This window comes from Gardnerella sp. C0684A1, assembly GCF_055326835.1.
The window spans coordinates 115343-230685 of sequence record NZ_JBLTSX010000002.1 but is presented as its reverse complement, the minus strand read 5'-3'; the positions used below and the strand labels follow the sequence as shown (position 1 = coordinate 230685).

General features: G+C 42.2%; 100 protein-coding genes, 4 tRNA genes and 1 riboswitch (2 of these 105 running past the window's edge). Of the genes, 85 read left to right on the top strand and 19 right to left on the bottom strand.

Features of this window, described 5'->3' with window-relative positions:
- From murD to tuf, 9 genes are all read left to right on the top strand, one after another.
- Positions 1-896, top strand: the 3' portion of a protein-coding gene (murD, locus tag ACNEUN_RS02675) for a UDP-N-acetylmuramoyl-L-alanine--D-glutamate ligase (RefSeq protein ID WP_463630645.1). Its footprint begins 667 nt before the window's first position; the window shows 896 of its 1563 coding nt (coding positions 668-1563); its start codon lies off the left edge, out of view; the stop codon is at positions 894-896.
- Positions 880-2145: an FtsW/RodA/SpoVE family cell cycle protein gene (locus ACNEUN_RS02670; protein ID WP_463630643.1), complete on the top strand. Its 1266-nt coding sequence runs from the start codon at positions 880-882 to the stop codon at positions 2143-2145. Before murD ends, ACNEUN_RS02670 begins: the two co-directional genes overlap by 17 nt.
- Before the next feature lie 158 nt (positions 2146-2303).
- Entirely contained in the window at positions 2304-3569 is a 1266-nt protein-coding gene (locus ACNEUN_RS02665; RefSeq protein WP_463630641.1) for a UDP-N-acetylglucosamine--N-acetylmuramyl-(pentapeptide) pyrophosphoryl-undecaprenol N-acetylglucosamine transferase, read from the top strand.
- On the top strand, positions 3569-5116 hold the full coding sequence (gene murC / locus ACNEUN_RS02660) for a UDP-N-acetylmuramate--L-alanine ligase (RefSeq protein ID WP_463630639.1): 1548 nt from the start codon (positions 3569-3571) through the stop codon (positions 5114-5116). Before ACNEUN_RS02665 ends, murC begins: the two co-directional genes overlap by 1 nt.
- 79 nt (positions 5117-5195) lie before the next feature.
- Positions 5196-6476, top strand: coding sequence for a cell division protein FtsQ/DivIB (locus ACNEUN_RS02655; RefSeq protein WP_463630637.1), 1281 nt, complete (start codon positions 5196-5198; stop codon positions 6474-6476).
- A 306-nt stretch (positions 6477-6782) separates the two neighbouring features.
- Complete coding sequence (gene rpsL / locus ACNEUN_RS02650; RefSeq protein WP_003813881.1) at positions 6783-7154, top strand: 30S ribosomal protein S12; 372 nt, start codon at positions 6783-6785, stop codon at positions 7152-7154.
- 3 nt (positions 7155-7157) lie between these two features.
- Complete coding sequence (gene rpsG, locus ACNEUN_RS02645; RefSeq protein WP_075523050.1) at positions 7158-7628, top strand: 30S ribosomal protein S7; 471 nt, start codon at positions 7158-7160, stop codon at positions 7626-7628.
- Between the two features lie 42 nt (positions 7629-7670).
- On the top strand, positions 7671-9800 hold the full coding sequence (fusA, locus tag ACNEUN_RS02640) for an elongation factor G (protein WP_427876421.1): 2130 nt from the start codon (positions 7671-7673) through the stop codon (positions 9798-9800).
- A 166-nt stretch (positions 9801-9966) separates the two neighbouring features.
- The gene (tuf, locus tag ACNEUN_RS02635) at positions 9967-11166 is read left to right on the top strand and encodes an elongation factor Tu (RefSeq protein WP_427876423.1); all 1200 of its coding nucleotides are present in this window, start codon (positions 9967-9969) and stop codon (positions 11164-11166) included.
- Between the two features lie 799 nt (positions 11167-11965).
- On the opposite strand, the gene ACNEUN_RS02630 is transcribed toward tuf, so the two are convergent.
- Both ACNEUN_RS02630 and ACNEUN_RS02625 read right to left on the bottom strand, forming a co-directional pair.
- Positions 11966-12712: a Bax inhibitor-1/YccA family protein gene (locus tag ACNEUN_RS02630; RefSeq protein ID WP_463630631.1), complete on the bottom strand. Its 747-nt coding sequence runs from the start codon at positions 12710-12712 to the stop codon at positions 11966-11968.
- A 334-nt stretch (positions 12713-13046) separates the two neighbouring features.
- Positions 13047-13781, bottom strand: a complete 735-nt coding sequence (locus tag ACNEUN_RS02625) for a GTP pyrophosphokinase (protein ID WP_427876427.1) — start codon at positions 13779-13781, stop codon at positions 13047-13049.
- A 345-nt stretch (positions 13782-14126) separates the two neighbouring features.
- On the opposite strand from ACNEUN_RS02625, the gene miaA reads away from it, so the two are divergent.
- From miaA to ACNEUN_RS02585, 8 genes are all read left to right on the top strand, one after another.
- The gene (gene miaA, locus ACNEUN_RS02620; RefSeq protein ID WP_463630810.1) at positions 14127-15128 is read left to right on the top strand and encodes a tRNA (adenosine(37)-N6)-dimethylallyltransferase MiaA; all 1002 of its coding nucleotides are present in this window, start codon (positions 14127-14129) and stop codon (positions 15126-15128) included.
- Between the two features lie 107 nt (positions 15129-15235).
- Positions 15236-16348, top strand: a complete 1113-nt coding sequence (gene tilS, locus ACNEUN_RS02615; protein WP_463630628.1) for a tRNA lysidine(34) synthetase TilS — start codon at positions 15236-15238, stop codon at positions 16346-16348.
- A 108-nt stretch (positions 16349-16456) separates the two neighbouring features.
- Positions 16457-17011 carry a hypoxanthine phosphoribosyltransferase gene (gene hpt, locus ACNEUN_RS02610; protein WP_427876431.1) on the top strand — a complete coding sequence of 185 codons (555 nt, stop codon included), beginning with the start codon at positions 16457-16459 and terminating at the stop codon, positions 17009-17011.
- Positions 17012-17050: 39 nt separating this feature from the next.
- Positions 17051-19336 (top strand): ATP-dependent zinc metalloprotease FtsH, encoded by a 2286-nt coding sequence (gene ftsH / locus ACNEUN_RS02605; RefSeq protein WP_463630626.1) that lies wholly within the window; start codon positions 17051-17053, stop codon positions 19334-19336.
- A gap of 52 nt (positions 19337-19388) precedes the next feature.
- Positions 19389-20612, top strand: coding sequence for a dihydroneopterin aldolase (locus ACNEUN_RS02600; protein WP_463630624.1), 1224 nt, complete (start codon positions 19389-19391; stop codon positions 20610-20612).
- On the top strand, positions 20609-21112 hold the full coding sequence (locus ACNEUN_RS02595; RefSeq protein WP_463630623.1) for a DUF3180 domain-containing protein: 504 nt from the start codon (positions 20609-20611) through the stop codon (positions 21110-21112). Before ACNEUN_RS02600 ends, ACNEUN_RS02595 begins: the two co-directional genes overlap by 4 nt.
- Positions 21113-21416: 304 nt before the next feature.
- Positions 21417-23093: an energy-dependent translational throttle protein EttA gene (ettA, locus tag ACNEUN_RS02590; RefSeq protein WP_463630621.1), complete on the top strand. Its 1677-nt coding sequence runs from the start codon at positions 21417-21419 to the stop codon at positions 23091-23093.
- 1057 nt (positions 23094-24150) lie between these two features.
- Positions 24151-24993 carry a hypothetical protein gene (locus ACNEUN_RS02585; protein ID WP_463630619.1) on the top strand — a complete coding sequence of 281 codons (843 nt, stop codon included), beginning with the start codon at positions 24151-24153 and terminating at the stop codon, positions 24991-24993.
- Between the two features lie 1075 nt (positions 24994-26068).
- Here ACNEUN_RS02585 and thiM read toward each other — a convergent pair.
- On the bottom strand, positions 26069-27679 hold the full coding sequence (gene thiM / locus ACNEUN_RS02580) for a hydroxyethylthiazole kinase (protein WP_463630617.1): 1611 nt from the start codon (positions 27677-27679) through the stop codon (positions 26069-26071).
- Positions 27667-27759, bottom strand: a riboswitch (TPP riboswitch). Its footprint overlaps the gene before it by 13 nt.
- Before the next feature lie 116 nt (positions 27760-27875).
- Here thiM and ACNEUN_RS02575 point away from each other — a divergent pair.
- Complete coding sequence (locus ACNEUN_RS02575) at positions 27876-29639, top strand: DEAD/DEAH box helicase (protein WP_463630615.1); 1764 nt, start codon at positions 27876-27878, stop codon at positions 29637-29639.
- Positions 29640-29819: 180 nt separating this feature from the next.
- On the opposite strand, the gene ACNEUN_RS02570 is transcribed toward ACNEUN_RS02575, so the two are convergent.
- Positions 29820-30242 (bottom strand): DUF3052 domain-containing protein, encoded by a 423-nt coding sequence (locus tag ACNEUN_RS02570; protein WP_427876445.1) that lies wholly within the window; start codon positions 30240-30242, stop codon positions 29820-29822.
- Positions 30243-30510: 268 nt separating this feature from the next.
- Between ACNEUN_RS02570 and nrdD the strand changes: the two genes are divergently transcribed.
- The 6 genes from nrdD to ACNEUN_RS02540 all read left to right on the top strand — a co-directional run bounded on the left by nrdD (position 30511) and on the right by ACNEUN_RS02540 (position 38246).
- Positions 30511-32931, top strand: coding sequence for an anaerobic ribonucleoside-triphosphate reductase (gene nrdD, locus ACNEUN_RS02565; RefSeq protein ID WP_463630613.1), 2421 nt, complete (start codon positions 30511-30513; stop codon positions 32929-32931).
- A 224-nt stretch (positions 32932-33155) separates the two neighbouring features.
- Positions 33156-33863: an anaerobic ribonucleoside-triphosphate reductase activating protein gene (gene nrdG, locus ACNEUN_RS02560; RefSeq protein WP_463630611.1), complete on the top strand. Its 708-nt coding sequence runs from the start codon at positions 33156-33158 to the stop codon at positions 33861-33863.
- Between the two features lie 115 nt (positions 33864-33978).
- Positions 33979-35883, top strand: a complete 1905-nt coding sequence (locus ACNEUN_RS02555) for an ABC transporter ATP-binding protein (protein WP_463630609.1) — start codon at positions 33979-33981, stop codon at positions 35881-35883.
- Positions 35884-37956, top strand: coding sequence for an ABC transporter ATP-binding protein (locus ACNEUN_RS02550; protein WP_463630607.1), 2073 nt, complete (start codon positions 35884-35886; stop codon positions 37954-37956).
- Between the two features lie 101 nt (positions 37957-38057).
- Positions 38058-38131, top strand: a tRNA-Asp gene (locus ACNEUN_RS02545).
- Positions 38132-38173: 42 nt separating this feature from the next.
- A tRNA-Phe gene (locus ACNEUN_RS02540) sits at positions 38174-38246 on the top strand.
- 72 nt (positions 38247-38318) lie between these two features.
- Here the strand turns inward: ACNEUN_RS02540 and galE are convergent.
- A complete protein-coding gene (gene galE, locus ACNEUN_RS02535; RefSeq protein WP_427876454.1) occupies positions 38319-39329 on the bottom strand; it encodes a UDP-glucose 4-epimerase GalE in 1011 nt (336 codons plus the stop codon).
- A gap of 224 nt (positions 39330-39553) precedes the next feature.
- Between galE and trmB the strand changes: the two genes are divergently transcribed.
- The 5 genes from trmB (at position 39554) to ACNEUN_RS02510 (ending at position 47983) form a co-directional block, all read left to right on the top strand.
- Positions 39554-40375: a tRNA (guanosine(46)-N7)-methyltransferase TrmB gene (trmB, locus tag ACNEUN_RS02530; protein ID WP_463630808.1), complete on the top strand. Its 822-nt coding sequence runs from the start codon at positions 39554-39556 to the stop codon at positions 40373-40375.
- Positions 40376-40479: 104 nt separating this feature from the next.
- Positions 40480-40551 (top strand) — tRNA-Glu (locus ACNEUN_RS02525).
- 313 nt (positions 40552-40864) lie between these two features.
- A complete protein-coding gene (pulA, locus tag ACNEUN_RS02520) occupies positions 40865-46756 on the top strand; it encodes a type I pullulanase (protein ID WP_463630605.1) in 5892 nt (1963 codons plus the stop codon).
- 319 nt (positions 46757-47075) lie between these two features.
- Positions 47076-47792, top strand: coding sequence for an ECF transporter S component (locus ACNEUN_RS02515; protein WP_463630603.1), 717 nt, complete (start codon positions 47076-47078; stop codon positions 47790-47792).
- A gap of 117 nt (positions 47793-47909) precedes the next feature.
- Positions 47910-47983: transfer RNA gene (locus ACNEUN_RS02510), tRNA-Ile, on the top strand.
- Between the two features lie 76 nt (positions 47984-48059).
- Here the strand turns inward: ACNEUN_RS02510 and ACNEUN_RS02505 are convergent.
- Positions 48060-48956: a carbohydrate kinase family protein gene (locus ACNEUN_RS02505; RefSeq protein WP_427876460.1), complete on the bottom strand. Its 897-nt coding sequence runs from the start codon at positions 48954-48956 to the stop codon at positions 48060-48062.
- 410 nt (positions 48957-49366) lie between these two features.
- Positions 49367-50962 carry an aminopeptidase P family protein gene (locus tag ACNEUN_RS02500; RefSeq protein WP_463630601.1) on the bottom strand — a complete coding sequence of 532 codons (1596 nt, stop codon included), beginning with the start codon at positions 50960-50962 and terminating at the stop codon, positions 49367-49369.
- Positions 50963-51222: 260 nt separating this feature from the next.
- Between ACNEUN_RS02500 and ACNEUN_RS02495 the strand changes: the two genes are divergently transcribed.
- A complete protein-coding gene (locus ACNEUN_RS02495; RefSeq protein ID WP_463630599.1) occupies positions 51223-52686 on the top strand; it encodes a bifunctional folylpolyglutamate synthase/dihydrofolate synthase in 1464 nt (487 codons plus the stop codon).
- Positions 52687-52698: 12 nt separating this feature from the next.
- On the opposite strand, the gene ACNEUN_RS02490 is transcribed toward ACNEUN_RS02495, so the two are convergent.
- From ACNEUN_RS02490 to ACNEUN_RS02475, 4 genes are all read right to left on the bottom strand, one after another.
- Entirely contained in the window at positions 52699-53427 is a 729-nt protein-coding gene (locus ACNEUN_RS02490) for an aspartate/glutamate racemase family protein (protein ID WP_427876466.1), read from the bottom strand.
- Positions 53428-53466: 39 nt separating this feature from the next.
- Positions 53467-54708 carry a carboxylate--amine ligase gene (locus tag ACNEUN_RS02485; protein WP_427876468.1) on the bottom strand — a complete coding sequence of 414 codons (1242 nt, stop codon included), beginning with the start codon at positions 54706-54708 and terminating at the stop codon, positions 53467-53469.
- A gap of 126 nt (positions 54709-54834) precedes the next feature.
- The gene (locus ACNEUN_RS02480; RefSeq protein ID WP_463630596.1) at positions 54835-56571 is read right to left on the bottom strand and encodes a UDP-N-acetylmuramoyl-L-alanyl-D-glutamate--2,6-diaminopimelate ligase; all 1737 of its coding nucleotides are present in this window, start codon (positions 56569-56571) and stop codon (positions 54835-54837) included.
- 101 nt (positions 56572-56672) lie between these two features.
- Entirely contained in the window at positions 56673-57452 is a 780-nt protein-coding gene (locus ACNEUN_RS02475) for an exonuclease domain-containing protein (RefSeq protein ID WP_427877672.1), read from the bottom strand.
- A gap of 215 nt (positions 57453-57667) precedes the next feature.
- Here ACNEUN_RS02475 and ACNEUN_RS02470 point away from each other — a divergent pair, with 215 nt between their 5' ends.
- Complete coding sequence (locus tag ACNEUN_RS02470) at positions 57668-58246, top strand: sigma-70 family RNA polymerase sigma factor (RefSeq protein WP_427877673.1); 579 nt, start codon at positions 57668-57670, stop codon at positions 58244-58246.
- A gap of 228 nt (positions 58247-58474) precedes the next feature.
- Here the strand turns inward: ACNEUN_RS02470 and ACNEUN_RS02465 are convergent, their stop codons facing one another.
- From ACNEUN_RS02465 to ACNEUN_RS02435, 7 genes are all read right to left on the bottom strand, one after another.
- Positions 58475-58549 carry a 50S ribosomal protein bL37 gene (locus tag ACNEUN_RS02465; RefSeq protein ID WP_369803150.1) on the bottom strand — a complete coding sequence of 25 codons (75 nt, stop codon included), beginning with the start codon at positions 58547-58549 and terminating at the stop codon, positions 58475-58477.
- Positions 58550-58627: 78 nt separating this feature from the next.
- Positions 58628-59128, bottom strand: a complete 501-nt coding sequence (gene ybaK / locus ACNEUN_RS02460; RefSeq protein ID WP_427876472.1) for a Cys-tRNA(Pro) deacylase — start codon at positions 59126-59128, stop codon at positions 58628-58630.
- Between the two features lie 226 nt (positions 59129-59354).
- On the bottom strand, positions 59355-60410 hold the full coding sequence (gap, locus tag ACNEUN_RS02455) for a type I glyceraldehyde-3-phosphate dehydrogenase (RefSeq protein ID WP_463630594.1): 1056 nt from the start codon (positions 60408-60410) through the stop codon (positions 59355-59357).
- Positions 60411-60759: 349 nt separating this feature from the next.
- Entirely contained in the window at positions 60760-62031 is a 1272-nt protein-coding gene (locus tag ACNEUN_RS02450) for a hydroxymethylglutaryl-CoA synthase (RefSeq protein ID WP_463630592.1), read from the bottom strand.
- A 36-nt stretch (positions 62032-62067) separates the two neighbouring features.
- The gene (locus ACNEUN_RS02445; RefSeq protein WP_463630590.1) at positions 62068-63522 is read right to left on the bottom strand and encodes a hydroxymethylglutaryl-CoA reductase, degradative; all 1455 of its coding nucleotides are present in this window, start codon (positions 63520-63522) and stop codon (positions 62068-62070) included.
- Positions 63523-63550: 28 nt separating this feature from the next.
- A complete protein-coding gene (locus ACNEUN_RS02440; RefSeq protein ID WP_463630588.1) occupies positions 63551-64765 on the bottom strand; it encodes an acetyl-CoA C-acyltransferase in 1215 nt (404 codons plus the stop codon).
- Positions 64766-65048: 283 nt separating this feature from the next.
- Positions 65049-65633 carry a xanthine phosphoribosyltransferase gene (locus ACNEUN_RS02435; protein ID WP_463630586.1) on the bottom strand — a complete coding sequence of 195 codons (585 nt, stop codon included), beginning with the start codon at positions 65631-65633 and terminating at the stop codon, positions 65049-65051.
- 200 nt (positions 65634-65833) lie between these two features.
- Here ACNEUN_RS02435 and ACNEUN_RS02430 point away from each other — a divergent pair, with 200 nt between their 5' ends.
- The 13 genes from ACNEUN_RS02430 to ACNEUN_RS02370 all read left to right on the top strand — a co-directional run bounded on the left by ACNEUN_RS02430 (position 65834) and on the right by ACNEUN_RS02370 (position 82406).
- Positions 65834-68662 carry an ATP-dependent helicase gene (locus ACNEUN_RS02430; RefSeq protein WP_463630584.1) on the top strand — a complete coding sequence of 943 codons (2829 nt, stop codon included), beginning with the start codon at positions 65834-65836 and terminating at the stop codon, positions 68660-68662.
- Positions 68663-69018: 356 nt separating this feature from the next.
- On the top strand, positions 69019-69438 hold the full coding sequence (locus tag ACNEUN_RS02425; protein ID WP_427876482.1) for a DUF4418 family protein: 420 nt from the start codon (positions 69019-69021) through the stop codon (positions 69436-69438).
- 80 nt (positions 69439-69518) lie between these two features.
- Entirely contained in the window at positions 69519-70730 is a 1212-nt protein-coding gene (locus ACNEUN_RS02420; protein WP_427876484.1) for an ABC transporter permease, read from the top strand.
- Between the two features lie 3 nt (positions 70731-70733).
- Positions 70734-71423, top strand: a complete 690-nt coding sequence (locus ACNEUN_RS02415) for an ABC transporter ATP-binding protein (protein ID WP_463630581.1) — start codon at positions 70734-70736, stop codon at positions 71421-71423.
- 307 nt (positions 71424-71730) lie between these two features.
- The gene (rpsD, locus tag ACNEUN_RS02410; protein ID WP_004113375.1) at positions 71731-72357 is read left to right on the top strand and encodes a 30S ribosomal protein S4; all 627 of its coding nucleotides are present in this window, start codon (positions 71731-71733) and stop codon (positions 72355-72357) included.
- A gap of 158 nt (positions 72358-72515) precedes the next feature.
- Complete coding sequence (locus ACNEUN_RS02405) at positions 72516-73382, top strand: exodeoxyribonuclease III (RefSeq protein WP_463630578.1); 867 nt, start codon at positions 72516-72518, stop codon at positions 73380-73382.
- A 283-nt stretch (positions 73383-73665) separates the two neighbouring features.
- On the top strand, positions 73666-74544 hold the full coding sequence (locus ACNEUN_RS02400) for a DUF3710 domain-containing protein (protein ID WP_463630577.1): 879 nt from the start codon (positions 73666-73668) through the stop codon (positions 74542-74544).
- 127 nt (positions 74545-74671) lie between these two features.
- Positions 74672-75484: a DUF3159 domain-containing protein gene (locus tag ACNEUN_RS02395; protein ID WP_463630575.1), complete on the top strand. Its 813-nt coding sequence runs from the start codon at positions 74672-74674 to the stop codon at positions 75482-75484.
- A 10-nt stretch (positions 75485-75494) separates the two neighbouring features.
- Positions 75495-76895 carry a class I SAM-dependent RNA methyltransferase gene (locus ACNEUN_RS02390; protein ID WP_463630573.1) on the top strand — a complete coding sequence of 467 codons (1401 nt, stop codon included), beginning with the start codon at positions 75495-75497 and terminating at the stop codon, positions 76893-76895.
- Positions 76896-77289: 394 nt separating this feature from the next.
- Positions 77290-79776, top strand: coding sequence for an LPXTG cell wall anchor domain-containing protein (locus tag ACNEUN_RS02385; protein ID WP_463630571.1), 2487 nt, complete (start codon positions 77290-77292; stop codon positions 79774-79776).
- Positions 79777-79921: 145 nt separating this feature from the next.
- Complete coding sequence (locus ACNEUN_RS02380; protein ID WP_009993955.1) at positions 79922-80251, top strand: hypothetical protein; 330 nt, start codon at positions 79922-79924, stop codon at positions 80249-80251.
- Between the two features lie 390 nt (positions 80252-80641).
- Positions 80642-81130, top strand: coding sequence for a hypothetical protein (locus ACNEUN_RS02375; protein ID WP_463630569.1), 489 nt, complete (start codon positions 80642-80644; stop codon positions 81128-81130).
- The gene (locus ACNEUN_RS02370; protein WP_463630567.1) at positions 81114-82406 is read left to right on the top strand and encodes an MFS transporter; all 1293 of its coding nucleotides are present in this window, start codon (positions 81114-81116) and stop codon (positions 82404-82406) included. Before ACNEUN_RS02375 ends, ACNEUN_RS02370 begins: the two co-directional genes overlap by 17 nt.
- A 408-nt stretch (positions 82407-82814) precedes the next feature.
- Here the strand turns inward: ACNEUN_RS02370 and ACNEUN_RS02365 are convergent, their stop codons facing one another.
- Complete coding sequence (locus tag ACNEUN_RS02365) at positions 82815-82937, bottom strand: hypothetical protein (RefSeq protein ID WP_255358933.1); 123 nt, start codon at positions 82935-82937, stop codon at positions 82815-82817.
- 78 nt (positions 82938-83015) lie between these two features.
- On the opposite strand from ACNEUN_RS02365, the gene ACNEUN_RS02360 reads away from it, so the two are divergent.
- The 41 genes from ACNEUN_RS02360 to ACNEUN_RS02160 form a co-directional block, all read left to right on the top strand.
- The gene (locus ACNEUN_RS02360; RefSeq protein WP_230454556.1) at positions 83016-83564 is read left to right on the top strand and encodes a hypothetical protein; all 549 of its coding nucleotides are present in this window, start codon (positions 83016-83018) and stop codon (positions 83562-83564) included.
- A 563-nt stretch (positions 83565-84127) separates the two neighbouring features.
- Positions 84128-84367 carry a hypothetical protein gene (locus tag ACNEUN_RS02355; RefSeq protein ID WP_013399326.1) on the top strand — a complete coding sequence of 80 codons (240 nt, stop codon included), beginning with the start codon at positions 84128-84130 and terminating at the stop codon, positions 84365-84367.
- A gap of 960 nt (positions 84368-85327) precedes the next feature.
- Complete coding sequence (locus ACNEUN_RS02350) at positions 85328-85660, top strand: hypothetical protein (protein ID WP_463630564.1); 333 nt, start codon at positions 85328-85330, stop codon at positions 85658-85660.
- Between the two features lie 11 nt (positions 85661-85671).
- The gene (locus ACNEUN_RS02345; RefSeq protein WP_013399328.1) at positions 85672-86139 is read left to right on the top strand and encodes a single-stranded DNA-binding protein; all 468 of its coding nucleotides are present in this window, start codon (positions 85672-85674) and stop codon (positions 86137-86139) included.
- Between the two features lie 115 nt (positions 86140-86254).
- Positions 86255-86566 (top strand): type II toxin-antitoxin system RelE/ParE family toxin, encoded by a 312-nt coding sequence (locus ACNEUN_RS02340; RefSeq protein ID WP_009994575.1) that lies wholly within the window; start codon positions 86255-86257, stop codon positions 86564-86566.
- Complete coding sequence (locus ACNEUN_RS02335; RefSeq protein ID WP_009994576.1) at positions 86560-86916, top strand: addiction module antidote protein; 357 nt, start codon at positions 86560-86562, stop codon at positions 86914-86916. The genes ACNEUN_RS02340 and ACNEUN_RS02335 overlap by 7 nt, the downstream gene beginning before the upstream one ends.
- A 497-nt stretch (positions 86917-87413) precedes the next feature.
- Entirely contained in the window at positions 87414-87599 is a 186-nt protein-coding gene (locus ACNEUN_RS02330; RefSeq protein ID WP_463630561.1) for a hypothetical protein, read from the top strand.
- A 689-nt stretch (positions 87600-88288) separates the two neighbouring features.
- Positions 88289-88933 (top strand): sigma-70 family RNA polymerase sigma factor, encoded by a 645-nt coding sequence (locus tag ACNEUN_RS02325; protein WP_075038923.1) that lies wholly within the window; start codon positions 88289-88291, stop codon positions 88931-88933.
- A gap of 88 nt (positions 88934-89021) precedes the next feature.
- Positions 89022-89201 (top strand): hypothetical protein, encoded by a 180-nt coding sequence (locus tag ACNEUN_RS02320; RefSeq protein WP_004114712.1) that lies wholly within the window; start codon positions 89022-89024, stop codon positions 89199-89201.
- Positions 89202-89212: 11 nt separating this feature from the next.
- The gene (locus ACNEUN_RS02315; RefSeq protein ID WP_004114714.1) at positions 89213-89521 is read left to right on the top strand and encodes a hypothetical protein; all 309 of its coding nucleotides are present in this window, start codon (positions 89213-89215) and stop codon (positions 89519-89521) included.
- Positions 89514-90644 carry a DUF2800 domain-containing protein gene (locus tag ACNEUN_RS02310; RefSeq protein WP_192382104.1) on the top strand — a complete coding sequence of 377 codons (1131 nt, stop codon included), beginning with the start codon at positions 89514-89516 and terminating at the stop codon, positions 90642-90644. The genes ACNEUN_RS02315 and ACNEUN_RS02310 overlap by 8 nt, the downstream gene beginning before the upstream one ends.
- A 4-nt stretch (positions 90645-90648) precedes the next feature.
- The gene (locus ACNEUN_RS02305) at positions 90649-91197 is read left to right on the top strand and encodes a DUF2815 family protein (RefSeq protein ID WP_048730083.1); all 549 of its coding nucleotides are present in this window, start codon (positions 90649-90651) and stop codon (positions 91195-91197) included.
- 225 nt (positions 91198-91422) lie between these two features.
- Positions 91423-94326 carry a DNA polymerase gene (locus tag ACNEUN_RS02300; protein WP_463630558.1) on the top strand — a complete coding sequence of 968 codons (2904 nt, stop codon included), beginning with the start codon at positions 91423-91425 and terminating at the stop codon, positions 94324-94326.
- 98 nt (positions 94327-94424) lie between these two features.
- Positions 94425-95216, top strand: a complete 792-nt coding sequence (locus ACNEUN_RS02295; protein WP_463630556.1) for a phage antirepressor — start codon at positions 94425-94427, stop codon at positions 95214-95216.
- Positions 95209-95577 (top strand): DUF7768 domain-containing protein, encoded by a 369-nt coding sequence (locus tag ACNEUN_RS02290; protein ID WP_463630554.1) that lies wholly within the window; start codon positions 95209-95211, stop codon positions 95575-95577. Before ACNEUN_RS02295 ends, ACNEUN_RS02290 begins: the two co-directional genes overlap by 8 nt.
- A gap of 185 nt (positions 95578-95762) precedes the next feature.
- Positions 95763-97790 carry a phage/plasmid primase, P4 family gene (locus tag ACNEUN_RS02285; RefSeq protein ID WP_463630552.1) on the top strand — a complete coding sequence of 676 codons (2028 nt, stop codon included), beginning with the start codon at positions 95763-95765 and terminating at the stop codon, positions 97788-97790.
- 397 nt (positions 97791-98187) lie between these two features.
- On the top strand, positions 98188-98523 hold the full coding sequence (locus ACNEUN_RS02280) for a hypothetical protein (RefSeq protein ID WP_112928558.1): 336 nt from the start codon (positions 98188-98190) through the stop codon (positions 98521-98523).
- Positions 98495-98785 (top strand): VRR-NUC domain-containing protein, encoded by a 291-nt coding sequence (locus tag ACNEUN_RS02275; protein ID WP_421776706.1) that lies wholly within the window; start codon positions 98495-98497, stop codon positions 98783-98785. Before ACNEUN_RS02280 ends, ACNEUN_RS02275 begins: the two co-directional genes overlap by 29 nt.
- A complete protein-coding gene (locus tag ACNEUN_RS02270) occupies positions 98766-100205 on the top strand; it encodes an SNF2-related protein (protein WP_463630549.1) in 1440 nt (479 codons plus the stop codon). The genes ACNEUN_RS02275 and ACNEUN_RS02270 overlap by 20 nt, the downstream gene beginning before the upstream one ends.
- A complete protein-coding gene (locus tag ACNEUN_RS02265; RefSeq protein WP_018645368.1) occupies positions 100165-100593 on the top strand; it encodes an RNA polymerase sigma factor sigma-70 region 4 domain-containing protein in 429 nt (142 codons plus the stop codon). Before ACNEUN_RS02270 ends, ACNEUN_RS02265 begins: the two co-directional genes overlap by 41 nt.
- A 152-nt stretch (positions 100594-100745) precedes the next feature.
- A complete protein-coding gene (locus ACNEUN_RS02260) occupies positions 100746-101105 on the top strand; it encodes an HNH endonuclease (RefSeq protein ID WP_103084955.1) in 360 nt (119 codons plus the stop codon).
- Positions 101106-101265: 160 nt separating this feature from the next.
- Positions 101266-101817 carry a P27 family phage terminase small subunit gene (locus tag ACNEUN_RS02255; RefSeq protein WP_116712582.1) on the top strand — a complete coding sequence of 184 codons (552 nt, stop codon included), beginning with the start codon at positions 101266-101268 and terminating at the stop codon, positions 101815-101817.
- An 11-nt stretch (positions 101818-101828) separates the two neighbouring features.
- Positions 101829-102614: an S-adenosylmethionine synthetase N-terminal domain-containing protein gene (locus tag ACNEUN_RS02250; protein WP_463630546.1), complete on the top strand. Its 786-nt coding sequence runs from the start codon at positions 101829-101831 to the stop codon at positions 102612-102614.
- Between the two features lie 14 nt (positions 102615-102628).
- The gene (locus tag ACNEUN_RS02245; protein ID WP_463630545.1) at positions 102629-103864 is read left to right on the top strand and encodes a site-specific DNA-methyltransferase; all 1236 of its coding nucleotides are present in this window, start codon (positions 102629-102631) and stop codon (positions 103862-103864) included.
- 98 nt (positions 103865-103962) lie between these two features.
- The gene (locus ACNEUN_RS02240; RefSeq protein WP_463630543.1) at positions 103963-104613 is read left to right on the top strand and encodes a virulence protein; all 651 of its coding nucleotides are present in this window, start codon (positions 103963-103965) and stop codon (positions 104611-104613) included.
- Entirely contained in the window at positions 104597-104761 is a 165-nt protein-coding gene (locus ACNEUN_RS02235) for a hypothetical protein (RefSeq protein ID WP_463630541.1), read from the top strand. Before ACNEUN_RS02240 ends, ACNEUN_RS02235 begins: the two co-directional genes overlap by 17 nt.
- 160 nt (positions 104762-104921) lie before the next feature.
- A complete protein-coding gene (locus ACNEUN_RS02230; RefSeq protein WP_192382078.1) occupies positions 104922-105206 on the top strand; it encodes a transcriptional regulator in 285 nt (94 codons plus the stop codon).
- A gap of 149 nt (positions 105207-105355) precedes the next feature.
- Positions 105356-105580, top strand: a complete 225-nt coding sequence (locus ACNEUN_RS02225) for a DUF7678 domain-containing protein (protein ID WP_075523004.1) — start codon at positions 105356-105358, stop codon at positions 105578-105580.
- 129 nt (positions 105581-105709) lie between these two features.
- The gene (locus tag ACNEUN_RS02220; protein WP_463630539.1) at positions 105710-107302 is read left to right on the top strand and encodes a terminase large subunit; all 1593 of its coding nucleotides are present in this window, start codon (positions 105710-105712) and stop codon (positions 107300-107302) included.
- 11 nt (positions 107303-107313) lie between these two features.
- A complete protein-coding gene (locus ACNEUN_RS02215; RefSeq protein ID WP_463630538.1) occupies positions 107314-108561 on the top strand; it encodes a phage portal protein in 1248 nt (415 codons plus the stop codon).
- Between the two features lie 339 nt (positions 108562-108900).
- Complete coding sequence (locus ACNEUN_RS02210; RefSeq protein ID WP_463630536.1) at positions 108901-109380, top strand: DUF7689 domain-containing protein; 480 nt, start codon at positions 108901-108903, stop codon at positions 109378-109380.
- A gap of 21 nt (positions 109381-109401) precedes the next feature.
- Positions 109402-110169: a hypothetical protein gene (locus ACNEUN_RS02205; RefSeq protein WP_463630534.1), complete on the top strand. Its 768-nt coding sequence runs from the start codon at positions 109402-109404 to the stop codon at positions 110167-110169.
- 116 nt (positions 110170-110285) lie between these two features.
- The gene (locus ACNEUN_RS02200; protein ID WP_016815964.1) at positions 110286-111029 is read left to right on the top strand and encodes a head maturation protease, ClpP-related; all 744 of its coding nucleotides are present in this window, start codon (positions 110286-110288) and stop codon (positions 111027-111029) included.
- Positions 111030-111031: 2 nt separating this feature from the next.
- Complete coding sequence (locus ACNEUN_RS02195; protein WP_463630532.1) at positions 111032-112216, top strand: phage major capsid protein; 1185 nt, start codon at positions 111032-111034, stop codon at positions 112214-112216.
- Positions 112217-112246: 30 nt separating this feature from the next.
- Complete coding sequence (locus ACNEUN_RS02190; protein ID WP_016815967.1) at positions 112247-112525, top strand: head-tail connector protein; 279 nt, start codon at positions 112247-112249, stop codon at positions 112523-112525.
- Positions 112526-112858, top strand: coding sequence for a phage head closure protein (locus ACNEUN_RS02185; protein ID WP_463630530.1), 333 nt, complete (start codon positions 112526-112528; stop codon positions 112856-112858). It begins immediately after the preceding gene.
- Positions 112855-113235, top strand: coding sequence for an HK97 gp10 family phage protein (locus ACNEUN_RS02180; RefSeq protein ID WP_004104983.1), 381 nt, complete (start codon positions 112855-112857; stop codon positions 113233-113235). The genes ACNEUN_RS02185 and ACNEUN_RS02180 overlap by 4 nt, the downstream gene beginning before the upstream one ends.
- Positions 113228-113566 (top strand): hypothetical protein, encoded by a 339-nt coding sequence (locus ACNEUN_RS02175; protein ID WP_421785749.1) that lies wholly within the window; start codon positions 113228-113230, stop codon positions 113564-113566. The genes ACNEUN_RS02180 and ACNEUN_RS02175 overlap by 8 nt, the downstream gene beginning before the upstream one ends.
- Complete coding sequence (locus ACNEUN_RS02170) at positions 113550-114122, top strand: major tail protein (protein ID WP_463630527.1); 573 nt, start codon at positions 113550-113552, stop codon at positions 114120-114122. Before ACNEUN_RS02175 ends, ACNEUN_RS02170 begins: the two co-directional genes overlap by 17 nt.
- A 17-nt stretch (positions 114123-114139) precedes the next feature.
- Positions 114140-114505: a hypothetical protein gene (locus ACNEUN_RS02165; RefSeq protein ID WP_004104969.1), complete on the top strand. Its 366-nt coding sequence runs from the start codon at positions 114140-114142 to the stop codon at positions 114503-114505.
- Between the two features lie 249 nt (positions 114506-114754).
- Positions 114755-115343 carry the beginning of a hypothetical protein gene (locus ACNEUN_RS02160; RefSeq protein WP_463630525.1) on the top strand. Its footprint extends 1979 nt past the window's final position, so 589 of the gene's 2568 nt are visible here — the first part of the coding sequence; it begins with the start codon at positions 114755-114757; its stop codon lies off the right edge, out of view.

Sequence of the window (115343 nt, the reverse complement as noted above, 5' to 3'; positions counted from 1 at the left end):
GTCGCGTTAAGAATCTTGCTATGGCAGCTTCTATTTCTTCTTCTTGCAAAAGAGTTGGTTTTACTCTTGATAATCCTTTGCCAGGAGAAATTGGTGTTAGTGACGGCTGGATTGTAGATAACAGTGGTGTAGCTGGAAACGAGGTTGGAAATCCTACTCGCATTGTTAAGCTCAGTGAATTAAAGCATTTATGCGAGCCAGATGGCACAGTTTATCCTCATCTGCTTGCCGATGCGCTTGCTGCTTTAGCTCTTTCGCTTGGTGTTAGTTGCAATTTAGAAGATTCTGTTAAAGCTTTATGCGAATTTACGCCAGGTGGTCATCGTATTCAAACAGTTGCTACTCTTGAGTCTAAAGATAAAATAGCTGCTCACTCTATACGATTTGTTGACGATTCGAAGGCCACTAATGCGCATGCTGCTAAGGCTTCGCTTTCTAGTTTTGCTGATGGTTCTGTTGTTTGGATAGCAGGAGGACTCGCGAAAGGTGCTCATTTTGAGGATCTTCTTTCGTCGCAGAATAAAGTTATGAAAGCTGTTGTTGTTATTGGTTGCGATCAGAAGCGTATAGTTGAGGCTCTTAAGTCTTGCAAAGTTCGTATTCCAGTAACGCTTATTTCTTACGATGGTTCTAAATCTACTGTTTTGCCGTATGTAACGGATGAAGTGTTAGAACAAGTTGAATCTGAAGAAGCTCATAGTCATAATTCAGCTTATGGTGAGGCTGTTATGCATGCTGCTGTTGAAGCTGCAGCATCGCACGCTGGTGAGGGTGATGTTGTTTTGCTTGCTCCAGCTTGCGCTTCTATGGATCAGTTTATTTCCTACGCAGATCGTGGCATTCGTTTTGCTAAAGAATCTCAACGATGGGTAAAGAATCATGAAGTTCAACAGTAAAAAGTTTTTGCAGAAGATTTCTGACAAGAAAAATTCTGCGAAATGGTTACGCGGTGTTAAAAGTTCACTTGTTTCATCTCATACTAAAAAAGCTTCATCTTTTAGCCAGTATGTTGGAATGAGAAGTCTATTTAATCCACTTTGGTGCTTGTACGGACTGAGAATTTCTGTTGCTATTCTTTCCGTATTTGGATTATTCATGGTTTTTTCTAGCTCTTCAGTAACTATGATTACGTATGGAGTTGCTCCTTGGGGGCAAGGAATCAACCAAACTTTATACTGCATAATTGGATTAATAGGTTATATAGTAGCTTCAAAACTTCCAGTAAGTTTTTATCAAAAACGTGTTGTAATTATTTATGCTGTTGCTACAGTATCGCAGTTCTTAACTTTCGTTCCTGGTTTAAGGCGAGAAGTTAACGGTAACGCCGGTTGGATTGCTATAGGACCTTTAACATTGCAGCCTGCTGAGATTACAAAATTAGCTTTATGCATTTGGCTTCCTGTATCTTTGCTCATTGCCAAACAGGCGTATGATCGTGTGCAAATGAGAGCCTATATTCCTCCAATACTCGGCTTGGGATTATCCTTGCTGCTTGTTATAGCTGGTAAGGATCTTGGTACTGCATTAATTATTATTATTATTGCTTTGGTTGCTTTCTATATTGGCGGATTTCCAACGAAATGGTTGGTTGGAACTGTTTTAGTTGCTGCTGTACTTGTTGCTCTTCTTGTTTTAACAAGTCAGAATCGTATGAGACGTATTTTAGCGACTTTGCACGGTTGTGATGCAAAAGCAGCTAAAGGTGTTTGCTTCCAGTCTATTCACGCGCAATACGCTATGGCTTCTGGTGGATTATTAGGTTTAGGAATTGGTAATTCTCGCGAAAAGTGGAATTACTTGCCTTATGCGCATAATGATTTTATTTTTGCAATTATTGGCGAAGAAATGGGCTTTTTAGTTGCTTCAGCAGTTATATTACTGTACATAATAATCGGATGGTGTTTGCTTTCTTCTGCCATGCAAATTCGCGTTAGACTTGCGTCAATTTCACTTATATGCGTCGCTACTTGGATTGTAGGACAAGGTTTGATTAACATTCTTGTTGTTGTTCAAATACTTCCAGTTATGGGCGTTCCTATGCCGTTCGTCTCAGCTGGAGGCTCCTCTCTGGTTATGTGTCTAGTAGCAATCGGAGTTTCAGACGGTATCATACGAAATAGTCTTAATTTAAAAGCTGGAGCGTAAGATTTAGATAATACTTAGTAATAGTTTATTAAATAAAATTAGACTCGAATATATGAAATTAATAGTCTGATTTAGCGTAACATGTTCTGTAGTATTGCTTTTTTGGATAATAGAAAATGTGACTTTTAGTCATGTGCGATGTGTTAAAAGAGGTAGTGATGTTTGCAGCAAAAGAGCAGAAATCTGAGCACAACGTAAGTGCATGCGAGCAGGAAGATTGTAAATCTGAATCGTCTTTCCATATTGTTCTAGCTGGAGGCGGCACTGCAGGACACGTAAACCCTCTACTTGCAGTAGCTGATGCTATCAAAAAATTCGATTCTAATGCGCAAATAAGTGTTATAGGTACAAAAGTTGGTTTGGAAGTGAGTTTAGTTCCGCAAGCAGGATACGAACTTGACACTATCGAAAAAGTACCTTTTCCTAGAAAACCTAATTTAGCTGCTTTTAAATTCCCAATTAGATGGATTCAAGAAAAACGTAAAGTTAGTAGTATTCTTAAGCAAAGAAAAGCGGATGTTGTAGTAGGATTCGGCGGTTACGCTTCAGCGCCAGTGTATTCTCAAGCGCACGCTCAGCATCTACCAATAGTTGTTCACGAACAGAATGCTAAAGCGGGAATGGCAAATAAGCTTGGTGCTCGTTGGGCTACTATGGTTGGTTCAGTTTATAACAACACTGGTTTGCGAACTAAAGCTGGAGTGAGTGTTGAAAGAATTGGTTTGCCACTTAGACCTGCTATAGCAAGATTATGTAGAAGTTTGTCTGAAGATAGTGACGCAGCAAGAGTGGAAGGTGCAAAACAGTTAGGTTTAGATCCTAGTCGTCCTATTGTGCTTATAACAGGTGGATCTTTAGGTGCTGCAAGTGTAAATCAAGCAGTTGCGTCTGCTGCAAAAGATTTGCTTTCTTGCGCGCAAGTTGTTCATCTTACAGGAAAAGGGAAAGATGAGAAAGTTAGAGAAATAGTTTCACAGAATGTGGGCGTTTCTCAAATTAACGATATTCAAGCTAATCATCTAGGTCTTGGAGATTATCACATAGCGCAATATTTAGAGCGAATCGATTGGGCTTTTGCTTGCGCTGATTTAGTTATTTGTCGTGCCGGGGCGGGTACAGTATCTGAAATTTCAGCTCTCGGATTGCCTGCAGTTTACGTTCCTTTACCGATTGGTAATGGTGAGCAGCGTTTTAACGCAGAGCCAGTAGTATCAGCCGGGGGAGCGCTTATGGTAAATGATTCTGAATTTAACGAAAATTATATACGTGAAACTGTAGTTACTCTGTTAAAAGACAATAAAACGTTGAATGTTATGAAAGAAGCGTCATGGCGTTACGGTATTCGAAATGCTGCAGACGTTATGGCGCAACGAATTCTTAAAATTGCTAAAGAAAGAAAGCCAAGCAAGGAAAGCAGGAAGTAATGACTTGCCCAGATTTAAACCCTATTAAAGCAGCTTTTAACTCTAAAGATACTGTAAAATCTCTCGGGAAAGTTCATTTTATTGGCATAGGTGGAGCCGGTATGAGTGTTCTTGCTGAAATGCTGCATGAAGATGGCGTTTCGGTAAGTGGGTGTGATAGGGAAGCTAATGATCACACTGAAAGATTAACCCAACTAGGTATTGAAGTTAAAATCGGCCAAAACGCTTCTCATGTTGATGGGAAAAATATTCTCGTTTACTCAAGCGCTATAAAAGCTACTAATCCTGAGATTATTGCAGCAGCTGAAAATGGAGTAAAACTTGTTCACAGAAGTGACATACTTGCTCTTTTACTAGCGAGTAAGCGAGGAGTTACAGTTGCTGGCGCGCATGGCAAAACAACTACAAGCTCACTTCTTTCGCATATTCTTACTGTTGCAGGTACTAAAGATTTAGCAGATCCGAGTTACGCAATAGGAGGATCTTTACAAGGAGTTGACGGAAGCGTTATAGATGGCGGTCATGCTGGATCTGGATCTGTAATGGTAGCTGAAGCAGACGAATCTGACGGAAGTTTCGAAAAATATCACCCGAGTATAGCAATAATCACAAACGCTGAAGCTGATCATTTAGATCATTATGGTAACGCTGAAAACTATAGAGCAGCATTCGTAAAACATGCTGGTAATGCAGAAAATGCTGTAATAATATGTGCAGACGATGCTGGAGCAAGGCTTGTATTAGAAGCTCTTTCAGACGAAACTTTAGAAAAAACTATTGCGTACGGAAATTCTCAAACTTGGAACACAGAAGTCAGCGAACGTGTTAAATCTAAAGCAATGTTTGCAAGTATTGAGCACGAAAGTGAGCAAGCTGGAAGCGGTAGGGAAGCGTACAAGCTTGTGCTTCCAGAAAATATGAGCGCATATTATGGCGTTTCAATTGCAAATCGCAGCTTAGATGTGAGTTTGATGATACCTGGTTTGCATAATGCTAGAAACGCGAGTGCAGCAATTTTAGCTGCTATATTACTCGGTATGAAAGCGGAAGATGCTGCTCGTGGAGCAGAAGATTTTCGTGGTGCATCGCGTCGATTTGATATTCGAGGATGTGTAAATGGGGTAACGGTAGTTGATGATTATGCTCATCATCCTACAGAGATTGAAGCGCTTCTTAAGGCTGCTCGTAGACGTTATCCTTCTGCAAAATTGCGAGTTCTTTTCCAACCTCATCTTTTCTCTCGTACTTTATCTTTCAAACAAGAGTTTGCTGAAGCGTTGAGTTTAGCTGACGATGTGATTGTGTCTAGTATTTTTCCTGCTCGTGAAAAGCAGGAAGATTTTCCACAAGTACACGCTTCTACTATTGTTGAGATAGCTGCTGATAGTGGATTTAAAACTCCTATGCAAGCTGTAGAAGATATGCATGAAGCTGCTTTGCTGCTTTGCAAGCGTGCGGAACCTGGCGATGTTCTTATGACTGTTGGCGCTGGAAGTATTACTGCTATGACCTCTGTTATGCTTGAAGCATTGAATTGCGAAAAATGAGAGCAGATAGCAGAAACTAGTTTAGACTTGTATAAGGTTTGACACTTAGATATTTATTGGAAAGGTAGCGTTTGAGCGCATGATTATGAAGAAATCAGATAAGGCTTCTTCTAATAAGCCTATGCGTGTGCGACGTGCCGTTTCTAGCGTAAATATCGTACGCACTCAAGAACAGCGTATTGTGCCGAAACGTATTTCTGAAGTAGAAGATTCCAGTAGTTCCGATAGCAGAGTATCTAAAAATAAAGATACTAATGAAATCAGTAAGTCAGATGTTCGTCGTTTAACAAAATCTTCTCGTTCTGTGAGTTCTCGTTCTGTGAATTCTGGTTTTTCTGCTCGTGCTGCGCGTGTTGCGCGTGTTGCGCGTAATGATAGCTCTCGCAAGAATTTTAAAGAAATCGAGAATAATTCAAAATCTAAACTTAAAAATTCGAGAAGTATAAGTAGTAAAAATTCTGCAAATTCGTCTTCTCTAAGAGTTACAAATTCTTCTAAAGGACACGGTGCTTTTGTTGATGCGCGTCGACTTTTAGGATTTGATTTTATAAAAAAGACTTTAAGCGAAACAGCAGGGCCTTTGGGAATAGTTGAAAGACCGAAAATTATAGATTTTGCTGCTCGTCTTAAAGAAAAAAAGAATGCTTATCTGCGTATTACTATTAAAAAACTTCTGTATGTTTTGATAGCTGTTGTTGCTGTACTTTCTATTATTTGGGTTCTGCTGTTTTCTTCAGTATTTAGATTAAAAGCTGAAAATATAGAGATAAGTGGATCAAATGAATGGGTTAGTAAAAAGAAAATAGCTGATATTGCTTCAAGTCAAGTAGATAAATCGCTTTTTCTTGTTTCTTCGCAAGAGGTTATAAATCAGTTAAATGATATTCCTGGCGTAACTGAAGCGAACGTTACTAAAAATTTCCCTCAAGGCTTACGCATAACTGTTCGTGCGCAAAAACCAGCTGCAATGTTGAAAGCTAATGGAAGTAACAATCTTACTGCAGTAGACTCGCAGGGTAGAGTTTTGAATACTGTTGCTGGAGCTTCTATTCAAGGAATACCTGTTATAGAAGTGCAGGAAGTTGGTAGAAATATTACTAACAAGGCAGTTCTTGAGGCTGTGAAAATAGTGAGTTCGCTTTCTTCGCAGCTGCGTTCGAGAGTAACTAAAGTTACAGCAAAAACGCAGGATTCTATAGAAACTACTTTAGGTGCAGAAAATCACACAATCGTGTGGGGAGATTCTTCAGAGCTTGAATTGAAGAAAGCTATAGTAGATAAGATTATTAATGATCCTACGAAAATAGGAGATAAGCAGCGTCTTGATGTGTCTGCTCCCGCAAGACCTATTTTGAAGTAAAATAATTAGTAATATTTGTGCGGTTTTTAGTGCGGTTTTTAGTGCTGTTTTTGGTATTACAAAATTGTCACGCTTTGATGTATAATAGTAATTCGTGTGTGCCAACGGCGTGCCTTATGTTATAGGTGTGCTTGTTGGGATATCCCAAGCGTTGAAGATAGCGCGCAGTAATGTGTGGCTGGAGACGCAAGGGCCATCGGGCCGGTGGACTGTGGCTTTTACTCTTTAACCGATTCATGCGTTAAGGTGTGCTGCAGTGTGGCGGTTTCACCAAACAGAAGATATCAATGAATCGGAGAACTTAAGTTGCCTACGATTGAACAACTTGTCCGTAAAGGACGTCAGGCCAAGCCGAAGAAGTCAAAGACTTTGGCCTTGAAAGGTAGCCCGCTGCGTCGTGGCGTGTGCACCCGTGTGTACACCACCACTCCTAAGAAGCCAAATTCCGCGCTTCGTAAGGTTGCTCGTGTGCGCCTCAGCTCGGGTATTGAAGTAACCGCCTACATTCCAGGCGAAGGCCATAACCTCCAGGAGCACTCCATTGTGCTCGTGCGTGGCGGCCGTGTGAAGGATCTCCCAGGTGTGCGTTACCACATCGTGCGTGGCGCACTCGATACCCAGGGTGTCAAGGACCGCAAGCAGGGTCGTTCCCTGTATGGAGCAAAGAAGGCGAAGTAAAACATGTCACGTAAAGGACCTGCAAAAAAGCATCAGCTGCTTCCTGATCCAATCTACGGCTCGACCGTCGTGGCTCAGTTGATTAATAAGATTCTTCTCGATGGTAAGAAGTCCATCGCAGAAAACATCGTCTACACCGCTCTCGAGCAGGTGAAGGCAAAAACCGAGCAGGAGCCAGTTTCTGTATTGAAGCGCGCTCTTGACAACATTCGTCCAAGCCTTGAGGTTCGTTCCCGCCGTGTCGGTGGTGCAACCTACCAGGTTCCAGTCGAAGTGAAACCTGCTCGTGCAAACACCTTGTCCCTCCGCTGGCTTACTGACTTCTCCCGCGCACGTCGTGAGAAGACAATGGCTGAGCGTTTGGCGAACGAAATTCTCGATGCCTCCAATGGCTTGGGTGCTTCTGTAAAGCGCCGCGAGGATACCCACAAGATGGCAGAAGCTAACAAGGCTTTCGCTCACTATCGCTGGTAATCCGCAAGATAATCGGTATCTTAAAGAGCTAAGGATAAGAATATGGCACAAGATGTGCTTAACGACCTGAATATGGTTCGTAACATCGGCATTATGGCGCACATTGATGCTGGTAAGACTACTACCACCGAGCGTATTTTGTACTACACCGGTAAGAACTACAAGATCGGTGAAACGCACGATGGTGCTTCTACCATGGACTTCATGGCTCAGGAGCAGGAGCGCGGTATTACTATTCAGTCCGCTGCAACTACCTGCTTCTGGAAGCGTCAGACTCACGACACTGATGATCGTTACCAGATCAACATCATCGATACACCAGGCCACGTGGACTTCACCGCTGAGGTGGAACGTTCCCTTCGCGTGCTTGATGGTGCTGTTGCAGTCTTCGACGGTAAGGAAGGCGTGGAGCCTCAGTCTGAAACCGTTTGGCGTCAGGCAGATAAGTATAGCGTTCCACGTATTTGCTTCATCAACAAGATGGATAAGCTTGGCGCTGATTTCTACTACTCCGTCAAGACTATCAAGGAGAAGCTCGGCGCAACTCCACTCGTTATTCAGCTTCCAATCGGCGCTGAGAACGACTTCATTGGCGTTGTTGACTTGATTCGTATGAAGGCTTACGTCTGGAATGACGTTAAGGACGATATGGGTGCTCACTACGACACCGTTGACATTCCTGCCGATTTGCAGGAACGTGCCGAGCAGTATCGTGCTGAACTCATGGATCAAGTTGCTGAAGCTGACGACGATTTGGTTGAGAAGTATCTCGAAACTGGCGAACTTACTGAAGAAGAAATGCGCGCTGGTATTCGTAAGCTTACAGTCGAGCGCAAGGCATTCCCAGTAACCTGCGGTTCTGCATTCAAGGATAAGGGTGTTCAGCCAATGCTGGATGCTGTTGTTGACTTCCTTCCAAGCCCAGAAGATGTTCCATCTATTAAGGGCTTCAAGCCAGGCGACGAATCCGTTGAAATTGACCGCAAGCCAGTTAATACAGATCCATTCGCAGCTTTGGTCTTCAAGATTTCAACACATCCATTCTATGGCAAGCTTGTGTTCGTGCGCGTTTACTCTGGTGAGATTAAGCCAGGCGATTCTGTGTACGATTCCACTAAGTCTAAGAAGGAACGCGTTGGTAAGATCTTCCAGATGCACGCTGATAAGGAAAATCCTGTAGATTCTGCAGAAGCTGGAAATATTTACACTTTCGTTGGTTTGAAGAACGTCAGCACTGGTGATACCTTGTGCGACGAAAAGAACCCAATTTCTTTGGAATCCATGACCTTCCCAGATCCTGTTATCGAGGTTGCCGTGGAGCCAAAGACGAAGGCAGATCAGGAAAAGATGAGCTTGGCATTAGCTAAGCTTTCTGACGAGGATCCTACCTTCCAGGTAAAGACCGACGAAGAATCTGGTCAGACTTTGATTTCTGGTATGGGCGAGCTTCAGCTCGACATCATTGTGGATCGTATGCGCCGCGAGTTCAAGGTCGAAGCGAATGTTGGTAAGCCACAGGTTGCTTACCGTGAGACTATTCGCAAGGCTGTTATGAACCAGGAATACACCCACAAGAAGCAGACCGGTGGTTCTGGTCAGTTCGCAAAGGTTTTGATGAACTTCGAACCACTCGATCCAGAATCTGGCGAAACCTATCAGTTCGTCAACGAAGTTACTGGTGGCCACATCACCAAGGAATTCATTCCTTCCATCGACGCAGGTGTGCAGGAAGCTATGGAATCTGGCGTGTTGGCTGGCTTCCCAGTGGTCGGCGTCAAGGCTACCGTCACCGACGGTCAGACCCACGATGTTGATTCTTCGGAAATGGCCTTCAAGATTGCAGGTTCCATGTGCTTCAAGGAAGCTGCTCCAAAGGCTAACCCAGTAATTCTTGAGCCAATCATGGCCGTTGAAGTGCGTACCCCAGAAGAGTACATGGGCGACGTTATGGGCGATTTGAACTCTCGTCGTGGCAATATTCAGTCTATGACTGATGCCACCGGCGTGAAGGTCATCGACGCCAAGGTGCCGCTGAGCGAAATGTTCGGCTACATTGGCGATCTTCGTTCCAAGACTCAGGGTCGTGCAATGTTCACGATGCAGATGGACTCTTACGCAGAGGTTCCAAAGGCTGTTTCGGACGAGATTATTAAGGCTCAGCGCGGCGAATAACCGCAAGCTACTTCGGTGTTTTCTGTCCCCGGTCAACGCTAAAATTTCTACGTTGACTGGGTTCTGGCACCGAAGTGGCACCTAACCCAGAAACCCAGTAAATATGTAGCGAGAGGCTTCGTAGAGTTTACGAAGCAAACTACGAGACGTCCAGGAGGACAAACACATGGCAAAGGAAAAGTACGAGCGTACTAAGCCGCATGTTAACATTGGTACCATTGGCCACGTTGATCACGGCAAGACTACCCTGACCGCGGCTATCTCTAAGGTGCTGCACGGCGAATATCCTGATTTGAACCCACAGTATGACTTCGATCAGATTGATGCTGCCCCAGAAGAGAAGGAACGCGGCATTACCATCAACATCGCCCACATCGAGTATCAGACTGCTGCTCGTCACTACGCTCACGTGGACGCTCCAGGCCACGCTGATTACGTGAAGAACATGATCACCGGTGCTGCTCAGATGGATGGCGCAATCCTCGTGGTTGCTGCTACCGATGGTCCAATGGCTCAGACTCGTGAGCACGTTTTGCTTGCAAAGCAGGTCGGTGTCCCGAAGATTCTTGTTGCTTTGAACAAGTGCGATATGGTTGATGACCCAGAGCTTATCGATCTCGTTGAGGAAGAGGTTCGTGACCTCCTCGACGAAAACGGCTTCGATCGCGACTGCCCAGTCATCCGCACTTCCGCTTACGGTGCTTTGCACGATGACGCTCCAGATCACGAGAAGTGGGTTGAGACTGTCAAGGAGCTTATGAAGGCTGTTGACGAGTACGTTCCAACCCCAGTTCACGATCTTGATAAGCCATTCTTGATGCCAATCGAGGATGTGTTCACCATCTCCGGTCGTGGTACCGTTGTTACCGGTCGTGTTGAGCGTGGTAAGCTCCCAATCAACACCCCAGTTGAGATCGTTGGTTTGCGTGACACCCAGACCACCACCGTTACCTCTATCGAGACCTTCCACAAGCAGATGGATGAGGCCGAAGCTGGCGATAACACTGGTCTTCTTCTCCGTGGTATCACCCGTACCGACGTTGAGCGTGGCCAGGTTGTGGCTGCTCCAGGTTCTGTGACCCCACACACCAAGTTCGAAGGCGAAGTTTACGTCTTGACCAAGGACGAAGGTGGCCGTCACTCGCCGTTCTTCTCCAACTACCGTCCACAGTTCTACTTCCGCACCACCGACGTCACCGGCGTTATCACCTTGCCAGATGGCGTTGAAATGGTTCAGCCAGGCGATCACGCAACATTCACTGTTGAGTTGATCCAGGCCATCGCAATGGAAGAGGGCTTGACCTTCGCAGTTCGTGAAGGTGGCCGTACCGTTGGTTCCGGTCGTGTGACCAAGATTCTTGCCTGATTTTAATTCGCTGAATTAGCATTAATCAAGCAAATTTGGTCGCGAAAGCGATAGCTTAATAAAGACCCCACGAGGAAACTCGTGGGGTCTTTTGTATGCGCTCCGACACGCTCCAAATACGAGACAGTGCTCTCGCAAATGGAGCGTTGTGTAACAGAATTAACTCCATTTACGAGAATCATCTCTCGTAATTGGAGCGTTGTGTAACAGAATTAACTCCATTTACGAGAACTATCTCTCGTAAATGGAGCAAATAATCTAATCAATAACTCCAAACGCGAGACAACTCTCTCGCAAATGGAGCAATGAACAACATGCTTGAGTGCGCATTAAATAATTTTGGCAATCAATAGAAAATGTCGATAACATCGGTTGATTTTGTGTTTTCGACAGTTTTGCCTTGCGTTTTGTTTATTTCACCAAAACGATTTGGTGTTTTAGACAAAATCACACTGATTTTTGTTTATTTCACCAAACGATTATGTGTTTTCTACAATTTTAAGTAAGCTGCAAAAAATCGAGATCAGACGCACTCTCTCGTAAATGGAGCAAATAATCTAATCAATAACTCCAAACGCGAGACAACTCTCTCGCAAATGGAGCGTTGTGTAACAGAATCAACTCCATTTACGAGAATCATCTCTCGTAATTGGAGCGCTGCGCAACAATAAACCCTCCAAACGCGAGACAATGCTCTCGCGATTGGAGCGCAGAGCACATAATAAAAACCCTGCCAAATATTAATTCGGCAGGGTTAAATTACTAATCAACTAACGCAAGTATGTTAGTTTTAGCATTGTTAATCTCTATTATCTCCAAGCAACTGTAGCAAGTAGATAAACATATTAATGAAGTCCAAATACAGCTGGAAAGCGCAGAAAATAGACATTTTCTCAACTAACTTTGGCTGATCTGCGTACTTTGTCAATAGTTCACGAGTTACTTGAGCATCGTAGGCTGTTAAACCTGCAAAAATAACAATTCCAATAGTTGCAATAAGTCGCATCATATTATCAGTTGTTCCAACGAAGGAAAGAATAATCTGAGCAACAACAAGTACAACTAGTCCAACCATCAAAATTGGACCTGCTTTAAGCAAATCCTTCTTAGTTGTAAGTGCCAACATAGTTAGGCATAGGAAGAATCCTGCTGTGAGCGCGAAAACAATTGCTATAGAGCCCAACTTAAACATTAGGAATATGGTACTGAATGAGAATCCAGTAAGCGCTGAATACACGTAGAACAAAACTCGAGCTGTTGTAGTGCTCATTTTCATAAGACGTGCGCCCATTGCAAAAGCTATAACAACCTGTGCGCCAATCAGAAGAAGCCAACCCCATCCTCTGGTTGCAATCATAAATTTAATAAAGAAATTGCCGGACTGTGTTGCCATAGCTACAAGAGCAGTTACTACAAGTCCTAATGTCATTTCTGCATAAGTTCTACGCACAGAAGTTCTCTGTGCTTCTTCAAACGCGTAAGTCGCTTGAGTATCAACAATTGCGGGATTACCATCGCCGTAATACTTTTGCGTATAATCTGTCATTATTTCTCCTTAACAGCTATGAAATAAAACGCTGTCAAGACAACGTTCTCATAACATTCTATCTAATTCATCTGAGAAATTGCTAAAAATATTTGTGCAATTTAGTACGTTTATACAAAACGTTTATGTTCGTGAGATTTTATGTCGCAACCTGTGCAAACTTTATACAAGAAGCACAGCATAAGTTTCTATTATATCATTAAGTTTCTTAATACAAAACATCACGATAGCAAACTCAGTGTGTGCAAATTTCGTAAGACTATAGCTCTTACTGCTATTTCTGCGTTTATTGCTCTGCTGAGTTTGCTGCTCCTGCTGCTGAGTTTACTTTTTACTAAGATTCAGGTGCTTCTTCGACTCGCGGAGCACCGTTAATATCACGATGAATTCCCTGCATTTGAGCTTCTATATTTTGCAAACTTCGTGCACAATCAAGCAACGTTTGTGAGTGCTCAGCAAGCTTAGCATCAGGCAAATCAGCCTTATATCTAAGAGCATGCTCAAGACTAGCCCAATAATCCATAGCAATTGTTCTAAACTGCACTTCAACAGGAGTGTAATGTGCTCCTGAAGACAGAAAAACAGGAACAGCATAAATTACATGCAAACTACGATACCCATTCTGCTTCGGATTTTTAATATAATCTTTCACCTGCAAAACTTGTATATCGGTTTGTTCAGAAAGATACTGTGCTACCGCGTACACATCATCTCGATAGTTGCATATAACCCTAATTCCAGCAACGTCAAAAAGATTATCTCGTATTGCGCGAGTTGAAATATCAAGTTTTCTACGATTGAGCTTTTCGAAAATCGAATGAACAGACTTCAGTCTGCGCTCCATGTGATGTATAGGATCGTGAGAAAATCGAACCTGAAACTCACTATCTAGAATCTCAAGTTTCGTGCTTATCTCATACATAGCGCCTTCGTAAACTTGCATCATATTGACAAATTCGTCCATCTGATCATCTGGAAGCGAAGGTATGTCGCTATTTTCTTCACTCTCTCCACGAAGGCGAGCGTACAGTTCTGCGGAATTCACACGGTTATGACGATCAAGTATCACGTATAAGAATAATACTCTTAAATCTGCTCATTGCTTTTACTGCGTGGCGATTGCGTTTTGTACGTGAGTGTGTTTTATACGTAAGTACGTTTTGTGACAGTACGTTTTGTGACAGTATAATTTATTAAAGCAAAACTCTCTGATTTTAGCTTGCATGTGCTTTCTTGCATGTGCTTTTACTATAACGTAAGTTTGTAGAGCTAAAATCAAAAATTAGGCATAAGACTACGTGAGTTTTCGTAAAACGCGTCGAAAATATTTTGTTAGGAGCGCATAGTGAGTTGCTTTACTACAGCCGAATCTTCCGAACAGGAAGTTGCTACTCAGCAGGAAACTCTAAAAACTATGCCTAAAGTAATTTCAATCGTTGGCCCAACTGCTTCAGGTAAAACAAGCCTTGGAATTGCGCTTGCTAAGCTTCTTTCTAAACGCGGAGTTCGTGCGGAAATCATAAATGCTGATGCGTATCAAATGTATAGAGGTATGGATATTGGTACAGCAAAAGCTAGTTCTGAGGAACAAGCAGAAGTCCCACATCATCTTATAGATATTATTGATCCTGAAGAAACAATGACTGTTGCGCGCTTCCAAGTACTTGCAAGAAACTGCATTAGTGAACTTCGTTCGCGTGGTGTACGCCCAATTCTTGTAGGTGGTTCAGGATTATATGCGCGTGCTGCGGTTGACGATATTACTTTTCCGGGAACCGATGCGTCCTTGCGTCAAAAATTGGAAGAACGTGAGCGTAAGGAAGGTGCTGAAACATTATTTGCGGAATTGCAAAAGAAAGATCCCGTTGCTGCAGCGAATATGGATCCTAGAAATCCTAGACGCACTATTCGCGCTCTTGAAGTTATTGAACTTACTGGTAAACCATATTCCGCAACTCTTCCTAAATATCGTTACGTTATTGACTGCGTACAAATAGGTTTAGATTTGCATCGTGAAGATTTAGATAAGCGTGTTGATATGCGAACGCAAATTATGCGTGAACAAGGTTTCGTTAATGAGGTTCGTAATATTCGCACGCGTCTAGGAGTAACAGCTTCTCGAGCTCTAGGCTACCAGCAGATTATTGACTATTTAGACGGTATTTTGAGTGAGGATGAAGCTTTTGCGGATATTGCTCAGAAAACTCGCAGGCTAGCTCGTAAGCAGATGGGTTGGTTTGGAAGAGATGCGCGAATTCACTGGCTGGATGCTTTACGTCCTGATCTTGCAGACGCTGCGCTCGCAATAGTTGATGCTGCTGATTCTGGAGAGTTTTCTTCCGATAGTAAATCGGGAGATTTTGTTGCCGACTTGCATATGACTCAGCATCATCTTGGGGATTCTTTTGCCAATTAGCGTGATTTCATATTTTAGTTTACGTTTTTAGTTTACGTTTTTAATTTATATTTCAATTTTTCGTTGATTTTATAAGTTTCGTAGAATTTAGATTTACACTTAAAAGTATGGTGTATTCGTCTCGCTTGCGTTCAGGAATTGGCGCTGTTAGTAGTTGCTTCAATATTTTGGGCTTACGCGTTCAAGATTCGCGTTTTTTGGAGCATGGAAAGCATGAGCCTAGTGAGGATGCGCCATTAGTTTTAGTAGCATGTTCTGGTGGTCGCGATTCTCTTGCGCTTGTTGCTCTTTCGGTTAAGGTTTGTTCTAGCCGCGGCTTGCGTTGTGCAGTTGTTATAGTTGATCATCATTTGCAGGAACACTCTAGTGAGGTTGCTAATCAGGCGGCTTTGCGCTGTGAAAATCTTGGTATTGAGTCCAATCTAATTCATGTTGTATCTATTAGCGTTACTGATTCTGGTACCGGAGTTGAGGCTGCTGCAAGAGATGCTCGGTATTCTGCGATTATTGATGTTGCTAGAAAAATCAATGCTTATGCTGTGCTTCTTGCGCATACTGCTAATGATCAGGCGGAAAGTGTGCTTATTGGTTTAAGGGATTCTGCTGGTTTAGATGCTGTTGCTGGTATGAAGAATATTGTTTTTCGTGATGGCGTGTGTTTTGCAAGGCCGATTATTGAGCTTTCTCGCGAAGATACTACAGGAATTTGCAAAGATTTAGGGATTGATTGGTGGGATGATCCAACTAACGGAGATCTGGTTTCCTCAGATTCTCTTTCTGATGAGTATCCGTTACGTTCTAGAGTTCGTCACAATTTAATGCCTTATATTTCGAAATTTTTTAACGCAAATATGGTACAGGTTCTTGCTAGAGGTGCGCGTCTTGCTCAGGATGATCTTGACTATATTAATATTTGCGTAGATGAAGTAGTTGACAGGGTTGTAACTGTTCGTAATTCTTTTGATATGAAGGAAGCAACCCCCGCAGCTTTAAGCGTTACTATAGATGCAAAAACCCTTGCAAAAAATCACGCTGCTATTCGTCGCAGGGTAGTAGCGCGCGCTTTAGCAGAATTAAACTTGCGTTTTTCTGCAAGGCATGTTGAAGCGATTGATTCTCTCATATCTGATTGGCATGGTCAAAAACCAATCACATTGCCAAATTGTTACTTAGCCGAGCGTAAATCTAATACTGTTACTATCTCAACTGTGTTGCGTTAGTAGAGTGTTGCACTAGTACCGTTATTTAGATTACGATTTTTGTATTAAAAATACTTTTTATAAACTTTCGTAACACTCCCGTCATTCTCTTATGCAAAGATAGTTAGCATGCAGATTGCTGATATACGAGATGACATCGACTATGAATTAATCAGTCACGAAGACCTTATGAAGCGTATTCGCGAAGTGGCTCAAAAAGTAAGTGAAGACTACAAGAATCGTAATATTTTGCTTGTAGCAGTTCTTAAGGGTGCTGTTAACACTCTTGCTGTTTTTTCGCAGGAGTTGAGTATTGATGCGCCTATGGACTTTATGAGTCTTTCTAGCTACGGTAGTGGAACTACTACAACTGGTCAAATAACAGTGCGTGAGGATTTAACTACTGACGTTCGCGGTCGTGACGTTCTTATTGTAGAAGACATTGTTGATTCTGGACGCACTCTTGACTGGCTTGTTCGTGAGCTGAAAGGTCGTGGTGCTGCAAGCGTGAACGTGTTTGCTTTGCTTACAAAGCCGGCTCGACGTGAAGTTGAAGTTGATATTGCGTATACTGGTTTTGAAATTCCAGATGCATTTGTGGTTGGTTTTGGTATGGACTACGACGAGCGCTATCGCAACCTTAATTCTGTTGCGGTTTTGAAGCCGTCTGTATATGAATCCTGATTTATACTGAATCAATACGCTCGAAAGGAGCCTGATTGCATGGGTGCTTCTCCTATGACACCTAATGGACCTATGACAGGCCCAATGGGTAATGGTGGCAATGGCGGTAATAATCCGTTTATTAACCCACTAAATCCGCGTAATGACGGCAAAAACGGTAAGAATAAAAACAATAAAAACAGTAAGAATAATCCTGACAAGAACGATAAAGACGGTAATTCTGGTAATAATCGTCGTTCTTTCTGGCGTTCTCCATGGACTTGGATTATTCTGCTGGTACTACTGTCTGTTGGTGCGTTCCAGATTTTTGCACACAATGGCTCTCAAACTATCGATACTCGTGACGGTATTGCGTTACTTCACACAAATAACGTAAATTATGCGGAAATAATCGATAATAAGCAGCTTGTTAAGTTAAGTCTTAACGATTCGTTTAAGAAGTTTGATAAGCGTGCTAACCAGCAGCGTGATTATGGTAAGGAAGTTCAGTTCTACTACACGATTGCACAAGGTAAGTCTATTGTGCAAACAGTTGAGGAAGCTAAGCCTTCTAACGGCTGGACTGCAAGCTTACAATCTTCTGGTATTTTCTCTTATTTGATTACTTCGCTTGTGCCTATTCTTTTCTTCTTAGGCATGATTTGGTTCATGTTTAGTCGTTTGGGCGGTGCCGGCGGAGGAATGCTCGGAATGGGCGGCGGCCGCGGCCGTGGAAAGCTTCTTGAAGGTCAGACTCCTAAAACTAAGTTTTCTGATGTTGCTGGAGAGCAGTCTGCTGTTGAAGAAGTCGAGGAGATTAAAGACTTTTTGAAGGATCCTTCGCGTTATAAGGCGTTGGGTGCTCGAATTCCTAGAGGTGTGTTGCTTTACGGCCCTCCAGGAACTGGTAAAACTCTTCTTGCGCGCGCAATTGCTGGTGAAGCTGGCGTGCCGTTCTACGCTATGGCTGGCTCTGATTTTGTGGAGATGTTCGTAGGCCTTGGTGCTTCTCGTGTTCGTGAGCTTTTTGATGAGGCTAAGAAGAACGCTCCTGCAATCATCTTTATCGATGAGATTGATGCAGTTGGTCGTCGCCGCGGCAGTGGAATGAATGGTGGCCACGATGAGCGTGAACAGACTCTTAATCAGTTGCTTGTTGAGATGGATGGCTTTGATAACGATACGAATTTGATTATTATCGCTGCAACTAACCGTCCAGATGTGCTTGATTCTGCGCTTTTGCGTCCTGGTCGTTTTGACCGTCAGGTGGCTGTAGAGGCTCCAGATTTGGAAGGACGAGAAGCAATTTTGAAGGTACACGCTAAAGGCAAGCCTTTTGTGCCTGATGTCGATCTTCATATGGTTGCTGTCCGTACTCCTGGTTTTACAGGTGCTGATTTAGCTAACGTGCTTAATGAGGCTGCTCTTCTTTGCGCACGTTCCGGTGCTCAGTACATTGATAATCGTGCTATAGATGAGGCAATTGATCGTGTTCAGGCAGGTCCTCGACGTAAGTCTAAGGGCATGGCTTTAGACGAGTTGCGTAATACTGCCTACCATGAGGGTGGTCATGCGCTTGTTGCTGCTGCTTTGCATAATACGGATCCTGTTACTAAGGTGACGATTTTGCCGCGAGGTCATGCGCTTGGTTACACTGCTGTGATGCCAACTACGGATCGCTATTCGCAGTCTCGTAACGAGTTGCTTGATCAGATGGCTTATGCTATGGGCGGTCGTACTGCTGAAGAAGTTGTGTTCCACGATCCTACAACCGGTGCTTCTAATGATATTGAAAAAGCAACTGCTATTGCTCGCAAGATGGTTTTGGAGTACGGTTTCTCTGCTAAGCTCGGTGCGATTAAGTGGACTAGTGCTGATGAGGATGATGGTTCGCTTGATTCTTTGCAGCCGCGTAAGTTCTCGAATCGTACTGCTGAAGTAATTGACGATGAGATTCATAAGCTTATCGAAACTGCTCACACTGAGGCGTGGGAGATTATTAGAAATAATCGTGATGTTCTCGATGAGCTTGTTCGCCAGTTACTTGCAAAGGAGACTTTGAACGAGAAGGAGCTTAAGGAGATTTTCAGTAAGATTCGTAAGGCTCCTGAACGTACGCTTTGGCTTTCTAACGATCTTCGACCAGATTCTGATATTCCTCCTGTAGAAATTCCTGAAAGTTTGAAACGTAACGTTGCAAACGGTGGTTCTGCTGTGAGTGATACTAAAGTTGGTGTCGTTGATTCGGGTGCAACTGCTGTAGCTGGCACTGCTCCTGCGGTTCCTGCTGTTGGTAGTGAAGCTGCAGCTGGCAGTGAGACTGCCGACGGTAGCAAGAATGCATAATCTAAATAGATTTGCTAAAAGGCTATAATATAAAGTGAATAGGGAAGTGAGTATGGATACCATTAGTTTGAAAGGAATTCGCCCTAATTGTGGCGAGATAACTGTTGGTTTCTATACTCACTTTCGTGTTGATGCCGTATTAAATTTGGATTTGCGAGCGGCTGTATCCGGTGACGATTCGCAGTCTGTTGATATACCGCAAGTTGCTAAACGTTTATCTAAAGTTTTGCAGTCTTGCGAAGGTGATGAGACTTTAGAGTCTAATCCTTCTCTGGTTTTGCAATTAGTTGCTGGACGTTTATTGAATGCCGCTATGCTTTCTTGGCAGATAAATTCAGCAGAGATTACTGTACGATCTAAATTAAATTGCGATGCAGCGTCTACTTTAGATGAAGTTTCAGTGACTTTGCGTCGCGTAGCAGACGAAGTAGGTAGCGCGTTCGAAGATCTTCCGAAGCTGCAATATTCTGAAAATTTGAGTAATTTTTCTGCAGATTTCGATAATGCTTATACTGCCAGTATTGCTGATACTGCTGTGAGTTTATGTTCTGAAGATTCTAAAAATCCTGATTTAAATAATCCAACTAAACTTCGCACTACCGCTGTAATTTCAATGCGAGGAGAAGCCAAAGACGACACTTGCCTCGCAATGCTTTACACTATTATGAATTTTGAGCAAAATCCGTTTTCTGACTCTTCTGTAGTCTCCTCGGAGCTTGTTAATTCAGAATTTGCAGATTTTCAATCAAACTATAAATCATGTTGCAAATCAGACTACAAAACAAACTGTAGCCAAGTTTCTAAACAGGGTTCTGAACAAAACTTAAAACAAAACTTAAAGCAAAACTCTAAATCTTTTATTTCGCAAGTGGAAGGCGTATCTCCTCTTTATTACGTAAGTAATCAAGATGGTGACGAGTATTCGTCAATTGTGATAATTTCTACAAGCAGTGATGAAAATTTGCTGCTTAATAAACTCTACAAAATTGAGTCTGAACCTGATTTTCCTTTGCATTTAAGCGTAGTCGGAACTCGTAACTATGGTGCTTCGTCTGATAGCACGCATACAGTTGATACTGAGAGTCTTACCGTGACATCTCAGGAATCGCGTGTTGCGCTTCTGCATCCTACAGCGGTTGAGCTAGAACCGTGGATGCATATTGAGTCGGATGCTTCCCTAGATGGCAGTCCACTCGCGTATCTATTAGCGTTTACTAAGGATTCGGGTCGTGTAGGCTTGTATTCAGAGCGTTGGATTATGGGGGATTGCAAATGAAAGCTTATCGCACTCCTTGGTGGTATTTTGTACTTGGAATAATGTTTGGCGTGTTGCTTGGTTCTTTCCTCGTATCTGTTACTGAATCAAGCACTGTATCTCTTCTCGGCGCTCCGTGGATTGTGATTATTGTCATGCTGCTTGCAGGTGTTGTGACGTTTGTTATGGCCTGGCAGACACACCAGTACACTACTTCTAAGCCTGAAGACAGAAAGCCTTTTAATCCGCAGCGCGCTGTTGCTGCTTTGATGCTGTCAAAATCGTTGGGAATGGCAGGGGCTATTTTAACTGGATGGTATGGCGGAGAAGTGTTTATGAGTTTGCCTCATAAAGATATTCCTCTTTATGCTGAAGTTATTCTTGAATGTTCTGTTGTAGGTGTTATTTGCCTTATAGATATGATTATCGGCATATTGGGAGAGTGGTTGTGCCAGATTCCTCCTGAAGATGGGGCAGAATCTGCTCGTAAGAAATCTAATCGTACTGCTGTAACCTGCTAGTTACTGAACGTAAGTTTTCGATAATAATTTTTTAATAAGCTGTAGTTTTCTGTAGTTTTCTGTAATAGTTGCGATTTAAAAAGTAATGTATTTGCCGCATGAGATAATATCCCACGGTACTTTTGTTGCTGTTGCTAGCGATTTCCTATTTATACTCTTGGTGCGCGTATAAATTCGTGCATTTTGGGTAAACGCATGAGTTAATGCAAGTTGTGGAGTGAGCTTTCATATAGTTTAGGTGATGCTTTTCGTAGAGCTACAGCAAACGCTGGAATTCCAACGTTTTTAAGGATGGTATGTTACTTTGGCTGAGTTTATATATCAGATGATTAAAGCGCGTAAGTCCTATGGGGATCGCGTAATTCTTGATGATGTTACTTTGAGCTTCCTTCCGGGTGCGAAGATTGGCGTTGTGGGCCCGAATGGTATGGGTAAATCCACACTGCTTAAGATTATGGCCGGTTTGGAAAACGTTACGAATGGTGAAGCTTCTCTTACTCCTGGCTATACGGTAGGTATTTTGCAGCAGGAGCCGCCTCTGGACGAAACTAAAACAGTTGGCGAAAACATCAAAATGGCTTTTGGTGAGATTGCGCAAAAAGTTGAGCGTTTTAACCAAATTGGCGAAGAAATGGCCAATCCGGATGCTGATTTTGATGCTTTGATGGAAGAAATGGGCAAACTGCAGACTGAAATTGATGCAGCAAACGGCTGGGATTTGGACTCTCAGCTTGAGCAGGCGATGGACGCTTTGCAATGCCCAGATCCTGATTCTCCTGTATCTGTGTGCTCGGGTGGTGAAAGGCGCCGAGTGGCATTGTGTAAGCTGCTTCTTGAAGCTCCAGATTTGTTGCTTTTAGATGAGCCTACTAACCATTTGGATGCAGAGTCTATTTTGTGGTTGGAACAGTTCTTGCATAAGTATGAGGGCGCTGTTATTGCCGTTACCCACGACCGTTACTTTATGGATAACGTGGCAGAATGGATTTGCGAAGTTGACCGAGGTCAGCTTTATCCATACAAGGGAAATTATTCTACTTACCTTGAAACCAAGGCAAAACGTATGGAAATCCAGGGCTTAAAGGATGCAAAGCTTGCTAAGCGTTTGAAGAATGAGCTTGATTGGGTTCGTAGCTCGCCTAAGGCACGTCAGGCTAAGAATAAGGCTCGTTTGGAACGTTACGATCAGATGGAGCAGGAAGCACGTAATTCTAAGAAGCTTGATTTCTCTGAAATTCAGATTCCAGCAGGTCCACGCTTGGGTTCGCAAGTTTTGGAAGCAAAGCATATTCACAAGGCTTTTGGCGACCGTGTGCTTATCGACGACTTGTCGTTTACTTTGCCTCGTAACGGTATTGTTGGCGTGATTGGTCCTAACGGCGTTGGTAAATCTACGCTGTTCAAGACGATTGTTGGTTTGGAGCCGCTTTCTGGTGGTGAGCTGATTGTTGGCGATACTGTGAAGATTTCTTACGTGGATCAGAATCGTGCAGGATTGGATCCTAATAAGAACCTGTGGGAAGCTGTTTCTGGTGGACTCGATTATATTGAGGTTGCTGGCGTTGAAATTCCTACGCGCGCGTATGTTGCAAGCTTTGGTTTTAAGGGATCGGATCAGCAGAAGCTTACCGGAGTGCTTTCTGGCGGTGAACGTAACCGTTTGAATTTGGCTTTGACACTTAAGCAGGGCGGAAACTTGCTGCTTCTCGATGAGCCTACTAACGATTTGGACGTTGAGACTTTGGAAAGCTTGGAAAACGCTCTGATTGAGTTCCCAGGCTGCGCAGTTGTGGTTTCGCACGATCGTTGGTTCTTGGATCGCGTTGCAACGCATATTCTTGCGTGGGAAGGCGACGATGAGAATCCTGCAAAATGGTATTGGTTCGAGGGTAACTTCCAAGCTTACGAAGAGAATAAGATCGCTCGCTTGGGTGAGGAAGCTGCTCGTCCGCATCGTTTGCACAGGAAGCTTACGCGCTAATTTTAAAGTTTAGCTTGTTTTGTTTATAGTTTATAAGCGGCAATTTTGTGTGATTATGTTACGCAGATTGCCGCTTTTTTATGTGTGCGTTTTGCTCCAATTGCGAGAGCTTCGTCTCGTATTTGGAGCGTGTCGGTCTGTGTTTTGCTCCATTTGTGAGAGATAGTTCTCGTAATTGGAGCTGTCTACCTTACTTTTCGCTCCAATCGTGAGAGCTTCATCTCGCATTTGGAGGGTTATTGTCTGTGTTTTGCTCCATTTGTGAGAGAGTGTTCTCGTGAATGGAGTTGTTGATTAGATTATTTGCTCCATTTGCGGGCGAGACGACCTGCTTGAGCGCTGCGATTTAGCGCGCGAAAGCAACTCGGAGCGGAAACTCGCTTAGGCTGGAAGTCCAGTGGACTTCCAACGCGAGTTTCGTAGCGAGCGCTTATGGCGCGAGCGTCATCTCGTGTTTGGAGGTTTATCGTCTGTGTTTTGCTCCAAACCCGAGAGCATCGTCTCGCATTTGGAGGGTTTGATTCGACTGAATACTCCAATCGCGAGAGCGCTGTCTCGTGTTTGGAGCATGTCGGTGCGTGTTTTGCTCCAATCGCGAGAGCTTCGTCTCGCTTTTGGAGGGTTTGATTCGACTGAATACTCCAAACGTGAGAGAGTTGTATAGCATTTGGAGGGGGTATCGGTGTGTCGCGCGAAAGTGGCGGTTTTGCAACGTTTTATGGAAGCTCGGGTGGGGTATGCGCGAGTTTTCTGAGAGTTTCCTGGGAAAAATCTTAAAATTTCTTAAAAACGTATTTTTTATAGTAAAAAACTACTTATAACAATACTTTTTACAGTATATAGTTGGATTATCGTATTTTCTTTAGCAGATTTTCGTATATTTTACTGTAGTGATGCTTATGTTGCCTCTTGACTTTTTCAAACGGGGGGGGGGGTATGTTAATTGCAGTTATCAAAAACAGGCAACTGAGTTTGGTGACTGTATAGAACTCAAGTTCTGTGCAAATTTATTCTGTCCGTCTCCTAGCGGACAGGAGAAGAAGAAAAGGATACTATTATGTTGAATAAGAAGGCTATCGCCGCATTCGCTGCTGGCGCCACCCTCCTCTCCGGTATGGCTTTCGCCGCTCCAGCTTTTGCTGATGAGACTCCTAAGTGCACTCCAGTTGCTGCTGACAAGCTTGCTGGGCTTAAGCAGGCTGTTACTGAAGCCAAGCGTAAGGCTGACAAGGCTGAGCGTCACCTCGCTGATGAAAAAGATAAGTACGCTGAAGGCACCGAAGCTTACAACACTGCTAAGGGTCTTGTAGATGCTTTCAAGCAGGCTGTTAAGAACTACAAGGAAGCCAAGAAGGCTGCTGATGAAGCTAAGGCCGATGCTGATAACAAGGGTGCCTTGACTGACGCTGCTAAGAAGGATGCTAAGGCTGTAAACGCTGCTGCTGCTGCTGTTAAGAAGGTTAAGAAGTTCGAGAATGATGCATATACTCCTATTAAGGAAGATGCCACTGCTGATGCTCCTGCTGACACCGCATTTGACGCAACTCTTAAGACCCTTGAAGTCACTAAGCATGATATTAGTGAAGCTAAGGTAGCTTTGGATGAAGCTAATGAAGCTTTGCAGGAGGCTAAGGATGCTCTTGCTAAGGCTCAGTGCACCCCAGCTCCAGCTCCACAGCCTGGTCCAAAGCCAGTTCAGCCAGGTTCTGTGAATGGTGCTGCCGCTGCTGGTGCTGCTGCTGATAAGAAGGCTGATAAGCAGGGTAAGATTACTGTTGAGAAGGGTAAGGGTAAGGCTGGTAAGAACCTTCCTAAGACCGGTGCTGCTATTGCTTTGACTGCTTTGGCTGCTTCTGTTCTTGCTGGTATGGGTGCTGCTGTCCGTAAGGTCCGCCACTAAGCAGATTCTAGCTTCGCGCGTGACTGTGTAACGTTTGAACGTGTGTTCTGGTTGCGCGCGTGGTTAGTGTTCTAATTTTCACTCAATAGTGTGTGGCGTGGTGTGTAGGGCTTCGCGCCATAGCATTCTTTCTTGCTGGTTTTTGTTTACTATTGTTTTGCTAATTTTCTTTCTTCGCAGTAGTAAGTGATGCTAGTTGGTGGGTTTGCTTGTTGAGTGTGTGCTTTCGGCTTGTTTAACTACTAGGGGTTTTACAAGCCGAAAGCTTTTTGTTTTTCTACTATCGTTTAAATGTTTCTCTTATTATGTGGCTGGGTTTTTAGGGAATGCTTGTTTATGGAAAGTATCGTAAGTCAGTATTACAAACGGTATTGTTTCAAATCTAGCTAACATAGTTCAAGAGCAACAGCAATTACTATTACGTCACAAACGTGCTTAATCGCTTAATTACAAATTTGTCTAAAACACATAATCATCCGATATTATCGACAAAACGCAAGCCGAAATTGTCGAAAACATATAATCGTTTGGTGAAATAAACAAAAATCAGTGTGATTTTGTCTAAAACACATAATCATTTGGTGAAATCGACAGAATGCGAGGTAAAACTGTCGAAAACATCAAATCAACCGATGTTATCGACATTTTCTATTAACTGCCAAAATTATTAATGCGCGCTCAAGCATGTCATTCATTGCTCCAATCGTGAGAGCATCATCTCGCTTTTGGAGTTGTTGATCAGATTATTTGCTCCAATTGCGAGAGAGTTGTCTCGCTTTTGGAGGGTTTACCATTGTCTACCGCTCCATTTGCGAGAGCACTGTCTCGTGTTTGGAGCGTGTCGGTGCGTGTTTTGCTCCAATTGCGAGAGAGTTGTCTCGCAATTGGATGGTTTATCTTCGTAATTTGCTCCAAACGTGAGAGCACTGTCTCGTGTTTGGAGGGTTTATAGTCGTTTTCTGCTCCAATTGTGAGAGGACTGTCTCGTGTTTGGAGTTGATTCTGTTGTGCTGCGCTCAAGCATGTCGTCGTGCCCGCATTTGTAGGATGTTGGTTTAATAAATCTGATCCAAAATCACCTTGTGATTACGCTTTTTAATTCCGCCGCGACTTCTCCCGGTTTCTCTGCGCACATAAGCGCTGACACAGTGCACACGCCGTCAAGTTCTAGTCCGCGTATAGGAAACACTGTATTCTCATGAATTCCGCCAATAGCAAGAGTTTTTACTCCAGCAGCGTGCGCAACTTTCGCAACTTCGTTTACGCCATCAACTCCAAGCGGAGGCACGTCGTGAGCCTTAGTGTGAGTAGTGAAAGCAGCGCCAATGCCAATCACATCTGGCAAAGGCATATCGCTTTCTTTGCACTCTCTGTACACTTTTTCCATCAAATCCGGGCGAGCACAAGAAAGCCCCATCATCCATTCTGCTGGAAGTGCTTTTCTTGCTTCAACAAACGGCGTATCTTTTTGACCTACGTGCAGATTGAATCCAAGTTTTGCTGCACACTCAACATGATCATCTATAAAAATTGGTACGTCTCCATGCCCTGCGTTTATTAAAGTTTCGCGCATTTTAAGAGCTTTTTTAGATATGACATCATCGTCAGAATATTTGTCTCTTAATTGAACTACCGTTACGCCGCCTTCGATTGATTCTAACGCAACTTCTTCTTCGGTACGATTGCCCATTCTAGGGTCTGTTACTAAGTAAAGTGTCCAATCTACTGGTTCTACTGTGAAATCTATGCTTGTAAGATTTAATATTTCATCTGCGCTTAGTTTCGAAAGTGCGTCAATCCAAAGTGTGCGGAAAGTTCCAGGATTGATTTCCGCGTTTCCTTTCGCATTGATTCCAGCATTGATTCCAGCATTTTCTGAGCACGCGTAGCTTCCTGCTGCTGCAGCGTGCGCGTGAGCCGCTACTGTAGCAGCAAGTGGACAAGATGGGTTTGTACCAACGTATGCTGCTACAAGAGCCCCTAGAGCGCATCCTGTTCCTACTACTTTTTGCATTATTTCAGAGCCGCCTGAAACGCGCGCAAGGCATCCGTGAGCATATATTGCGTCTTGTTCTCCAGAAATTGCTACTACACTGCCGTGTTGTTTTGCTAATTTCCTGGCTGCTGGTAGTGCAGAATTTACGCTGTCTAGTGAGTCGACTCCGCGCATATCTCCCTTTTCGCCAGCTAAAGCTAAAATTTCCGCAGCGTTTGCGCGAATAACAGTAGGATTTTCTGTAATAATATTTTTTACGAAATTAATTCTTGAAGTAAGCGCTCCTAATCCAACTCCGACAGGATCTAAAACCCACGGCGTACCAGACTTTTTGCAGCCGCGTATTGCAGCGTTAATAGAAGTATCTGTGTAATTTTTTCTAAATGTTCCAACATTAACCAGTACTCCTGAAGCAATTTGCGCAAGTTGCTCTGTTTCTTCAGGATCGCACACCATAATAGGCGTTGCTCCGGCAGCGAGTAGAACATTAGAAGTAAGTTCTTGAACTATGTTATTCGTAACGCAGTGTGTAAGCGGTTTGGCAGAGCGCATGCGTTCTATGCAATTTTTCACGTCTTCTATGAACATGCGCTTGCGTGCTTTTGAAGAAAAATCTCTATCGAAATTTGTTATGGAATTGCCGCTAGATTGCGAATTTTTTGAAGTATTTCCTATGTTCAACGTTTCCATGATTTTCCCTTCGCTAGTACTACCTAGATCAGGTTTAACGGGTATAATCTCAGCGACCTAGCGCACCCCGAACCGCGTTACGACTATACCGTTTGAGCGCGACTGCTTGTGCGGGGCGTGTGTTAGGCTCAGTTAGTTCGTGACTTTGTAGAAATTACGCGTAGTCAAATATAAAAGTAATTTACGAAAGGCTATTGTGCCGCATACTCATAATGCTGCGTCCGCCAAAAAGCGCGGAGCTAAGAATGTTAGGAATGCTAAGAATTCTAAGAATGTTAATAATAGTAAGAATTCTAAGAATATTAAAAATTCTAGGGATTCTAAGAATAACAAGGATTCTAAGAATCTTAAGCACTTCGGTAAGTTTGGGAAGTTTAGTAAGGATTCTAAAGCAAGGAATGTTGAAAAAGCTGGCGAATTCGGGAAGATAAGTAAAACTAAAAAATCCTATAAAAATAAAAATAAAGATAAAGAATCTCATTCTATTCGTGACTCTCGTGAGTTTCGTGAGTTTCGTGACTCTAGAAGCTTTAACGAGTTAGAAAAAAAGCAGATTTCACAAAACGAGATTGTTATACCAGATTCTGCAATAGAATCGCGCGAAAACTACAGTGATGATGTTACGTTTGCGCAACTCGGTGTTCCGGAGCCGTTAGTAGAAGTGTTACGCGCTGACGGTAAAACTACCGCATTCCCAATTCAGCAAGCGACTCTTCCAGACTCTTTGCGTGGAGCAAATATTTTAGGCCGTGGCCGTACAGGAAGTGGTAAAACTCTCGCATTTGCTATTCCTTTAGTAGCTCGTTTAGCAGATAGTTTTGTTGATTTGATTCACTCTGGTAAAAACAGGCGCGATAGGGTAGATGATGCTGTTCCTGCTCCACATGCCATGATTTTGGCTCCAACGCGAGAGCTTGTACATCAGATTGATGATGTTATTGCTCCTCTTGCTGCAGCTTACGGTATGCGCACTGTGACTGTATATGGTGGAGTGAGCTACAGGCGTCAAATTTCTCAGCTTAAGCAGGGTGCGCAAATTGTATTGGCTTGCCCTGGACGTTTGGAGGATTTGTTACGTCAGGGTGCGTTGACTCTTGAAAAAGTTGCAGTTAGTGTGCTTGATGAGGCAGATGAGATGGCTGATATGGGCTTTTTGCCTGCTGTTACGCGTCTTCTTGAGCAAGTTCAGCCTGATGGTCAGCGCATGCTGTTTTCTGCGACACTTGACAAGCAGGTTTCTACGCTTGTAAATCGTTTCCTTCCGAATGCTGTTGTTCATGCTGTTGATGATGCAGATTCGCAAGTTGATACAATGACTCATCATATTTTCGCAGTATCTTCTGGAGATAAGTATGAGGTATTGCGAAAGCTTGCTTCTGGAAAGAAACGCGCAATATTCTTTACTCGCACAAAGTTCCAGGCAAAGAATATGGCTAAGAAATTAATTCAGCAGGGTATTCCTGCGGTTGATTTGCAGGGTAATTTGTCGCAGAATCAGCGCGATCGTCATTTGTCTGTTTTCGCGGAAGGCTTAGTACGAGTGCTTGTTGCTACAGATGTTGCCGCGCGTGGCATTGATATTAGTGATGTTGCGCTTGTAGTGCAGACTGAGCCGCCTGAAGATCCTAAGTCTTTCTTGCATCGTTCTGGGCGTACAGCTCGCGCTGGTGAGGAAGGCGATGTTGTGACTCTTGTGCTTCCGAATCAGAAGCGTGCTGCTCATATGATGCTTCGTCGTGCAGGAATTAATGCTAAAACTGAGGATGTGAATCCAGCTTCACCTGTTTTGGATGAGATTGTTGGGGAAGTAGCTGAATTGCAGGAAAACTGGAGTATGCCAGAGCCAGAGCAGCCAAAGCGCAGAGGTAGAGGAAGAAGCAGAGGACACGGTAGAGGAAGAGGGCACAATGATGGTCGCGGCAGCAGTCGCGGCAATGGTCACAGGCGTGATCGCAGCTAATCTACGTAAACGATGTAACTTGTCTTAGTGGCTTTGTTCTAGATTTGTTAGATTTGTATCATTCGTGATGCAAATCTAACGTTTTTTGCCTGTTTTCGGTTATATTTGCATCATTGATGAGACAAATATAACGCTTTTTGACCCAAATTCGTTATATTTGTCTCAATCGTGTTAAAAACGTTACTTGCCTTGGCCTTTGCCGAAAGCACGTAATTGGACTCCATTCCAATCAGCGCTTACGGTTAATGGGGTAGCGGCGTTCATTCCTGCTGTTTTCGCTGCAGACTGTACTGTGCTAGAACTTGGGGAGCCTTCTCTACCTGGCTTCGGTGTTAGCACCCACATAGGTGCGTCATCATCAAGCATATTCGTGGCATCCATAATGGTATCTGCGAGTTCGTCTTCGTCGTCACCGTCTCGCCACCAAATAATCACGCCATCAACAGCAGCATCGTAGTCTTCGTCCACCAGTTCTTCACCAGTGAGCTTTTCGATGCTTTCGCAAATTGTTTCGTCCACATCGTCGTCCCAGAGCCATTGTTGCACAATGTCTCCTGGTTGGAATCCGAATTCCTGTGCATGCTGAAAAGCTATCTGTTCCACGTGACTCAATATATCAAAGCGTCAAGAAGTGCGCATATATAACGGCGTGTATTGAGTGAATTTATTGTTTAGTAATTACGACACACCAGGACACGCCTCAAAAATCGCGAAAGTGAATTAAATCACTATATGTAGGTTGTTATATTCCTACTTTCCCCTAGATATTGTGCATGACTTGGGCTATAGTAGAGCGAGTCGTTGCAAATTATTCAAATAATTTGCAACGAGAGAACTTTAAGAAAAGGTAAGTATTAGAAAGGTCTGTCCGATGCAGGTTTTGGAAGAAACTGATGTTGATAACGCAGCAATTCGTACGGATGATGGCGTAGAAGAAGCCCCAGTTTCGCGTGTGCTTGTAGAAAAGCGCGATGGCCGCGTCGTTGACTTCGATTCTATGAACATCATCATGGCCATCAAGGCTGCTTTTAAGGACTTGGGCAAGGAAGTTGGTCCGCAAGAAGAGCAGATGATTCGCGATATTTCAGATCATATTGAAGCTGAAATTCAAGATCGCTACAATGGCCCTGCAAAAATCGAAGATATTCAGACTTTGGTTGAGCACAGTCTTATTGAGAACCATCTTTACGAGGTTGCTCGCTGCTACACTAGCTATCGCTTGAACCGCGATATTGACCGCGCTAAGGCTACAGATATTAATGAAGCTGTTAATCGCCTTGTGAACAGAGACGAAACGCTTGTACGCGAGAATGCAAATAAGGATTCCAACGTTTACGCAACTCAGCGCGATCTTCTTGCAGGCGCTGTTTCTAAGGCTTCTGCGTTTTCTATGCTTCCTCACGCAGTTTCTAATGCACATATGAAGGGTGATATTCACTTCCACGATGCTGATTATTCGCCATTTACTTGCATGAGCAATTGCTCACTTCCTGATTTTGGCGATATGCTTGCTAAGGGATTTGCTCTTGGTAACGCAATGATGGACAGCCCAAAGTCTATTGGTACCGCTGCAACTCAGGTTACGCAGATTATTAAAGATATTGCTGGAGCGCAGTACGGCGGTCAAACAGTTAATCGTGCAGACGAAATGCTTGAACGTTACGCTAAGTGCGATTACGACAAGAATCTTGCTATGGCAAAAGCCATGATCCCTGATTCCACTCCAATTCAAGTCGCAAAAGATATGATTGACGGCTTAAAGGCTCAGGAACCTAAGAATCTTCACTGCTTGGATAGAGATCCTCTTCCAGCTGACACTCCTTTTGATGAAAACTTGAGCGAGCTTGATCAGATTCGTGAAATTTACGCAAAAATTATGACGCGTAAGGCTATTTACGATGCTATGCAAACTATGGAATATCAAATTAATTCCAACCGCGTTTCTAACGGTCAGACTCCGTTCGTAACTGTTGGATTTGGCTTGGGTACTTCTTGGTTTGCTCGCGAAATTCAGCGCGCTATTTTACTTAATCGTATTCGCGGTCTTGGTAAAGATCGTCATACTGCAATCTTCCCTAAGCTTGTGTTTACTATTAAGCACGGTGTTAACGCAGATCCAGGAGATCCGAATTACGATTTGAAGCAGCTTGCGCTTGAGTGCTCTACTAAGCGCATGTATCCGGACGTTGTGTTCTACGAGAATATTGTTAAGATTACCGGTTCCTTCAAGGCTCCTATGGGTTGCCGTTCGTTCCTTCAGGGTTGGATTGATCCAAAAACTGGTAAGGACGTTGAAGATGGCCGTATGAATCTTGGCGTTGTAACTGTTAACATGCCACGTATTGCTCTTGAATCTCACGGAGATGTGACTCGCTTCTGGAAGCTTTTCGACGAGCGTATGGAAGTAGCTCACCAGGCTTTGCGATTCCGCATTATGCGTTGCAAGCAGGCAACTCCTGTGAACGCTCCAACACTGTTCCGCTACGGTGCTTTTGGTCGTTTGGAAGCTAACGAGAGCGTTGATCAGTTGTTCCGTAATGAGCGCGCAACTGTTTCTCTTGGCTACATTGGCTTGTATGAGACTACTGCAGTGTTCTTCGGCAAGGATTGGATGCAAGATCACAGCTGGAATGAGGAAGGCAAAGAGTTTGCGCTTTCTTTGGTTCGTCGCATGAATCAGCTTTGCCAGCAGTGGTCGAAGGCTGAAGGCTACCACTATTCCGTTTACTCGACTCCTGCTGAGTCTTTGACTGACCGCTTTAACCGCATGGATCGTCAGAAGTTCGGCCGCATTGAAGGCGTTACCGATCACGACTTCTACACTAATTCCTTCCATTATCCGGTTTGGTTGCAGCCAACTCCTATGGAGAAGCTTCGCTACGAGGTTGACTTCCCATATCTTGCTTCCGGCGGCTTTATTAACTACTGTGAGTTCCCATGCTTGCAGGCAAATCCTAAGGCTTTGGAAGCTGTTTGGGATTACGCTTATAAGATTGGCATTGGCTACTTGGGTACGAATACTCCAATTGATCACTGCTTCGTTTGCGGATTCCAGGGCGATTTTGAGCCAACTAAGGAAGGCTTCCGTTGCCCAGAGTGCGGCAATAGTGATCCGGATAAGTGCAATGTTACTAAGCGTACTTGCGGATACTTGGGTAATCCTGTTCAGCGTCCAATGGTTCACGGACGTCATGAAGAAATCGCTCACCGCGTAAAGCATATGTCTGGCGAAACTGGCCACGTGACTCTTAACAACGGTGAGTCTCGCGAATGGTATGAAGAAACAAAATAATCTGCTAAATACTGAATAATCTGCTAAGTAACCTGCTAAATAAACTTATGTACAGATAGTGTTTATTGCGTTTGTTATTTGGTGATAATCTGGCCGTTAGAAATGTATTACGTTTTTTGATTACTCTTTCTGACGGCTGGATTTCTTTTATTTGCGCAAATTTAGTAGTTTATTTAGTAGTTTATTTAGTTAAGTTGCTTATTTAATTTTGAAGGGGGTGGGATATGGCTCGCATTACTTTACACGATTTTGCGCCTGCAGACGTGAACCGTGGGCCGTGGATTCCTACCTCTCTTTCCAATAATCCTCGCGCAGGCCAGTGGTCTAGTGAGCGCATGAGCCAGGGGATGGTCGCCGATTACAAGCGTTTTTTGATGACAGACGGAGAGGGTATTCGCTGCTCGCTTTACGTTTCCGGCTGTCCGTTCCATTGCGTTGAGTGCTATAACGAGTCGATTTGGGATTTTCGCGCTGGCCACCCTTATACGCAAAAGCTTGAAGATCAAATTATGGAAGATTTGTCACAGCCTTATGTGCAAGGATTAACCTTGCTTGGCGGTGAGCCGCTGCTAAATACTGGCATTTTACTGCCTCTTTGCAAGCGTATTAGAAGCGAATTTGGTCATACTAAAGATATTTGGAGTTGGACTGGATACACTTGGGAAGAGCTTATGCGCAAAGGGGAGACACCCGATAAGCTTGAGCTTCTGCGTTATATTGATATTCTTGTTGATGGCCGTTATATGAAGAATTTGCACGATTCGCTTTTGCAATTCCGCGGCTCTAGTAATCAGCGAATTATTGACGTTCCGAAATCTTTGGAAAATCCGCAAAATCCTCCTGTGATATGGGAAAAGCTTCATGATCAGGAGCGTTTTATTCCGTCTATTTACGGAAAAGACCGTGCACAAGGCGAAGGCGACGCGTCTTAGTAATTTATGAAACGTAGCGTACTTGCGTGCGCGTTATGCGTTATTAATCTTGCGGAACATATATTCGAAAGTGATATTATTGAGCGTAGAAATATCAAATTAGAGTAGGGGAAGCATGGCAAAGAAGTCTACGCAGAAATCGTCGAAGCAATCAAGAAACCGCGCCGATCGTGCTCCTCATGCGATTCGTACACTTTCCGTTTCCCTAAAACGTTACCGTTTGCTTGGCGCAATTACGTCTGCTGCTATTATTTTTGAAGCGGCTATGCAAATTATAATTCCTTCCGTAATGTCAAATCTTATTGATTTTGGAATTATGCGTAAATCGGACAGTGCCGTTTTGTATTACGGTTTGCAGCTTCTTCTTTTTGCAGCATTTTCTATGATTGCTGGCGTTATTTCGGGAATTTGTTGCGCACATTCTAGCGCAGGTTTTGGAAGGAATTTGCGACATAATATTTTTTCGCGTCTGCAAGCTTTAAGTTTTTCTGATTTAGATAAATTTTCTACAGGTACGATTGTGACTCGTATGACGAGTGATGTTTCGAATGTGCAGTTTGCTTACCAACTGATTATTCGTTCTGGCGTTCGTAGCGTTGTGATTATTGCGGCCGCATGGTGGTTTACTTTTTCAATTAGCCCAGCAATTTCTTGGGTATTTCTTGCGTTTGTTCCGACTGTGGCTGTTATTGGTGCTGTCGGAGCCGCTATTGTGGCTCCTGCTTTTATGCGAATTTACCGCATGGTTGATGAAATGAATAACCATGTGGGTGAAAATTTGCATAATATGCGTGTTGTAAAATCTTATGTACGAGAAGATTATGAAAACAGTCGTTTTATGCGTATCTCGCGTAAAATTTATGCGCATTTTCTTAGAGCAGAGTATGTATTAAATTTCAGTATTCCGCTGTTTAACTTGTGTTTTTATACGGGTATGTTGCTTATCGCTTGGATGGCTTCACACGAGATAGTGGCTTCTGGAAATAATCCTGCGTTTGGTTTAACTACTGGAGATCTTGCAGCGCTTGTTGTGTACGCTTTGCAAATTTTATTTGCGCTCGCGAATTTGGTTGCAGTTTTTGTTATGGCAGTAACTGCACGTGCTTCAGTGCATCGTATTGCGAATGTGTTGCAATCTAAAAATACTGAGAAAATTTCAGATAAACCTCTTACTAAGCTTTCTGACTCTTCTGTTCGTTTTGAGCATGTTTCGTTGCGCTATGCGAAAACAGATGATGAGAATAAATCTACTACAACAGATCAGGAAATTTTAAACGATATAAATATATCGATTCCGTCGGGTGCAACTGTTGGAATTGTGGGTGCAACTGGTTCTGGAAAATCAAGTCTTGTGCAGCTTATTGCAAGACTTTACGATGTAACTTCCGGTACGCTTTTTGTAGGTGGTGCGAATATTTGTGATTACGATTCTGCAAAATTGCGCGAAGAAGTAGGAGTTGTTTTACAAAAAAATATTCTGTTTAGTGGCACAATTGCAGAAAATCTTCGCTGGGGTAGTGCAGATGCCAGTGATAATGATTTGCGTGCGGCTTGCAAAATTGCTTGCGCGGACGATTTTATTAATGAGTTTCCAGATGGTTATAATACGCATATTGAGCAGGGTGGTAAGAATGTTTCTGGTGGACAGCGACAACGTTTGTGTATTGCTCGCGCGCTTTTAAGGAAACCGAAAATTTTAATCCTCGACGATTCAATGAGTGCGGTTGATATGAAAACAGATCGTAAGATTCGCGAGGGTTTAAAAAAGTTTATGCCTGATTCTACGCAAATTATTGTGGCTCAGCGTGTCTCTTCAATTGAGCATGCGGATATTATTGTTGTTCTTAAAAATGGCTGCGTTGTTGCAAAAGGCACCCACGATGAGTTAATTAAATCTTGTGAAATTTACAGAAATATGGCTATTTCTCAAGAAAAAAGTAGCGTATCTAAAACAGAAAATAGTACGGAAGTTGCGGAAGTTCCGGAAATATCGGAAGTTGCGGAAGAAGGAGCTGAATAAATGAGTAGCAATAAAATAAATCAGTCTTCTTCTAAATCTTCAGTAGAAGAAACAAAAAAGTACGCAATAAATTGGAAAGTACTTAAGCGTCTATTTTCTTGCGTATTTGTTTATCGTGCAAAAGTTTTTGTGATCGTATCTGCAATTATTGTAAGTTCTGTTGTTCAGGCTGCATGTGCAATGTTCTTGCAATCGTTAGTTGATGCGTATATTCTGCCACTTGTTGGCAAACAAAATCCAGATTGGATGCCGCTTGTGCGCATGATAATTCTTATGGCAAGCGTGTATGTGATTGGAATATTTTGCTGCTGGTTGTGGAGCAGACTTGTAGCAAATATTTCTGAAAGTGTTATGCGCGATTTAAGAGATTCTATGTTTAAGAAGCAGCAAAAACTTTCGCTTAAATACTTAGATACTCAGGGTTACGGCGATATTATGAGTCGCTATACGAACGATACGGAAGTTTTGCGCGAAGCTATTTCGTGGGCGTTTCCTGATTCTTTTGCGTCTCTAATGTCTATTATTGCTGCGTTTGTGTCTATTATGTGGATTTCGCTTCCTGTAGCAGCTTTCGTCGCTGTGTTTACTGCAGTGCTTCTTTATTTAGTAAAATTTATGCTTAAACGTTCAGGATATCTTTTTGAACAATTTCAGAGCGCCTTAGGTGAGTTGAATAAGTTTGTTGAAGAATCTGCAACTGGAAGCAAAGTTATTAAAATTTTTAATCATGAAGCAGCTACGATTGAAAAATTAGATGATTGCGTAGAAAAAGTACAAAAAATTTCAGCAAGCGCAAATTCTTATGCGAATAACGTAATGCCTGTAATAAGCAATGCAAGCTACTTACTTTACGTATTAATTGCGCTACTTGGAGCATGGGCTGCTTCGGCAGGTTTCCCTACCTTAGGACTTGCAGGATCTGGCACTTTAACGCTTGGTATGCTTATATCTTTGCTAACTCTTTCTCGCGCTTTTATAAGCCCTATTGGCGAAATTACGATGCAAATGAATTCGCTTATGATGGCTATTGCTGGAGCGTCTCGAATTTTCTCGCTTCTTGACGAAGAACCTGAAATTGATGCCGGTACTGTACGTTTAGTGAAAGTGCGTGTAAATAAAAATTATATTGAAATTGCTTCTAATTCCAACTTCGAAGTAGTTGAAGAAGTTGATGAAAAAGTTGAAGAAGATAATGTTTATTGGGCGTGGAAGCGTGAGGAAGAAGATAACGGCACTAAGGCAGTTGTGCGCGCGCAAAAATTAAGTGAGATGGCGCAGGAAGTTGTTTGTCACGCTAAAAGGGATGCTCGTACTTCTAAAGACGGACGATATACTCTGCTTCGTGGAGACGTACGTTTTACGGATGTTGTGTTTGGTTACGATGATAAAAAACCTGTTTTGCATGATATTACGTGGTTTGCGAAACCTGGGCAAAAAGTTGCGCTTGTTGGTGCTACGGGAGCTGGCAAAACTACTATTGCAAATCTGCTAACGCGTTTTTACGATATTAACGACGGTCAAATTTTGTATGATGGCATTGATGTGAGAGATATTCAAAAAACTGATTTGCGTCATGCTATAGGAATTGTTTTGCAGGATGTTAATTTATTCACAGGAAGCATTATGGATAATATCCGTTACGGTCGTCTTGATGCTAGCGATGAGGAGTGTATAGAAGCTGCAAAATTGGCTCATGCTCACGCGTTTATTTCTAATCTTCCTGATGCATATCAGACGCAGCTTAATAACGCTGGAGAGGGGCTTTCTCAAGGCCAGAAACAGCTTATTGCAATTGCGCGTGCTGCTGTAGAAAATCCTCCTGTTTTAATTTTGGATGAGGCGACTTCGTCAATTGATACGCACACTGAGGCTTTAGTGCAGCATGGTATGGATTCGTTGATGGAAGGGCGCACGGTGTTTGTAATTGCGCATAGGCTGTCTACTGTTCGTAATGCAGATGTGATTATGGTGCTTGATCATGGCCAGATTATTGAACGTGGATCGCATGAGGAATTATTGGCAAAACGTGGCGAGTATTATCAGCTTTGCACTGGAGCTGCTGAGCTTGAATAATGGCTTGATTTTGTGCGGCAACACGCCGGACACGCCCGGCACTTGCTTTTTGGCGAGGATTCTGTAAGATAGTGACTCGGCCGTTCAAGAGAACGCGCCACGGCCCCGTAGCTCAGTTGGTTAGAGCGCCGCCCTGTCACGGCGGAGGTCACCGGTTCAAGTCCGGCCGGGGTCGCGATTAGTAAAGGCCCGGTTCGCCGGGTTTTTTATTCATCATGGCTCTGTAGCTCAGTTGGTAGAGCGAGCGACTGAAAATCGCTAGGTCAGCGGATCGATCCCGCTCGGAGCCACAAGTAAATAAACAAAAAACGCGCGGCAGTTTTTGTCGCGCGTTTCTTTATTTTATAAGCTAGTCAAGTAAGCTAGTCAAGCTGCTTCCATGAATCAACATCAATATGATGTTCAGGATTTGCCTGCCAAGCAGCCCATGCGGATTTAACAATATCCTTCACATCGTAGCGAGCATGCCAGCCCATTTCCTCATTGATTCGCTTTGTGCTACCAATAAGTTGTGGAGGGTCTCCAGCTCTACGATCTAATACAGTTTCCTTAAACGGCAAGCCAGTAACTTCTCGAACTTCATCGACGATTTCGCGTACTGAAGTGCCTTTGCCAGTTCCAACATTAAAAGCATCGTATTTGCGTTCGTCGCGATCTAAGTACGTAAGAGCTGCTATGTGCGCATCTGCTAAATCAGAAACGTGAATATAATCGCGGATGCATGTGCCGTCAGGTGTAGGGTAGTCGTCACCAAAAATAGCAGGAGCTTTTCCGCGTTGCAAACGCTCAAGAAGCATTGGAATCAAGTTTAAAATAGCAGGATCTTCCAATTCAACCGGTCCGCAACCTGCAACGTTAAAGTAACGTAATGCGCAGAAGCGAATTCCGTAAGTGTGTTCGCATGCTCGCGCCATCCATTCTCCAAAAAGTTTAGTTTGGCCGTAAGGATTGATTGGAAGCATTGGAACTACATCTTCTGGAACTACTTCAACAGGAGGAATTCCGTAAGTTGCAGCGGAAGATGAAAATACGAGCTTTTTAACGTCGCTTTCGCGCATTCCTTCAAGTACATTCAGCATGCCGTTGATATTTTGCTGATAGTACCAAAGTGGCTTTTCTACGGACTCTCCGACTTGTTTTCTAGCAGCAAAGTGTATTACTGAGTCAACATGCTCATCTTTCATTATTTGCGCAAGTCGTTTTCCTGCATCTGGTGAGGAGATATCCATGCCATAAAGTCGAGCATTTTCGATTCTCGTAGGTTTTCCGTAGCTTAAATCGTCTACTACGACGACGTTTTGCTTAGCTTCGTGCAATGCGTGAACTACGTGTGCTCCAATGTAGCCGCATCCGCCAGTGACAAGAACAGTCATTCTTGGCCTTTCTTTTATGGATTTTTATAATTCATGGATTTACGGTAAAAATTATAACTCTACGAACTGAAGTGATAATCTTTCAAATTCGTTTGTGAAGTGTGTATTATTTGACTGCTGCTGTTAAGTTGCGTTCATTTGATAGCATACGATGAGTTGGAGTATTTAATAAAATTAAAATATTTAATAAAAGTGTGTAGCAGGTTAAAGTGAGTGATTCTGAAATGAACGAGTTGGAAGTTAACGAGTCTGAAGTTGGTAATAGCGCAAATAGGGTAATTTTATCTTTTGTTAGAAGGTCTGCTCGTCTTGACGCTCGTTTAGAGCGAGCTAAGGAACGTTATTCTAGTCAATATTTATTAAATATTTCTGATAAAGATGGTTCTTTGCGCTGTATGCCAGGTTTGCGCATTGATTCTGAGTGGATTTTTAAAAATTGGGGCAATAATAATCCTCTTATAGTTGAGATTGGTTCAGGTCAGGGTGAAAATATTGTTGCTGCTGCGGCTGCTAATCCTGATACTAATTTTCTTGCGCTGGAAGTTTATGATCCAGGTGTTGCACACACTATGCTTTTAGCTGGAAAACAGAATTTGCATAATATTCGTATAGCACAGGTTAATGCGCCTGATTTTTTGGCTGCATGTGATTCTAAAGTTGTTTCTGAAGTTTGGACTTTCTTCCCTGATCCTTGGCCTAAAATGCGTCATCATAAGCGCAGAATTGTGCAGAAAGCTCTTGCAGATTCAGTTAATCACGCTCTTGTTGATGGTGGAGCGTGGAGAATCGCAACTGATATTGAAGATTACGCTTTGCATGTTCATGAGATTATGGATTCTAGAAACGATTTTGTTAATGTTGGAGATTTGTGCGTGAGTTTGCCTACTGAGCATGTTGGTAAAGGTAATGCTGAAGATGCTGCTGTTTTGCCGCATGCCGAGTTTTTGGAGTCGCATAGGTTTGATGGTAGGGTTTTAACGAATTTTGAGCGTAAGGGAATTGATGCAGGTAGGTTTATTCACGATTTTACTTATGTTTCTAGGTAACTGACTTTACATTCTTTTATAATCTATTTATCTTTTGAATATTACGACACGCGCAAGTTGTGCTGTAAGTTTAGTAGTGTTAAGATTATATGGTTTGGTTCGAAGCCCCCTTCGTCTAACGGTTAGGACACCAGACTTTCAATCTGACAACAAGAGTTCGACTCTCTTAGGGGGTACAAATTTCGCCGCTTAGTTTTCTATGCGGCGTTTTTTATTTTTTATTTCTTGCGTTATGCGACACGCATTATTTATACCGCTTTGGGGTATACGAAAAAAGTGTTATACTCTCTCTTTGCAGATAATGCATAATTTGTTGATTAAGTCGTATTTGGTGACAATATATTTGATTTAATTACAAGTTTCAGGCTCAATGATGGTCTGATGGATAATGACTGAGAACATTGTAGTAGCAGTCTTATTAACGTGCATACATACTGCCGACATAACCAATGAAGAAGAGTGTTGGTGCCAATGGAGGAAAGGATACTGATGGCTCGTCATAGACATCTTGCATCTAAGATTGTTTCTATTGTTGCGTCTGTTGCAATGCTTGTAACTGGTTTTGCTGTTGCGGGTAGTGCAAACGCCGAAAATACTGCCGGGGGGTCTACCAATAGCAAAGAAACTTCTTCGAATGTAACTCTTAAAAGTAAGGGCGTTATTGTTACTGCATTCCAGCAAAATTGGAAGAGTATTGCTCAAGAGTGCAAAACAACTTATGGCCCTGAGGGTGTGAAGTATGTGCAAATTTCGCCTTCTCAGGATCATATTAAAGGTAAAGCGTGGTGGACTTCTTATCAGCCTGTGAGCTATAAGCTTGATTCTAAGCTTGGCACTGAAGCTGAGTTTAAAGATATGATTGCCACTTGCAAAGTTGCAGGTGTTGGAATTATTGCTGATGCTGTGATTAATCACATGGCTGGCGCTGATAATAAAGATAAAGTCGGTGTTGGTGGAAGTAAGTATGATGTTGCTTCGCAGACTTTTGAAGATGCTGGATACAAAAAGGATGATTTCCATCAGAGTACTGAAAATATTAAAGATTACACGAATGCTGAAGACGTTTGGACTCACAGGCTTGTAGGCTTGCTTGATTTGGATACTTCTAAGCCGCATGTTCAGCAAGTGTTAGGCGGATATTTCGCTAATCTACTGAAGATGGGTGTTGTCGGTTTCCGTGTGGATGCCGTAAAGCATATTTCTCCAAAAGATATGGCTGCTATTAAAGCTGAAGCTGCAAAGCAAGCAAATACTACTCCTGACAAGATTTGGTGGATGCAGGAGACGATTGGTGATCTTTCTGAAGCTCCAGAAATCCAGCCTAAAAAACATTTAGGCGAAGGCGAAGTTAACGAATTCCAATATTCGTACAAATTAAAGAACGATTTTTATGGTTCAATTTCGAATCTAAAGAATATTACTGATGGTCTTGTTCCAAGCGATAAAGCTTCGATTTTTGTTACTAATTGGGATACTCCTCGCGAGAGTTTCGTGCGCACGCTTACTTATAAGGATGGTCCTCGCTACGAGCTTGCAAATGCGTTTATGCTTGGCTATCCGTATGGAAACCCAAACATTTACTCGGGGTACAGGTTTGAGAATGGTCATAAGGATGATGGTGCGCCTAATGCGACCGATACGTCTGTTCCAGATGTAGATTGTTCGCCAAAAACTGGTTGGCAGTGCACTCAGCGTTGGACTTCGATTCGTGGAATGGTTGGATTCTACAATGCTGTACAAGGTGCGAAAGTCACCAATTGGCAGGAGAGTGACAATAATAACATTGCTTTTAGTCGCGAAAAGAAGGGCTTCTTAGCAATAAACAATACGCCAAACGCAAAGAGAGTTTTTTATAAGACTGATTTGCCAAATGGTGAGTACTGCAACGTTTATGCTGTAGGTGACTGCTCTAAGACTGTTAAAGTTACAGATGGCAAGGTTGCTGCAACTGTTGCTCCTTATTCTGCAATTGCTTTGCATATTGCTGCTAAAGAAGATACTGCTAGTAAAACTGGTCCAGCGCGTGATAAATCTGATCCAAAATACAATGTTGACGATGTTCAAGACAAGTCAACAACTGTATATTTCAATGCTAAAGGTAAAGCAGGTAATCCAAGTTCTGTAAATATTCATTATCAAATAAGTGGTGATAATTGGACTGCAGTTCCCGGATTGCCAATGCGCAAAGTTTGTGGCGAGTGGTTTGCAAAGACTATTGTTAATCGTGGTGGATTTAAAGCTGTATTTAATAATGGCATTGCAAAGAGTGATGGTAGCAGAGATTGGTATCACGTAAATGGCCAGAATGATGGCGATTTCACTATTCCTGCTGGCGCAAAGAATTATGTAGTAAACGAAAATCTTGTCGGGAATGCTGATGTTTCTGATGTTCCTTGCAAGGTTGAATCTTCAAAACCTTCTGCATTAAAGACGAAGATTGTTATTCACTATAAGCAACAAGCCAATGACAATCGCAATATGGGCGTCTATATCTGGGGTCTTAAAAATGCTCAAGGTAAGGAAATAGATGGCGCTTGGCATGCGTTCAATGGTAAAGATGCTTTTGGTAAGACTTACACAGTTGAGACTGAAGGCACTTACGAGAGTGGAAAAGTCGGATTTATTATTGTTGAAGACATATCAAATGGTTGGAATGATAATAAGAAGGACGGCGGAAATCGTTATATCTCGCAAATAGAAGGTGGTGTTGGTGAAGCTTGGGTTTACGGAGGAAATTCGAATACTTTTGCTGAACCGCCATCTGAAGTTGCTAACAATCTTAATAACCTCAAAACCTTAAATGTTACTGTTCACTACCGCAGAACAAACAAGGATTACGCTGGTTGGAATCTTTGGACTTGGTATGGTAAGCAAGAAGGCGTAAAGAGAGATTTTACGGCTCATGATGATTTCGGAAAGATTGCAGAATATACGTTTACAGATAATAACGGTGTGAAGGATCCGAAGTTTATTGTGCGCTATTCTATGAAAGGCAACGATTGGGTTGCTAAAGATCCTGGTGAAGGCGATCGTGCGATTCCTGCAAAGGCAATCACTTTAAGCCCAGATGGTAAAACTGGCAACGCTGAAATCTGGCTTATGCAGGGCGATAGTAGAGTTTACTTAAGTCCAAACGTAATCAACACGAAGGCTAATGCTATTAATGCTGATATTACGTCTTTAAAGGAATTTACTGTAAATGTTAGCGGTGACCCTTCAGAAGTGAAGAAGAGTGATGTTACTGTAACTGATGTTACAGATTCAAAGAAAGATCAACATAAGGCAGTAGAAATCTCGCAAGTTGCTGTTGTAGATAATAAGATCGTAATCACTGCAAAAAACGAATTAGATCTTAAGAAAATGTATGAAATCAACATTAATGGTGTTGGTGGAATGCCTAAAACAGTGTCTGTTTCAACGGCTAAAGGATCTAAGATTGTTCGCACTGATGAGTTCGATAAGAAATACGCTTATGCTGGCGACGACTTGGGTGCTGTTGCAAAAGATGGTTCTACAACTTTCAAGCTTTGGGCACCAACTGCTACAAAAGTGGAGTTGGTAACTTATCAGTCTGATGATGAGAATGCTCCAGAAGCTAAAACACAAGATATGAATCTTGAAAGCAATAATAGTGTGTGGACTATTACTACAGGCGATGCAAAAGCTGGTACTGCTTACACGTACAAGGTTCATTTTGCAGATGGTGTTGTTAATAATTCTCCAGACCCTTATGCAAAAGCTGCCGTGAGAAACGGAATGAGATCCGTTGTATTCGGTAAAGATACTGGTAATCCTGTAACTCGCATGGAATCGTTTGGTAAGCGTCCAACTGATGCGACTATTGCAGAAATGAATATTCGCGACTTCTCAATTCATGAAAGTTCTGGCGTAGATGTTGCAAAGCGCGGAAAGTATCTTGGCGTAATACAATCTGACACAACTCATGGCGGCAAGCCAACTGGTTTGGATTATTTGAAGTCTCTCGGCATCACTCACGTGCAAATCATGCCAATGTATGATTTTGGTTCTGTGAACGAAGCAGGAGATTTGAGTTACGGCAAGTCAGGTGCTCAAAACTGGGGCTACGATCCAATCAATTACAACGTTCCAGAAGGCTCGTATGCGTCTGATTCAGCAAATCCTGCTACGCGTATTACGGAACTAAAGCAAATGGTTGACGGTTTGCATAAGGCTGGCTTGCGCGTGATTATGGATGTTGTTTATAACCATGTTTATAACGCGCAAAAGAACGCTTTTGGTCAAACTGTGCCGGGCTACTACTTCCGTTATAACGATGACGGCAGCTTGACTAATGGATCTGGTTGCGGAAACGATACTGCTTCTGAGCGCAAAATGATGCGAAAGTATATTGTTGACTCCGTAAAGTATTGGGCTAATGAGTACGGTATTGACGGCTTCCGATTTGATTTGATGGGATTGATTGACCTTGAAACCATTAAGGAAGTGCGTGAAGCTGTTCATACAATTGACCCGAACTCGATTATTCTTGGCGAAGGCTGGAATATGAGTCAATTGCCTTATGGAAACCGCACTATTCAGCCTAATGCGTATAAGCTTGCAGACAATAATGGCGTTGCGTTCTTTAACGATTCCTTCCGTGATGCTGTAAAAGGCCAGGGAGATGATGGTGTTGCTGGATTCGTGTCTGGAAATAGAGGCAGTGACAATCTGGTAATGCAAAATCTTTACGGTTGCCAGCCTGGAAACTCAAGTTGCACTGATAGACATTATGCGAATGCAGGTCAGACTGTGCAATATGTTGAAGCTCACGACAATCTTAATCTTTACGATAAGTTGAAGAAATCTTTGACTCATGAAACAGATCAGAATATTAAGAAGCGAGTAAAGCTTGCTAATTCGCTTGTAATGTTTGCTCATGGTATGCCATTCTTTGAGCTTGGTCAGGAATTCTTACGAAGCAAGAACGGCAATAAGAATAGCTACAATGCTGGCGATGGTGACAATTCTGTTAAGTGGAATCTAGTTAAAACGAATGAAGATGCTGTTGAGTACTTCAAGGCATTGGTAAAGTTAAGAAACGAGATTCCAGCTTTACGCGATTCCGAATATTCTGATGTTAATAAGAATATGCATTGGATTAAGAGCAGCGATGGCATTAATGCGTTTAGTGTTGATGCCAAAGATAAAACGTATGTGTTTATTTTCAATGCTAATGACAATGCTACTGACGTAAATATTGGCAAAGGAAAGTATCGCGTGCGCATTGCCGATGGAAAGGCTAACGAATCTAATGTTCCTGAAATCACTGTAGATGGTAATGGAAATTATAAGGTTGCTGCTCTTTCGACTGCTGTGCTTGTGAAGGATGCTGAAAAGAAGGATGAGAATTCTATTGATCTTGAAAAAGTCGCTGAATATAAATTGCATCCTGCTGACGTAAGCGAACTAGTTAATGGTTCTGTGTCTCCAGCGCCTGAGCCATCGCCGGCGCCTGGTCCACATCCTGAACCACAACCTGGTCCTGTGAATCCTCAGCCTGGTCCTGTGAATCCTACACCTCAGCCACCTGCTCCTGGTCCGGTAACGCCTGCACCAACACCGTCTCCGGCACCTGCTCCTCAGCCTCAGCCATCTGAGCATGAAACTCCATCTAAGCCAGATCAGTCTAAGCCAGATCAGTCTAAGCCGGATCAGTCTAAGACTGAAACTCAAGCTGAACAGTCTGCACCGGCTAAGTCCGAACAGACTGAGCCGGCTAAGTCCGAACAGTCTGCACCGGCTAAGTCCGAACAGCCTGCGCCAGCCCAGTCTGAGCAGTCTGCGCCGGCTAAGTCCGAACAACCTGCACCGGCTAAGTCCGAGCAGTCTGCGCCAGCAAAGCCAGCAGAATCCACTCCTGTGCCTGCTGCTCCACAAACAGTCCAGCAGCTTAACCCAGAACTAAAGGGAACTCTTAGCATTGGTAACAATAACGTTGCAACTGCAGGTGTTGTTAACAGTGTGAGAATTAATGTTGTAAACAGCGAGTTCACCGAGCGTTTGCAACGTGATGGAGTAGTTTATGCATACGCGTACATTTACTCGTCTCCACGCCTGCTTAAGGGTGCTGATGGTTCAAAGTTTGTGACTGTCCGCATGGTGAATGGCAAGCCTCAATTCGACGCTCAGTTCCCAGCTGGATACTCAGGAAAGCATACGGTTGTTTTGGTTGACGAGAAAGGCAATCAAGTTGCTTGGACCGAAATAACAGTAGTAAATAATGCAGTTGCTAATAAAAAGAAAGTATTAAGTAATACTGGTATTAATATTGCTTTTGCTGCAATTACTTTCTTAATATTGGCTGCTGCTGCAATTGCGTGTTCTGCGTTTGCTAAGTTTGCTGCGTTTACTAAAAAATAATCGACCAAAATATGTGCGTAGATTATTTTTAAGTAATTATCTTTAAGTAATTATGCACAAGAGTTGATTAATTAGTTGCGTAAGTTACGTTAGTAGCGTTTGAGTGAAAGTTATATTCTGTTGTACATACATTTCGAAAGTGTATAACAGGATATAACTTTCCTTAATATCTCCTGCTTTAATAAAAGGCGTGTTTTTGTAAATTAAATGGTAGAGTAGCTCGTTGGTGTTCTCGCCCGGGCTGCGTAGGTCAGGGAATATCGCTGGCTGAAAGCCAATTAGTATACAATGCGCAGCAATGGAGATAAAAGGATCTCAAATGAGCAATATTATTAATTCTGAACGCAATTCATCAGATAATTCAGCGAATAATTTATCGAATAATTTATCGAATAATTCAGATAATGCTATAAGCGTATCTGATTCTAAAGAGTCAGCAACTAACGAACCTACTGTTATAACGAATCTTAAGTGGCGTACGGCAGATATTGCATTGGGATCCGCTCTTGCAGCCGTGTTCGGTGTAATTCTTTTCGGCTATGGAATGGTGTTTATTCCACTAATTCGTACGCTTAATGCAGCTGTTCTTCCTGGCTTTGCAAGTATTACTCACGGTGTGTGGTATTTATCTGGAACTCTTGCAGTACTTCTTATTCGTAAACCTGGTTCTGCAGTGTATGTGAATGTTGTCGGCGCACTTGTACAAGTTTTACTCGGTTCTCCTTTTAGTATTAGGGACACGATTATTTCTGCATTATTGCAAGGCGTATTTGCAGAAATTGCGTTCTTAATTTTTAAATATCGTAAATTTAATTTGACTTTAAGCGTTATTTCCGGATTGCTTGTTGCTTTTGAGTATGGTGTTTTCTTATGCTTCACTAAGTATCAGGCTAAGGCTTCTTCATATATTACGATTCATATGATTACGGAGCTTATAAGCGGCGTACTGCTTTCTGGAGTGCTTGTGTGGTTTATATACTTAGCGTTGAGAGCAACAGGAGCATTAGATAATTTCGCGTCTGCACGTCGTCTGTAATAGTTCTTTTGCTTTCGTATAGACTGTGTGAAAATTGTTTTTCACAAGTTCGACTCACTAGGTTGGCAACTTTTATGTGTATGTGCTAATCTAGTCGTTGCTGAGTTTTCTCAGCGTGGGGCTTTAGCTCAGTCGGTTAGAGCAACGGACTCATAATCCGTCGGTCCAGGGTTCAAGCCCCTGAGGCCCCACGATAAAAATAACGCCACTTCATTAACGAAGTGGCGTTATTTAATTTCAAGCGTTAGTTTCAGAATACTTCCCGCTTTACAGTCCTGCTTGTGCTAAGTAATCAGGAATTTGATCAGGATACTTTGGCCAAGCTCCAGCTTGCGTGCAAACGTAAGCTGCAGTGTTTATTGCGGCACGATGAGCATTCTTTAAAGATTCTCCCGAAAGAATTTGTGCTGCAAACGTTCCAGAGAATGAGTCTCCTGCACCAACAGTATCGTTCACTTCTACATGTGGAGTTGGGAATGTTGAACTATCTTCAGTTTTAGTAATAATAGTGCTGAAAGTAGATCCGCCTGTTAATATCACGTAATCCAAACCATAATGAGTTTGGAACCAGCGGCACGCTTCTTCGTCAGAAGTGTCGCGAATGTTATACATGTCGCGAAGTAATAGAAGCTCGGAGTCATTAAGTTTGAATACGGTTGCTTCTTTAAGCAATGCGTCAATCAAATCTTTAGAGTAGTGGTCGCTTCGAATATTAATGTCGAAGAATTTCATGCAACCTTGTTTTGTATGCTTTAAAAGCTCAAGAATAGTATCGTGAGTTTCTTGAGATCTTAAGCTTAGTGTGCCGAAACATACAGCGTCTGCACGTTCTACTAAGTCAATAAGTTCACGAGTGTAGATTATGTGATCCCATGCTATATTTCTTACGATTGTGTACTCTGGTATACCGTTTCGTAAAGCTACGTCTACTGTACTTGTAGGCCATGCGTTTCTTTGTAAAATAGCGTGAATTCCTGCTTTACTTACCTCTTCTACTAGCTCGTCGCCTAGCTCATCTTGGCCTACTGCGCTTACCACGTAGCTTTCTGCTCCGTTGCATTGTGCATGATACGCGAAGTTTGCCGGTGCTCCACCAACTCTTTTTCCTTGAGGAAGTAAATCCCATAAGAGTTCACCGAGTGATAGAACAATTGGTTTAGTCATGATTTTCCTTTCATTCAAGCACGTCAGTGCATTAAAACTGGATTATCGCGCATTTTAAGTACCCTTTTGTATTTTTTTACGCAACCAGTTTCATAACATAAATTTGTATATGACAAGTATATAACAAGTATTATTGTCACGCGCGTTAAAATGAAGTTTTATGTGCATTATTGAGATTTAAGAACGTTGTAAATACTAAATTTTTGTTGTGCTAACAGCGTTTTAACTTTATTGTGATTTATATCACTTTTTATATTACAACGACTTTGGAGTTATGTTGCTTATTGCAAATTCTCCAAAGTCGTTGCAGTTTGCCGTTACTTAAACGGTTATTTTTATTTATATTTTAATTTTATTTTAATTTTTATTTATATTCTATGATCTAATTTTTGATTTAATAATTTTAATATTTAATTCTCAAAAATATCATCTTTTTTAGCACGTTCGGCCATCCAAGCTTCTACGTCATCAATCTGTTTTGGAATATCGATAGAAAGCCATTCTGGACCGTTTTCTGTCATTAAAACGTCGTCTTCAATACGAATACCGATTCCGCGCATTTCTTCAGGAAGAAGTAAATCGTTAGCTGCAAAGTACAAGCCTGGTTCGATTGTAAAAATCATTCCTGGTGTAATCTTTGCGCCCTGATAAGACTCATAACGTGCCTGTGCACAATCATGCACATCCAAACCAAGATGGTGAGCTACACCACACGCATGCCAGCGACGATGCTGCTGACCTTCCGGAGAAAGGGATTCTTCTACACTTACTTTCAAAATACCCCACTCGTGTAAGTGCTCAGCTAATACGCGCATGCATGCATGGTGAATATCAGAGTAAGTTGCGCCAGGTTTAGCTGCCTCGAAACCGGCTTGCTGAGCGTCAAGAACGCACTGGTAAAGCTTCTTTTGCAAATCAGTAAATTTACCATTTGTTGGGAAGGTTCTCGTAATGTCAGCAGTATAGAGACTGTTTACTTCTACGCCAGCATCAATAAGCAGCAAGTCGCCGTCAGAAACTACGCCAGTGTTTCGCATCCAGTGCAAAATTGGCGCATGTTTTCCGGATGCCACAATCGTATCGTAACCAACTTCGTTGCCTTCCTCACGAGCAACAGAGTTAAATGCGCCTTCAATCATTCTCTCGGAATGTTCCTTGCCAAGAGCATGTGGCAAGCGTGTAAGCATGCGGTCAAAACCTTGTTTTGTTGCAGCAATTGCCTTGCGCATTTCGCGAATTTCGTAATCGTCCTTAAGCATACGTGCTTCTGCAGCAAATTCGTGCAGCTTATCATCGGAACATGTGTTTGCATCTTCATCGGTAAATCCGCTAGCTTCACGCATTGCTTCAACTTTTGCAGTAAGTTCAGGATCTGTTTCTCGAATGATGCGTACGTGTACGCCTTCCTTGTTTGCATCATCGCTTACGTTCTTTGCAAGAGCATCATCAAGTTCTGCAATATCGCGCGTTTCAATGCCAGTCATAGCTTTAAGTTCTTTCAATCCTGCGCGTGGGCCAACCCAATATTCTCCGTAGTGAGGATCTTTGTAGAAACCGTCTGTGCTATTATCAGCTCGTGGCGCTACGAAAAGTTCAGGAACATGCGTTTTACCAGATTTAGCTTCTTCGCTTTCTTCGCTAACAGGTTCCATAACAAGTACGGCACCGGCTTCATAGTCTTGTCCTAATCCAGTGTAGTAAGCAAAGGTAGTGTCTGGTCTAAAAGCGTAATCACAGTCGTTATTACGCACTTTTGGCTGTCCTGCAGGAATTACTAAGCGTTCTCCTGGGAAACGTTTGCCTAATGCCTCTAAACGTGCAGGAATATACTTGCTGGATTCGAGCGGCTTTACTTCTGGCTCCTGATTATCCCAGTTGCTTGTCATAAAATCTTTGAAAGAATCACTGTTTGGTCTAAGAGAGCGATTATTTACTCGATCTTCAACTTTTTGTGTACCGTCAGCTTTCAGCTTTTCGCCATGTTCTGTTGGCGTAGTTTCTGCCATTTTGAGGACTCCTTAACTCTTTTTCGTATTCGGATAGTCAATAACCACTAACATAGTCTGATTTACATACTTATGCGAGTTTTTATTTAGAAAAAACTGAGATTTTATAAGCAATTTACAAATGGCAGCAAATGCGTGTTTATATAGTAAAAAGTCGTATCTTATTGACTTATACGCATTTAGTTGTTGGTATCAACTAATCTAGAGAGTTGGAAAAACGAGTGTACGTGCGTATAAAAACTAAGGGGGAGTGCGGATTTATGTCTATGGAAAATCCAAACATAAACGGCGAAAGAATTATCGATATTGAGCGAAATATTATGAGTCGTGCCCCTGAACATAATAAAACTAATCTCGATTTAGATAGGATGCGCTTAATTCTTGATATTCTCGGCCATCCAGAAAAATCTATGCATGTTATTCACATAACTGGTACGAACGGTAAGGGTTCTACTGCTCGCATGGCTGAGTCGATTTGTCGAGCATACGGTTTGCGTACTGGTCTTTATACTTCTCCGCATTTGGAACGCATAAACGAGCGAATTATGATTGACGGCCAGGAAATCAGTGACGATGATTTTGTGGACGTTTGGGATCAGATGAAAGACATTATTGACATGGTTGATGCTCGTATGGAGGCTGATGGTAAGCCGAAAATGAGCTTCTTTGAAGTGCTTACATCCATGGCAATTTGGGCTTTTGCGGACGCTCCTGTTGACGTTGCTGTTATGGAAGTCGGAATGGGCGGCGAGTGGGATGCAACTAACGTTATGAACGCTGATGCTGCAATTATTGGCCCAGTGGATATGGATCACATGCAGTGGCTTGGAAACACTGTTGAAGAAATTGCGCGCACTAAAGCCGGAATTATTAAGCCAAATTGTACGGTGATTTTAGGTCCTCAGCCTCATGAAGAAAAGGTTTTGCCGATTATTAAGGAAGTTGCAGAGCGCAATCATGCTACATTATTGCGTGATTCTTCTTACGGTGACGGAGAACTTGAAGTAGTTTCTAGAACACCTGCAGTTGGAGGACAAGTTGCTACTTTGCGTACACCGCTGGGTACTTATGAAGATGTGCCGATTGATAAGTTTGGTAAACATCAGGCGCATAATGCTTTGGCTGCTCTAGCTGCTGCGGAAGTTGTTCTTCCTGTAAACGGCGCTTTGGATGGCGATTTGGTTGCTGAGGCTTTAAGTCAAGTTAAGGTTCCAGGCCGTATTGAGCAGGTTCGTACTTCGCCGACTATTATTATTGACGGTGGTCACAACGTTAACGCTGCTGAGTCTCTTCGTGAAACTATTGAAGAAAACTATCATTTTGAGCAGCTTATTGGAGTTGTGTCGATGATGGCAGACAAACAGGTTGAAGAATATTTGGGTGTTCTTGAGCCTGTTTTGACGAAAATTATTGTTACACGCAATTCTTGGCGTGATCGTGTAATGGAACCTGAAGATCTCGAAAAAATTGCTGTAGGCGTATTCGGCAGGGATCGTGTGATTCGTGTTGACGAACTTCCTGATGCTATTCAAACGGCTGTGAATCTGGTTGATGAAGACGATGAGCTTGGTGTGGGCTATGGTCACGGAGTTCTTATTTGCGGTAGTTTTGTAACTGCAGGAGATGCGCGCACAATGCTTGTTGAGCATGTGAATCCGGACTTAAAAAAGCCAAAAGAGCAGCGAGTGCCAATTCACCCAAATATTGACGAGTCTGCGAATTAAGTTATCTGTTTGTTACTTAATTCTAAGAGACTTAGCTTTTTCTACAGTGTTTTTTACTAACACTGCCTGCGCGTCAACTATTGGAATTTGCGGAAGTGGGAAAGCTTCATTGAGAACGCTTAATTCTGTGCATCCTAGAATAAGAGCGTCACAATTGCAGGTTCCTGAAGGGTCAAGCATGTCGCTTAATACTGACTCGTAGCGATGTAAATCAAGTTCGCCTGTACCTTTTACATCATCATAAATAAGCGAAGTAATACGCTGCTGTAATTCGTCATCTGGTGCCACAAACGTGTATCCTGCTTCTTCAATAGCGTGCTGATATACGCCTGCTTTACGAGAGCCAGAAGTGCCCAAAAAGCCGATTCTATTGCATTTAGATTTTGGATAACGCTTAGCAACTTCTGCTACAGCACCGCGTGGCATGTGCATTATTGGTACGTTTGTAAGTTCCTGAAACTTATCGTAAAAATAGTGCGCGGTGTTGCAAGTAAGCACAATAAACGATGCTCCAATTGCCGTTGCTTTAGCAATATCGTCAGCAAGAGCAGGGAAGGGACTTTCAGATGAGTCGCCAACAATGTACGCTGTCCTATCTGGAACAGATGCATCGTTAAACACTACATAATCTAAAAATTCTTGGTCATTATGAGCGTGCGTCTCTTTGTTAAGTAAACGAATATAACTTTCCGTCGCCAATGTACCCATGCCACCAAGTACAGCAAAAAACGGTCGTTTCATTACAACATAATCCCTTCGTAAGCTGCGTATCGCCTATTTTCACGCCTTAGTGCGGAAGTATTCTGCATAACGCTTCTTGTAAATAGAAAACATGTGGCGAAGCATTAACCAACGTAGCAGGTTCAGATCTTTCTTATATTCTAGCGTAGTTCCCCAATTGCCATGGCGAATCATATCAAAGCAACGCTTCTTTTCATCGCTTTCTACCACGTAACGGCGGAAAATTGATAGCGGAATTCCCATCCACAGCTTTTCTCCGCGTCCAAATACAGTATTTCCATCAAAAGGCTTATGCTCGATCAAATCTTCTACGAAATATTTAGCAAGATTAAAGCCATTTAGTGTAACGAAGTAACTAGAACGACCTTGACGCAAGTTGATTTCAAAAAGCTTATACTTTCCGTCGCGCTCATCATATTTCATATCAAAATTAGCTATACCAACATAGTTAATATCTTCCAAAAATGCTTTAATATTGCGGAAAATTTCCTCATTATAATCTGGAAGAATTGCAGCATAATTACCTACTGCTTCTGGCGTTGGGTCTTCCAGCAGAGGATGACCTAAGAACATCATGCGAACATGATGATCGCTGTCAACGTAAGCATTAAGTACACGCATGTGACTGTCGTCACCAGGAATAAAATCTTGCAAAATCATTTCGCCAGTGTAGCCAGCCTTGTACGAGCGTTTAATAAGCGTATCAAGCTCTTCAGGCGTATCTATAATAAACGCTTTCTTACGACCTTCAAAATTAATATCAACCCATTCAGCACTGTCTGCTGGCTTCATTGCAATAGGGAATTTGAAAGGTAGATTTTTGTATGCGCCGGCCGCAACTTCTTCAGCGTTTACTACTAAAGTTTTTGGATGAGGAAGGTTATACTGTTCGCAAGTCTTATAGAAAGAGCTTTTAAGACTTAACTGACGGTTAAGTTCTTTCGATAACGCGTGGAATTCGTAATACTTATGCAACTCATCACTGTACTGGGTTATCATATTCGCATACGCGTCTCCGCAAGGTATTAGCAGAAGTTTGATATCAGGATGTTCCTGCTTCCAATTTTTAGCAAACTCAACCAAAGTATTTAGGAACGTAGGCATTTCGCCAAATCCTGGAACAAGACGCACATCAACAATCTTGCTAAATTTTGTGGCGGAAAGCTGGAAATGCGCAAAGGCAATGGAAGTAATGCCGTATGCTTCATGGAATGCTCGAGCCATACCATAAGTGTTAATCTCACTTCCGAGAAGTACAGATTGGAATTTTTGGTTAGTCATTACTACCTTCTTTATTTGTTGTTCCTAATTTTGCTTTTATTGGTTTGTTTTATCAATTTTGTTGCGTTATTTAAAAATCTGTTTAAGTGCTATTTAATTGCTACTTAAGCATTATTTAGCAGTTTATTACAATCCAAAAAGACGTTTTACTATAAACGAGTCACCTTCGTAAGGTAAATGCTTCCTCTTTGATTTAATCCAACGTTCGTCACCTTTTCCAATAGCGAGAAGAACGTTTAATCTTCCTTCTTCTTGCGTATTTTTAATAGCATCTTTATAAGCGTATTCAATAGCTTCTGCTCTGTCGATGATGATATGAGATTTAACGTTTGGATTAGTAATATAGCCTTGCATGATTTTGCAAATATCTGAAACATCTTCAGTATCTGTATCTTCAGTAGTGAAAATAAACTGAGCTATACGATTCTGTGCTGCGTTAACAATATCTTTACGACGATCTACGGCTTTATCTCCTGTTGAGCCTGTTACAAGCGTTATCCTAGGATTCTCTTTTCCGTAACGTTCTTCTACAAAGTCAATAACAGATTTTGTAGAAATATAATTGTGCGCATAGTCAACAACTGCAATCATATTTGAGTGAGTATCTTCAAAAACTTCCATGCGCCCAGAAATTTTAACTTTTTCAATAGCGTGCAAAGCTTGTAAATCTGTATCCTGATTAACGCCTAATTCGCCTGCAATAGCTATGGCTGCTAAAGCGTTTTCATAATTAAAATCTCCAGCAATTGACAGCGAGAATGTGTCAATCATAGAATAGTGTGCTTCTTTTTCGTATTCTTCGCAGCAATCTTCATCATTGCTATCGATAACAGCTATGCAATGAGCTTCACTATCTTCTGAAGGAACTGCAAGATAATCAGGAGTTAGAAGTTTTGGATAATTTTCGCAAGTGCGTTCAGCTTCTTCGCAAGTTTCGTCTACGTCTTCTACATCTTCTTTCTTTATGCGAGAGATGGTTGTGACGTGAACATTATTACGTTTTGCATCTTGTAATAGAAGATCTACGTGATCCGTATCTGCGTTTAATACTAAACGCTTAGTATTTGCAATAATTTGTCGCTTGCAATACAAGTAGTCTTCAAAAGTTGGGTGTTCTATAGGACTAATGTGATCAGGACTGATGTTCAAAAATGCAGCAACATCAAACTTAAGACCGTATACGCGATTTACTTTGTATGCTTGTGAGGAAACTTCCATAACAAGATACTTCATACCACTATCAACAGCCTCGCGCATCATGCAGAACGCGTCGAAACTTTCCGGAGTTGTCAAATTTGATTCCACATAATGTTTTCCGTCAACGCAATTGTCTACTGAAGAAAACAGTGCTGCTTTTCCGTGAGAATAAGCACTAAGAATAGCGTGAGTAAAGTATGCTGTAGTTGTTTTGCCTTTAGTTCCAGTAATTCCAACAATAGTAAGTTTTTGTTGCGGATTTCCGAAGAATGCTGCAGCAAGAACGCTCATTGCTTTACGAGCGTCTGTAACGATTAGGCCGATTGCGCTAGTGTAATCGGCGTAACTTTGTTCAGCAACGTATGCTGCAAGTCCTTTACTATCTGCATCTAAAAGGTATTCAGATTTAAAATTGCCTTTAATAAAAAGTAAAGTACCAGGTTTAATATCGCGCGTATCGTAAGTCGCATGAGCAAACGGCTTGTGCAGATCTACTTTAGTAAAAGCATTAGCGTCAAGGGACCAAATTTCAGTTTTGCAATGAGTAGTATCTTTTTTTACTTCTTCCTCAGATACGCTCGTTTGGTGCTGAATCATTTCGCGAAGTAAATTATGCTTCTGTAGAATTTCACTTGCTTCAGCTAAAGATAGCGTTGAGTGAATCATATGTTACTATTCCTTACCAAATCCGTAAAATTGTATGTATTTAGTGTAGTTGAAGTGCAGGTCAGATTTTGTTCAAATCTGTCAATTTACTTGTACTATATTCATAACCAACTACCATTAATTGGCTCTTTTCCAATGGATACAAGCCAATCGTTAAAACTATTTTTCCACTGGTTGTACGCGTTTCGTTGCCAGCTCATAATCTCACTAAGTGGCATTCGAGCGAGTTCTTCATGTAGTTTAGTAATAGGCTTTATAAGATCAACTGCTGCAACAGTATCTGCAGTAGCATCGTGGAAGTTACCTATTGGTTCTACGCCGTAGAATTGTGTTGTCATAGTAAGAGTTCTTTTTCCTGAACGGCGAGAAACAGCGCGATCTATTACTAGAGGATCAACTGTAAGAACTTCACCACTTTGTAAAGTACTTACGGAACTTTCTGGACGTTCTTTCAATGATTTAAGATTCCAGTTTTTAAGATCATGCTGCAGCATTTTTACATCAAATGGAGCGTTGTATGCAAGAAGTGGAATGTTTTTAGATTGAGCTTTGCTTATTGCGAAAGCTAGTATTTCTAGTTCTTCTGTTGGTTCTAATCCGTTTTTTTGCAAATAAGAGTCGGTAAAACCGTTTACTTCACTTGCTTTTGGATTCATCGGTTGATGAGGGTTGATTAACCAAGTAGATATAGCATCTTTGCTGTGGCCTGCGTTAGGGTCTCGTAATACTAAGGTTGCGGATACTATGGCATCTTTGCCAATTATTGCGCCTGTCGTCTCGGTATCAAATCCAAGTAGCCACGATTCTGCAAGAGTAGTGTTTTCTGCTTGCGTTGGAGCTTCTTCTAAAGCGTTTAAAAGTTCTTTTATATGTGTCGGCATAGTCACAATATTACCTCAACATCGGTTTATGGCACACTGTGATCTGTAAGAGGATGTAATAGTCTGTTAAATGTATTTGTAAATAGTATTTGTAAATAGTATTTACAAATATCTGCAATAGTGAACTTAATTAAGTATGGTGCTTTTCGAGTATCATAGTTTTTATGAGTGAGCAACATGATTCTGCAAATGTGGGAAACTTACGCGAATTGCGTATGTCTGTAGCAAGTAGAACTGCGTCTCAGCAGAGTCTTTATGAGCAATTTGAGCAGCTTTCTGCAGATCAAGTTGATTCTCTTTATTCTCAAGCAAAAAGATTAACGAATAATACTCAAGATGCGCAAGATTTAGTACAAGATACTTTTGAGCGTGCGTTTAAGTCGTTTTCTACTTTCCAACCTGGCACCAACTTTGGGGCGTGGATTAGTAGGATTGAGCGTAACTTGTATTTTAATCAGTATGCCAAGGCGAAGCGTCGTCCTCAGCGAGCAAATGATGCTACTGGTGAGTATAACGATTGGGATATTTATGAGGCTTCGAATCATGCTCCAAGTGGTTTGCTTTCTGCAGAACAAGAATATTTGGAGAGATTTGCTCCTAAAGAAATTATGGCAGCGCTGAAAACTTTACCAAAGGAGCGTAGAGAAGTTTTTATTGAGGCTGTAATTAATGGCAAATCTTATAAGCAGATCGCTAAAGAGCAGGGAGTGAAGATTGGTACTGTTATGAGCCGTTTAAGTCGCGCTCGTACACAGCTTAAAAATGAGTTAGCTGATTATAATTCCGATAATTAAACTAATTGCTAATTATTGGAATGCGGCTTATGGATTAAAAATAGAACGTGGCTGCAGTTTGCGTTCTGCGTTAGTGTCTTATTCTGCTTGTTTTGGGACACTCGTGCAGATTGCGTTCTGCGTTAATGTCTCAAGCAGCCTACGATTCAGCCTAATATAAAATTGTGTATAAAATAAAAAGCCCGCAGTAAAAGCGGGCTTTACAGTATGTATAGGCAAATCTACAACTCAGGCATTTGGTCTTTTGCCGTGATTTGCTGCCTTTTTGCGACGCGCCTTGCGCTTACGTCCACGCATACCCATAATGGAACTCCTTAACGATGAATTAACAACCTTAGGGATTATCTCACGTTGCCGAGACGTTAGTTTGTATTTTTACGATTACGCTGCAATGTCCGCAACAGTTGCATTTAGCAGCGATACTATATCTTGAGGATTTAATACAACGTCAAGTCCGCGCTTACCTCCAGATACAAGAATCTCACTAAACTGCATAACGCTTGAGTCTAGTACAGTTTCATGCTGAGTTCGCTGCCCAAATGGGGAGATGCCTCCAACTACGTAACCGCTTTCTCGTTGCGCAACTTCTGGGCTTGTCATGCTTGCTTTTTTCGCGTGAACAGCGCCAGCAATTGCTTTCATATTAAGTCTTCCGTTTACAGGTACGATTCCGACTACTCGTTTTTCTCCGGTGTCTACCATAAGTGTTTTGCATACTTGAGCTGCGCTTACACCAAGTTTTTCTGCTGCTTCAATTCCGTAGCCTTCATCCATATGATCGGCATCGTGATCATATTCTGCTATTCGGAATGTGATGCCTGCATTTTCTAGTTGTGCAATAGCTGGAGTTGCTTTACCTGTTGCTGCATGTTTTTTACTCATTTTGATTTCACCTGACTGCTGCTATTTTTATGATGCTTATATTTCATTACATGATATGCTATACCGACTGTTGACTTAAAGTACATAAAATCTGAAAGTCTAAAAATAAACCCCTTGAACGCTTAGCTTATTAGTATCCGTTATTTTAGATGCTAGCTTAAGCGCAACAAGGGGTTTAATTAAATTTTCGCAAAAATCAGATTGATTCTGACTTTCTTCTTAGAAATCACTCAGAGATTTCAGCGAAGTAAAGGAGAGTGCGAATCATGTTAGAAGTGAAACCGTACTCGTTGTCATAGAAGGTGACGGTACGAGCCAAAGTTACACCATCAACAGTGTTCACATCGGTCTGAGTTGGATCAAAAACGCCACCGTGGGTGTCGCCGATGATGTCAGAAGACACGATGCTGTCAGCGTTGTAGCCGAAGTATTCGCAGTTCTCAAATGCCTTCTTGAAAGATTCGTTGATTTCTTCAGCGGTAGCTGGCTTCTCAAGAACGGTTGTCAACTCGGTAACGGAGCCATCTGGAACCTGAATACGCTGTGCGTGACCCTGAAGCTTACCGTTAACTTCTGGAACAACCTTGCCGATTGCCTTAGCAGCACCGGTGGAGTGCTCGATGGTGTTGCAAGCTGCAGAACGGTTGTTGCGTGGCTTGGAGCCGCGTGGGCCGTCAAGAATCATCTGAGTTCCGGTGTAAGCGTGGATGGTAGTCATGAAGCCGGACTTGATGCCCCAGTTATCCTGCAAGAGCTTTACCATGGCGGCCATGGAATTGGTTGTGCAGGAGCCTGCGGACACAATGTTGTCAGAGGCCTTCAAGATTTCGTGATTTACGCCGAACACAACGGTTGGGGTGGTCTCGTCCTTAGCAGGAGCAGAGATAAGAACCTTCTTAGCGCCAGCGTTCAAGTGAGCCTGGGACTTTTCAGCAGAAGTGTAGAAGCCGGTGCATTCGAGCACGAATTCAACACCATCGTTCTTAACCCATGGAATATTGTTTGCGTCTTTTTCTGCGTAAACCTTATAGGTCTTGCCATCTACTACGATGGCATCTTCGGTGGAGGTTACCTCAACTGGAGTGCCGTCATCGTGGCGGAAAGTGCCATGCGTGCTGTCGTACTTAAGCAAGTAAGCAAGCATGGAAGGAGTGGTCAGATCGTTGATGGCTGCGACTTCGATATCACCGGCCTGGCCGCCACGAGCTTGAAGCTCAAAAATACGACGGAATGCGAGACGACCGATACGACCGAAACCGTTAATACCAATCTTGACTGTCATGTGGGTTCTCCCTTGAGTAAAGATCTTCATGCGCAAAATTTGCAAATTGACAAATACGCAATCTTGCGATTTTTATGCAAATTATTACGATAAGACCTTCGTTATTGAATTAACGGTGTTCATTTTAATGTGCGGCATGTACGACTATTTAAATTTTCTGTTATATAAATGTTCTGTTTGAAATCGGCGTAAAACTGGTTGTAATTCTTCGTTTTTGTGAGTGTTTTTGTGCAATTTTTGATTTGTTAATGTTTGATTTTGTTAGATATTTGTAGAGGGTTGATTGTGCTCTTAGCAAAGCTTTATCTGAAAGCAATCAACACATAGAAAATAAATTACTATCTGCAGATTAGCGAGCACAGTAGTGGCGCTCTTGAGATGAGATGCTATCTAAGAAGAAGTGCGCACATTCGCGGTAAGATTTGCTACTTACGAAATCTTCCGGAGCGTAAGGTGCAACGCTAGAAAACATATCTTCATACTCGTCAACACTTAAGCGTTTGCGTGAATCAAGCATATTCGCATGTTCTTTAGCTAAAAGTGAATCCCTAAATCCTGGCACAAGTTTGCCGCTAAAGAACTCACCAACAGCGCCGGAACCGTAAGAAAATAGGCCAATTTTATCGCCTTCTTTAAGCGAGCTAGTTTCATTATTGCAACCGTATTTTCCATTTAACTCAAGCAAAGATAGCAAACCTAAATACAAGGAACCAGTATAAATATTTCCAACACGACGACTGTATTTCGTACTAGTTTCGTAATTTGAAAGCAAGCGCTCGCGTGATGCTTCATAAACGCTACCGGAATTGCAAGAATCCATAGCTGCGTTAAGAGCTTTCAAACCCATTTTTGTATATGGCAAGTGGAAGCACATAGCTGCAAAATCGTTGAAATCGCAATTATTTTGTGCAGAGTACTTTTGCCACACATCGCAGAAGAACTGTATGTACTGTTCGGTTGAGAATTTTCCGCGAGCAAGAGCAGTATCCTGATAAACAGGTCTCCAAAAGTCTTGAATATCAGCAGATTTTACAACGCTATCGTCGTTAATTTCTAGCACATGTGGATTTGCGCTTATAAGCATTGCCACAGCTCCAGCGCCCTGAGTTACTTCGCCAGGAGTAGAAAGTCCGTAGCGTGCAATATCGGATGCTATAACAAGTACTTGCGGTTGCAAATCGGCATGTGCGCGCACGTAGTCACAGGCCATCATAAGAGCTGCAGTACCGCCGTAACATGCTTCTTTTACTTCAATGCAACGAACCCAAGGCGTAAGTTTTAGCAGTTTATGAACGTACAAAGCACTAGATTTGCTTGCATCTATACCGCTTTCTGTGCCGACGATTAGCATTTTTAGGCGATTGCTGTCGATATGAGGCATAAGGGGGAGTGCGGCTTGAGCTGCGAGAGTTACTATGTCTTGATGATTTGGTGGAACTGCCTGCTCGCTTTGACCGATGCCGATTGTGAATTTATTAGGGTCAATTCCTCGGTGTTCTGCTAGTTCTGCAAGATTAAGGTAGTAATGAGGTGTTGCAAAAGAGATGTGATCTATGCCGACTGTAAGTGGTGAATCGACTTCTGTAAGTGGTGATGTTTCAGTATTATTTGTAGTATTCATTTTCCTCAAATTTCCATCAAGTTTTTATCAAGTTTCTTAATTTTGTTTTGATTCTCGTAATTTTTTAAGCAGTTGCACGGCATTTTGTATAGTTCGTTCTGCAGGATCAAGTTGCAGAATATTATGTGAAATTTCAGCTATTTCTGCGTCTTTTGCTCCTGCAGCTATAGCAAGATTTGACGACTGCAGCTTCATGTGACCTGCTTGAATACCGGGGCCTGCTAGTGCTAGAAGAGCCGCGAGATTTTGTACTAAGCCGAGTGCTGCAAGAGTGTTTCTAAAATCGTTTGCGTTCTTATATTTGCCTATTTTGATCGCGAGTTTTGCCATTGGAAGAGAGGAGATTGATCCGCCAACAATGCCTATTTGTAGCGGAATTTCAATACGACCACTGAGTATGGTTTGTTCGTTTAGTGTTTCGATTTTCCAAGTTGATAGTGGTAGGTAGCGACCGGTGCGCGCCGCCCACGCATGCGCTGCGGCTTCTAGCGCTCGCGTATCATTTCCTGACGCGAGCGCGGCTCCTAAAATGCCGTTTAGGATTCCTTTGTTGTGCGTGGCGGCGCGTGCCGGATCGCTGGCGGCTAGCGCGCTTAATGCCGCGATTTGGCGTGCGAGGCGCTTCCCTTCATCCTCGCGTTCAGATTCTTCAAGCCGCCTGGATGCTAGCGCTTCAACAGGTATGCGCACTTGTGCAGTGGTAGCAACGCGGCTTGTGTTGGTAAGAATCGCCGCAAGCGCCTCTACGCCGAGCCAGCTTTCCAGCTGGGCTTTTACGGCTTCGCCCATAGTGTTCACGGTGTTTGCTCCCATTGCATCGCATGTGTCTACGTCAATTTCCAGTTTGGCGAAGCCGTTAAAAGCTGAATCGCGGCATTTTCGCGCGCCGCCACCCCTTTTAACCATTGATGGGTGTGATTCGTTTGCAATGCGTAGCAGATCTTCTACCTTTTCATTATCTTCAACAATTTCATTCAAACGCGTTGCTACGCTTGAATCTGCGTCTTCAAAAATTATTTGTGCAGTTGTTACGTATTGTGGTGAGTGAGCAATAATCCCATATTCTGCTTCGTTAATCCCGTATTCTGCTTCAAAATTTCCGCATTCTGCTTCGTTTGCAATAACGCAGTTTTTAACGCTTGTTGCAGCATTCTGCTTCACAACGTCTGTTGCAGCCTTCTGCTCCACAATGCTTGTTGCAGCAATCCGCGCTCCGTTGCATGCAGCCGCAATTACGGACGGCTCTTCTGTAGCCACAAGAATATCGCGTTTTTCGCCGTTTACAATCAGCCCACGCACAACGCCAACTGGAAGAGTGTACTTTCCAATCTGATTTTCAATCATATGATTCGCAACGTCTGCTGGAATTGTAGCGTCAGAACTTTGCGCAAGCTGTTTAAGCAACAAATCTGCTTCAGTTTCGTTTATTTTGCCTTCATTTTGTAAAGTTTTTATGCGCTGTTCTACGCTTAATTCACGAAAAGCAGTCATTTGAAATCACCCCAATGATTTGTGTTGACTACGCATGTTGCTGAAGGTTGTTCATCCTAATTTGCATTGCGACTCCAATTCCGCCGCCTACGCATAATGCAGCAACGCCATTTTGCTGTTTTCGATCGCGTAAAGCATATATTAGCGTAGTTAAGATTCTTGCTCCGCTAGCTCCAAGTGGATGTCCTAGTGCGATTGCGCCGCCTCTAACGTTTAGCTTTGATTCGTCAATATGAAGTTGTTCAGAAACTGCAATACTTTGTGCGGCGAATGCTTCATTGATCTCAAATAAATCAATGTTTTTAACGTTACTTTCAGTAGAATTCAGCATTCGTTCCATAACGTGTTTCGGAGCATAACCCATTAAATCTGGGTCGATTCCGCCTTCTGCAAATCCCACTATTTCTGCAAGATACTCGATTTTGTGTTCAGTAGCGTAGTCTTTGCTCATTAGCACGAGTGCTGCGGCACCGTCGTTTATTCCGCTTGCGTTTCCAGCTGTTACTGTTGATACGTGAGAATTATCTGATTCGTCTGAAGTTTTAAAAAGTGTACGAAGTTTTGCTAAACGTTCTAAAGACGTGTCAGCTCTTGGATGTTCATCTTTAGATACGATTGTTCCGTCATCCAATTTTACTGGAACGATTTCTGCATTAAATTCGCCTTTTTCCCACGCTGCTACAGCTTTTTGGTGAGATTTTAGTGCGAAAATATCTTGCGCTTTGCGAGTAATACCAAATTTTGCTGCAACGTTTTCTGCAGTAACTCCCATTGCGTCACCTGTAAAAGCGTCGTTTAAGCCGTCGCGTTGTAAGCCGTCAATAAGCGCAAAATTTCCGTATTTGTGTCCATTAAATCGCGCGTTGTTTGCGTAAAATGGAACGTTGCTCATGCTTTCTGTGCCGCCAGCTACTACTACTTGCGCATCGCCCATTACTATTGCAGCTTGTGCTAAGCGTACTGCTTTTAATCCAGATCCACATACTTCGTTAATTGTCATAGCACAGCTGGAAGTGTCTAAACCTGCACGTAATGCGATTTGCCTAGCTACATTTTGCCCACTACCAGCCTGCAATACGTTTCCAAAAATAGCTTGATCTACGTCGCTGCCAGTTAGTCCAGCGCGTTCTATTGCAGCTTTAGCTGCGATAGTTCCTAAATCAACTGAGGAAAGCGAAGATAAGCTGCCGCCGAATTTACCAATAGGTGTACGTGCAGCGCTCGCAATCACCACTTCAGTCATATGTTTAGCCACCTAATCAATTGTTTATTGCAATGTGTATTGCAGTATGCCAACCGAACTACTCTATCGTATTCTTCAGTAAAAACGAGAATCTACAAAAATTCTTCTCGTTTTTTTCACATTTTCAATATTTTTTATAACAAGTTTTTTATATTAAATTTTTATAATAAATTCTCATTTTGCGCTTGTGCACTTGCGAACATAATTTCCCACGCTGTATTTAAAATTGTGCTCCAAGCTTTTACTGTTTTTACTGCTTTTATTGCTTTTGTGTGTACTGATTTCATTGTTCACGGAAGGAAATAGATCCGTCTGCTGGGTTCATTGAATCAACAATAGCAAGAGAATCCAAATCATATCCAGCTTTGCGCAAAACATCACCGCCGCCCTGGAAGCCCTTTTCTATTGCGATTCCAATTCCTGCTACAGTAGCGCCAGCATGTTTACAAATATCTATTAAACCTTGCAAAGCGTTTCCGTTAGCCAAAAAATCATCCAAAATTAGTACACGATCTTCAGAACTCAAATATTTGCGAGACACTATTACAGGAAACTCGCGCTGCTTTGTGAACGAGAAAACAGTAGAAACATATTGGTCGCCGTCAAGATTTATAGACTGAGCTTTTTTAGCAAAAACTACAGGAACATTACCAAAATGCCTTGCTACTACGCATGCAATACCAATTCCAGACGCTTCAATAGTTAGAATTTTTGTAATATTTGCATTTTTAAAATGTTCAGCCCAGGAAGCACCCATGTGATCAAACAAAGTCACGTCGCATTGATGGTTCAAAAAAGCGTCCACTTTTAAGACATTGCCAGGTTTTACGATACCGTCTTTGCGAATGCGTTCTTCTAGTTCTTGCACAATGTGCCCTTTCTTAGCATATACAGTTTCGCTATTTAAACTTTGCTGTAACATGTTTAATTTGCAGTATGCTTAAGCTTACCCAGACTTATGACACAATTTTATAGAAACGACTCAGCCATGTGGTAAACCATATTAAATGCGTGTAAAAGCAGAATGTGGGGGAGAGTTTTGCTTTAAATGGTAATGGAGAGTGCAGTATGAGTAATTATGGCTATGTTAGTGATTTATTGGGTAATCCTGTAGATGATGAATCCAATATTTCTGCTAGTGCTAAGAATAGTGCGGAAAGCTTAGCAAATAATCAAAGCATAGTTTACGAGGAAAGTCCTGCTCAGGCTGCGTCTACTGCTCCTACAGAAACAACTTCGCATTACTATGATCTTCCAAATATTACTGCAGATGAAAGCACTCTACTTAATGGATTAAACCCTCAACAATTACAGGCAGTTAAGTACGATGGTCCAGCTTTACTAATCGGAGCAGGTGCAGGAAGTGGAAAAACACGAGTTCTTACGCGCAGAATCGCCTGGATTCTAAGCAAAGAAGGCGTGTGGCCAAGCCAAATTCTTGCAATTACATTTACAAACAAAGCAGCTTTAGAAATGCGTGAACGATTAGCAAATCTTATCGGAAACTGCGCTAACACAATGTGGGTTTCAACATTTCACTCTGCATGCGTAAAAATATTACGAAAATCAGGCGAAAATATTGGCTTAAAACCAGGCTTTTCTATTTACGATACTGCAGATTGCGAGCGTTTAGTAAAAATTATTGCCACAGAGTTAAACGTTGATATTAAACGTTTTACTCCTCGCAATATTTTAAGCAAAATTTCAGATTGCAAAAATAGTTTAATTAGTTGGCGCGAGCAGCTTGATATGTATGCAAACGATTACAAGCCAGGTGTTGCAGGTCAACAAATTGCGCACGCTGGTAATTCTGATGCTGTTTATGCCACAATTTACGCAGAGTATCAGCATCGCTTAGCTCAAGCAAATGCTGTTGATTTTGATGATTTAATTATGCGAACTGTGCAACTCATGCGCGAAGTGCCAGAAGCTGCTAAATATTATCGTCATAAGTTCCGCTATATTTTAGTAGACGAATATCAGGATACTAATCATGCGCAATATGAGCTTATTCGAGAGCTTGCTGGAGTTGACGTAAAACAGCAAGTGATGTCGCACGATAATATTGATGCACCCGCTTCTATCACAGTCGTAGGAGACTCAGACCAGTCAATTTACGCTTTTCGTGGAGCAGATATCCGCAATATTCAAGATTTTGAGAAAGATTTTCCTAACGCCAAAACTATTATGCTTGAGCAAAATTATCGATCTACTCAAACAATTTTGGATGCTGCAAATGCTGTTATTTCTCACAACAAGTCTCGAAAGCCTAAAAAATTGTGGACAGCGTTAGGCGAGGGGTCTGCAATTACTGGTTACGCAGCTGACAACGCTCAACAAGAAGCAGCTTGGGTTGCTAAGGAAATAGCGCGATTAGCAGGAGAGGAAGGCATTGCGTACTCTGATATGGCAATTATGTATCGTGCTAATGCGCAGTCGCGTTCGTTAGAAGACGCACTTGTTAAGGCAGGATTGCCGTATCAGCTGGTTGGTGGAACTAAGTTTTACGAACGTCGCGAAGTAAAGGATGCGCTCGCATACTTGCAGTCTATGGCAAATCCGGATGATGACGTTAATATGCGCCGAATTTTGAACGTTCCAAAACGCGGACTTGGTCCTCGCGCAGAATCTCTTCTTACTATGTATGCGCAAAGTCATGAAGTGAGCTTCTGGCAGGCTTTAGAACATTTGGAATCAATTGAAGGGATATCAACTAGAACTCTAAGCAAACTCAAAGAGTTTCGTGAGTTAATGCATAATCTGATGTTATGTATGCAAGACAATTATTCTAAGCCTTCTGAAGTAATAGCAAGTATTTTACAAGAAAGTGGTTTATTAGCGGATTTGCAACGTTCTGAAGATCCTCAGGATGCTTCAAGAGTTGATAATTTGTCGCAGTTGCAGTCTGTTGCTGCTGAATATGAACAAAATACTCCGGATGCTAATGTTGCTGGATTCCTTGAAACTACTGCTCTCGTAGCTGATTCTGATCAATTGCCTGGTGAGAATGAGAATACTGGTAAAGTTACTTTGATGACTTTGCATACTGCTAAAGGTTTGGAATATCCGGTTGTGTTTTTAACTGGAATGGAGCAGGGTACTTTTCCGCATTCTCGTGCATTGGATGACGAAGATGAGCTTTGTGAAGAGCGTAGGCTTGCGTACGTTGGTATTACGCGCGCGAAGCAGAAATTATATGTAACTCGCGCTTCTGTAAGATCTCAATGGGGTCAAGCTCAAGATATGTTGCCAAGCCAATTTTTGGATGAAATCCCAGATAATTTGATTGATTGGAAGCGTCGTGAATCGGATGTTGAGCGTCTAGGTGGTCGTTTGCGTAAACATAGCGATTTTGATGACGATTTCAGCGATGATTTTGATAGTGATTTTGATAGCTGGGATGATGATTTTAGTGATGCTTTTGGCAAAAAAACAACTTTCGGCGGAAGTTCGTACAGTTCTAGTAAATCGTACGGTTCTAGTAAATCGTACGGTTACAGAAAGTCTAATAACTACAATAAATCTTACGGTTCTTCTTACGGCTCTTCCTACGGTTCTTCGTATGGTTCTTCTTACGGTTCTAAATCTAAGTGGTCTAAATCTAGTGAAGTAAAAACGCGCAAAATTACCGCAATGTCTGCAGAAAAATCTGGCAAAAAGTCAAGTTCTGCATTTTCTTCTCTATCTTCTTCTAAAGGTACTGGTTCCGTGGATAAAGACAACAATCTCAACATTCAAGATTTTCAAATTGGAGACAAAATCACACATGATACTTACGGATTAGGAACAGTTCTTGCAACTCAAGATAAAGGACGTAACTCTATTATTACTGTTGATTTTGGTTCCGACGGCGTGAAACGCTTAATGCTTCGTATTGCGCCTATAGAGAAATTGTAAAATATTTCATTTTATGCTACTTATACATAAAATAATTTGCAATTATTAAAAATTGCATAAATTATTATTCGTAATATTGTTATAATTATCGCCGCAATTATATACACGAAAACAAAATATTCAAGACTTGTTTTATATCGCACTATAAGAAAAAATGTAAAAGTAAACGAAAACATAACTTCAGAAAGTTTTATGGGGGAAGCTATGACGAGTACTGAATTATTATTGGTTTTCGTATGCGCAAAATAAAGATTTAACGAAGACTTGGCGCTTGCAAAACGAGTGCTGTAAGACGTGTGGCATTAAAGAAAATGTGACACAAAAATTAATAACATACATTTAATGAGGTATTTATTATGAAAAACAAGTTATTTGCATCAGTTCCAGAGATTATTTTGGGAATTCTTATTGCTATATCGCCATTGACATTCGCAAAACCATGCCAATCTGGCGGTATGCACAAAATGTCCATGATGATGCAACCTATGGCATGCCACTACACGGGAAGAGCAGCACTAGGTATTGGAATTGTTATTGCAGTTCTTGGATTGATTTCTCTATTGGTAAAAGAAAGCGTACGTATAGGCTTAAATATTGCCGTTATAATTAACGCATTACTTGTTATGGCAGTTCCTACATGCTTAATTGGTGTATGCAAAAACCCAATGATGCCTTGCAATTCTGTAACCCGACCAACATTAATTCTCTTAGCAGTTCTAGCTGCAGTATTTGCAGCAGTTGCAGTATACCTTGATTTGAAGTCTACTGACCGCTAAAAATTTCATCCTGTAATGGTTGTAATAATTACAACCATTACAGCGATTGCAACATATATCGCTAACTATAAACGAATATTATGCGAACTGTTACATTACGAAAACTGCCGCTTAAAAATCTTGCAAGCAAGCCACTTAAAACTGCTGCTCTAATAATAGTTACAGCATGCCTTGCGGCAATATTTTTTGGCGGCTCATTACTTTCTATGAACCTTTCACAAGGTTTAAATAGCATGAAAGAACGTCTCGGTGCGGATATTATGGTAATTCCGCATGGGACAAATCTGAAAGCAGAAGCGCTACTAACCAATGGCGGATCTAGCACATTTTATTTTACGAACAACATTGAAAACATGGTTCGTAAAGCTGAAGGTGTACAAAAAGCTAGCGGACAAACATATATTTCCTCACTATCTGCAGGATGCTGTGCAGAAAAGTTGCAAATCATAGGATTTGATCCAAATTCTGATTTTGTAATCGGCCCATGGATTTACTCTCAACACAAAAAGACTTTGCAGCAAGGTGAGATGATTGCTGGAGCTAATGTAGTAGTATCATACGATCACAAAATACGCTTATTTGGGCATAGTTGGCCTGTTTCTGCTCAGCTTGCAAAAACTGGAACTAGTTTAGATAACTCAGTGTTTGTAAGTAGACAGAGCATACCGCAAGTAGTTGAGTATTCAGCCAAAGTTGGTCACACTGCTATACCAAAGCAATACGTGCGAAAAGTTATTTCAGCAGTATTAGTCAAAGTGAAAAAAGGTTATACTCCTAAGCAAGTAGCAGAAAATATTAAAAAAGCAACAGGATTGCCAAGTATAGGTACAGTTTTTCCTGGAGGCATAACAGCAACAACTCAAGCAAATATTGGAGTGTTCATACGAACCGTATCAATTTTAGTTATCGTATTTTGGGTTGTTGGAATATTAGTGCTAATAGCAGTATTTTCTTCCGCTGTGAACGAGCGTAAAAAAGAGTTTGCTTCTCTTCGCATACTAGGACTAACTCGTAGAATGTTACTAACTATGGTAATTAGAGAGTCTACAGTAGTAGGATTTGCAGGCGGAATTATAGGAGTATCTTGTGCTTCTTTAATACTTTTCCCATATAGTACTTTGATTTCACAACAGTTGCAGCTTCCATACCTTGAAATAACTGCACTGCCTATTATCACTTTGCTTATTTTAAGTATTGCGTTATCTCTCGTAACTGTTTTTGCGGCTTCTTTGTTCACAACATTGCGAATTGCTATGAACGAAACATATATTACGCTTAGAGAAGGCGAGTGATTTATGTGTGAAGAAGTTTTGAAAGTAAAGAATGTTACTAGAGAGTTTATGCGCAGAAAACGCAAATTTGCTGCAGTAAATGACGTAACTTTTTCACTTAAATCAGGAGATTTTGCGGCTATTGTTGGAAGATCTGGTAATGGAAAATCTACGCTGCTTAATCTTATTGCTGGTTTATTAAAACCTACAAGAGGAAGTATAAATGTTTGCGGATTTGAAATTTCGTCTCCTAATTTAAAAGATGATGAAGTTTCTAAATTGCGTGCTGAAAATATTGGTTTTGTAACACAAAGTGCCACGCTTCTTCCAAGTCTTACAGTCTGCGATAACATACTACTTTCGTTACAGATTGCTAAAAGCGCGGTAAAATCTGAAGAAGAAATAATAGATAAAGTAAGTGCACTACTAAAAAGACTTAATGTAGCAGACTTACTTTGGTGCTATCCTAAAGAGCTTTCCGGAGGAGAAATGCGTCGAGTTATGATTGCTCGCGCAATTATTAATAATCCAAAATTACTCATATTAGATGAGCCTACAGGTGATTTAGATAGTGATAATACAAAAGTTGTTATCAAGATTCTTCAAGAAGCTGCTTTAAAAGGTTCCGCTGTGCTTATGGTTACGCATGATATTGATGCTGCGAATTGTGCTGACTGTGTATACACTATGCGAGAAGGAAGTTTAAGTTTATAGTCTTCTTATTTTCTGATTTTGCTTATTTGCGAAATCAAATAGTTAGAGTATAAATATCTATTTTATTCTGGCCGAAGTGTAGAATCAGAAACGATGCCTACTTTCGTATGCATCATCTGGAGCCTTAGCCCATCAGTGGGCCGGCGCGTAGATTAAGTGTTTTGTAATACTTAGTTTTTCGCGTTCGTGTGTTGGTACACGAGGAAGCACTGGAGAGGCCGGCTCAGCGTGAGGAATCTATAATCTATTACGATTTTGCATTTGCTTGCGTTCCGTTCAGATAACGACAGAATATAAAGGATTAGCAATGACTAATATTCAGCGTTCTCGCCGTCAGGTGCGTCTTTCTCGCGCCCTCGGCATCGCTCTGACCCCAAAGGCTCAGCGCATTTTCGAGAAGCGCCCATATGCTCCAGGTGAGCATGGACGTACTCGTCGTCGCACAGAGTCCGATTATGCAGTACGTCTTCGTGAGAAGCAGCGTCTGCGCGCACAGTACGGCCTTTCTGAGAAGCAGCTTCGTGCAGCTTATGAGAAGGGTACGCACACTGCAGGTCAGACCGGTGATGCAATGCTCACCGATTTGGAAACTCGTCTTGATGCTTTGGTTTTGCGTGCAGGATTTGCTCGCACTACCGCTCAGGCTCGTCAGTTTGTTGTACATCGCCACATTTTGGTTGATGGCAATCTTGTAGATCGTCCATCTTACCGCGTAAAGCCAGGACAGACCATTCAGGTTCGTGCTAAGAGCCAGACCATGGTACCATTCCAGATGGCTGCTGAAGGCGTTCATCGTGACGTTTTGCCAGCAGTTCCTGGTTATCTCGATGTGAATCTTGCCTCCTTGAAGGCTACCTTGACTCGTAAGCCGGAAGTCGATCAGATTCCAGTTGAAGTCAACATCCAGTACGTCGTCGAATACTACGCTCGTTAATTTCGTCGATTTAACATTCTTAAGGACATACCGCTTGACCCCTGCTGTGCATTGCATAGTGGGGGTCAATGCGTTCTAAGAGTTTTATATAACAGTTGATTTATTTACTAAATTGTATTCTTTTATATTTGTGTTGTGCGCATATTAGAGTTGGGTTCATGATTACAATTACGACCTCGAATTTAAACGGTATTCGTGCAGCTGAGCGCAAAGGTATGCTTGACTGGTCTGACGCGCATACTCCAGACGTTTGGTGTATGCAAGAAGTGCGCGCTCCGCAGGATGCAATCGACCCAATTATGACAAAAATAGAAATGGGATATCGCGCGTCTGAAAATATAGAAAATCCTACAGAAAGCGATAATTTTACTTATACAAATGAAGTTTGCCGTGTGAAAGGTCGAGCTGGAGTAGCTCTAGTTACGTCTCTTCCTGTAGTTGAAAAACGCTACGGTTTGCCTGGCTTAAGTGAGGATGTTGATTCTGGGCGATGGGTTGAAACTGACGTGCGTACCCCTGAAGGGTATGAAATTACTATTGCCTCTGTGTATGTTCATGCTGGAAATGTAGACGATCCGCAAAAAATGCAGCAAAAATTCCGCTTTTTAGACACAATGCTTATACGTTTGGGGGAGCTTCGAGACTCTGCGGCAAGTGGCGGAAATCAAGCGATTTTGTGCGGCGACTTTAATATTGCTCACACGCCGTTAGATATTAAAAACGCTAAGGCTAATGAAAAAAGTGCAGGATTCTTGCCAGAAGAGCGTGCGTATATGGACAAATGGATTAACGAGTACGAGTTTGTTGACGTTATGCGCATGCTTGCAGGAGATATTCAAGGGCCGTACACTTGGTGGAGTCAGCGCGGCAAGGCTTTCGATAATAACGTTGGCTGGAGATTAGACTACCAGTTTGCAACTCCTGAAATTGCGGAAAGTGCGTGCGGATTCGTAATTGATCGTGCTGAAAGTTACGATGCACGATGGTCTGATCACGCTCCGTTAAGTATAAAATATTCTGTCTAATACAATGAAGATACTAAAAAATAAATTAAATACAGTTTTATATAAATTATTTCACTATTAGTATCGCAAAGTAAATGTATATATTAAGTATAGAAATTACGTAAGCTAATACGAGTATCAACAGTAATTAATCATCTCGTACATTCGCATATAGTGTGATACGAGTGGTAGTCTTGAAACGTTGAGTATCGTGACAGTATGAGCTATAAGAAAACGAATGTTTCTTATCTATAACGAGATTATAAAAAGATAAGAGCTTATAGTGTAAAAGAAATGAGGAACAATGGGATGGTTCAGCGCAAAGCATGGTTCGCATGCTGCTACAGATAAAGTAGCAAAAGATGAGAATAAAGATGAACTCAAGTCAGTAGAAAAAACTGAATATGGAAAAGGCGTAGACGAAGACGCAACTCTTGCGATTTCTGAAGAAAATAATAAAGCTAATAGTAATGCGAATATTAAAATAGGTCCATGGGATTGCGAAGATGAGAACGCTCCAAAAGATGATGATTATCTTGATTTTGGTTCAATTGAAATCCCGTATTTCAACGGCATTGAGTTGCGTATAAAAAAGAGTAATGAAAACAACCAAGTTTTAGGCGCTACTGTTACTTATGGATCTTCAAGCGTAGAATTTGAAGCTTTTGCTGCTCCAAAATCTTCTGGAATTTGGGATGATGTACGCGCGGATTTGCTTTCTGGAAATGAGCAAGCTAAAGAAAAGCAGGGTGTTTTTGGAACTGAGCTGATTCTACCTATTAAGGTGGGGGATAAAATCGTTAATACTCGTATAGTAGGTGTAGACGGTCCTCGTTGGATGCTTCGTGGCGTTTTCTCTGGTCCTGCAGCAACTGAATCAATGGAAGATAATAAGGAAGTTCTTCAACTTAATTCCTGGTTTGCTTCCATTATTGTGCGTCGAGGTGATGAGCCATTGGCTCCACGCGATTTAATACCTATGCATGATCCTGTTACTAAAGAAGAAAAAGTTGCGCAGCAGAACGCAGAAGAAGCTCAAAAATCAGAAGATGCAGGAGATAATGATGCTGAAGTAAACACTTCCGATGCGTTAAAGAAAGATGATAGACCTTTGGGATATGACCAACAAGTGGATGTAAAAACTACTTTGAGTCGTGGCCCAATGTTCTCTGAAGTGCGATAGCAGTAGATTTAGCAGTATATGGCAGTAAATTTAACATATTTGTGAAGTCGTCAATGCTGGTAGTGCATCAGTAAAGAGCTAGTAAATTTCTAACAAGTAGCAGTAGAAATAGTAGAAAGTTAAGTGCATGGATTCATCAGAGTCTTTACAGAAATCTCAAGAAGAATCTTCGCAAGAGTCGCAGGAATCGCGAGAGTTGCAAGAGTCTCAAAATACAAATTCTGAGCAAACCAAAAAACGCTCAGGATTGGCTTCTCTAGCTTCTATCGGATCAAAAGGTAATGAGTTTTCTGTAATCGAATCCATGGGCGGTGTTCGAGGTGTAATCGAATCAATGCTGCCAGGTTTGCTGTTTGTTGTCTGCTTTGTTGTAACGCACAATGTGCAAACAACAGTTATTGCATCGGCTACTCTTGCTGTTCTACAAGTTGTAGCACGTATGATTCAACGTCAGTCGATTATGGGTGCGTTAAGCGGACTTGTTTCAGTTGGTATTTGTCTTATTTGGGCTTGGACTAGTCATCAAGCACGCGACTACTACATGATGGGCTTTATTACAAACGCTGTTTATGGTGTACTTCTTGCGATTTCGCTGATTGTGCGCGTGCCGGCGTTGGGTCTTGTAATCGAATCGATTCGTAAAATTCCTACGGAAAATTTTGGCAAGTGGCTTCACGAATGGCTTGATTATAAGCCGCTTAAACGAGCGTACATGTATGTTACAGCATTGTGGATTGGTGTTTTTGCGCTGAGACTAGTTTTGCAAGTGCCATTATACTTAACGAATCACGTTGTGTGGCTTGGTACTGTACGTTTGATTATGGGATTGCCGTTCTGGGCGCTCGCGATCTGGGTTTCTTACTTGATTATTGCAACGCCGTTTATGCGACTTCATCATAAAAATCGTGAAGTAGAGCAGCTTAACAAAACGCAAAATTAAGGGGTAGTTTATGCAAGTGACGATGCGAATCGAGAGATATGCGGATCAAGGTAGATGCGTAGGTCATCTTGACGGACGTGTTGTATTCGTGCGATTTGCGTTACCTGGTGAGCTGGTTGTTGTGCGCATGGATGAGCCGATGCGTGCAAAAGCGCACTTTTTCACTGGCGAAGTTGTGGAAGTTTTGGAGCCTAGCGCGGATCGTGTGGAGCCGCAATGGAAGCTTGCTGGCCCTTTGGCTCAGGGCGGCGGAGTTGGTGGCGCAGATTTAATTCACGTTTCTTTGCCTGGGCAGATTCGTTGGAAGGCTTCCGTGATTGCCAATCAATTCCAGCGTTTAGCGCATATGGATCTTGTGGATAGCGATGTTAGCGTTGAGCGCATTCCGGGGGATGAGGAGCTTAACGGATTTAATTGGCGTACGCGCATGGAGTTGGTTGCGGATGATGAAGGGCGATTGTCTATGCGTAAGCGCGAGTCGCATGATCGCATTGCGATTGATACTATGCCACTTGCATCGCGCTCTGTTTTAGCAGTTGCGGATTCTTTGGATTTGTGGAATCGTTCTTTCTCGCCAAATGCGCAAATTCGCCTTGCTGTTCCAGAGCCTCGAGTTGAGGGTTTGGATTTTAATGATAAGTCTGCGCTTCTTAGTGCGATTGGCGAAAATTATGCGCTTATAGTAAATGATGAGCTGATTGCAGGCTCGGCTTTGTTGCGTGAGCGCGTGCGCGTTGCGGTTGATGGTGATTCATCGCGTATGCGTACTTTTGACTACGATGTTGATGCGCGCGGTTTTTGGCAGATTCATCGTGCAGCTCCAGAGCATTTAGTGAACTATGTTTTGGGATTAGTTCGTTCTGCGCTTGGTGGTCGCACTAAGAATACTGTTTTGTGGGATTTGTATTCGGGTTCGGGTTTGTTTACTATTCCGCTTGCGACTTTGGCTAATGTTGGCGGAGATTCTTCTGGCGCTTTTGGTTCTGCAGAGCCAGCTCGAGTTCTTAGCATTGAGGGTGCGCCGATTGCTGTAAAGAATGCAAGGCGAAACATTGGGCGCGCAGGTCTTAACAGGGATGTTGTTGAAGCGCTTGAAGGTGATGTTGCGCAAACGCTTGAATCGCAGATATTTAAGGCGAGTAAGTCGTCTAAAATTGTGCGCCGATTTGCGCATCCAGATGTTGTTGTGTTAGATCCTCCGCGCGCTGGTGCTAAAGCTCAAGTTTGTAAGCAGATTGCGAAGTCTGGAGCAAGAAGCGTTGTGTATGTTGCTTGCGATCCAACCAGTCTCGCTCGCGATGTCGGCACGTTTAAAGAACTTGGCTACAGCGTTCAGTCTTTGCGCGCATTCGACATATATCCCAACACTCATCACGTCGAGAGTGTTGTATTGATGTCAAAGGCTGATTAGGTGGGTGCAAGTTTGCCCTTGTGTAGCAGGGGTTTGCGAGAGTTATCGTTAAAAGGTTTAATGCGAAGCGGCTTTAAGCTGTGTTCTCGTGATTTTTGAGTGTGATTTTTCTGTATGGGGGAAGATGTCTACGCTCTAGGGTTGAGTGCACAGGATGTTAACGTTAAAAAGTGCACCCACTTTGCACCCAGATGTTTGTGTCGTGTTTGCTTGTAGTGTGTTAGCGATTTATTGGTATATGGTTGTTTGAATATTTTTTGAAAAATTGTAGTTTTAAGTGATTTGGGAATATCGATAATATTGTTTTAAGAAAAATTGTTATATGAGTTGCTAGCGTAAAGTTCTTCTTTATAATTAGATTATAATAATCGTTTTTGGGGGTTGGGGGTGTTTTATGTATAGCGTGAATACTAACTATACTAGGCAGATTATTGATGATTATTGCGTGTTAGATACTGAGACGACAGGCTTATCTGCTTATTATGATGAGATTATTGAGATTGGTATCTTAAAAGTTAGAAATAATGAGATAGTAGACCGTTATGATCAGCTGATTAAACCGAGTATAGAAGTAGACGATTTTATTACATCATTAACAGGAATAACTAATGAAATGCTGAAAGGCATGCCATCTATTGCTGATGTGAAAACGTCTGTGCTTTCATTTATTGGTGAGGATATTATTCTTGGGCATAATACTTCTTTTGATATGCGCTTTTTGAATGAAGGCTTTAAGGAACAACTGACTAACCGGTATATGGATACGATGCAATTTGCTCGTAAACTGTATCCTGAGCTGCAACATCACAGACTCTCCGATTTAACTGACTACTTAGGCTTACACAATAATGAACACCGTGCTTTATCAGACTGCACATCAACGAAAGAATTATATGATGCAGTAAAAGCAAGTATGGCTGAGAAGAATCTAGTCATTGAAGACTTATGGCCTGCCAGTGGAAGTCACAGTGGTAAAGGGATAGATATCAAAGCAATTAAGCCTGATGAAGTGGTTGTTGATAAAGATGGGTTTTTCTATAATCGGCATGTTGTTTTCACTGGTAAGCATGAGTTTACTATCGAACTCAACAAGGATTACGTGACAGCGAATATGACCGCGGGATCTAAGCATCGTTTCCAGGTTCGTTTCGAAGGCACGGTATCCAAGAACGCTCCAACAGACCATAGCGTGGATAATCAGTGGGGTTTGAAACTCAACAATAGTTTGACCTCGTCTAACGTGGTATCGAATAAGCCGGTAGAGCCAAAGCCTGAAAAGAAGGATGAAACCAAGACTGGTATCAATATTGATGGCAAGACCGCATACGTAGGAGACGATATTTACTACCGTCTCACTTTAAGCGCAGCCACGTTGAAGGACACTGCGTATAAGGTTCACCGTCTCGGCATGATCGATGACTATGATGATGAGTACTTGCAGCTCAATGACAAGAATATCGAAATCCTAGACGCAGCCGGTAAGGACGTCACCAACAAGTTCAATATCCAGGTTAAGGATGGTGTCGTCTACGTGTTCGCTAAGACCGTAGACACGGAGTATCTCGGAGATATTCTTCCAGGGGATCCACAACCAACAGATTTAAAGGCCTACGCTGGCAAGGTATTGGATGTGACAAAGGATCCTGCAATCGACCAGTCTCTCCTTGGTCAGGATTACACCATCGTGCTTCCTATGACAGTCAAGCAGGTCAAGGACGGGTATGTAGTGAAGAACACTGCCACCCAGATTACAAACGATCGCAAGGATGTAACGAACACGGTAACTAACCCGTTAAAGGTTATTAACCCGAAGAAGGATGTGACTGTTAAGGTTAATGGCGAAAGTGCGAATGGTAAGAGTATTTATAAGGATCATCAGTTCTTGTATCGTCTCGATAGCTCCAAGATCGCTGGTAACCGTGCCTACAAGCAGATCAAGAATTGGCGCATCGTGGATGATTATGATGAAAAGTTTGACAAGCTAACCGGCCAGTGGGCAGTCTATGTCAACAACGACATTAAGCTCGCTGACGGCACTGTGATCTCCAAGGGTAGCCGTATCGACGGTAGCGGTGTTGATGCCGGATATTTCACTTTCACCGAGGCTAATGGTGCGTTTACTGTAGAGGCAACACAACAGTTCCTTGATATTGCATCTGCTATGGATAGTGACTTGTCCTGGACAGCGTACGTGCAAATGACCCGTTTGGGCGTAAGCGATCGCGTAGAAAACACGTTCGTGGAAACCATGAATGATGTTGAACGCGAATCCAATATGGTGTGGACCAAGACCCCAGACCAGACCCCTGCTATTAAACTCATCAAGTACGACGCAGCATCTGGTCTTGAAGCGGGAGACCGTAACACACCAAGCGAAGCCTTGAAGTCTACCAAGAACGGCACCAAGATTGTGTTCCGTATCATCAACACCGGTAAAGTCAACCTGACCAAGATCACGTTAGATGATAAGACTATCGCAGGCTCCGGTACGGTAACTAATCTGGAGTATCCAGCAAACTGGTCTAACCTGGTATTAAAGCCTGGTGAATACGTAGAAGTCAAGGGCACGTTGACTGGTATGAACACGATGAATCATACCGACCGTGGTCACACGACTGGTACACCTATCGTGCCATGCGCATCCCATAACGATCACCCATTCGACCCAAACGGTGGAGATAATGGTAATGGTGGTAATACGGGTGTGTGCTATGACACTCCAGTCGAAGATTCTGATGATTGGAACGGTGTTACTGCTGCACCATTGGCTCAGACTGGTAGCGCGGTCGTGTCTATCGCTATCGCTGCTCTTGCAGCCCTGGGCGCAGGAGCAAGCATCATGATCACTAAGCGTAACAAGGAAAATGCTCGTAAGCATTAACCCGTAAACACGCTTAGTATTAACTGGCGAGGGGTCGCACATGCACACGGGACTATCTCCGTGCAATGGTGTGGCCCCTCACTCTATATTTTCTTCTTCCTCTATTGATTTCTTATTAATCTTTCACACGTAACGGTTCATACTCATGAGTAGAAAAGACACAGCCTTTACCCCTAGTCAACGTGCTTATCTCAACAGTCTTCCAGCTATCAAACACGCGACAGCCACACGAATCTACTACACAAGCCAATTCCACAAAGACGCTGTCCAGCAATACGATAACGGTGTCAGACCGTCTGTTATTTTTGCACAGGCTGGAATGCCGTCCACCCTCATCGGGCGCAAAAGGATTGAACGCTGCATCAACAGGCGGGAAAACACCGACTACACACAGTCCGGCATGCCAGAACAAGTACACAAGCAAGTCAGCATATTCCTCGACCAGATGGCGAGCAGAGTTGAGGGTTTTGATTGAAGCCAAGCGTTACACCTTATCCACCAATTCCACAGAAAGAATCCTGACATACGAATAGCCGGACTCTGCCAAACAGTAGGGATATCAGAAAACACGTACTACGAGCTGAGACTGGTAAATAGTTAAGGTCTAATAATGTACTACTAATTTTTATATAAAATTATTCCACAATAAGAGACACACTTGGAAAGAATGCGAATCCTGTATTAGGATTATTTGTATCTTCATAGATGAAGATGCAAATAAGATACAGCATTGTTCTTATGAAAGGAGGCAAAGATGAACAAGAATAGCAAGCGCGGCGGAATCAACCCACGACCTCGACCATATCCTCATATGATTTAGGCATAATTTATCCGCACATATTCACACCAAAGGTTAATAATGAACATGACTTCGTACGAAGAAATGTTTGATGAGTATGTGAAATCAAGTACAGCATATTGCGCTTCTCTATTTGAAGCAACAGAATATTTTTTCAAAGCAAATGCTGCACTTGAAGCCACTATCGTCAGTACAAACACAGCGAAAACATCCACCATCCATTCAATACAAGAATATTTCGAGACATGTAAAATATCGCTTATTAAAACAATTGATTTGCTACGGACATTCCAAGAAATACATACGACTATCCCTGGAGAGCAAGTAGAAGTCGATTTCGCACAACAATACTTCTATATAAAGAAAACATTATCTTGCGTCGAGCAGATTATTCAACTCTTTAGCACAGTGCGTGATGACAAGAACCTACAGCAACAGATTTGGGATAACGACGACTTTACAACATACTTCACTACTAGTGCCGATAGCATCTCTCAAGCAATAATTTGGCAATGTAATTTCGCGAAACGAGCAAACCTTGACGAATCTATTTAAACCTTACCGCGGATATCTGCGTTTAGCAGCTAGTGATTTTCTTTCTAACTATGCAACTACACTAGCCTCAACTACTATTCAATTATGGCTATTGAACTCACTTTTTATCGGTTTTCAGCAGTCAAGCCATTATTTATCGCTTTACCTCACCCTCACTGCAATAAGTGAATTAGTAGCAGGCCTTTTCTCAGGAGCACTAGCTGAGCATGTAGGAATTTTCAGGACAACAGTTGCTGCATGCTTAGCAAGAATGATTGCGGGATTATGTATTATCGCAATTGTATCGGTATCCTTCTCAACCCCATCTGCTAACAAGTTGCTCCTATTTTGGTGTGTTTGTATACTTGTAATGGTTACGACAGCATGTGATACTTTCTATTTTCCTGCTATTACTTCCTTTGTTAATCGTGTAACAAAAAATGATGATCTTATTAATGTTCTTTCACTTCTTCGCTTTACAAGCCTCATGGGTACATTAGTAGGACCAGCAGTTGCAGGTTTTGCGAGTAGTAAATATTTATACATTCCAATTCTATTTACAGAAACTATCGCATTAGCAGGAATAATAATTTTTATTTATTTTATTTACAAGCATGCAGTTAGAACCGGAATTTATACTTCAGACGTCGCAGATGAAAATCCAGAATATTCTCAAGGCTTTTTGGCAACTTGGGCTAGGGGAATGGCAACATTTGTAAAAAACCAAACGTACAGGACTTTAGCTCCATTTGCAATACTCGAAGCTATCGCATCTACTGTCATAAGCTTTGCTGGAGTCCTCTTATTCTCAATGGTTCTACATAGTGCAGAAGGATATGGCTGGTATTTAAGCGCAATGTCACTTGGGTATGCCCTCAGCTATCTCATCGCGCCAAAAGTGTCCAGCAAAATGTCCTTCTCTATGCTACTCACTCTTTCACATATACTAGTGACTCTTTCTATAATAGGACTGGCATTAGCGCCTAACGCTATAGCAGCAGTCGTGTTTGGTTTCCTTTTTGCTTTCTTCCAAGGAGTAGTAAATCCACCATTCCAAACAGTATTTATTCATGCAGTAGATGATAATCTCGTTGGACAGGTAATGTCTGTATTCATCTCAGTTGTTGCCGCTATAGGAGCAGTAAGCTATCCGCTATGGGATTACGCTTATTCCCACATGACCATTCCATCTCTACATGCAGAGTCAGGAATAATTGTCATAGCTGCTCTTATCCACTTTATACTGGTGCTTATCTGCATATTCGATAAGCGATTGCGTTCAATTAAAGCAGAATAAGATGCAATAAATATTGTAAATACGAGCACAACTACAAGCTGCGCTGTGAAAGTTCACTACAGAAGTTTCACAGCGCAGCTTATTTTTAAATTAGAACGCTTTCAATTCAGACATCTAAGTTAACCGAGTGAACCATACTTTATCTGTCATAGAGTGTTCATTTGTGCCGTGAGCAAATAGCACCAACATCTATATCTAGGATATTTATAACTGATGTCCCGTCTGTAAATTCTTTTGACTAACATCATGAGAATTAAAAGAAATATCAGCACCATACCCGGATCCACTAAAAAGTCTGGGCGGCTATTGTCTCCACGAGTTTCACTCGTGGAGACTGTACTGTTGTGGCGCAGCAAGAATGCTGCCACCGGTCGCCGCCCACACTTTCTCGTGTTGGTAGCCCAGAGGCTAGCACACCCAGTCCAAAGACCACACGCCAGCCTTGTCACGCCACCCAACAAGCTCACCCCTGCCAGCCCATTCCACAACATGTTCCACGGGCTGACCGGAGTCGAGCCTGGAGCGTCGCACAAGGACTGGGAGTGTTCTTGTGGGTTTACGGGTGTGCCTGCCCTGGAACTACCAACACACAAGGAAAGGATAAAAAAAATGGTTACCATCAACAGCGACCACACGGTCACACTCCTAATAGGAGAGGTAGAAGCTCTCGTAGCATTCCACAACTACCTAGCAGGCTTTACCACGAAAGGATTGGACGAGAACACACTACGCTACGGTATCCAAGCATTAAGCAGTCTCCTCATCGTGCGTGACATGTTCCTTATTGATAGTTTCCATGGCTGCACCATGCAAGACTTCCTCGATAACGTTGAGCACCCATTCGCTGAGAAAACTGTCCACTATGTGCGTTCAAGCCTCGACCTGGTTTTTAGAGATGACAATTTCACCCTCGACACACGGCGCATCCATCGTGCAATAGCACTGCTGACCACCATGCTGGAACTTAAAGGATTAAGTCAGAGGGAAACTGTCACAGTCTATGGCACACTGTCATACTTGTATTGGCTGAAAAATGACACGACAAACGCTCGTATCACAGCCCAGAAAGCACTCACGATAGACGAGAAGTACGGGCTTGCACGCATCACTACTACAGCGCTCCTTCACCACATCACACCCCACTGGTGCCAGAAGTAAGCAGAGGGTTTGCTGGCAGAAAAAGAAGCGCAACTTTTTCTGCCAGCCCCTGGTGGCTTATCGCAGCCACCCTCCCGCGCGGGGCGCGTCTTACCCCTAGGGCATGCCCTGAACAAAATTCCATAAATTTTAGGGCATTACCCCCAGGAGCAAGCCGCGCTATTACCACGCGAGAAGGGTGGCTACTATGCTTCCATAAGTTCACACAAAGATGTGTGAACCAGCCGCCACCAGCAGAACAAAGAATCTGCCACCACTATCATGGCGGCAGACCCATTATCATCGCATGGAACACCTGCGGTGTACTCTCATTTTTTGCTTTTTATGACGTGTTCTTGACACTTCCCACTCTAAAAAACGGGTCACTTCCGCCAACTTCCCCGCGTCCTCCACTCGCGTTACGGACACGCGCGAAGCTAGGGCCCGCAAGGGGTTGGCTCCAGCGCATTCCGTTTTTGTCCCTTCCAGTGTTCAACAACACGAACGAAAAATAATCACACCAGGGTTTTTATATAAAACCAAACCATAAGAAAAATCATATACAAGTAGAAAGGAAAACAAGAATGAAAATTAACAGCAAGCCAGTCACCGGCACAAGCTTCGCATACGACGGATGCCACAAAATCTACATCTGCGAAAACACACAAGATGAGCAAGACGCGCAAAAAACCGGATACACCATCCACCCCATAAGCGAGCTTGAAAACACATACGAAAACTCGTGCGACCTACGCTTCATCCACAACTGGACACTCGATAAAGACTATGTCTCCCAACTAGAGCCCGCCTTATTCCAAGAATAACCAAAACTACAACAAAGAAAGGTCTTTTATGCTCATTCGTATACTCGCAGCATTCATCCTAATAAATGCACTTATTGCATACAGCGGTCTTGTAACCTACATGGCACATCTCATGCAAGAGAGCGCGAACAAGACACATACGCCAAAAACACGATGGCAAAAACTCACACTCGCACTAATTTTTACCAGTGTGACCGTCTGCGTACTCGTAGAAACACTATCAGACAACCAGACTATACGAACGATTACTCTCGCAGCCTTTGCATTTCTTATCGGCAACTTTTCAGGTGGCATGTATCAAAAAATCAAAACGAGCAACGAAAAGAAAGAACAAGAATGAGTGAACAAGAACGTAAAGTCCGTCTCGTCATCCGTATCACCCACACCATCGATATGAATGACAGTAACGGGTGGACACCACAATTAAGCTTCATCAAAACAAGAGAATCTTAAAAGGAGAATTATCATGGAGTTTACACTAGACAACGGGCAGCGTGACCTTCTATGGCTCGTCTTAGCACCCGCTGCCCCTGCCTTATGCTCACAAATAGGCCACGGCATGCCACAGTGGGCAATCATACTCGCAAGTATCATCTCATGCTGGATCCTCCTTGCTACAGCATACACAGAAACAAATAGATTATGGAAAGACAGCAGTCGAGTACGCAATTGCCAACACCAGACAATTATTCGCGCATGGACAGTACTCTTAAGCGTTCTCGCAGTAACCATAACCCTCGTACTGGCAGCAGCGCTTTATAACAGTTTTCTCCCTACAAACACGCAAACCTTTATTATCTTTAGCTCAATCAGTGTCATCGGTATGATGGCATTCTTTGCCCACTACTACTTCTACCAAGCCTGGATACCAGAAAAACGGGTATCCCTCAAAGAAATAGCAGCCACACACGGAATAGAACCATACACCAGTAACCACAATAAGACGAAAGAAGACTTGCAATGAGTGAACAAGAACGTAAAGTCCGCCTCGTCATCCGTATCACCCACACCGTAGACATGAATGACAGTAACGGGTGGACACCACAATTAAGCTTCATCAAAACCAGTATCCTCACCCCAGAAAAAGCGAAAAACATCGCGGCAATCCTGAACCGTCTTGAAGCATTCCGCGCATCCAAACTCGGAAACACGCAAGGCGTCCTGTGGATCATCAACGCGACCGACACATACGATCTGGACCGTATCACAAGCCAATTCGGACTCGATGAGCTCAAAAACCTACCCGAAGTCTTAAACTCAGTCACAGAAATAAGCCTCAACAACCTCAACTAAAAAGGAGAACAATGATGAAAACGACCATCGCTCAAACTATCGAAGGAAACCTCACCGACAATCACACCTACTTCCCGCCAGCAGACCGTAAACGCGCTATGCTCCAATTGACCATCGCATCACAAAACAGACGCCAGGAAAATGGGCAGTGGGTCGACGGACCAGCAGACTTCATCCAGGTAAAAATATTCGGTAGGTCTGCGGAAATCCTCGAAACCCTATGGAACAATGGGCAACTGGGTAAAGGCATGCCCGTCATTGCGATAGGCCGGTTCGATCCACGCCCATCCGCATGGATAGGCAAAGACGGCAAAGCCCACGCCCAAGTCAGTTTTAATGCTGAAAACCTTACAACCAATATCGCACTGCTCGCTATGCGGCAAAACCGCGACACCACACCTGTAGCTGCTCCAGAACAACCAGCCTCATCAGAGGACGATTGGATGACTGGTTACGACCCAGGTGATATGCCATTCTAAAGGCTGTAGTTTAAGTTAAAGAGTGCGGGTCTCTCTACCTAGAAGAAAGGTAGAGAGACCCGCACTCTTATTGCTTCAGATTGACAAACTGTAAGAAATATCTTACAATTGATGTGTGAGAATAATAGAAACAGAAGAATTTACAAAATGGCTAGAAAAGCTTAAAAATAGACGAGCTCAACTAGCTATCGGCTCTCGACTCTTCCAGTGGAAAAATGAGAGCATGGTTTTCGGAGACGTTAAAACCATACATGGCGAACTCAAAGAAGCACGATTCCATATCGATGCAGGGTATCGCGTGTATTTCGCCCAAAAACAAGACAAGATAGTTCTCCTTGTCTTTGGTGGAGACAAATCCACACAAGACAAGGATATCAAGAAAGCAGACGCTCTCCTTAAAGACATGAAAGAAGCAGGACAATGGTAAAGACACGAGAATTCGATATTCAAAACTATCTAACCGACCCAGAATCTATCATTTATTTCCTTAATGCGGCATTAGAAGCTAACGATGCGCACTTCTTTACTCAAGCACTAGGCGAAGTAGCAAAATCTGAGGGAATGACAAAGCTTGCGCAGCGTTCCGGAATTCCACGCGAAAGCTTGTATCAAATCCTTTCCGGCAAAGGCAACCCACGTTTAGATACTCTTATGCGTGTTCTTGACAATCTCGGGTTTAGTCTCTCACTACGTCCACTAGAGGAAAACGAAGAGGAAACATCCAAAGATCACAAGAACAAAGAAGGCATAGTATATAAAGAACCTGCATACGCGTAAACACCCTCTAAGGGACCAAAAATCGGGTGGTTGGCTTGTCCTTTGATAGAAAACCAACCACCACCAAAATGGAAATGGTCGACATTACCGCACGTGAGATCGACCATTACTCATATATTCCTGACCTATATATCATGTGGGGCTAATGCCAACCCTTAAAGGGTTGTCTGTATGACACGGGTGCAGCAAAGATGCTGCACCCCGGCCGCCCCACATGAGCTTTGTGCGTGCCAGCGCCAAGACAAGCACACACCCACCACAATCCACACACACCACCCCGATAAGGATTCTTGCAGTTCGCGCCAGACACCATCGTTTTTCAGGCTCCCCATGCCTGCAAAAATTGCAGACAGGGAAGCCTTTCCACGGGTGTGGGCGCGCCCCACAAGAACCCATATCATTTTTAGAGGGGTGGCGGAGTGTCTTATGGCAACGGGTTGTGTGCTGCTTAACGCTTGTCACGCACACAGTGACACACATAAGAAAGGACAATTATTATGGGACACTCCAGCATTCTCTACTCGTTCACCAGTGAAAAAGACGCTATCGAAGCACTCAAAAAATATGCCAGCTACGACAACCTCATCGCCACTTTTCTCCAGTCGGTCGATCCCCTTACCCTCGAAAAAGACATAGCCGATGAAGCTGACTATGTGGATTTGCTTATAAGGCATCGTTTATAGTCGCTGGTGTTTTTCTTAAATGTATCCCCCGTCGGAATAAACGAGTCCCCAATAGTTAAGGTAATCAGTGAAGCCATCAAATTAGTGTCACTGTATAAGTCTTTATAGCCATTATGTTTTGCACGAGCAGTTATTTTTTGTTTTGTTGATTCAGTAAGCAGGTTAAATAAGATTCCACCACTGAGATACGGAACATTAACCGAGATGTTTTTTATTGAAGTCATCTTAAATAACCCCCTTGTTGAAAAATAGTAACTCTCTTCCTCCTTAGTAACTCTAATCAGCCTACACATACAACGCGGTCAACTATAGGTTAGAGGTAGAAAGAAAAACTCATGTCAATGTGTAATTCTTTCGCGCATATCTTATCAAAAAAGCTGTGCTTATAACAAGTTGAATCAGTGTGGTAGGCGTGTGCAGAAAGATTCTTAACGCAAAAACACGTTTTCTCTTTCAAAGTATAGACATATTTCATCTATACGGCGTTTACGAAGTTTGCTAATTGTACAAAAGCTCATTCAGAAACTTCGTAAAAACAACTTAATAATGTCAGCGGTCTTACTGAATGAGGCAGCTGCAAGTAACAAAATGAAGGAATTCTTCATTTTTAGCTTGTAGTGGCTTTACTATGCCTCGTTTTAGCTGAATTCAAAGGATTCCTTCATCGAAATCGATGGAAGGAGTTCTTTATGAAGACTCGCAAAACAAATATTAAGGAAAGAAATATCTACACTTACGAGAGGTTGCTTTCCAACAACAATGGTGGCTATGAAAAAGAAGTCATCGTTATTAAACCTGGCGAAAACGGTGTAACCGTTGCGGATATTAAGATGCTTCACTCAATGGATGACAGCGAGGTTTACTACAACAATAAGAACCTGCGTCCAGGTAGAACTGCTGAAGAAAAAGCTGAAATTAAGGCGTGGAAAGAGAAGTACGTCAAACGTTTCGAAGAAAGACACGGCTACAAACCCAACAAAGACGACGTTGACTACGCTGCTAACAAGCATTTCCTACCCAACTATAATTCCTCGATTGACTTTGATGCAGATGGCGAGCTTGAAGTAGATAAAAGTCATCTTGCTGAAGCTCTCAGTACTACTGATGATTATGGTTTTATTACCAACGATTATGGTTTTGAAATGTCAGAAGAAATGGAGCATGCGTTTTCAACGCTTACTGACAAGCAACGTCAGGTTATTCGTTTGATGTTTATTGAAGGATACACTCAGTCAGAGATTGCGAGCATGCTTGGTATTTCGTCTGCTGGCGTGAAAAAGCATCTCGATAGTGCCATCGTAAATCTTAAAAAAGTTTTACCAGAAAAATTCTAGAAATTTTTTAGGAGGAGGTTAAAAACTCCTCCTTTTTCTTTGCCTGTGATGTGTAAGGAAGAAACCCCTTATAGAAAGGAGGCAAACCATGAAACACAAGATCGTTATTAACGTCACCGGTGAAAACGGTGAGAAGAAACAGGTTCTACGTGGAGCTGTGATGCGATTACCTCAACGGTTTATCCGCTGGCTGTTTGGTGATTACTCGCAAGTCTATCTATTAGATCCTGGAAAGAGTGTTCAGTCAGTTGATGTCAAAGAAGTTTAAGGAGGAAAACCGTGAACAAGGAAATATTGAGAGAAGTCATCAAAGACTTGGAAAACTTAACAGTTCATCTTAAAACGCTGTTTGATGATGCCGGTGCTTCTGGTGTTGGTTGTAAAGAAACAGCTTCTAATAATAAGGAGTCTGTTAAAAAGGTGAGTTTAGAGGATGTGCGAGCGGTTTTAGCAAAGCTTAGCCAGATGGGAAAGACAGCTGATGTGAAGAAACTCATCGTTAAGCACGGTGCGCAAAAGCTATCGGATGTTCCTGAAAGCGAGTATGAGAGCCTATTGCATGAAGCGGAGGGAATTAAAGGTGACTAAGCATGCTTTACTTTCACCGTCTTCTGCTCACAGGTGGATTAAGTGTACTCCTAGTGCTGTTTTAGAAGAAAAGTTTGAAAACACTACTTCTGCTGCAGCAAAGGAAGGAACGGCAGCACACGCGTGGTGTGAGTACAAGCTGAATAAGTTTCTTAACCGTCCGTGTGAAAAACCGTTAACCGAGTATGACTCAAGTGAGATGCAGGAATGCTCGGATGCTTACGTGGATTTCGTGTTGGAAAAATACGAGCAGGCAAAACTTAACTGTCAAGATCCTATTATTCTCATCGAGCAGAAAGTTGATTTTTCAGCTTACGTGCCGGACGGGTTTGGTACAGCGGACTGCATTATTGTAGGCGAAAAAACTCTGCAGGTTATCGACTTTAAGTATGGTCAAGGCGTGCTGGTTGATGCTTACGAGAATCCGCAGATGAAATGCTACGCGCTTGGAGCTTTAACGCTTTTCGACAGCTTGTATGAGATTCAAACTGTTGAGATGAGTATTTTTCAGCCAAGACGTGACAACGTATCAACTTTCACACTACCTGTCGCGGAGCTTATTTCTTGGGCTGAAAGCGTGCTTAAACCTAAAGCCGAGCTTGCAGGCGCAGGCGAAGGCGAATTTGAAGCCGGTGACTGGTGCAGGTTTTGCAGGGCAAAAGCCACGTGCCGTAAACGTGCGGAAGAAAACCTTAAACTTGCAGAATTTGAGTTCAAAGAGCCATCTGTTTTAACAGATAGTGAGATTGAAGAAGTACTCACGCTTATACCTAAGCTCACGAAGTGGGCTGATGATGTTTTAGCGTACGCCACAGATTCCGCTATTAACCATGGTAAAGAGTGGTCTGGTTTCAAGCTCGTAGAAGGCAGATCAGTTCGCAAGTTTAAGGATGAGACAGCTGTTATTGAGAAAGCAAAAGCCGCAGGCTTTACTGACATTTTCAAAACTAGTCTTATTGGTTTAACAGAAATGCAAAAGCTGATGGGCAAGAAAAAATTTGAGGATATTCTGGGCGACCTCATTATCAAACCGTCCGGGAAACTTACGCTCGTACCAGACTCTGATAAGCGAGCAAAAGTTAATGTTTCAAACGCAAATAACGAATTCAAAAAGGAGAATTAGTACTATGTCTAAATTAAATAACACGAAGGTTATCACCGGTAAGAACACGCGTCTTTCCTATTTTAACGGTTGGGAGCCAAAGTCTATTAACGGCGGTCCTGAAAAATATAGTGTTTCACTGCTTATCCCTAAAAGTGATGTTGAAACAGTAAACGCTATTGAGAAAGCTATTGATGCTGCTATTGAGGAAGGTGTCGGTAAGTTTGGTGGTAAAAAACCAAACAAGGCTGCTCTTAAAACACCACTCAGGGACGGGGATATTGAGCGTGATGATGAAGCGTATAAAGGACATTACTTCATTAACGCGAACTCAACCACGGCTCCGCAGATTGTAGACAAACAGGTAAAACCAATCATGGACCGTAGTGAAGTGTATTCAGGCTGCTATGCGAGAGTTTCCATCAACTTTTACGCGTTTAACTCTAACGGTAATAAGGGAGTTGCTTGCGGTCTTTGCAATATTCAAAAGATTCGAGACGGTGAGCCACTCGGCGGACGTAGCCTCGCAACCGATGATTTTACGACTTTAGAAGATGATGACTTTCTAGCATAAGGAGCGTGAGTTAATTATGGAAATTGTTATAGCGGTTTTTATTTCAGTGTTTATAGGAGTATTACTTCTTGATTTTACGGTAAAGAAACTCGTGAGTCTTTACGTTGATATTAAACACATTCTAAATAGGAATTAGAAGATTCCTGAAAACAGGATTTAGAAGATTCTATAAGCGGGGTGGCAGGTTTTCTGTCACCTCTTTTATTAACTTGGAGGTGATGTAATTTGGAAAATTTGAGTGTGGATTTAGAGACGTTTTCGAGTGTAAATCTTGGTAAATGTGGTGTTTACAAGTACGCAGAATCGGATGATTTTGAAATACTGCTTTTTGGTTACAGTGTGGACGGTAGTGAAGTTCAGGTCGTTGATTTAGCACAAGGTGAAACCATACCCGAGGTTGTGCTTTCTGCCTTAACAGATGAAACAGTAACCAAGTGGGCGTTTAACGCTCAGTTTGAAAGAGTCTGCTTATCACGCTACCTGCGAGATAAAGGCATCAATGTTAACCCTGGTCAGACGGGGAAAAGTGAAGGCTTGTTTTTAAACCCCTGCTCGTGGCATTGCACAATGATCTGGTCAGCCACCCTGGGGCTTCCCATGTCTTTGGAAAGCGTGGGAGCAGTATTGGGTCTTGATAAGCAGAAACTCACTGAGGGTAAGAATCTTATTAAATATTTCTGCCTGCCGTGTAATCCTACGAAAGTAAACGGTGGAAGAACAAGAAACAAGTATTTCCACGATAAGGAAAAATGGGAGCTTTTCAAATCGTATAACAAGCGTGATGTGGAAGTTGAAATGAGTATTCAAGAAAAACTCTCACGCTTTCCCGTACCAGACTTTTTATGGCAGGAGTTTTATCTCGACCAACAGATAAACGACCGTGGGATAGGAATAGATCCTCTTTTCGTTGAATCAGCCATAAAACTCGACTTAGAGGTGAAAACGCATCTCATGAGTGAGCTTAAGCATATTACAGGTTTAGAAAACCCGAACTCCGTGCTACAAATGCGCTCTTGGCTTAAAAAGCATGGTCTTGAAATGGAGTCGCTTGGTAAAAAAGAAGTCGCTAAAGAACTTAAAACAGTGAGTAAAGAACTGGCGGAAGTTTTACGGCTTCGCCAGCAGCTTGCTAAATCCTCGGTGAAAAAGTATACGGCGATGAAAAACGCTGCCTGTATGGATTATCGGGAGCGTGGCATGTTTCGCTTCTATGGTGCAAACCGTACCGGAAGGTTTGCGGGAAGGCTTGTGCAATTACAAAACCTGCCACAAAACCATTTGCCTGATTTGGCGGAGGCTAGAAGTCTTGTTAAACAGGGAAATGTTGAAGCGTTGGAAATGCTTTATGAGGATATTCCGGATACCTTATCCCAGCTTATCCGCACTGCTTTTATTCCACGCACGGGATTTAAGTTTATTGTCGCAGACTTTTCAGCAATCGAAGCGAGAGTCTTGGCTTGGCTTGCAGGTGAAAAATGGCGTATGCGAGTATTCGCGGAAGGTAAAGACATTTACTGCTCGTCAGCTTCTCAAATGTTTGGCGTGCCTGTTGAAAAACATGGAGTAAACGGGCATTTACGGCAGAAAGGGAAGATCGCGGAACTCGCTTGTATTGCTGAAGGTGAACTTGTACTCACAGATGAAGGGCTCGTCCCAATTGAAGAAGTCACTACAAAACAAAAAGTGTGGGACGGAGAAAACTGGGTTAACCATAACGGAGTTGTTTTTAAGGGTGTAAAGGAGGTAATCGAGTATGAAGGACTTAGAGCAACACCAGACCATCTCGTCTGGGTTAAAGGGAAACCGAAGCCAATACGGTTTATTGAATCCGCCATCTGCAAAACACATCTCATACAAACCGGAGATGGTCGGAGAACAATACGGCTGGGTGAAAATCATAAGTGCAGAGAAACGCTGGAATCAAAAGCAAAACCACTGTTATGTACTGACACAATGCGTAGGGTGTGGAAGCGTCCAATGGCAGGACTTAAACAGTCTAAAGTCGGGCAAATCAAAAGGATGTCAAGCTTGCTCACAGCCGAAACAAATACCAATATGGTTAGAAAAGCGGCTAAGTGCTGCAAAACAGCGATGTATCAATCCAAGAGATCCGAATTACAAAAACTATGGAGCAAGAGGGATAAAGTGGTGCTTCCATTCTGTTTTAGAAGCAGGCTTGTGGATTTTACAAGAGGTAGACAATGTGCGAAAAGACTGGGAATTAGATCGGATAAATACAAACGGCAACTACGAAAAAGGAAATATCCGCTTTGTTCCAAGAATAGTCAATCAAAACAACAAGCAGAACGCTATCCTAACACGGTGGGAGCAACAATATTGGCCATACGCAAGATCGGTAGTTGCAAGAATGCTATCGAAAGGAATAGGCAGAGAAGAAATCATATCAAGAGCAAATACAGCTGTAGCACAACACAGAAAAAACTGGCGTTTAATCGAAGCAAGGCTCGAGTTTATGACATACGAAATGCCGGACCAAATCATTGTTTTACCGTATCGGGAAAGCTCGTGCATAACTGTGGCTACGGTGGTGCAGTAGGAGCATTAAAGGCAATGGGTGCTCTTGATATGGGTTTACATGAAGATGATTTGCAACAGTTGGTTAATGATTGGAGATCTGCTAATCCACATATTGTTTCATTGTGGTGGGATGTGGACAGAGCGGTAAAACAGTGTGTACACGAACACGTATCTGTTCGAACACACAATATTGTGTTCACTTACAAGAGTGGGTTTCTTATCATCGAACTGCCTTCGAAAAGATGCCTTTACTATGTGAAGCCACGCGTGGAAGAAAACAAGTACGGTGGTGAATCGGTCACCTATGAGGGTGTGGGGTCTACTAAAAAATGGGAGCGGCTGGAAAGTTATGGGCCTAAATTCGTGGAAAACATTACGCAAGCTATAGCTCGTGACATTCTACTTTACGCAATGCAAACGCTGAAAGAATATCGCATCGTCGCTCACGTGCATGATGAAGCCATTATCGAAACTGATAAAAGCGTGAGTGTTCAAAGCGTGTGTGAGCTAATGGGAAGAACACCACCTTGGGCAGAAGGGCTTGTTTTACGCGCTGACGGCTACGAGTGCGAGTTTTACAAAAAAGATTAAAAAAAATTTAGGAGCAGGGTTAAAAACCTGCTCTTTTTCTTTGCCTGTGATTTAGAAGGTAATACCGCCTTCAGAAAAAAATCATAGGAGGTAATTTTATGAATGAATTACAAGTATTTAAGAATGTAGAGCTTGGCTCTGTTCGCACAACAGTAGTAGATGGTATTCCTTATTTTGTGGGCAAGGATGTGGCTGAGATTCTTGGTTATCGTGATACGTCTGATGCTCTGAAAAGGCATGTAGATGAAGATGATAAGCTGACTCGGTGTTTCACCGACTCAGGTCAGAACCGAGAAATGTATGTTATTAATGAGTCTGGTTTATACAGTCTTATTCTTAGAAGTCAGCTTCCTAAAGCGTGTCAGTTTAAACGATGGGTTACATCACAGGTTCTTCCGAGTATCCGTAAGCACGGTATGTATGCGACAGATGAGCTTATCAACAATCCTGATATGGCTATCGCTGTTTTTAACGCATTGAAAGAAGAGCGTGCTAAAAGAGAAGCGTTAGAGCTTACGACTGCTATGCAAAAACAGCAGATAGCTGAGCTTAAACCGAAAGCCAGCTATTACGATGTTGTGCTTAAATGCAAAGACATAATCTCTATGCGTGTGATTGCAAAAGATTATGGCAAGTCAGCACAGTGGATGAATAACTTTTTGCATGAACTCGGTGTCCAATTTAAGCAGTCTGATATCTGGCTTTTATATCAAAAGTATGCCAATCAGGAATATACGAAATCTCGCACAAATACCTACGAGGATTCTAATGGTGTTACACACTCAAAAATGCATACTTATTGGACTCAGAAAGGCAGGCTTTTCATCTATCACCTCATGACACAACACGGGATCTACCCGTTGATTGAACAGGAGGCTAAAAGTGAGTAAGTCTTATAAAAAGCATTTAGAAACAACACCGAACTTTAAGCCTATCGTCTACATTTGTGCTCCCTACCGTGGAGATAAGGAGAAAAACGTGAACCACGCTATTCGGTGTGCGGCTTACGCGTATTCGCGCGGAGCAATCCCAGTAACACCACACCTGCTTTTCCCGTTCATGGATGATGAGAATCAAAAGCATAGAGGGGATGCGATGTTTATGGACATTATTCTCTTAGGAAAGTGCAATGAACTATGGGTGTTCGGAGAGAAAATCACAGGCGGCATGCAAGTAGAAATCAATCTGGCTGAAAAACGAAACCAGCCGATTAAGTATTTTACGGATAAGGATTTAGGGGGTGAATGTTGATGCTTGAGTGCAAAATTTATACAGCTTCCTGTGTGGGAAACAGTAGTAACTGCTTGTATACTAGCGAAATAAAAGTCTGTGATCGAGATAGTTTTAATAAGGCTATCTCTTTTGACCATGTCACAGCACAATTTACTAACAGTTATAGGTCTAAAGATAATTTCATTTCGTCTACCTGTATTCCGATGGACTGTGATAACGATCATTCTGATGTTGGTAAAGACTGGGTGACGCCTTTTGATGTTGCTTTAGCGTTTCCGAACGTGTGCTTTTATGCGTCTTATAGTAGAAACCACATGAAAGACAAGCATGGGAAGTGTGCAAGACCACGTTTTCACGTGTATTTTCCAATTGAAGAAGTAAGCGATGCTAAAGCTTATGTAGAGCTTAAAACAAGGATTCAATCAGTATTCCCGTATTTTGACAGCAACGCTCTTGATGCGGCACGTTTCCTCTACGGTGTTAAAACTCCGCTGGTAGAACTTTACGAGGGTGAAAAAACAGTCGTTGATTTTCTCTCTGAAGAAGCTTTTGGTGAATTTGATGCAGAAACAGAAGAAATACCATCGGGGCAGAGAAACTCTAGGCTTAGTCATATTGCAGGAAAACTCATCAAACGTTATGGGGCGACAGATGAAGCACATGAGAAGTTTTTGAGTGAAGCAGAACGGTGCAATCCTCCTTTACCTGACGCAGAATTATCTAAAATCTGGTATTCGGCTAAAAAGTTCGGGCTTAAAGTAGCAAGTCAAGAAGGTTATATTCCGCCTAGCGAGTATGGCAAAAGCTATGAGGAGTATAAGCCGGATGATTTAACGGATATTGCGATGGCTGAGGTTTTTGCCAAACATAACAAGAATAAGGCTGTTTATACGATGTCTGCAGGCTGGCTTTACTGGACGGGAAAGAAGTGGGAAGCGTCTGAGCTTAAAGTTATGAAACTTTACATGCTTATTGCTAAAAAGGTTTTGAAAAATGCCGGTGTTGAGTTTAAGACAGCTTACGAACAGTTCATTCAAGCCGAATCATCAGGTGATAAAGAGCAGGCGGATAAAGCAAAGAGTGAAGTGAATCAGGCAAAACAGTATCTTTCGTTTGCTAAGAAAATGAATGATCACAGCAAAGTGTCCGGGATATTGAAACTTGCTAAATCCATGCTGGAAGTTGCAAACGAAGAACTGGACCGTGATGCTTTCATTCTAAACACGCCTTGCGGAATCGTGGATTTAAAGACAGGCATGCTAAAAGCACATGATCCGTGTTCGTACTGCACGAAAATGACCGCTGTTTGCCCTTCACAGGAGAACATGGGATTGTGGCAGACAACGCTTGATATGGTTACCGCAGGTGACAAAGAGTTTCAAACATTTCTTCAAAGCCATGCGGGTAGTACGCTTATAGGTCAAGTGTTTGAAGAATCGCTTTTGCTAGTGTACGGGTCAGGCGGTAACGGTAAGTCGACCGTGTTTAACGCGGAAGCACACGTGCTTGGAGATTATGCGGGGAAAATACCTGCAGAGTCTTTAACCACTCGGGCTAAAAACGTGAAAGTGGATTTAGCAGAGCTTTGCGGTAAAAGGTTTATTCTTGCCTCGGAAACCGAGGAAGGACAAAGGCTTTCTATTTCCATGCTAAAACAGATAGCAAGCGTGGATGATATTTCAGCTGAGAGGAAATATTATGCTCCTTTTACGTTTACACCAAGCCACTCAACTATTCTCTACACGAACCATCTTCCGAAGGTCGGTTCAAACGATAAGGGAACGTGGCGGAGAATCTTTGTCGCACCGTTTACGAAAGAAATCAAGAATCCGAAAACAGACTATGTTGATGAACTCTTGCGAAAAGCAGGTGGGGCAATACTTCAATGGATGATTGAAGGAGCCAAGATTTATATCCAAAACAGTTATAAATTCCCTACTTGTAAGGTGGTAGAGCAGGCTAAGGACGCTTATCGTGCTGAAAACGACTGGATAGGCCATTTCATTACTGATTATTGCATTAAGGGTGTGAATGAAACGGAGATGAGTAGGAGTCTTTACTTGTCTTACCGTCAGTGGGCAAACCTTAATGGTGAATATGTTAGAAACGATAGGGATTTTTCTAAGGCTTTACTGTTAGCAGGTTATAGCAAAAAACGGACGGGTAAAGGCTACCAGTGGTGTGGGCTTTCCATCAACCCGAATTTGCAGGCACAGGAGGATTTTCTTTGATGGAAAACACTGTAAAACTGAAAGATACTTCCTGAAAAATGTATAGGCGTGTAGGCAAATGTTTCGTATGGTAAAAACCGGGTTCAAAGAGAAAAGTTCTATAGGATTTTTTCATACACGAAAATAGGCGTTGCCTACACGCTACCATGCACGCTTTCAAGAAAGAAAAGCCTGATAAATAAGGTTTTTGTATTATAGTGTACCCTTTTTCTTTACTTTTTATATAAGAGAAAAAAATAAAAGAAATATAAGTATATATAGAGAAAAGTAAAAGATGGGTCTAAAGCATACATGGCTACACAAAGAACATTCGCCTGATGTAAACGGGCAAAACCAACGAATGAAACAACCCTATCCAATAAATGAAAAATAAGATTTGAGAAAGGTGGAATAAACCATGATTAACAAACAAGAGAGAACAGTAGAAACCTACAAGCAAGCAGGAGCAGCAATGCGACTGACTAAGAGTCTGATTAACCAATTAGTGGTTGATATCAGCCCGGTGCTTTTAGCGAAAGATCAAGACAGACTGTTAAAAGCCATGAACATGATTGATGAAGTATCTTCGCATGCTGAGGACAACATGTTCAAAGATCACCCACAGTTAAACAATCACTATATTGACGTGTTTTACGGCGATGTTTCTGATGAGCCGAGAAACGAAGTGGATAAGAAAATCATTGAGATGGCAAAAGAGGTATCTGATGGGCTTTTTACGAGAAAAGGAAACTGAGCGAAAACTCGTCCGTGATGTTAAAGCCGCTGGTGGCATGGCTATAAAGCTTACGAGTCCTTCCGTTGACGGGCTTCCCGACAGGCTGGTTTTACTTCATGGCGGCAAGATTGGTTTTGTGGAGCTTAAAGCACCAGGTAAAAAGCCTAGAGTTTTACAGGTGAAACGGATGAAAGATTTACAGGCTTTAGGTTTTAAGGTTTTCGTGGTTGATGACAAGAGTCAGATTGGAGGTGTGATTGATGCTATACGAGCCACATGAGTATCAAAAGTATGCGACTGATTTTATTATCACACACCCGGTTTCAGCGGTTTTGCTTGAAATGGGACTTGGTAAGAGTGTTATAAGTCTTACAGCGATTAACGACCTGATGCTTGACTCTTTTGATGTTGCCAGAACTCTTGTTATAGCTCCTCTTAGGGTTGCAAACACTACGTGGCCTTTAGAGTTAGAAAAGTGGGAGCATTTAAAACACCTGACTTATTCTGTGGTAACAGGCAGTGAGAAGGAGCGGATTCAAGCACTAAAAACGCCTGCTCACGTTTATATTATTAACCGTGAAAACGTGGAGTGGCTGATAATGAAAAGCGGCCTACCGTTTAATTTCGACATGGTTGTGATAGATGAGCTTTCAAGTTTTAAATCATATCAGGCGAAACGTTTTAAAGCATTACTGAAGGCTAGGCCGAAAGTTAAAAGGATTGTAGGTCTTACAGGAACTCCTTCTTCTAACGGGCTTATGGATTTGTGGGCTGAGTTTAGGCTGCTTGATATGGGTCAAAGGCTAGGCCGTTATATTACGTATTATCGGCAGAACTTTTTTAATCCTGATAAGCGTAACCAGCACATGATTTTTTCTTATAAGCCTAAAGATGGTGCTGAGAGTTTAATCTATAAGCAGATAGCTGATATTACGATTTCGATGAAGTCGAAAGACTATTTGAAAATGCCGGCGTGTGTGATAAACGAGGTGAAAGTAGAGTTATCCGGTAAGGAGCGAAAACTCTACGATGAGCTTAAAGCAGATATGGTGGTGTCGTTGGAGGGTAAAGAGATTGATGCGATTAACGCAGCGTCTCTTTCAAATAAGCTTCTTCAAATGGCAGGCGGCGCGGTTTATAACGAGAAAAAAGAAAGCGTTCATATTCATGATCGTAAGCTGGACGCGTTAGAGGATTTAATCGAGGCGGCTAACGGTAAACCGGTGCTTGTAGCTTACTGGTTTAAGCATGATCTTGAGCGGATTAAGAAACGTTTTAACGTGCGTGAGATTAAAACGAGTGCTGATATTGCTGACTGGAATGCCGGCATGATTCCTGTAGCGTTGATTCACCCGGCTTCTGCAGGTCATGGTCTTAACCTACAGGCTGGCGGCTCTACACTTATCTGGTTTTCCCTGACTTGGAGCTTGGAACTTTACCAGCAGACGAACGCTAGACTTAACCGTCAGGGTCAAACCAGCACGGTTGTAATCCATCACATCATCACTAAGAACACGATTGATGAGGATGTGATGAGGGCTTTAAGCATGAAGGCTAAAGTGCAGGATGCTTTAATCGAGTCGGTTAAAGCAAGACTATCAATTAACGAAGTGAGGGAAAGGGGTTCTAGAGAGAACTTACCTCAAAATGGAGGTAAGAATGAACAAAAAAGAATACTTACGGCAAGCCTATCTTCTTGATAAACGGATTAAAGCTGACATGGACGAGGTAGTAAGACTGCGTGAGCTTGCTACAAGTGTTTCTTCATTAAGATACGACCGAGAGTATGTGCAAACGACTCGAAGCGTGGAAGCTCCGTTTGTGAAAGCTCTTATAAGGGTTATGGATTTAGAAGCAAAGATTAACATGGAGATCACGATGCTTATCAGTTTGAAAGAGCAGATTTTGGACGTGATTTCTAAACTTGAAAGCGTGGATGAGCAGATGATTTTACGCTACCGTTACATGAGTAACATGACGTGGGAGGATATTGGTAAAGAACTCCATGCAGGTGTCAGAACAGTTATCAGATGGCATGGTAATGCGTTAGAGCATCTTGTTTTTCCTGAAAACCCTATTCGAATCTAAAAATTGAGAAAAGTTGGCATGCTTTGGCATGGTTTGGCATGAGATGGCACAGCCTTCTATATGGTATTATATAGTTAGCAAAAACTGTAAATACTAAGCCTTGGAAGAGTAATCTTTCAGGGCTTTTTTCATGCCCGAAGGGAGGATAAGTCTTGCCAAGAAAACCTAAAAGACCGTGTTCTTATCAAGGCTGTCCGAACCTAACTGACGGCAGGTTTTGTGAGGAACACTTAAAACAAGAGAACAGACGATACGAAAAATACGAGCGTCCTTATGATGCTCACAAGCGTTACGGCAGAGCATGGCAGAAAGTCAGAGACTCTTATGTGAGAGAGCATCCTTTCTGTGAGCTTTGCTTTAAGAACCATATGCTTGTGCCGGTAGAACAGGTTCATCATATTAAACCGATTGCTGAAGGCGGAACGCACGCTAGAGAGAATCTTATTTCTCTTTGTAAAAGCTGTCATTCTAAAATTCACGCTAAGCGTGGAGACCGCTGGCATAACAAATAAAAACCACCCCAGGGGGCGGTCAAAATCTCTAAAAACCTATTCCCTGGGGAACGGGCGCAGGGTCTCGCGTGCAAAAACAGCATATTCAAAAGGGCAATAGGCAAAATCAAACACGAAAATTCTTAATAGTTAAAACTCATGTGGAAAGGAGGCGGAAATTTTGCCTACAAAATCAAATAATATCGGCGGTCGTGGCGGCAGACGCGTAGGTGCCGGGCGGAAAAAGAAAGCGGTTGTTGAAAAAGCTAGTGAAGGAAACCCCGGTGGTAGGCCTTTAAGCGTTCTTGATATTCCGGAGCTTGAAGGTGCTGAAATGCCTCAGCCTCACGAGTTTTTATCCGCCACACAAAAAGACGGTACTCAGCTTCAGGCTAAAGAAATTTTTGAAGAAACATGGAAGTGGCTAAAAGACATTGGTGTTAGCAGTAAAGTGCCATCTCCTCTTATTGAACGGTATGCAATGAGCTGTGCTCGTTGGATTCAATGCGAAGAAGTAACCAGTAAACTCGGGTTTCTTTCCAAGCATCCAACCACGGGTAAACCGATACCATCGCCTTTTATCAATATTGGTATTAACTACATGAATCAGGCGGTCAGGCTTTGGAATGAGATTTTCCAAATTGTGAAAGAAAACTGTTCGACTGAGTTTGATGGTGTTTCACCTCAAAACGATTTAATGGAACGCCTGCTTATTACACGTAAAAACATATAAGGAGAAAAATTATGATAGAAAAAGTAAACCCGTCGCATGTTGACAAGATTGCTGATCGTATTGCCGGAGCAATTGTTGATCTGGCTTACAAGCTGGATGAGAATCCGAAGATTGCTGTTGAAGTGATGCTCGGGCATGGTAAGTGTGCCGTGTTTATTGAAAGCACGGTGATGTTTAAGTTTAAGGATATTAAAAATATTATCCACCGTTTAAGCCCTGGGAAAGTAAAGATTGATATTACGGTTGTGCCGCAGGATAAGCATTTAAGCCAAAACCAGAATGGCATGGTTCGCTGTGGTGATAACGGGATTTTTAAAGGCGTACCACTAACAGCTGAGCAGAAGAAGCTTTCTACTATTGCTCGAAAGGTTTATGAAAAGTATCCGTATGACGGCAAGTATGTTCTTGATGGTGAAAAGCTTATCATCTGCCAGTCTCACGCTAAACGAGAAGACTTATTGAAAGACTATCCGAGTGCGTTTGTTAATCCTTTAGGCGACTGGACGGGTGGTATCAGCGTGGATACGGGAGCGGTTAACCGAAAACTCGGGTCAGACATGGCAGATTCTGTTACGGGCGGCGGATTGCATGGTAAGGATCTTACGAAAGCTGACGTGTCGGTTAACATTTACGCGTTTTTGAAAGCGCAGGAAACCGGCCGTGTGGTTGAGTTTTCTTGCGCTATCGGGGATGAAATGGTTGATGGTAAACCGTATGCGCAGATTGTGAAAATTGCGAAAGATTACATTGACTCGGTGGGTGGTTTTGAAAAGCTGGCTTGCTGGGGTCTTTTCTAACGGGAGGAAAGCTTATGGAAAAAGAAATGCAGTATTATCTGGCTGACGTAAGTGAGCTGATCCCGTATGTGAGAAACGCTCGCACACACTCTGAGGCGCAAGTAGCTCAGATAGCGGCAAGTATTCGCGAGTTTGGTTTCCTCTCCCCAATTCTAGTAGCGGAAGATAATACGATTCTCGCAGGCCATGGCAGGCTTGCCGCGGCACTAAAACTGGGTCTTAAAAAAGTTCCGTGCGTGAAAGAAAACCATTTAACTGAAACACAAAAGCGTGCTTATATTATTGCGGATAATAAGCTTTCACTTAACGCCGGCTGGGATAGTGAGCTATTGGCTGTTGAGTTGTCGGAGCTTGAAGGGGCTGATTTTAATCTTGATCTTCTCGGGTTTGACGAGGCGGAGCTTTCCAGTATTTTTGATGCTGATAAAGACGTGAGTGATGATGATTTTGATGTTGAAAAAGAATTGGAAGAACCGTGTTTTTCTAAACCGGGTGACATTTGGACGCTTGGCAGGCATCGTGTTATTTGCGGTGATGCTACTAAGTTAGAAACATTTAAGACGCTTCTTGAGGATACTAAAGTGAATCTGGTGGTTACTGATCCGCCTTATAACGTGAACTATGAGGGTTCTGCTGGGAAAATTAAAAACGATAATATGGAGGATGATAAGTTTTACCAGTTTCTTTTCAACTCGTTCGTGAACATGGAGCAGGCGATGGCAGATGATGCGTCTATCTACGTGTTTCATGCTGACACGGAGGGTTTGAATTTTAGAAAAGCATTCCAGGACGCGGGGTTTTATCTTTCAGGTTGTTGTATTTGGAAGAAACCGTCTCTGGTGTTGGGTAGAAGCCCTTACCAGTGGCAGCATGAACCGTGTTTGTATGGGTGGAAGAAAAAAGGTAAACACAAGTGGTACGCGGGTAGGAAAGAAACTTCAGTTTGGGAGTTTGAAAAGTCTAAGAAAAACGCTGATCATCCAACCATGAAACCAATAGCTCTTTTAGCGTATCCGATTAAAAACTCGAGTATGACGAACTCGCTTGTGTTAGATCCGTTTGCTGGAAGTGGTAGCACGCTTATAGCCTGCGAGCAGACTGGTAGAATCTGCTACGCTATCGAGCTTGACGAGAAATATTGTGACGTGATTGTGAAACGTTATATTGAGCAGGTTGGAAATGATAAGAGTGTGAAAGTTTTAAGAGGCGGTAAAGAATACTCGTTTACTGAAGTATTTACTAACAAGTAAGACTCGTATTTTATATGAAAAATAGTTTGCGACCGCTTGCTAAAAACCTTCTTTAGAGTGATTTATATATGTACCCGAAAAAATCTAAAGGAGGAAAAATGGAATTAAAATACGGGTTAAAAGGAAAAGATAGGCAGCCGCTTATTAAAGCTATAGAGGATTCTACGGGAGTAAAGGCTGTTTACTTAAAAACTCCGAGTATGTCTTACAGGATAGGTGTTTTCAACATTAGTAAAGATGGTACGGTCACGTGTAGTAGTGAAGAGAACTTAGATGATTTAAAAAACATGTTAGACGCTGACTATGGTATAAGTCTTCCAGTCTGCGCGTGTGATGGTACGCAATGTTTTAGTGTTGAGTTTCCTAAAGATAAGGCTGATGTGGTAAAGCTTAGGAAAATTCTTGATAATAAGGGTGATCTTATTAAAAAAGCGTTAGGAGTGAACAGTCTTAATATTAAGGAAGAAGATGATAATCTTATTTTTCCTTGGTTTGAGCAGGCTAACCAACCAGGCTTGGCATCCTATGCGAAGTTTATAAACAGTCTTTGTAAAATGAGCGTGGAAATTAAACGCGTAAATAATAGTAAGCGTGAGACGGTTAACGATAAGTATGCTTTCAGATGTTTTCTTCTTAGACTCGGGTTTATAGGAGACGAGTTTAAACAAGACAGGAAAATTATGCTTTCCCGTTTAGAAGGATCCTGCGCTTTTAGAAACGGGGGTGAGCGTAATGCTGTATGCGAGTGAAGACCAGGCGTACGAGTTGAGTGAAGATTGTCCTACAGGTTCTTTGGTTGAAGAAATTCTTACGATTTTAGAGCAAGAGAACGAGGTTTTTGTAAAAGTATGTTTGACTGTAGTAGATGATTTTTGGGTGATGATTATTTCCGCATGATTTTAGAAACATTTTAACGGTTTTTAAGAGTAAAAAAATTAGCGAAAACTGGTGGGGAAACGTGTAAATACCCGGTGTTTCTTGGCTTAAAAGCTTGCTATTGCGCGCTTTTAGAGTGATATATAGTATCAGCAAAAACACGTGCGCAAAGGAGAAACCTGTGAAAAAAGAAATTTTACAAAACCTCGCAAACGAAGTTAAAACATGCAGACGCTACACGCTAAACGCAGTCAAAAAAGCTGAAGAAGGGAAAATTAGTTCGGCTATCAGCATGCTCGACATTGCGCAAACAGCAAAAACCTGCGCCAGTAAAGCTCACGAGGAGCTTTGGAAGGTAAGCGGAGGAAAACTAAACGATACGGAGTTTGAACTGTTTGCGGATGCTGAAACCTTGGACAAGGATATTCAAAAAGCTTATCAAGCGATTCAACAAGCAAGAAGCTAAAAGAAAGGGGGATAGTCAGCCATAGGGTTGGAAGGCTGGAGAAAAATCGTGGAATTATCCGCGATTTTTTCTCGTTTACGGCTTGCTATTATGCGCTTTTAGAGTGATATATAGTACTAACAAAAAACACAGAAAAAGGAGAAAAAATCATGTGGGAACAAGATACGCTTAAAGTTGAAGATCAGGTTGTAAGCTACAGTATGAAAGTTTTTGAAGAGCCAAGCGAATATGGGATTAACCAGGGAAGAATTTCCAAGCTTACTTTGAAAAACAATAACAAGGTTATCGCAAACTACGATAGAGGCTGGGATATGATGCCAACAAGCAAGCTTGCAAACGAGGCTTTAGAAATGATCCTTGACGCTAGAAACTAAAGAGTAAAAACTTTAAGTTTAGTTAAAAGTAGCAGGGCTTTTAAGGCCCTGTCTCTCGTAAAAAAGATAAGAAATGATGTGGACGCTGAAAGCGTCTTTTTTTATGCCTAAAGAAAGGAGGAGCTTAAGTTGCAAAAATACGAGGTTACTAAGTTTAAAAAAGAAGATTCAACCTATAATAAGGAGCTTGCGGATTATGCTGTAAGTTTTATCGAATGTTTAACACACACGAAAGGAACGTGGGCTGGTAAGCCTTTTAAGCTCCTTGACTGGCAGGAGCAGATTATCAGGGACTTGTTTGGCGTGGTGAAACCGAATGGTTACCGTCAGTTTAATACCGCGTATATTGAAATACCTAAGAAGATGGGTAAAAGTGAGCTTGCCGCGGCAGTGGCACTGCTTTTATGCTGTGGGGATAATGAGGAGCGTGCGGAAGTTTATGGTTGTGCGGCGGACCGTCAGCAGGCAACAATCGTGTTTGACGTGGCGGCGGACATGGTTAGAATGTGTCCGGCTCTTAATCGTAGGGTTAAAATTTTAGCTTCGCAAAAACGTATTATTTTCCTACCAACTAACAGTTTCTACCAGGTTTTATCGGCTGAAGCTTACTCTAAACACGGGTTTAACATTCACGGTGTCGTGTTTGATGAGCTTCACACGCAGCCAAACCGTAAACTGTTTGACGTGATGACTAAAGGCTCCGGGGATGCTCGCATGCAGCCACTATATTTTCTGATTACCACGGCTGGTACGGATACGCATTCTATCTGCTATGAGACGCATCAGAAAGCAGTGGATATTATCGAGGGTAGGAAAATTGATCCAACTTTTTACCCCGTGATTTATGGTGCAAAAGATTCGGATGATTGGACTGATCCTAAGGTGTGGAAGAAAGCTAATCCTTCTCTTGGGGTGACGGTTCAAATGGAGAAAGTTAAGGCTGCTTTCGAGTCAGCCCGCCAGAATCCTGGTGAAGAGAATGCTTTCCGTCAGCTTCGTCTTAACCAGTGGGTTAAACAGTCTATTCGTTGGATGCCGATGGAAAAATGGGATGCTTGCGGTTTTCAGGTGAATGAAGAAGAACTCGAGGGCAGGGTCTGCTATGGGGGTCTTGACCTTTCAAGCACCACTGATCTTACGGCTTTTTCGCTTGTGTTTCCGCCTTTAGATGAGTCGGATAAGTTTCGTATCCTACCTTATTTTTGGGTGCCTGAAGAAACCTTGAGTTTGCGCGTGAAACGGGACCACGTGCCGTATGACGTGTGGGAAAAACAAGGGTTTATTAAGACCACGGAAGGAAACGTTGTTCACTATGGGTTTATTGAAAAATTCATCGAAACTTTAGGTGAACGTTTCAATATTCGTGAGATTGCTTTCGACCGTTGGGGCGCGGTACAAATGGTGCAAAACCTTGAAAACATGGGGTTTACCGTGGTCCCGTTCGGACAGGGATTCAAGGATATGAGTCCGCCTACCAAGGAGCTTATGAAGCTTGTGCTCGAGCAGAAAATCGCACACGCAGGTCATCCGGTGCTTCGCTGGAACATGGACAACATTTTCATTCGCACTGATCCTGCAGGGAACATTAAGGCAGATAAGGAAAAATCAACCGAGAAAATAGACGGTGCTATCGCAACCATCATGGCACTTGACCGTGCTATCAGATGCGGTAACGCGAACACTCAAAGCGTGTATGACGCTCGAGGAATCCTATTCATGTAAAAGGGAGGGTCATGAGTATTTTTAGTAAAATTTTTAAGAGTAGAGATAAGCCGGAGAATCGTTTTAACTTGAATGCTCAAAGGTTTATTAGTGGCATGTCTTCTTCTGGTAAAAGGGTGAATGAGCGTTCAGCGATGCAGATGACGGCTGTCTACTCGTGTGTGCGTATTTTGTCTGAAGCGGTGGCGAGTCTGCCGCTTCACGTGTATGAGCGGACGAGTACGGGTACGGCTAAAGCGGTTAAACATCCTTTATATAAGGTGCTTCATGATGAGCCGAATCTTGAAATGACAAGCTTCGTGTTTAGAGAAACCTTGATGACGCATCTACTGTTATGGTGTAATGCTTACGCGCAGATTATTCGAAACGGTAAAGGCGAGGTTTTAGGCTTATACCCTTTAATGCCTGATCGTATGAGAGTTGACCGGGATGAGAATGGCCAAATTTTTTACGAGTATACGGTAAATGATAGTGATGTTTTAGCAGGTAAAGAAACGAGTGTGAAACTTAAACCCTTTGACGTGCTTCATATTCCCGGTCTTGGTTTTGACGGTCTTGTTGGCTATTCGCCTATTGCGATGGCAAAAAACGCTATCGGCATGGCGATAGCTACGGAAGAGTATGGTGCATCGTTTTTCGCTAACGGTGCTACACCAAGCGGCATCTTGGAATACCCCGGAACAGTAAAAGATCCGTCTGGTATGAGGGATAGTTGGAATAAGGGGTTCTCGGGTTCTAACTCGCATAAGATAGCGATTTTAGAGGAAGGCATGAAGTATACGCCTATTTCTATTTCGCCTAACGAAGCACAGTTTCTTGAAACTCGTAAGTTTCAGATTAACGAAATCGCTCGTATTTTCAGAGTCCCACCACACATGGTTGGTGATTTAGAAAAATCGAGTTTTTCTAATATTGAACAGCAGTCGCTGGAGTTTGTTAAATACACGCTGGATCCTTGGGTGGCACGGTTTGAACAGTCTATTACGAGACGGCTTTTTACTGATAAGGAGAAAGAAACCTATTATGTGAAGTTTAACGTGGATGGTCTTCTTCGAGGAGACTATCAGAGTCGTATGAATGGTTATGCTACCGCTCGTCAAAACGGTTGGATGAGCGCAAACGATATTAGACAGTTAGAAAACTTGGATAAGATTCCCTCAAGTGAGGGTGGCGACTTGTATTTGATTAACGGCAACATGCTCCCGCTTAACCGTGCAGGAGCGTTCACTGTAATTGGTAGAAATAAGTTAGGTGATTAAGATGAATTTGTGTCTTGATAATATCAATATAACATGTTATATTAATATTATTGTATTATAACTGTTTAGACAGTGAATGAATCATTTGGCAACGAAGACATAACGAATTATCTTAACGTTAAGCAAAAAATAGAATTTGATCTCTATGGATACTTAACTAAGATAATATCCTACACTATGAGAGTATACAACAAATTAAGAGTAGCAGAAAGGGTGGAATAATTTATGTGACATTATAAAAATCATAAAATGTACAAGAATAGTGATCATTCGAGATAAAAGCTGATTAATCTCAATCTTACTTAGTCAAAGATGTTGTTTTTAAGGAGGTGCTTACAAATGGTTAGAAAAAGAAAGATGTTATCAGCAATAACCACTTATGTAATGGTTGTTGGAATGTTGTTTTTCACATCCAATTCTGTTGCTTATGCGTATACTTTATCTAAACCAAAATCGTTTTATGATAGTATTTCATGGACATGGTTTTATAGCGATAAGGCTACGCCAGCATATAATTGTCTAGGATTTGCAACTGGTAGTATGACGTACGAATGGCCTAGTGACTTTGGTGATGCTGCTACTAAAGCGCAATTGGATAATTATCTGGCAAAGAAAGGTTATAGACCTTATAAATATGATCCATTTATTCTAGCGTATGGTCATTCTCCTGATAAAATTGTTCATTTTGCAAAGGTTACTGGTCTTAAGTGGTGCCGTGCTAAATGGGGACAATTGGAGCTGTTTAACCATGGTAGTCATGATCCTTATTACCCTAATTCTGTTTATGGTTCTTTGCAACACAAATACACTGCGAATTAGAATTCTAGGAGGTGTAATACTATGTCTAAAAAAAAGATGTATATTTCGCTAGGAACTTTACTTTTATTGGTTCTATTTGTATTTACTGGAATTTTTATTATTGGAAACAAGCCAACATCAAAGAATAGTGGGAATATAGCTCATAAATTGATGCCAGTAAACGTAGCTTATGCTGAAACGTTAGATGATATAAAGGGATCCATGAATAAGTTGATGGTGGAATTAGAAACTGAGATGAAGACTAATCCACAAGTTGCTATGCAGGCACATCCAGGAAAGTTTATTAGGAATTCTAAAAACTATCAAAGAATATTGAAACTGGGGCTGAAGGCAATTAAACCTCTTTACGATGCTATTTATGATAGTAGAGATGCTGGATGCTATGAGTATATTCTAGCTATGGCTATTGAAGACATAACTGGTGAAAAGTTTGTTTACAATTCTGACTATGGTTGGAAAAATTCGTTAGAGTTTAGGATGGCTTATGACGAAAAAGTAAACAATACAAGGTTTAATGTTGAAAGAATCAGTAATAATGAAACTTTGAATGATCATGACCGAACTCAGAAATTTAAGGAATTAGGGATTTTTGCAGTTTCTGATTTAATTAAAGAGTATAGGAAAAGCGATTCCAAAGTTTCTAAACCATCGATATTAGAAGCTGTTAAAGGAATTACTAGTAAATATAAAGAACTTGCAATAACGGAAAGAACTCCAACTGAGAGTATTCTAGATGAAACACAATTATTTGATTCTCTAGTTTCCTTAAATGGAAAAGCATACAAGTAAGGTGGATTATCTAACTGTAAAGCTAGTTCTTTAGGTATTATATGAGTGTTATACAAACATGAAGCGACCAAGAAAATCTTGGTCGCTTCCTTATATAAGAAAGGAGGAAAAAGGTAATGAGGAAGTTTTGGCAGTGGAAAAACCAAAAGGAAAACAATGAGACTAATGAGAATAATGAGATTTTTGAGAGAACGCTGTTTCTTAACGGTACGATTGCTGAAGAATCATGGTTTGATGATGATATTACACCACAACTTTTTAAAGACGAGTTAAACGCTGGTAGTGGAAATATTACCGTGTGGATTAACTCGCCTGGCGGCGATTGTGTGGCTGCGGCACAAATCTATAACATGCTCATGGATTACAAGGGTTGTGTGACGGTAAAGATTGACGGGATTGCTGCGTCAGCGGCATCGGTTATTGCGATGGCTGGCACAAAGGTTTATATGAGCCCGGTGTCAATGCTTATGATTCATAATCCTATGACTGTTGCTTTTGGCAACAGAAGCGAAATGGAAAAAGCAATATCAATGCTTGATGAGGTAAAAGAGTCCATTATTAACGCTTACGAGATTAAAACAGGGCTTAACCGTGTGAAACTGTCGCATTTAATGGATTCGGAAACATGGATGGATGCTAACAAGGCGGTAGAACTCGGGTTCGCGGACGGTGTTTTAACTAGAGGTGAAACCGCTGATATTGGCATACCACAGGTTTCAACATTGTATTCGAAATTAAGCGTGCAAAACACGTTATTGGAAAAAATATGTAAAGCCTGCCGGATAAGCGGTAAGGAAACAAACAATATTAGTGCAGACGATCTTATGGATCGTCTTTTTTTAATCAAAAATTGGAGGTAAACATGATGAACAGTATTTCAAACATGGTTGAGAAACGTAATAAGGCTTGGCAGGGTGCGAAAGCTTTCCTTGAGTCTAAACGTGACAAGGACGGGCTTATTTCAGAAGAAGACGCGAAAACTTACGATGAGATGGAAGCGAAAGTGAAAGCTTACAGTATGGAAATTGATCGCTTGGAGCAGATGGAAAAAATGGATAAGGAGCTTTCAAAACCAACATCCGAGGCGATTGTTGCAAAACCTATGAAAACAGGTGTGAACCTTGAAAAACAAGGTCGTGCGCGTGACGAGTATAAGCAGGCAATGCTTACAGCTCTTAGAAGTAATTTTAAACGAGTCGATAACGTGTTGCAGGAAGGCGTGGACGCTGACGGCGGGTATCTTGTGCCGGAAGAATACGATAATCGTCTGATTGAAACGTTGAAAGAAGAAAACATCATTCGCTCTCTTGCTACCACGATTACTACTAGTGGAGAGCATAAGATTAATATTGCGATGAGTGATCCTGCAGCAGCTTGGATTGAAGAAGGCGCAAGCCTTAACTTTGGGGATTCCAAGTTCGCGCAAATCCTGCTTGACGCTCATAAGCTTCACGTTGCGGTAAAAGTTACTGAAGAACTCTTGCATGATAATGCGTTTAATCTCGAGAATCATATTCTTACATCCTTCGGCATGGCGCTGGCTAACGCTGAGGAAGACGCTTTTCTTAACGGGGATGGTGTTGGAAAACCAACTGGTATTTTCAACAAGAAAGACGGCGGCACGTTCCTTAAAGAAACTACCAGTATTAAAACTGATGATCTGATTGATCTTATTCACGCTTTGAGGCGACCATACCGTAAAAACGCGAGTTTTATTATGAACGATAAAACAGTCGCGAGCATACGAAAACTTAAAGACAATAACGGCGCGTACGTTTGGCAGCCTTCATACCAGGATGATGAGCCGAACAGGATTCTCGGATACCCGGTATACACGTCTGCTTACGCGCCTGAAAACATGGTAGCTTTTGGCGACTACTCGTACTACAACATTGGCGACCGTGGTTCACGCTCGTTTAAAGAGCTTACCGAGCTTTTCGCTGGAAACGGCATGATAGGTTTCGTCGCTAAAGAGCGTGTAGACGGCAAACTCGTGCTTAAAGAAGCAGTACAGATTCTGCCTGTTAAAACAAGCGCGGCAGCTTAAAAGACGGCTAAAAGTTAAGGAGGGGTGTTGATGATAGTTACAGTCGAGGAAGCAAAAAACTATCTTAGGGTGGATAGTAAAGAAGATGATGAGCTTATCAACACCCTTATTCATTCTGCTGAAAAACTCTGCCAGGGAGTAGCTCGTAAAAACGATACTAGTTTGATTAGTGAAAACTTTGACGAGTATCGGCTCGCAGTCTTATACGCTACAGGCTACTTGTATGAGCATCGGGAAGAAGCAGACCATCACGCGCTAACTCTCACCTTACGTTCGATGCTTTTTACTGTTAGAAAAACGGGTTTTTAAATGAGAATAAGTTTATTAAACGAGCGTATTACGCTGCTTAAAAACAGTGTTGAAATTGATGAGGTTGGTAACCATAAGATTAAGTGGAGTAAATATTACGAGTGTTACGCTACGGTAAGTGCTGAAAGTCCCATAGAAGAGACTTCGGCGGGAAACGTGTGGGATGAGTCAAAAATAGATTTTACTATCCGCTATTCGAAAGAAACAGCCGTAGTCTCATCTCTTGGTTACAGGATTGTTTTCCGTGATACGGTTTACGAGATTTTAGGTGTTGACCACATGAATTATAAGAAGAAAAGCCTGAAACTTCACTGTAAGAGGTGTAAAAAGTGAGCAAAGTAAGTATTGGCAGCCTCTCTAAAGAAGTTATTAGAGAGCTTAAAACTTACGCGAAAGTTACAACCGGGAAAGTAAAAGAAGCAGTAAAAAACGCTGGTAAAACAGCAAAAGAAGAAATTAACATGACAGCTCCTAAACGAACTGGAGCGTATGCGAAAAGTTGGGCTGTTAAAACATTAAACGAAACAGGCAGCAGACTAGTTCTCGTAGTGCATTCTAGAAACAAGTATCAGCTTACACACTTGTTAGAGTACGGGCATGCTAAACGAGGCGGCGGACGCGTGGAAGCAAGAGCACACATTGCTGAGGCTGAAAGTAAAGCAGTACGAAGTTTTGAAAAAGAAATAGAGGAGGCGGTTAAAAATGGGTAATCTTTTAGAAATCATGAGGGAGATAGGTTTTCCTTTCGCCTACCACCATTTTGCTGAAGGAGAATCCCCTAATCCGCCTTTCCTCCTGTTTCTTACGCCTGCGAGCAGTAATTTTGCGGCAGACGGGAAAACGTATTTTAAAGCAAACGAAGTTCATATTGAACTATACGCAGACTATAAGAACCCCGTGCTGGAAGAACAAGTTGAAGCCGTGCTTGATAGGCACGGCATTTTTTATAACAAAACAGAAGCGTTCATAGAGTCGGAAAAGCTTTATGAAACACTCTACATTTTTGAAATGGAGGTAACAATAAATGGGAAACAAGGTTAAATACAATCTTAAAAACGTGTACGCGGCAAAACTTAAAAAAGATTCGAGTGGTTTCTCCTACGATGAGCCTAAGCCGATTCCGGGGGCGGTGAGTATAAGCCTTGAGGCTGAGGGTGAATCCTCACCGTTTTACGCTGACGGGATTGTTTACTTCAGGTCGACTGCTAACAACGGTTACAGTGGCGACTTGGAAATGGCTCTTATACCTGAATGGTTTAGAACGGAAATATTAAAAGAAAAACTTGATAAAAACGGTGTGCTGGTTGAAAACGCGAAGATTAGCGAAACAGAAAAATTCGCGCTCCTGTTTGAGTTTGATGGTGACGTGAACGCGATCAGACACGTTTTATATAACTGTTCAGCAACACGACCGTCTATCGAGTCAGAAACTAAGGAAGACACTATAGAACCGGGTACTGAAACTTTATCGCTTACGGCTGATCCTAGAGAAGATGGTTTGGTGAAATCCCGTAGCGGTGACACTACTTCAAAAGAAACCTATGAGAAATGGTATAAGAGCGTGTACGTTCCGCAAGTTAACACGGAAATCAAATAAGTTTTAAAGGGGTAAACGTGTTAGAAAAAACAGTAAAAGTAAATGGTAAAGACGTGAAGTTTCGTTCTTCCGCTACTATTCCAAGATTGTATCGTATTAAATTCAAGCGTGATATTTTCAAAGACCTGTCAAAATTAGAGCAGTCTTTCAAAATCAACGAGGGTGTTTTTGAAATATCGGATCTTGAAATTTTTGAAAACGTGGCTTATATCATGGCTTATCACGCGGATAATAGTATTCCAGCGAGTATTGATGAGTGGCTTGACGAGTTTGAAATGTTTTCTATCTACGAGATTCTTCCTGAAATTCTAGAACTTTGGGGAGCAAACTTGGAAACTGAAGTAAAATCTAAAAAAAATTTAAAGCAACAACACGGCAAATGACAACCGCGTTGTTTCTTCTTAGATGCACCGAAATTGGGATTAGTATTTGCGAACTGGATCTTTTAACCATCGGCATGATTTTAGACATGTGGACGGAGAAAGCAAACGATAGTGTGAAATACGATAAGCTCGCAAGCCAAACAGAATTTGATAGGTTCTAGACGAGAACCAAACATTCTCACATTGCGGTATTAAACAGAAAATCTGAATTTTTTCACGCGTAAATTAAGAGTCAAAGGAGGTGAAGTTATGGTAAACAGGATTAAAGGTATTACTGTTGAAATTGGTGGGGATACTACAGGCTTAGATAAGTCTTTACAACAGGTGAATTCGACTATTCGCTCAACCGAGCAGTCGCTTCGTGATGTTAATAGGCTTTTGAAACTTGATCCGACAAGCACGCAGCTTCTAAGCCAAAAGCAGGCTTTTTTGCAGAAAGAAATCCAAGAAACGTCTAATAAGCTTAACGTTTTGAAACAGGCGGATAAGCAGGCTAAAGTACAGTTGGAAAACGGGGAGCTTGGTAGAGACAAGTATGATGCGTTGCAGCGTGAGATTGTTGAAACAGAAAATAATCTTGATAGTTTAAAAGAAAAATTAAAACAGGTAGGTAGTGTTAGTTTAACCAAGCTTAGTAGCCAGTTTGATAGTACGAGCAAAAAGATAAAGAAACTAGGAGATGGTATGTCATCTCTTGGTCAAAGTTTAAGCACGAAAGTTACGCTGCCGATTGCTGCTATTGGTACTGCTGGTTTTACTGCTGCAGCAGACTTACAGGATGCTATGGGTGCGACAGAGCAGATTTACGGTAAGTCTGCTAACAGAATGCTTAAATGGT

Coding starts and splice junctions, on each gene's coding strand:
- ACNEUN_RS02670 (WP_463630643.1), top strand. CDS start 880: ATGAAGTTCAACAGTAAAAAGTTTTTGCAGAAGATTTCTGACAAGAAA.
- ACNEUN_RS02665 (WP_463630641.1), top strand. CDS start 2,304: ATGTTTGCAGCAAAAGAGCAGAAATCTGAGCACAACGTAAGTGCATGC.
- murC (WP_463630639.1), top strand. CDS start 3,569: ATGACTTGCCCAGATTTAAACCCTATTAAAGCAGCTTTTAACTCTAAA.
- ACNEUN_RS02655 (WP_463630637.1), top strand. CDS start 5,196: ATGATTATGAAGAAATCAGATAAGGCTTCTTCTAATAAGCCTATGCGT.
- rpsG (WP_075523050.1), top strand. CDS start 7,158: ATGTCACGTAAAGGACCTGCAAAAAAGCATCAGCTGCTTCCTGATCCA.
- fusA (WP_427876421.1), top strand. CDS start 7,671: ATGGCACAAGATGTGCTTAACGACCTGAATATGGTTCGTAACATCGGC.
- tuf (WP_427876423.1), top strand. CDS start 9,967: ATGGCAAAGGAAAAGTACGAGCGTACTAAGCCGCATGTTAACATTGGT.
- ACNEUN_RS02630 (WP_463630631.1), bottom strand. CDS start 12,712: ATGACAGATTATACGCAAAAGTATTACGGCGATGGTAATCCCGCAATT.
- miaA (WP_463630810.1), top strand. CDS start 14,127: ATGCCTAAAGTAATTTCAATCGTTGGCCCAACTGCTTCAGGTAAAACA.
- tilS (WP_463630628.1), top strand. CDS start 15,236: ATGGTGTATTCGTCTCGCTTGCGTTCAGGAATTGGCGCTGTTAGTAGT.
- hpt (WP_427876431.1), top strand. CDS start 16,457: ATGCAGATTGCTGATATACGAGATGACATCGACTATGAATTAATCAGT.
- ftsH (WP_463630626.1), top strand. CDS start 17,051: ATGGGTGCTTCTCCTATGACACCTAATGGACCTATGACAGGCCCAATG.
- ACNEUN_RS02600 (WP_463630624.1), top strand. CDS start 19,389: ATGGATACCATTAGTTTGAAAGGAATTCGCCCTAATTGTGGCGAGATA.
- ACNEUN_RS02595 (WP_463630623.1), top strand. CDS start 20,609: ATGAAAGCTTATCGCACTCCTTGGTGGTATTTTGTACTTGGAATAATG.
- ACNEUN_RS02585 (WP_463630619.1), top strand. CDS start 24,151: ATGTTGAATAAGAAGGCTATCGCCGCATTCGCTGCTGGCGCCACCCTC.
- thiM (WP_463630617.1), bottom strand. CDS start 27,679: ATGGAAACGTTGAACATAGGAAATACTTCAAAAAATTCGCAATCTAGC.
- nrdD (WP_463630613.1), top strand. CDS start 30,511: ATGCAGGTTTTGGAAGAAACTGATGTTGATAACGCAGCAATTCGTACG.
- nrdG (WP_463630611.1), top strand. CDS start 33,156: ATGGCTCGCATTACTTTACACGATTTTGCGCCTGCAGACGTGAACCGT.
- ACNEUN_RS02555 (WP_463630609.1), top strand. CDS start 33,979: ATGGCAAAGAAGTCTACGCAGAAATCGTCGAAGCAATCAAGAAACCGC.
- ACNEUN_RS02550 (WP_463630607.1), top strand. CDS start 35,884: ATGAGTAGCAATAAAATAAATCAGTCTTCTTCTAAATCTTCAGTAGAA.
- galE (WP_427876454.1), bottom strand. CDS start 39,329: ATGACTGTTCTTGTCACTGGCGGATGCGGCTACATTGGAGCACACGTA.
- trmB (WP_463630808.1), top strand. CDS start 39,554: ATGAACGAGTTGGAAGTTAACGAGTCTGAAGTTGGTAATAGCGCAAAT.
- pulA (WP_463630605.1), top strand. CDS start 40,865: ATGGCTCGTCATAGACATCTTGCATCTAAGATTGTTTCTATTGTTGCG.
- ACNEUN_RS02515 (WP_463630603.1), top strand. CDS start 47,076: ATGAGCAATATTATTAATTCTGAACGCAATTCATCAGATAATTCAGCG.
- ACNEUN_RS02505 (WP_427876460.1), bottom strand. CDS start 48,956: ATGACTAAACCAATTGTTCTATCACTCGGTGAACTCTTATGGGATTTA.
- ACNEUN_RS02500 (WP_463630601.1), bottom strand. CDS start 50,962: ATGGCAGAAACTACGCCAACAGAACATGGCGAAAAGCTGAAAGCTGAC.
- ACNEUN_RS02495 (WP_463630599.1), top strand. CDS start 51,223: ATGTCTATGGAAAATCCAAACATAAACGGCGAAAGAATTATCGATATT.
- ACNEUN_RS02490 (WP_427876466.1), bottom strand. CDS start 53,427: ATGAAACGACCGTTTTTTGCTGTACTTGGTGGCATGGGTACATTGGCG.
- ACNEUN_RS02485 (WP_427876468.1), bottom strand. CDS start 54,708: ATGACTAACCAAAAATTCCAATCTGTACTTCTCGGAAGTGAGATTAAC.
- ACNEUN_RS02480 (WP_463630596.1), bottom strand. CDS start 56,571: ATGATTCACTCAACGCTATCTTTAGCTGAAGCAAGTGAAATTCTACAG.
- ACNEUN_RS02475 (WP_427877672.1), bottom strand. CDS start 57,452: ATGCCGACACATATAAAAGAACTTTTAAACGCTTTAGAAGAAGCTCCA.
- ACNEUN_RS02470 (WP_427877673.1), top strand. CDS start 57,668: ATGTCTGTAGCAAGTAGAACTGCGTCTCAGCAGAGTCTTTATGAGCAA.
- ybaK (WP_427876472.1), bottom strand. CDS start 59,128: ATGAGTAAAAAACATGCAGCAACAGGTAAAGCAACTCCAGCTATTGCA.
- gap (WP_463630594.1), bottom strand. CDS start 60,410: ATGACAGTCAAGATTGGTATTAACGGTTTCGGTCGTATCGGTCGTCTC.
- ACNEUN_RS02450 (WP_463630592.1), bottom strand. CDS start 62,031: ATGAATACTACAAATAATACTGAAACATCACCACTTACAGAAGTCGAT.
- ACNEUN_RS02445 (WP_463630590.1), bottom strand. CDS start 63,522: ATGACTGCTTTTCGTGAATTAAGCGTAGAACAGCGCATAAAAACTTTA.
- ACNEUN_RS02440 (WP_463630588.1), bottom strand. CDS start 64,765: ATGACTGAAGTGGTGATTGCGAGCGCTGCACGTACACCTATTGGTAAA.
- ACNEUN_RS02430 (WP_463630584.1), top strand. CDS start 65,834: ATGAGTAATTATGGCTATGTTAGTGATTTATTGGGTAATCCTGTAGAT.
- ACNEUN_RS02425 (WP_427876482.1), top strand. CDS start 69,019: ATGAAAAACAAGTTATTTGCATCAGTTCCAGAGATTATTTTGGGAATT.
- ACNEUN_RS02420 (WP_427876484.1), top strand. CDS start 69,519: ATGCGAACTGTTACATTACGAAAACTGCCGCTTAAAAATCTTGCAAGC.
- ACNEUN_RS02415 (WP_463630581.1), top strand. CDS start 70,734: ATGTGTGAAGAAGTTTTGAAAGTAAAGAATGTTACTAGAGAGTTTATG.
- rpsD (WP_004113375.1), top strand. CDS start 71,731: ATGACTAATATTCAGCGTTCTCGCCGTCAGGTGCGTCTTTCTCGCGCC.
- ACNEUN_RS02405 (WP_463630578.1), top strand. CDS start 72,516: ATGATTACAATTACGACCTCGAATTTAAACGGTATTCGTGCAGCTGAG.
- ACNEUN_RS02400 (WP_463630577.1), top strand. CDS start 73,666: ATGGGATGGTTCAGCGCAAAGCATGGTTCGCATGCTGCTACAGATAAA.
- ACNEUN_RS02395 (WP_463630575.1), top strand. CDS start 74,672: ATGGATTCATCAGAGTCTTTACAGAAATCTCAAGAAGAATCTTCGCAA.
- ACNEUN_RS02390 (WP_463630573.1), top strand. CDS start 75,495: ATGCAAGTGACGATGCGAATCGAGAGATATGCGGATCAAGGTAGATGC.
- ACNEUN_RS02385 (WP_463630571.1), top strand. CDS start 77,290: ATGTATAGCGTGAATACTAACTATACTAGGCAGATTATTGATGATTAT.
- ACNEUN_RS02380 (WP_009993955.1), top strand. CDS start 79,922: ATGAGTAGAAAAGACACAGCCTTTACCCCTAGTCAACGTGCTTATCTC.
- ACNEUN_RS02375 (WP_463630569.1), top strand. CDS start 80,642: ATGACTTCGTACGAAGAAATGTTTGATGAGTATGTGAAATCAAGTACA.
- ACNEUN_RS02360 (WP_230454556.1), top strand. CDS start 83,016: ATGGTTACCATCAACAGCGACCACACGGTCACACTCCTAATAGGAGAG.
- ACNEUN_RS02355 (WP_013399326.1), top strand. CDS start 84,128: ATGAAAATTAACAGCAAGCCAGTCACCGGCACAAGCTTCGCATACGAC.
- ACNEUN_RS02350 (WP_463630564.1), top strand. CDS start 85,328: ATGAGTGAACAAGAACGTAAAGTCCGCCTCGTCATCCGTATCACCCAC.
- ACNEUN_RS02345 (WP_013399328.1), top strand. CDS start 85,672: ATGATGAAAACGACCATCGCTCAAACTATCGAAGGAAACCTCACCGAC.
- ACNEUN_RS02335 (WP_009994576.1), top strand. CDS start 86,560: ATGGTAAAGACACGAGAATTCGATATTCAAAACTATCTAACCGACCCA.
- ACNEUN_RS02330 (WP_463630561.1), top strand. CDS start 87,414: ATGGGACACTCCAGCATTCTCTACTCGTTCACCAGTGAAAAAGACGCT.
- ACNEUN_RS02325 (WP_075038923.1), top strand. CDS start 88,289: ATGAAGACTCGCAAAACAAATATTAAGGAAAGAAATATCTACACTTAC.
- ACNEUN_RS02320 (WP_004114712.1), top strand. CDS start 89,022: ATGAAACACAAGATCGTTATTAACGTCACCGGTGAAAACGGTGAGAAG.
- ACNEUN_RS02305 (WP_048730083.1), top strand. CDS start 90,649: ATGTCTAAATTAAATAACACGAAGGTTATCACCGGTAAGAACACGCGT.
- ACNEUN_RS02295 (WP_463630556.1), top strand. CDS start 94,425: ATGAATGAATTACAAGTATTTAAGAATGTAGAGCTTGGCTCTGTTCGC.
- ACNEUN_RS02285 (WP_463630552.1), top strand. CDS start 95,763: ATGGACTGTGATAACGATCATTCTGATGTTGGTAAAGACTGGGTGACG.
- ACNEUN_RS02280 (WP_112928558.1), top strand. CDS start 98,188: ATGATTAACAAACAAGAGAGAACAGTAGAAACCTACAAGCAAGCAGGA.
- ACNEUN_RS02275 (WP_421776706.1), top strand. CDS start 98,495: ATGGGCTTTTTACGAGAAAAGGAAACTGAGCGAAAACTCGTCCGTGAT.
- ACNEUN_RS02270 (WP_463630549.1), top strand. CDS start 98,766: ATGCTATACGAGCCACATGAGTATCAAAAGTATGCGACTGATTTTATT.
- ACNEUN_RS02265 (WP_018645368.1), top strand. CDS start 100,165: ATGAACAAAAAAGAATACTTACGGCAAGCCTATCTTCTTGATAAACGG.
- ACNEUN_RS02250 (WP_463630546.1), top strand. CDS start 101,829: ATGATAGAAAAAGTAAACCCGTCGCATGTTGACAAGATTGCTGATCGT.
- ACNEUN_RS02245 (WP_463630545.1), top strand. CDS start 102,629: ATGGAAAAAGAAATGCAGTATTATCTGGCTGACGTAAGTGAGCTGATC.
- ACNEUN_RS02240 (WP_463630543.1), top strand. CDS start 103,963: ATGGAATTAAAATACGGGTTAAAAGGAAAAGATAGGCAGCCGCTTATT.
- ACNEUN_RS02235 (WP_463630541.1), top strand. CDS start 104,597: ATGCTGTATGCGAGTGAAGACCAGGCGTACGAGTTGAGTGAAGATTGT.
- ACNEUN_RS02225 (WP_075523004.1), top strand. CDS start 105,356: ATGTGGGAACAAGATACGCTTAAAGTTGAAGATCAGGTTGTAAGCTAC.
- ACNEUN_RS02215 (WP_463630538.1), top strand. CDS start 107,314: ATGAGTATTTTTAGTAAAATTTTTAAGAGTAGAGATAAGCCGGAGAAT.
- ACNEUN_RS02210 (WP_463630536.1), top strand. CDS start 108,901: ATGGTTAGAAAAAGAAAGATGTTATCAGCAATAACCACTTATGTAATG.
- ACNEUN_RS02205 (WP_463630534.1), top strand. CDS start 109,402: ATGTCTAAAAAAAAGATGTATATTTCGCTAGGAACTTTACTTTTATTG.
- ACNEUN_RS02200 (WP_016815964.1), top strand. CDS start 110,286: ATGAGGAAGTTTTGGCAGTGGAAAAACCAAAAGGAAAACAATGAGACT.
- ACNEUN_RS02195 (WP_463630532.1), top strand. CDS start 111,032: ATGATGAACAGTATTTCAAACATGGTTGAGAAACGTAATAAGGCTTGG.
- ACNEUN_RS02190 (WP_016815967.1), top strand. CDS start 112,247: ATGATAGTTACAGTCGAGGAAGCAAAAAACTATCTTAGGGTGGATAGT.
- ACNEUN_RS02185 (WP_463630530.1), top strand. CDS start 112,526: ATGAGAATAAGTTTATTAAACGAGCGTATTACGCTGCTTAAAAACAGT.
- ACNEUN_RS02175 (WP_421785749.1), top strand. CDS start 113,228: ATGGGTAATCTTTTAGAAATCATGAGGGAGATAGGTTTTCCTTTCGCC.
- ACNEUN_RS02170 (WP_463630527.1), top strand. CDS start 113,550: ATGGGAAACAAGGTTAAATACAATCTTAAAAACGTGTACGCGGCAAAA.